The following is a 108,611-nucleotide window of genomic DNA, read 5'->3' as shown; positions in this document are numbered from 1 at the left end:
CGTACCGGTGGTGCGGTGGGTGGCTGGCGGTCCTCGCACCCGGGTCGTCACCGGTGGTGCGGTGGGTGGCTGGCGGTCCTCGCACCCGGGTCGTCACCGGTGGTGCGGTGGGTGGCTGGCGGTCCTCGCACCCGGGTCGTCACCGGCGGTGCGGCGGGGGGCCGGCAACTACCTCACCCGGGGCGTCACTTCCGCGCGGCCGTGGCCGGACACGCCGCGCTCGCCGACTGTTTCCCGCGGCCCGGGATATCCGCAGGGAACAACCGCACGGAATCCACCAGGAGGAAGCATGGCACTGGTCAAAGCGGGCGTCTTGGTGCTCGACTGCGCCGAGCCCGAGAAACTCGCAGAGTTCTACCGGGAACTGCTCGAAGGCGAACGGACCGCCGCGTCCGCCAACCTCGTCGAGATCCGGGGCGCCGACGGGATTCGGCTGGCCTTTCGCCGGGACGTCAACGCGACGCCGCCCAGCTGGCCGCGCCCCGAGAACTCCCTCCAGGCCCACCTCGACTTCCTCGTCGAGGACCTGGACGAGGCCGAGCGCCGGGTGGTGGGGCTCGGCGGCCGGCCGATCGAGACGAGGGACGCGGCGGGGCCGTACGAGGAACGCGGGTACTCCGACCCCGCCGGGCACTCCTTCACCCTGCGCCTGCAATCCTCGACGGCCCCGAAGCAGGGCTGACCGGCCGGCTCAGTCCCGGCCGCCCTTGTCGGTCGCCGGCCACACGCCCGTCGACCGTTCGATGGCCTTCGCGCCGGTGCGGTCGACGGCACTGCGCACCACCGCGAAGATGGCGCCCTGGACCGCCGCGGCCAGCAGGACCTCACCCCAGCCGCGGTCGGGGTCCAGGGCGTCGGGCGCGTCGTCCTCGTGCCGGATCGCCATCCACGCCTTGCGGAAGGCCATACCGGCCAGCGCGCCGCCTGCCCAGCTGAGCAGGAATCCGACGGGCTGATAAGCGAGAGGGAGCTTCTTCTTCTTGTTCTTGGCCATGGGTGACTACTTCCTCGTCAGGCGGTCCTCATGCAGGCCGTCCTCGCGGGGCCACCCGTTCGCCCGGGGGCACCGGCCCCGGCGGCGTACCGTCCCCGAACGTCCGGCCGCCCAGCTCCGCGCGGTGGTGGGGACGCAGCCAGCCCCCGAGGTCAGGGCCGAGCGGCACGATGCCGGTGGGGTTGATGCCGGAGTGCACCTGGTAGTAGTGGCGCTTGATGTGGTCGAAGTCGACCGTGTCGCCGAAGCCGGGCGTCTGGAACAGGTCCCGGGCGTACGCCCACAGCACCGGGTGCTCCGCCAGCTTCCAGCGGTTGCACTTGAAGTGGCCGTGATAGACGGCGTCGAACCGGACCAGCGTGGTGAACAGCCGGATGTCCGCTTCCGTGAGGGTGTCACCGACCAGATACCGCTGTCCGGCCAGCCGCTCACCGAGCATTTCCAGCCGCCGGAACACGCCCGCGCAGGCCTCCTCGTACTCCTTCTGGCGCGTGGCGAAGCCGGCCCGGTACACGCCGTTGTTGACGTCCTTGTAGACCTCGGCCATCACCTCGTCGATCTCCGCTCGCAGGGCGGCCGGGTACAGATCGGGCGCGCCGGCGCGGTGCAGGGCCGCCCACTCGGTGGCCAGGTCCAGGGTGATCCGCTGGTAGTCGTTGGTGACCACCCGCCCGCTGGGGACGTCGACCACCGCGGGCACGCTCACCCCGCCCGGGTAGCCCGCCTCCCGGCGGTCGTACGCCTCCGCGAGGAACCGGATGCCCAGCACCGGGTCCCGGCCGTCCGGGTCCAGGGTGAACCGCCAGCTGCGGTCGTCCTGCACCGGATCGGCGACCGCCATCGACAGCGCGTCCTCCAGCCCCAGCAGCCGGCGCGCGATCACCGCCCGGCTCGCCCACGGGCAGGCACGGGAGACCACCAGCCGGTAGCGGCCCGCCTCGACCGGCCAGCCGTCCCGGCCGTCGGCGGTGATCCGGTCCGCGAAGTGACTCCTGGACCGGTGGAACGTGCTGTGGCCGTACGCGCGGTTGCCGTCGCCGCCCATGTCTCCTCCTCGCCGCCGGGATCCTCCGTGCCACCGCGTTCCCCGTTCCGCGCGTCCCGCACGGTGTGAGCCGCCCGGTCGGGGGCAGTCGGCGATGAGTGACTGGGACATCCTCGGAACGGGAGAAGGCCGCGCGTACGGCCGGGAACAGCGAAACGGCACCGGCGCGCGCCGCCGACGGCGGCACGCCGCCCGGACGCGAACAGGACACCGGCCGGCCCGACGGCGGGTCCGCCGGCCGACCGGGCAGCCGGTCCGGCAGTCCGCCGCCCGACCGCGCGGACAGGGGCGGCAGGTCCAGGGCCGGCCATGCCGACGGCGCTGGCAGGTCCAGGGCCGGCCATGCCCACGGCGGTGGCGAGCCACGGGCCGGGCATGCCGACGGCGGCGAGTCCCAGGAGGACCAGGCCGACAGCGGCGGTGAGTCCCAGGCCGACCGGCACACCAAGGTCACCGTCCTGGTGGCGCTCGCCGCCAACCTGGTCATCGCCGTCGCCAAGGCGGTCGGCGGTGTCCTCGCGGGCTCGCCCGCGCTGCTGTCGGAGGCCGCGCACTCCGTCGCCGACAGCCTCAACGAGGTCTTCCTGCTGGCCGCACTGCGCCGCAGCCGCCGTCCCGCCGACACCCGGCACCCCTTCGGCTACGGCAAGGAACGGTTCTTCTGGTCGCTGCTCGCCGCGGTGGGCATCTTCGTCATGGGCGGCTGCTTCTCCTTCTTCCAGGGCGTCGAGGCCCTGCGCAACGGCGCGGACGAGACGTTCAGCGGCTATGTGGTCGGCCTCGCCGTCCTGGGCGTGGCCCTGATCGCCGAGGGCGTCTCCCTGATGCGCGCCCTGCACCAGGTGCGCGGGCAGGGCGGCGGCCTGGCCGGGCTGCGCGATCCCGCGCTGCGCACGGTGGTCGCCGAGGACGCCACGGCGGTCCTCGGCGTCACCCTCGCGCTGATCGGGATGGCCCTGCACATGGTGACCGGGCAGGTCGTCTGGGAGGCGTCCGCCTCGCTGGCCATCGGCGTACTGCTGGTCTACGTCGCCTACCGGCTCGGCCGCGACGCCCGCGACCAGCTGATCGGTGAGGCCGCCGACCCCGAACTGAGCGGCAGGATCCGGGCGCTGCTGCGGGCTCAGCCGGAGATCGACAGTGTGGAGGGGCTGTTCACCATGAAGATGGGCCTCGACTCCACCCTGGTCGCCGCCCGTATCGACCTGGTGCCCGGCCTGGACAGCGAACGCGTGGAGGAGGTGTCCGAACGTATCAAGCGGTCCCTCGCCCACACGTTCCCGGACGCGGACCAGATCTTCCTCGACGTCACCGACCGGCCGGTGGGCAAGGCACACGAAAGCCCCGCCGCGACGGGGGAGCGCGGCGGGGCCTGACGAGCGAGTGCCCGGCGGGAAACGGGTCCACACCTCGCCGGAACAGATTTTTCTGGATCGGATCGTTTCCCGGCCGGAACCGGCACCCCCGCCGGCGCTCTCGCGTCAGCTGCCGTCGACCGGCTCCAGCACGAAGACCGGGATCTCCCGCGACGTCTTCTGCTGGTACTCGGCGTACGGCGGGAACGCGGCCACCGCCCGCTCCCACCACTCGGCCTTCTCCGCCCCGGTGACCTCCCGGGCCCGCATGTCCCGCTTGGCCGGGCCGTCCTGAAGCTCGACGTGCGGGTCCGACAGCACGTTGAAGTACCAGACCGGGTGCCGGGGCGCGCCGCCGAGCGAGGCGACCGCCGCGTACCGGCCCTCGTGCTCCACCCGCATCAGCGGCGTCTTGCGGATCTTCCCGCTCTTCGCACCCCGGGTGGTCAGCACGATCACCGGCAGCCCGGTGTCCCGCAGGGTCGTGCCCTCGGTCCCGCCGGACCTCTCGTACAGCTCGACCTGCTCGCGCACCCACTGCGTCGGGCTGGGCTCGTACTCGCCCTCAAGTGGCATGTGTCTCCGTCCCCTTCGTCGGTCCCGCGGATGTCTGTCACCGGCGTAACACCGGTGGTCGCACGATTCATCCTTACCGCGCGCCGCGCCCGCCGACGCGGTGATTACCTCGGAGGTCATCGCGCCGCCGCGCCCCGCGCGGCACAGTGGTCCCCGTCCCGATCACCACCCGCCCGGGGAGGCAGCCACCCATGTCCGACGACCGCACCGCCGCGACCCGCTCCGCCGTCCAGGAACTCCTGCGCAGGATCGGCCAGGGCGACCCGCAGTCGATCGCCGATCTGTACGCCGACGACTGCGACTGGCGGCTGGACTGGCCGGAGGAGGAGCACGGCCGGGCCGACACGCCGTGGATCCGGCACCGTTCCGGCCGGGCCGAGGTCGCCGCGCACTACCGGGAACTGGCCGCCCACCATGTCCCGGAGGAGGCCGGCACCACCATCGGGCACATCCTGGCCGACGGCGAGGACGCGGTCGTGCTGGGCGTCATCCGGCAGACCGCCGCACCGACCGGCCGCGCCTACAGCGCCCGCTTCGCCCTCCACCTCACCGTCCGGGACGGCCTGGTCGTACGGCACCACGTGTACGAGGACAGCCTCGCCGTCGCCCGCGCCTTCGCCCCGGAAACGGGCGCCGTGCGGTTGCCCTGACCCGTCTGCGGGAGACACCCTGGGGGCGTGGGACCGCGGCCGGTTTCCGCCCCCTGACCCCTCGCGCTCCGGCCAGATGACGCCCCGCGCCCAACTGGCCGAACTTGGCGTCGACCTATAGATGCCCTGGGCATCTAATGAAGATCGGCACGACGCACCCCCCTTCGTCTGCGAGGTCTCTTCCATGACGGAACTGACGGACACCACCGGCCCGGCTGCCACGGCCGAACCCGTCGCCTTCCCCCAGGACCGCACCTGCCCCTACCACCCGCCCACCGGATACGACCCGCTGCGCGACGGGCGACCCCTGTCCCGCGTCACCCTCTACGACGGCCGGGAGGTCTGGCTGGTCACCGCGCACGCCACCGCCCGCACGCTGCTAGCCGACCCCCGCCTGTCCGCCGACCGCCGCCGCCCCGGCTTCCCCGCGATCACCCCGCGCTTCGAGGCCGTCCGCAAGCGCAGGGTGGCCCTGCTCGGCGAGGACGACCCCGAGCACCAGCGGCAGCGGCGGATGATGATCCCCTCGTTCACCGTCAAGCGCGCCACCGAACTGCGTCCGTGGATCCAGCGGATCGTGGACGAGCTGCTCGACGCGATGATCGCGCAGGGGCCGCCCGCCGAACTGGTCTCCGCCTTCGCGCTGCCCGTACCGTCGATGGTGATCTGCGGCCTGCTCGGGGTGCCCTACGCCGACCACGAGTTCTTCGAGGAGCAGTCCCGCAGACTGCTGCGCGGTCCGACCGGCGAGGACACCGAGCAGGCCCGCCGGCGGCTGGAGGACTACCTCGGCGGGCTGATCGACGCCAAGGCGAAGGAGGCCGAGCCCGGCGACGGCATCCTCGACGAGCTGGTCCACCAGCGGCTGCGCACGGGGGAGCTGGGGCGCGCCGAGGCCGTCTCGCTGGCCATCATCCTGCTGGTCGCCGGCCACGAGACGACCGCCAACATGATCTCCCTGGGCACCTACACGCTGCTCCGGCAGCCCGGCCGGGCCGCCGAGCTGGGCGCCGACCCCGCGCTGCTGCCCGCCGCCGTGGAGGAACTGCTGCGCATGCTGTCCATCGCCGAGGGGCTGCAGCGGGTGGCGGTCGAGGACATCGAGGTCGCCGGCACCACGATCCGGGCCGGTGAGGCGGTGCTCTTCGCCACCTCGGTGATCAACCGGGACCCGGCCGTGTACGACGACCCCGACGCCCTGGACCTGAACCGCTCCGCCCGCCACCACATGGCGTTCGGCTTCGGCATCCACCAGTGCCTGGGCCAGAACCTGGCCCGCGCGGAGCTGGAGATCGCCCTCGGCAGCCTGTTCGCGCGGTTGCCCGGCCTGCGGCTGGCCGCCCCCGCCGAGGACATCCCCTTCAAACCCGGCGACACGATCCAGGGGATGCTGGAACTCCCCGTGACCTGGTAAGAGGCTCTCCCCATGCACATCGACATCGACAAGGACACCTGTATCGGCGCCGGACAGTGCGCCCTGGCCGCGCCGGGCGTCTTCACCCAGGACGACGACGGCTACAGCACCCTCGTACCGGGCCATGAGGACGGCTCGGGCGACCCGATGGTCCGGGAGGCGGCCCGCGCCTGCCCGGTGAGCGCGATCACCGTGACCCCCTGACCCCCTGACACCCGGGACCACCAAGGCGGCTGACGTGCCGTCAGGGCCCGTCGGCCGCCGTACGGCCCCGGCTGTCACCGGGACAGAACACCTAGCGCACTTCGCGGACGTACGCCGCGCTGCCCGGGGTGGACACGTCCCGGTCGCGGCGGACGATGCTCAGCCGGCCGCCCCACCGGGCACGGGCCGCGCGCAGCCCGGCGCCGGTGTACTCGATGTCCACCACCCGGTCGTCGAACGCCTTGGCGTACACCCCGCACTCGTCGTACTGCCCGCACTCCTCCGACACCGCGAAGTCCAGACCGGCCCGCCGGCGCTGCCCCGACAGTTCCGCGGTGTTCTTCTGCGCGATGGCCAGGTGCCGGGCGTGCGCGTGCCGGGAGAGGAGGGTCATGAACGCGGTCGCGTCGGCCGCGGTGAGCAGCCGGTGGGAGCGGGTGTAGCTGTCGTAGTTGTCGGGCTCGACGGCGTCGAAGCCCTTCCGCGCGCAGCCGTCGATCCAGGTGTTCACCCGCCGCGCCACCCGCTTCCGCGTGGCGGGGGTGCGCAGGTCGAGCAGCGGCTCGTGCCAGTCCTCGTCGATGACGACGGCACCGTGCTCGTCGCGCAGCAGCAGGTCGGCCGGCCACGAGGAGCGCTCGGCGGGCTGGGCCTGGAAGGCGTTGACGTAGCAGATGTTGTACAGGCCGGGCGCGGGGGAGTCGGACCGGTCGCGGCTGACGATCCGCACGCCCTTCGGCGGGGGATAGGCGCCGCCGATCTGGTAGTCGAACCCGGCGCCGCGCGGCGGCAGCCGCAGCGCGGCCGGCTTCGCGGCACCGTCCTCACCGCGGTGGCCGGGAGCGCAGCCGGCCAGAGCCGTCACCGCGACGATCATGGCCGCTGACACGGCGCCCAGGGCCGGCAGGGGCCCAGCGGCGCGGAGAACACCCGTGGGCAAGTCCGCTCCATCCTGCCCACGCCGGGCGGCGCGGCACGCTCAGGATCAAATCGCCCGCACACCGACGCCGTCAAGTCGGCCCGGGGCCACCGCCGTAGGCTCTGCCCTGACCATCGCTTTGACGGCAGGAGCAGCAACGATGCAGTACGTGAAGCTCGGTTCGACGGGCCTGGACGTCTCGCGGATCTGTCTGGGCTGCATGACCTACGGGCTGCCGGACCGCGGCACGCACGAGTGGACCCTCGACGAGGAGGCGTCCCGCCCGCTCATCCGGCGGGCGCTGGAAGCCGGCATCAACTTCTTCGACACCGCCAACATCTACTCCGACGGCACCAGCGAGGAGATCGTCGGCAAGGCCCTGCGCGACTACGCCGACCGTGACGAGATCGTGCTGGCCACCAAGCTCAACGGCCGCATGCGGCCCGGCCCCAACGGAGCCGGTCTGTCCCGCAAGGCCGTCATGAGCGAGATCGACCACAGCCTGCGCCGCCTCGGCACCGATTACGTCGACCTGTACCAGATCCACCGCTACGACCACTCCACTCCGATCGAGGAGACGATGGAGGCGCTGCACGACCTGGTCAAGGCGGGCAAGGTGCGGTACATCGGCGCCAGTTCGATGTACGCGTGGGAGTTCGCCAAGGCGCAGCACACCGCCGAGCGGCACGGCTGGACGAAGTTCGTGTCCATGCAGAACCACTACAACCTCCTCTACCGCGAGGAGGAGCGCGAGATGCTGCCCCTGTGCGCGGACCAGGGCGTCGGCGTGCTGCCGTGGAGTCCGCTCGCCCGCGGCCGGCTCACCCGTGACTGGGGCACGGTCACCGGGCGCAGCGCCACCGACGACTTCGGCAGCCGGCTGTATCTGGAGAGCGACCGCGCGATCGTCGAGGCGGTCACCCGCATCGCCGCCGCCCGCGGCGTGCCGCGCGCCCAGGTGGCCCTCGCCTGGCTGCTGCGGCAGGACACGGTCACGGCCCCCGTCATCGGCGCCGCCAAGGCCCGGCACCTCGACGACGCGGTGGCCGCCGTGGACCTCGAGCTGAGCGACGAGGAGACCGAGGAACTGGAGCAGCCCTACACCGCGCGCGCCGTCAGCGGTCACTGACCGCCGGCGGCAGCCCGTGCGGCGCGTGCTCCGCGTCGCACGGACGCCGCGGTAAAGGGAACGGGAAGGGGAGGGGGCTTTTTCGACGACGCGTCAACAAGGGAATGCGGGAAAGGGAATACCGTGAACTGGAAGATCTCTTGTTCGGGTGTGTTGGGCCGTGTAAAAGTGTGGGCTGTCGGCACGCAGATACACACATTCCCCGTGTATTCAGAGCTGCCCCGGCCTCTCTCCGTACTCGTTGGTACGGACTAATTCCCGTTCCGTGTCTGGAGGAATGCAGCCGTGCATGAGGCAGGCCCGTCGGACGAGCAGCTCGGTGCCGCCCTGAGGAAATGGACGGGAACGTCACCCGCGCTGCATCCGGTCGGCGAACTCCTCGACCGGCACTGGACGGCCGCCTTCGCCTACGCCCGGCTGTGCACCGACGGCCCGCGCGCCGCCGGGATGCTCACCACCGCCGCGTTCACCCGGCTCTTCGGCGCCTCCCTGCGGCAGGCCGGGCCGACCGCCGCCTGGCGGCCCCACGTCCTGGTCGCGGTCCGCCGCATCGCCGCCGAGTGGGACACCGACGAGCGGCGGGAGCTCCTCCACCCCGCCCTGCGCCCGGACGACGGCACCGGCGAGCGCGTCGCGGCCCGGCTGCTGCCGCCGTCCGGGCGGCGGCTGCTGTCCCGCGCGTTCCAGCGGGTGCCCGAGACCTCGCGTGCCGTGCTGTGGCACACCGAGGTCGAGGCCGAACCCCTGTCCGTGCCCGCCGCGCTGCTCGGCCTGGACGAGGAGAGCGCCGGCGTCGAACTGCGCCGGGCCCGCGAACGGCTCCGCGACGAATGCCTCCAGGCGCACCGCGAACTCGCCCCCGAGGACGAGTGCCGGCGCTACCTGCGCATGCTCGACGTGACCTTCCGGCGCGGCGGCACGGACATCGACCCGGACCTGCGGCAGCACCTGGCCCGCTGCCCCCACTGCACCCGCACCGCCGACCAACTGGACCGGTTCAACACGGGACTGGGCGCCGCACTGGCCGAGGCCGTCCTCGGCTGGGGCGCCCACGGCTACCTGGAATCCCGGACGACCCGCACCGCCACGCCGCCTCCGGCCGCCACCGTCGCCGCCGCGCAGGAGGCCGCCTTCCCGTACGGCGCCGCCGTTCCGCCGGGCGGCGAATCCTTCACCGCCGGACAGCCGGCGGGACCGGCGGGGCCCGCAGCATCGACCGCGCCCGCAGCGCCCGACGGATCGGGCGACCCGGCCACGTCGGGTACGGCGGGCGGCCCCGGGCGAGCGGCCGGCCGTGGCGGGGCCGCGGGCCGCCGGATACCGGGCGCCCTCAGGCGAGCGGCCGCGTTCCGTGCCTCCGCGACTCCCGCCGAAGCCGCCGGCACCGGCGGGCGAACCGCTCCCGCCGACCCCGCCGCTCCGCCCGGCCGCCGGGCACCGGGTACCCGCGGGCGGGGCGCCGGGTTCCGTGCCTCCGGCGCCCCTGGCGGAACCGCCGACGCCGCCGGACCCGGCGAGAGCGGTGACCCTGCGGGGCTCGCCGCTCCGACCGGCCGTTCGGCACCGGGACCCCGCAGGCGAGCTGCGGGGTCCCGTACCTCCGCTCGACCGGTAACCGCCGATACCGGCCGACGCGGCGACACCACCGCTCCCGCCGGACATGCCGCCGCCGCCCGGGCCACCGACCGCACCGGCCCCCAGAACCCCGAGGGTCCGGCCGCCCCCGTGGCCTCCCGCTCGCCCCGTTCCCTCCACCGGGCCGTCCGGCGCGCGCGGCGGCGGCAGGTGGGGGTGCTCGTGCTCGCCGTCGGGGGGATGGTGGCGATTCCACTGGTGCTGTGGGCGGTCCACGGTTCCGGTGGCGCCCCGGGGCCCGGTGCCGCGGGCACACCGTCCCGGACGCCGGGCGGGAACACCCCCTCGCCGGGCGCGTCGTGGGCCGGGGGGAGCGGGGCCGGACAGGGCGCGCTGCACGGCAGGCTGCACAACCTCGCCTCCGGACTGTGTGTCGGAGTCGTCGGCAAGAAGGCCGTACAGGGCGCCGAGACGGAACTCACCGCCTGCTCCGCGGCCCCGGCCCAGCAGTGGACGTACGAGACCGACGGGCTGCTGCGCAACGCCGCCGCCCCTGACCTGTGCCTGGACTCCCGCCTCGGCTATTCCGTCCGCCTCGCCCCCTGCGCGGCCAAGGGCGCCGCCGCACGCACCATCCGCTACGACTTCACCCTCCAGGGCGTCCTGGTGCCCCGCTCGAACCAGGAACTGGCCCTCACCCCGGCCGCCACCGACGGCTCCGGCGCTCTCGTGCTCAAGACCCGTACCGCCGCGGGTGCCGGCCGCCGCTGGACCGTCGACACCGCCGAACCGGACCTCCGGATGAAGAACGTCGACTGGGACGGCGACACCGTCCCGGTACCGCCCGCCGTACCCGCGCCGACGTCCTGAGCGACTACGGTCCCGACGGCGGGGGCGGGATCGTCCCCAGCTCGGGGGCCGGTTCCGGCCACACCAGCAGGACCGGGCAGGGCGCGTGGTCGACGGCGAACCGGACGGCCGGGCCGAGGCTGCCCGGTCCGAGCCGGGACCGGTCCCCGTCCCGGGCCAGCACCAGCAGACCGGCTCCCTCGGCGGCGGCCACCACCTCCCGCTCGACGCGGCCCGACCGTTCCACCCGGGTGCACGGCCGGCCCAGCCGCTCGGCCGCCGCGTCGAGGAGCGCCGCCGCCGACGTACCGCCCAGTGCCTCGAGCCGGTCACCGGGGTCGCTCTCCCAGCCCTCGGCCGGGCGGTGCCCCCACCGCCCGCCGCGCCCGAGCAGCCCGGCGAAGGCCCCGTGCGCCACCGCCGGCACGTCGGGCCCGCTGACGTGGAGCAGCACCACCTCGCCGTCGTCCGGCGCATGGGCGCGGACGGCGTCCACGCAGGCGGGCCAGGTGCCCTCGACGAGCCACGCGATCACACGCATCCGGTCGGCCTCCCTCGGCTCGGTCCGCGCCCTCACAGAACCTGGAGCGACCCCCACAGTGCCACCACCGCGACGGCGAGGGAGGACGGCACGGCGATCAGGCCGAGCCGGGTGAACTCCCCCAGGTCCACGTCGTGCTCGTGCTGGTGGACGATCCGCCGCCACAGCAGTGTCGCCAGCGACCCGGCGTAGGTGAGGTTCGGGCCGATGTTCACGCCGAGCAGCACGGCGAGGACCGCGCCCGGCCCGGCGGGCGCCGCCAGCGGCAGCAGGACCAGCACCGCCGGCAGGTTGTTGATCGCGTTCGCCAGTACGGCGGCCAGCGCCGCGGTCCCGAGCAGTGCCGCCAGCCCGGTGCCGTCCGGCACCACGCGCCCGAGCGCGTCGGCGAGCCCGTTGTCGACGACCGCCCGCACCACGATGCCGAGGGCCAGGACGAACACGAGGAAGGCCGGGGCCGCCGCCCGTACGACACCCGGCACGGTCGCCCGCCGCCGCAGGAGCGACCGCCCGGCCAGCACCAGCGCGCCCGCCCCGGCCACCCAGGCCGGATCCACGCCGAACGCCGACGCCACCACGAACCCGGCGAGCGTGCCGCCCACGGTCACCAGCGCGAACAGCGGCAGCTCCGGTGCCTCGCCGAGATCGCGGTCCGCCGGGGCCGCCGCCGCGAGGTCCCGGGCGAAGAAGCGCCGGAACACCAGGTACTCGACGCCGATCGCCGCCAGCCACGGCAGCACCATCAGCGCCGCGAACCGGGTGAAGCCGAGCCCGCTCGCCGTGAACGCCAGCAGGTTCGTCAGGTTGGACACCGGCAGCAGCAGCGACGCCGTGTTGGACAGGTGGGTGCAGGCGTAGACATGCGGTTTGGGCCGTACGCCCGTGCGCGCGGCCGTGGCGAACACCACCGGGGTCAGCAGCACGACGGTCGCGTCCAGGCTGAGGACGGCGGTGACGGCGGACGCCAGCGCGAACACCGCGGTCAGCAGCCGCACCGGGCGGCCCCCCGCCCACCGGGCCGTCCACGCCCCGCACGCCTCGAACAGTCCCTCCACGTCACAGAAGTGGGCGAGGACCAGCACCGCCGCCAGGAACCCCACCACCGGCCCGAGCCGCTCCGCCTCGGCCCGGGCGTGAGCGAGGGAGATCGCACCGGTCGCGATCGCGATCCCGGCGGCGGGTACGGCCATGACCGCCTCCGTGCGGCCGAAGGGCCGTACGACCGCCCAGGCCAGCACGGCGACGAGGAGCACGGCGGACAGGGCCTCGGCGAGCGCGGTGTTCAGGGCGGGTCCTTCCGGAACGGATCACAGGGTGCCCGCCCATGAAAACAGACGCCTCCGGCCGGCTACGACGACCGGGTAGCCGCCGAGCCCGGGAACTCCGCCCAGCCGCCCGCCGGTGCCTGCCCGGGCGGCAGCGTGCGCAGGAGGCGCAGCACCGCCGGGTCCTGTGCCTCCAGCCAGGCGACGAGCTGCTTGAACGACACGAACCGTACGTCGTCGTACGCGGCCATCGTCCGGATCGCCTCCTCGACGGCGTCCATGTAGATGCCGCCGTTCCAGCGCTCGAAGTGGTTGCCGATGAACAGGGGCGCGCGGTTGCTCCCGTACGCCCGCCGGAAACCGGCCAGATAGGTGTCGCGGGCCTGGGCGCGCCAGAGGCCGTACCGCGTGCGGTCGCCGAGCGGGTTGCCGCCGGACTGGTTGAACATCATGTTGTAGTCCATCGAGAGGACCTGCGAGGAGTGACCGGCGAACGGTATGGACTGGAGCGGGAAGTCCCATATCCGGCCGCCCTGCACCTTGCCGGGCCAGATCTGGAGGCCGCCGGGGGAACTGGCGTCGTACGTCCAGCCGAGCGCGGCGGCGGTGGGCAGCAGGGCCGCCTGGCCCTCCAGGCAGGGGGTGCGGCCGCCGGTCAGCTCCTTGCGGTAGTCGAAGGGCAGCGGGTCGAGGTCGGTGAAGCCGGTGTTGGTCCGCCAGGTGGTCACGAAGTCGACCGCCTGCTCGATCTCGCTGCGCCATTCGGCCGGGGACCAGCGGCGCACGCCGGTGGCGCCGCAGAAGTGCCCGTTGAAGTGGGTGCCGATCTCGTGGCCCTCCAGCCAGGCCGCGCGGACCTGCTGGAGGGTGGCGTGGATGTGCCGGTCGGCGAGGTAGCCGATGGCGGAGGCGCCGGCCGGATGCTGCGGGGGCCGGTAGAGGTGCTTCCTGGACTCGGGCAGCGTGTAGATGCCGCTGAGGAAGAAGGTCATCCGGGCGCCGTGGTCGGCGGCCACCCGGCGGAACCGGGAGAACAGCCGGTTGCTCAGCTCGCCCGCGCCGTCCCAGGAGAACACCACGAACTGCGGGGGCCGCAGGCCCGGCCGCAGCCGCACCGGCTCCGGCTGGTGCGGCTGGGCGCCGGTGTCGGCGGTGGAGCCGTCACCGATCGGCCTCACGGGCCGGGCCCGCACGGTGCTCCGGCCGCCCGGGTCCGCGCCGCCGGCCCGGAGGCCGGTGCCGGAGGAGCAGGCGGCCAGTGCTCCGAGGGCCCCCGCCGCCCCCGCCGTCAGTACCCGCCTGCGTGGGATCCCGCTCATGGTCGTCCCCGATTCCCTGGTCAGGGTCCCCGGAGGGCCCGCTCGCCGTGTGGTCGACCGGGTTCGATGACGGGAGGGGCAGGAAAGATCGCGGTGGGCGGCGGCTGTTGCCGTCCTGTGACAGTTGTGGCGCGGTCATGACGAACCCCGCTGCCTCGGCGGAGACAGCGGGGCGGGGGAGCGGGGGAGCGGGGCCGGTCAGGGGCCGGTGCCGGGGCTGAGCACGGTCAGACGGACGGACGAGGAGTTCCCGGAGACCGGCACCGGCCCGCCGGTCCAGGCGGCCTTCAGCGGATCGTGCTCGTCCGGCGGGGTGACCAGCAGCGCGGCAGGCGTGGCCGTCCTCGCCTCGCTGATGCCCGGGTTGGAGAAGGTCAGTCCGGCCCAGGCGCTCTGCCCGGGCTTGAGCGTGACGGTCGCCGGGGAGCCCGGCGCGCGGTGCGGGTCGGGGCCGAGCTGGGTGCCGGAGGCGGCCACGAAGGCGGCGCCCGGATAGCCGTGCAGGGTGCAGGTCCGGGCGGACGTGTTGGTGAGCACCACCGGGAAGTTCTCCTGGCCGGCGCCCGGATCGCCGCGGCCCACGGAGGCGCGCAGCTCGCCGGTGTGGCAGCGCTTGCCCGTCGCGGCCGGGGTGGCCGCCGTGCCGGGGGCCGGCGGGGCCGTGCCCGGGGCCGCCGTGGTCGCGGCGCCGCCCCGGGACGCGGTCGCTCTCGAAGGGGCCCGCGTGGCGGTCCCGGTCCCGGAGGCGGCCGGGGCGGACGCCGGGCTCTTCGTGGTCTCCCGCGCGGGCGCGGCCGTACCGGGGGCGGTGACCGGCGGGTTGCCGTGCACGTCGGTGCTGCCGCAGGCGGTCAGGAGGCCCAGCACGGCGACCGTGCCCAGGAGCAGGGCGCCCTGCCGCGCGGACCGGGGGGTGTTCACCATGTCGCTCACCACTCCAGGATCGTCCCGGCACGCGCGGGACGCGCGCCGTCGGCGCCGAATGCGCCGTCATCACTGTCGATGCACGGGTCGCCGGAAAAGTTCGGGACACACCGGCATCTTTTCCCCGTCTTGACCGTGCCGATGCGTTCAGGCCACCTTCAGGGAACGCAGTATGCCGTCGGTCGCGTCGCCGGCCCCGTGCTGGCGCACCTGCACGTACACCTGCGGCCGGGCGGAGCCGCCCGCCGGCACCAGCGCGGACTCGGTGACCGAGCCGCCGTCCGGGCAGCCGTCCCAGGTCCGGACCACACCGTGCCACGTGCCGCCGGTGAACGCGCGGCTGCCGCCGTAACGGCAGCCCGAGTGCGCGAGCGCCCGTACCCCGGCGGTGACGTCGCCGTGCGCGCTGACCCCGACGAACACCCCGTCCACGGCGTCCTTCAGGTCGGGCCAGCGGGCCAGGTCGCCGGCCACCACCAGACCCGGCTCGTGGCCCGGCGCCAGCCCGAGCACGTGCGGATCCCAGCCGGAGCCACGCAGCTGCCGGCCCCAGCCGGCGGGCACCCGCAGGGTGATCCGCCCGGTGGCGTCCGTGACCCGCACCCCGTCGTCCGCCGGGCCGCCGCGGTGCTGGAGGGCCACGGTCACCGTGACCGCGGCGGCCGTGGCGGCGAGGACCGCGGCGAGGACCAGGGTCACCGTGCCGAGCCGGCCACGGACCCGGTCCAGCCGCCGCGCGGGCGGCGCCGGCGGGCCCGCCGCCAGCCGGTCCAGCTCGTCCGCGAAGGCCAGGGCACCCGGCCAGCGCCGGGCCCGGTCCGGCTCCAGCGCCCGCAGCACCGCCCGCTCCACGCCCGCACCCAGCTCCGGCCGCGACCGGCCCGGCGGTACGACCTTCCCCGGCGCTCCCGGCACGGTCCCGGTGAGCAGTTCGTAGCCGACCGCGCCGAGGCTGTAGACGTCGGCCCGCTCGTCGATGCCCTCGCCGGGCTCGGCCTGTTCCGGCGGCTGGTAGCCCGCCGAGCCCGCGGCCAGGGTCAGCACGGAGGCCTGCGCGAGGCTCTTGGCGAGCCCCAGGTCGGCCAGGAGCACCCGCCGGGTGCCGTCCGGGGCGGTGTGCAGCAGTACGTTGGTCGGCTTGATGTCGCGGTGCACGATGCCCGCCTCGTGCAGCGCGGCGGCACCGCGCGCGGCCTCGGCCGTCAGCGCGAGCGCGTCCCGCACCGGCAGCGGGCCGCCCGCCAGCAGGTCGGCGAGTGTACCGCCGTCGGCGTACTCCATGACGAAGTACGGTCTGCCGTCGGGGAGTTCGCCGATGTCGTAGACCTGCACCACCCGGCTGGAACCGGCCTGCCGCAGCAGCCGCGCCTCGGCGAGGAAACGCTCCCTGATGTCGAGCCGGTGCGCCCAGTTCTCGGCGAGGACCTTCACCGCCACCGGGGCTTGCAGCTCCGGGTCGTGGGCGAGCCACACCGTGGCGAAGGCGCCGCTGCCCAACGGCCGTTCGAGGCGGTGGCGGCCGATCCGCTCCAGGGGGTGCATACGACTATCATGCCTGCCCTGAGATCGACTTCCAGGGGGAGGCCTTCGTGCAGGACCAGGCGCCGATGGAGGAGTCCGCCCGGCGCGCCGCCGCCGGTGACGAAGCGGCTCTGGACCGGCTGCTGACACAGATCCGGCCCGAGGTCGTGCGCCGCTGCGCGCGCTTCCTGCCCTGCCGGGAGGACGCCGAGGAGGCCGCCCAGGACGTGCTGCTCCAGGTGGCCCGGCACATCACCGGGTTCCAGGGCCGCAGCCGGTTCGGCACCTGGCTGTACACGGTGGTCGCCAACTGCTGCCGGCAGAAGTACCGCGAGCTGAAGCGGCGGGCCGTCGAGCAGCCCGCCGCGATCGAGCCCGCGCACGTCGTCGACCCGCGCACGACCAGCGTCATCGCCGGTTCCCGGGTCGACCTGCTGGAGGCCCTGGACCGCCTGGAGCGCGAGCACCCGCACCTGGTCGCGCCGCTGGTCTACCGGGACATCTGCCAGCTGGAGTACGCCGAGGCCGCCGAGCGCGCCGGCATCCCGCTCGGCACCCTCAAGTCCCGCCTGCACGAGGCACGCAAGCACGTACGGCCGTGGCTGTCGGCGTCCTGACCGCTACCGGTCCACCTCGAACAGCGGCAGCTCCGCCCAGATGGTCTTGCCCTCCGTGGTGTGCCGGCTGCCCCAGCGCTGGGTGAGCTGGGCGACCAGCAGCAGGCCCCGGCCCCCCTCGTCGAGGACCTTGGCCCGGCGCAGGTGCGGGGCGGTGTGGCTGGTGTCGGAGACCTCGCAGATCAACGTGGTCGCGTCGTGGATCAGCCGCAGCCGGATCGGGTGGGAGCCGTACCGGATGGCGTTGGTGACCAGCTCGCTGACCACCAGCTCCGCCGTGAACGACGCCTCGCTCAGCGACCAGGCGGCCAGCTGCTCCACGACCTGCTTGCGCACCGGCGCCACCAGCGCGGGGTCGGCGGGGATGTCCCAGGTCGCCACCTGCGAGGGGGGCAGGCCCCGGGTACGGGCGAGCAGCAGCGCCACGTCGTCGGCGGCGCCGCCGGGCGGCAGCAGGGCGTGCAGGGCGCGGTCGCAGGTGCTGTCCAGGGAGTCCGCGCCCTGCCCGAGCGCCGCCAGCAGCAGTTCGCGGCTGGCGTCCAGGTCCCGCTCCCGGGACTGCACCAGGCCGTCCGTGTACAGCGCCAGGACGGTGCCCTCGGGCAGTTCCACCTCGGCGGACTCGAAGGGCAGCCCGCCCAGGCCCAGCGGGGGGCCGGCGGGCAGGTCGAGCACCGCGGGCGGGCCGCCGGGTCTGAGCAGCACGGGCGGCGGATGCCCGGCCCGGGCCAGCGTGCAGCGGCGGGACACCGGGTCGTAGACGGCGTACAGGCAGGTGGCGCCGACCTCGCCCGGGCTGCCCTCGACACCGGACTCCTCCGACAGCCGCAGCACCAGGTCGTCCAGGTGGGTGAGCAACTCGTCCGGGGCCAGGTCGATGTCGGCGAGGGTGCGGACGGCGGTGCGCAGCCGGCCCATGGTGGCCGAGGCCTGGATGCCGTGCCCGACGACGTCCCCGACGACCATCGCGACGCGCAGTCCGGAGAGCGGGATCACGTCGAACCAGTCCCCGCCCACCCCGGCCCGCGCGGCCGGCAGATAGCGGGAGGAGGCGTCCAGCGCGGCCGTGCGCGGCAGCGAACGCGGCAGCAGGCTGCGCTGGAGGGCGAGCGCGGTCTCCCGCTCCCGGGAGTAGCGGCGGGCGTTGTCGATGCAGACGGCGGCCCGGGCGGTGATCTCCTCGGCCAGCAGCACGTCGTCCGGGGTGAACCCGTCCGGACGCCGGTGCCGGGTGAGCACCGCCACCCCGAGGGTCAGCCCGCGGGCCTGGATCGGCACCGACATCGAGGAGTGGATGCCGAACGCGCGCACCCGCTCGCCGCGCGCCCGGTGCCAGGAGTGCCACCTGTCCATGTCACCGGTGACCACCGAGGTGGTGATCGTGCGGCCGGCGGTCAGCGCGTCGGCCTGCGGGGAGAAGTCCGGGTAGGCGTCCGCCTGCCCGGGCTCGATCACCGCCTCCGGCACGCCCGCCAGCACCGACTGGTGGGCGGTGCGGCGCAGGAGGACCGGCGCGGTGATGCGGGCCGGCGGCTCGCTGCCGTGCTCCCGCAGGTCCAGCAGGTCGATGGTGACGAAGTCGGCGAGCGCGGGCACGCACATGTCCGCCAGTTCCTGCGCCGTGCGGGTGACGTCGAGCGTGGTCCCGATGCGCACGCTCGCCTCGTTGACCAGCTGGAGCCGCTGCCGGGCCCGCTGGTTGTCGGTGACGTCGTGCGCGGCCAGGCACACCCCCCGTACCCGGCCCCCGGCGTCCCGCACCGGCGCCATGCGGGCGAGCCAGGCGTGCGCCCGGTCCTCGCCGCCGGTGCGCAGGAAGGTCTGCACGTCCAGCCGGTGGCCCGAGGTCAGCACCCGCAGCATGCCCTGTTCCAGGTCGTCGCTCTGCGGCTTGCCGCCGATCTCCGGAAGTCTGAGGCCCCGCACCCGGTCCTCGGGCAGCCCGATGATGTCGGCCATGGCCGCGTTCATGAAGCGCAGCCGCAGCGAGTCGTCGTACAGGGCGACCGGGCACGGAGACTGGATCAGGCCCGCCTCGACGAGCGGGTCGTCCGCGGCGCGCGGTTCCGGGCCGGTGAGCGGGGTGACCACCAGCCAGTCGCCCGGCCGGCCGTCGTCCGGCGGGCGGCGGTGGGCGAGCAGCCACACCGGGACGGTACGGCCGTCCCGGTGGCGCAGCCCGACCGTGCCCTCCCAGCGCGGGCCCGGGGGCGCCGTCCCGGGGCCGTCGACGGCCAGCAGCCGGGCCGCGGGGCGGCCCACGACGGCTTCGGCGGGGTGGCCGAGCAGACGCCGCGCGCCCTCGTTCCACTCCACCAGTGTTCCGTCGTCATCGATGACAGCCCGGGCCGTCGCCGCGTCGTCGAACGGATAGACCCGGCTCATCGTCGCCGCTCCCAAGCGCACACTCACAGTGAACAGGTGGCACCACTCGTGTTCCAGCGTAGTGCTTCCGGCGCGCCCGTGGACGCCGATCGCGGCTACCTGGCCGACCGGTCGAACGCGGCCGGGGGCGCGGTCAAGGAGGAATTCCGGCCGAAACGCGCCCGGAGGCAGCCGCAGGGTGCCGCACCCTTGACGATCGTGCGCAACCGGCCGTCAGAATCTGTTTGTTCACGATCACTTGTGAGTACTTCTGGGACCTGATGAGGGAGAGCCGCCCATGACGGTCACGCGCAGATCGGTTCTGGCCGCCGCCACGGCAGCGCCCGCGGCCGGACCGCTGCTGAACATCTCCGCGGCCCCGGCCGCCCTCGCCGCCGGCGCGACCGGCGCCGGAGGGCGCCGGACCGTGCCGCTGCGGGACGGCTGGCGCTTCGCGCAGGCCTCCCTGGACGGCGGCGCCGACCCGGCCGGCGCCTGGGCGCGGGCCGCCGAACCCGGCTACGACGACACGGACTGGCGCGAGGTCGCCGTCCCGCACGACTGGAGCATCGAGCAGACCCCCACCACCGACCACGGCACCACCAGCGGCACCGGCTTCTTCCCAGGCGGCCTGGGCTGGTACCGGCTCTCCTTCACGCTTCCGCGCGCCTGCGCCGGCAAGCGGATCTCCGTGGAGTTCGACGGCGTCTACATGGACGCGCACGTCTACTGCAACGGCACCGAGGCCGGCCACCACCCCTATGGCTACACCGGGTTCGCCCTCGACCTGACCGATCTGGTGCACACCGACGGCACCACGCCCGACGTGCTGGCGGTCAGGGTGCGCAACCAGCTGCCGAGCAGCCGCTGGTACTCCGGCAGCGGCATCTACCGCGAGGCCCGCCTGGTGATCACCGAACCGGTGCACGTGGCCCGTTGGGGCACCCGCGTCACCACGCCGGAGATCTCCGCCGACCGGGCGCTGGTCCGGGTGCGCACCACGGTCCGGAACGACTCCGGCACCGGCACCCCCGTGCAGGTCGTGTCCCGGATCACCGGACCCGACGGGCGCACGGCCGCCCGTACCGCGACCACGCGCACCGTCGGCGAAGAGGCCACCGAGACCCACGAACTGACCGTTCCCGAGCCCCTCCTGTGGGACTTCGCGACACCCGGGCACCGCTACACCCTGCACACCGAGCTGCGCGTCGCCGGCCGCACCACCGACACCTGCCGCACACCCTTCGGTATCCGCGCCTTCCGCTTCGACCCCGACGAGGGCTTCTCCCTCAACGGGACGTACACCAAGATCAAGGGCGTCGACCTCCACCACGACCAGGGCGCTCTCGGCGCGGCCGTCAGCATCGACGCCGTCCGCCGGCAGCTGGGGATCATGAAGTCGATGGGCGTCAACGCCCTGCGCACCTCGCACAACCCGCCCTCACCGCAGCTGATCCAGGTCTGCGAGGAGCTGGGCATCGTGATGACGGTGGAGGCCTTCGACTGCTGGCGCACGGGAAAGACGACGTACGACTACGGCCGGTTCTTCGACGAGTGGTGCGAGACGGACGCCACCGAGATGGTCCGGGCCGCCCGCAACTCGCCGGCCGTCGTGCTCTGGTCCATCGGCAACGAGATCCCCGACTCCACCTCCACCGCGGGGCTCGCCATGGCGGACCGGATCATCGGCGCGGTCCGGGCCGCCGACGACACCCGCCCGGTCGTCATCGGCTCGGACAAGTACCGCGCGGTGCCCGCACCGGGTTCACCGGCCGACCGCATGCTCGCCAAGCTCGACGGCCTCGGACTGAACTACAACACGGCCGGGTCGGTCGACGTCCTGCACGCCCGCTACCCCCGCCTGTTCCTCTTCGAGTCCGAGTCCTCCTCGGAGACCTCGACCCGGGGCGCGTACCAGGAGCCGGAACACCTCAACACCGGGGAGAACCACACCCCCGGCAGGCGGGAGACCTCCTCCTACGACAACAACCTCGCCTCCTGGACGATGAGCGGCGAGTACGGCCACAAGAAGGACCGGGACCGCAAGTGGTTCGCGGGCCAGTTCCTGTGGTCCGGCATCGACTACATCGGCGAACCGACCCCGTACGACGTCTTCCCCGTGAAGGCGTCCTTCTTCGGCGCGGTCGACACGGCGGGCTTCCCCAAGGACATGTACCACCTGTTCCGCAGCCGGTGGACGGACGAACCCATGGTCCACCTGGTGCCGATGACCTGGAACCACGAGGAGGGGGACACCGTCGAGGTGTGGGCGTACGCCAACGTGCCCTCCGTCGAGCTGTTCCTGAACGGACAGTCCCTCGGTGTGAGGGAGTTCGACGTCAAGAAGACCACCGACGGCCGCGCCTACCTGGAGACCACCGAGGCCACCGGCGACGACAGGACGGTCACCGGCGGCCCCTACCCGGGCAGCTACACCAGCCCCAACGGCAGCGCGGGCAAACTGCACCTGACGTGGCACGTGCCGTACCGGCCCGGCGAACTGCGGGCGGTGGCCCGGCGGGACGGCGAGACCGTCGCCACCGACGTGCTGCGCACCGCCGGCGCCCCGCACGCCGTACGCCTCACCCCCGACCGCGACTCCCTCGCCGCGGACGGCCGTTCGCTCGCCTTCGTCACCGCCGACATCGTCGACGCGCACGGCGTGGTCGTGCCCGACGCCGGGCACCTCATCTCCTTCGACGTCACCGGCGGCTCGCTGGCCGGCGTCGACAACGGACGCCAGGAGAGCGCCGAGCGCTACCAGGCCAGCACCCGGACCGCCTTCCACGGCAAGGCCCTCGCCATCGTCCGCTCCGGCACGGCGCCCGGCACACTGAAGGTCACCGCGCGGGTGGACGGCCTGCGCCCGGACACGGCACGGCTGCACACGACCCCGGCCCGCCGGACGGCGGCCACCGCGCCCGCCCTCTTCCGCCCCGACCACCCGGCGCCCCCGGACTTCCCCCGGGCGGACGCCGGTTACTCCGGCCGCCGGGACACCCTGCCCGCCGCGATGCTGGACGGCGACCCGGCCACCGGCTGGTCCAACGCCTTCACCAAACCGGCCACCGCGCTGCTGCCCGCGTTCAGCGGGGCCCGCGCCGAGGACTGGGTCTCGGTCGACTTCGGACGCGCCCGGACCTTCGACCACCTGGCGGTCTGCTTCACGTCCGACGCCACCCACACGCTGCCCGCACGGGCCGAGGTGGCGGTGTGGGACGGCCGCGCCTACGTGCCGGTGACCGGCGCGCGGACCCGGTGGGCCACCGTGTCGGACAGCCCGACGGTCATCACCTTCGACGCGGTACGCGGCTCGCGGCTGCGGCTGACGCTCACCGGCGCCCACCCGGGCCGGCCGGAGGGGGCCGTGCGGATCAGCCGGCTGGACTGCTGACCGGCGCGGCGCGGCCTCCGCGGGCGGGAACGCCCCGGCCGGTCACAGCAGCGTCGGCTGGAGCGCGCCCTCGTGCGTGAGCAGCCACCGCTTCTTCTCCAGCCCGCCCGCGTAGCCGCGCAGCGAACCGTCCGCGCCGATCACCCGGTGACAGGGCCGGACCAGCAGCAGCGGGTTGGCGCCGAGGGCCTGGCCCACCGAGCGGACCTCGGCACGGGAAAGACCGAGGCGGGCGGCCAGTTCGCCGTACGTGGTCGTCATGCCGTAGGGGACCTCGTCCAGGGCCTGCCACACCGCGTGCCGGAACGCGTTGCCGGCGGGGGAGAAGGGCAGGTCGAATCGGGTCAGCCGGCCCGCGAAGTACGCGTCCAGCTGCCGGATCGCCTCCGTGAACGGCCGGTCGTCGCGGTCCTCCGGGCGGACGGCAGGGGTGCCGCGCTGCCCCGGCAGGGAGAGGGAGGTGAGGGCGAGGCCGGCCGGTGTGACGGTCCCGGTCAGCAGCAGGTCGCCCAAGGGGCTCGGGTGGACGGTGTGGACCGGGTGGGCGGTGTGCGTGGTCATGAGATTCCTCCGGGTCGTCGCCTCCGCCCAGTCTGTCGTACCGCGCGCCCGCTGACCGGCGGGAATCGGACACGGCCCCTCGACCCCGCCGGTACCCTGGTGCAGGCGTCCCCACCTGCGGGTATTTACGCGTGAGTACCGGCGCGGTACCGTGAGGAGCATGCCAGCTCTCAACGTGGAGTTCAGCGAACGGGAACTCGAGGACCTGCGGCGGATCGCCAAGGAGCGCGGTACGTCGATGAAGGCCCTCGTGCGTGCGGCCGCCGCCGCCGACATCGCCCGCCACCGGGCGCTCCAGGAGGGCGCGGAGGCCTTCCGGCGCTTCTTCGCCACCCACGCCGAGGAGTTCGCGGCGGCCTTCCCGGACGACGAACTCCCCGTCCGGGGCGAGGCCGCCTGACCGATGCCCTCCCCCATCCATGTCGACGTCCCCTGGCTCCTCCAGCGACACGAGGAGGTCCTGCCCGACCAGCCCGCCGTGGACGACTTCTCCGCGCTGGTCGCCGCCGTCGCCCGGCACCGGGTGGACCCGCCCCGGCTCGGCGTGGACTCCGACGCCGCTTGGCGCGCCGCCGCGCTGCTGCACACCCTCGCCGTGCTCAAGCCGCTGCCCGCGGCCAACGCCCGCTTCGCCTGCGCGACCGCCGTGGCCTACATGTTCGTCAGCGGCGTCGGCATCGACCCGCCCTACGGCGCCCTCGTCGACCTCGCCCGCGATCTGATCTCCGGCAAGACCGACGTGTACGGCGCCGCGGACCGGCTGCGCTCCTGGCAGATCTGACCCCACGGGGCTGTCCGGGCCGCGCGAAGGTCGTCCGGTCTCCACGGGGGGCGTCGTCCTGGCCGCGCCAAGGTCTTCCGAGCCTTGCCTGGGCGCCCGGGCCGCGCCACGGTTGTCCGGTCTCCGCGGGGTTGTCCGGTCTGCGGGAAGTTTGTCCGGTCCCCGCCTGGGCCTCCGGGCCGCGCGAAGGTCGTTCGGTCTCCACCGAGGTCGTCCGGTCCGCGGGAAGTTGGTTCGGTTTCCACCGGGGGGCGTCCGGGCCGCACGAAGTTGGTTCGGTCCCCACCTGGAGTGTCCGGTCCGCGGGAGGGGAGCCCGGACGACCCGCTGCGGCGGCCCGGGCCCGCCACGGCGGCCCGGTCGCGCTCCGGGCAGCCGTCCCCGTCCCGGCCGGCGGGGGGAAGCCGCGGGGGCCGCCGGCCGGGGCGGCACGAACAGGGCCGGCGGCCGGTCGCGCGCGGGCGAGCCGCCGTCCCCCGCAGGGCCTCGCGCGAAGGCCGGTCACAGTCCACCACCGGGCCGCGGGTTCCGGGAGCGTGCGCGCCAGGGGAGTGGGCGCGCACCTTTCGCACGGGGTGCGCACGGGGTGCGCACGGGGTGCGCGCACGGGGAATCCGCCGGGCGCTCCGGCACACCGCCGACGGCTGGTTTCCGGCCTTCCCCCACACCCGTCGATGTCGTACGCGCGCCTTGTTGCCCCTGTGGCAGTTGTGCAAGGGTTCGGCACGCGGTGCCCATCTCCCGCTCCTTCCGCGCCCGTGAGCGCGCAAGCCACGCACCGACGCACCACGCACCGAAGGAATCCGCTCCGTGCACACCCCCCACCCTCCTCGGCCTGCCGGTCCGCCGCCCGGCGGCGATCCCGGAGAATCCGACGAGTCGCTCGCCGGCCCGCTGCGGGCCGGTTCCGACGCGGAAGCCGCCCGGTCCACCGCCCTCCTGATGGCCCGGCACTGGCAGCCCGCCCACGATTACGCGGTCATCTGCCTGGCCGCCTCCGGGCCGCCGGCCCACATGGTCACCGCCACCGCCTTCCACCAGGTCCTCGGCCGGCTGGCGCTCGGCGAGCCAGCCGAGGCGTTGCGGCCACGTCTGCTGGTGGCCGTCCGGGACACCGTCGTCAACTGGTCCGGCACCGACCGCATCACCGCCGTGCTGCCCGTCCTCACCAGGCCCGCCGGGGGCCGTGGAATGCGCGCCGCGCCCACGCTGACGCCGGAGAACCGCGCCCTCACCGACCGGTCTTTCCACGGCCTTCCCCGGCTGGAGCAGACCGTGTTGTGGCACACCGAGGTCGAGGCCGAGCCGGTGCACGTGCCCGCCGGACTGCTCGGCGTGGACACCGAGAACGCGACGGCCGCCCTGGAAGCGGCCCGGGAGAAGTTCCGGGAAGGTCTGGTGCGCGCCCACCGGGAACTCGCTCCCGGCAACGAGTGCCGTCACCACAACCGCCTGCTCGACATCCCGATCCGCCGGGGCGGCGCGCTGCTGCCCGACGTCCAGGAGCACTTGGCCGGTTGCGCGCACTGCCGGCACGCCGCCGAACAACTGGGCCAGTCCGACGCGGCCCTGGGCGTGCTGCTCGCCGAGGCCGTCCTCGGCTGGGGCGCCCGCCGTTACCTCGACACGCGCCCCGGCCGCCTCCAGGCTGCCACGGGCACCCGTGGCACCCCCCGGCGCTCCGACGGGCGCCGACGCGGCGGCGGGCGACCGGGGTTCCTGGCGCGGACCGTCGCCACCGCCACATCCGGCGGACGCCGCCGCGCCGCCGACGACGGCGCACCCGGCCTCCCCGGCAGGCCGAGCCGGTCGCCCGACACCGACGAACCCGGCCTGCCCGAAGCGCCGGGCGTCACCGAGGGCGGATCCGGCCGGCCCGGTGCGCCGAGCCGGCCGTTCCCCGCCGACGGGGGACCCGGCCTGCCCGGTGGACCGGGCTCCTCGTTCCCCGCCCACGGCGGACCCGGCCTGCTCGGCGGGTCCGGCGGGCCTGGCCGGTCGCTTGGCTCCGGCGGTGAGGGGCTTGGCCTGCCCGGTGTGCCGGCTGTCACCGACGGCGGACCCGGCCTGCCCGGTGGACGGGGCTCCTCGTTCCCCGCCGGTGGCGGACTCGGCCCGACCGGCGGGCCCAGCCGGTCGTTTCGCGTTGCCGACGACGGTGGACGCGGCGGGCCGCGCCGGTCGCCGCGCGGCGGGCGCCGTCCGGGTGTGCGGGCGGCCGGGGGCGCCGGGTCCCGCCGGGCTCCCGCGGCCCCCGGCCGGTCGTCCAGGGCGCTGCTGACCGGAGTCGGTGTGGCCTCGGCCGTACTGCTCGTCACGGTGCTGGCGATCACCCTGTGGCCGGGCGGCAGCGAGGGCACCGGCGCGGCTCCCGGCACCCGGGCCCCGTCGGGCTCCGCCTCCGCCCCCGGCGCCGCGGGCCTGCCCGCCGTCGGCCGCCCGGTCCGCTGGCGCGACGCCACCGGCCGGTGCCTGGACGTCGCGGGCAGGCCCCGGGCCGGGGCGGGCGCCGTCCTCGCCGTCTGCTCCGGCGCGGCCACGCAGCGGTGGACGTACGGCTCCGACGGTCTGCTGCGCAGCGCGGCCGGCCCGGGCCTGTGCCTGGACTCCCACGCCGACGCCGGAGTGGTGATCCTCGGCAGCTGCGCGGGCGCCGGCTCGCGGCGGGGCGACGACGTGCGCTACGACCGCACGGCCCGGGGTGAGCTGCTGCCCCGCTGGGACCGTACGCTCGTCCTCGCCGCGGCCGGCGACCAGCCCGGCGCCGACCTCGTCGTCAAGGTCCGGGACGGCTCCACCGGCCGGCGCTGGCGGACCGACACGCCGACGGCGGACCCCGCTTCCCTGCCGCTCACCCGCCCACCGGTACCGCGACGCGCCTCGGGTGGGCAATCTCAGGCGGGGGTCTCGGTCAGGTCGGCCGTCGTCACCGTCGCCGGGCCGGCGTGCCCGGAGAGGGCGAGGGTGAGGTCGAGCTCCGCCAGCACACACCGGATGACGTGCTCCACGCCCGCCTGGCCGTCCAGGCCGAGCCCGTAGACGTACGGGCGCCCCAGGAGCACCGCCCGCGCGCCCAGGGCGAGCGCCTTGAACACGTCGGCACCGGTGCGCACCCCGCTGTCGAACAGCACCGTCAGCCGGTCGCCGACCGCGTCCACGACCCGGGGCAGGGCGTCGGCCGCGGCGACCGAGCCGGCCACCTGCCGGCCGCCGTGGTTGGAGACGACCACACCGTCCATTCCGGCGTCCGCGGCCAGCCGGGCGTCGTCCGGGTGCAGGACGCCCTTGAGGACGATCGGCCCCTCCCAGTGCTCGCGCAGGAGGGCCAGGTCCGGCCAGGTGTGGCCGGGGTCCCCGAACAGGCCGAGAAAGTGCAGCACCGCCGCGTTCGGGTCCTCGTGCACCGGCTTGGCCAGGCCCGCCAGGAACGCCGGGTCGGTGAAGTAGTTGGCGGTGCCCACGCCGTGCAGGAAGGGCAGGTACGCCTGGTCCAGATCGCGGGGGCGCCACGCCAGCAGGGGGGTGTCCAGCGTGACGACCAGCACGGAGAACCCGGCCGCCCGGGCCCGGGTGAGGAAGCTCCGGGTCACCTCGCGGTCCTGGCCCCAGTACAGCTGGAACCACCGTTCGGCGTCCCCCATGGCCGCCGCCACCTGCTCCAGCGGCGTGCTCGACGCCGACGACAGGATGTACGGCACGCCCTGCGCGGCGGCGGCCCGGGCGGCGGCGGACTCGGCGTCCGGGTGCATGATCGACAGCACCCCGACGGGCGCCAGGGCGAGCGGCGCCGGCAGGATCCGTCCCAGCACCTCGGTGGTCAGGTCCCGCTCGTGGACGTCCCGGAGCATGCGGGGCACGATGCGGCGCCGGTCGAGGGCCGCCCGGTTGGCGCGGGCCGTGCCGCCGTCCCCCGCGCTGCCCGCCACATATCCCACCGGGCCCGGGCCGAGCCGGTGTTCGGCCAGGTCCTCCAGCCGGGTGAGGTCGGTGGGAAGCCGGGGCACGACCCCCGTCATCCCGTTCAGATAGATCTCGTACTGGAAGTCCGCCCAGTGCTTCGCCATCGTCCCTCCCGCGTCGTCGACCGCCTGCGCACCCGACGATACCGACCGGTAAGTCGGTGCCCCGGCCGGTACCGCCGGCGCGGAATGACGGAGGCGCCGGCTCCTGGTGATCACTTCATGAACACAAGGAGTCATCAAGAGACGCAGAGGGGACCCGGCCGTTATGTTTCAGGACGATTAACAAACAGCTGTTTTTCAGCCAGCTGGCGGCTTCCGAAGCGGGGGAACCGCTCAGTTCCGGGCCCGCGCCGGTCGGATTCCGTGACTTCACGCCACTGATTCAACACGAAAGGTTACTGAAACCCATGGGTTCGATGTGTATTTCGCTGGCGGACTCGGCAGAGTGGCGCTCGCCGCTCCGGTGCCCGACCGGATCCGGAGCCGGCACCCTGTCATCTCGAGCGGAAGGATGCACACAATGCGGAACACCGCGCGCTGGGCAGCGGCCCTCGGCCTCACGGCCGTCGCCGTCAGCGGACCCCTGACCGGGGCCGCCGTCGCTGCACCGGGCGCAGCCCCGTCGTCGCTCTACGCACCCTCGGCCCTGGTGCTCACCACGGGCCACGGCAACGACGCGGCCACGGCCACTCCGGAGCGCGCCGTCACCCTGAACTGCGCCCCCTCGGCGTCGGGCACCCACCCGGCCGCTGCTCAGGCCTGTGCCGAACTGCGGGGCGTCGGCGGTGACCTCGACGCCCTGAAGGCGGCGGGCGACATCATGTGCACCAAGATGTACGACCCGGTGGTCGTGACCGTCCAGGGCGTCTGGCAGGGCAAGCGCGTCGCGTACGAGCGGACCTTCGGCAACATGTGCATGAAGGACGCCGTCGGCGGCAGCCTCTTCGCCTTCTGAGACCGGGATCGTGAGTCCCCGTGGACGCCGGAACAGGCCCGCAACTGGGGAGTGCGGCCTCTGGAGCGGGGAACCCGCGATCTCGCACCGGGGCAGGCGGGCGGAGTGGGGCCGCCCGCCGGCACCGGGAACACAGCCGCTCCCCGGCCGGCCCGTGGGGGGCCGTCCGGGGAGCGGCGAAAAACAACCGGTTTCAACCAGCGACTCAGGCCTTGCGCCGGTGACTCGTGTCGCACCAGGGATAGCGGCGACTGCGCCGGCAGGTACACAGAGCGACACGGAAGCGGTCCGAGGAGACCGTGGTCCCGTCCTCCAGCTCGATCTCCACGGGCCCCTCCACCAGCAGCGGCCCGCGCCGTTGCATGGTGATCCTGCGGGCCCCGTCAGCAGGGTCGTTCGGCACGGATGACCACCAGCTCTTCCCTGTCGTCGGCCGGCGCGAGCAGCCCGCGCCGGCGCAGCCAGTCCTCCCGGGAGCGCAGCACCGGACCGAAGGCGATCCAGCGGCGCCGGACGACCGTGGCCTTCAGGCCCGCCGCCTCCAGCAGCTCCAGGGTCCGTTCGGGACCGCTCAGCGCGGAGTGCACCAGCAGGAGCACTCCGCCGGGACGCAGCAGCGGTGGAGCGTCCCGGCAGATCCGGTCCAGCAGCAGCCGCCCGTCGAGCCCCGCGTCCCAGGCCCGGGCCCGGCCGCGCGGCCCGGGCCCGGCGTCGGGCGCCGGCACGTAGGGCGGGTTGGCCAGGATGACGTCGTACGTCCGGCCGCGGACCGGCGAGAAGAGGTTGCCGCGCCGGATGTGCACCGGCAGCCGGGTCAGCCAGGCGTTGAGCCGGGCCGTCCACACCGCCCGCCGGGACACGTCCACGGCGGTCACCCGGGCGCCCCGCCGGGCCGCCTCCAGAGCCAGCGCACCGCTGCCCGTGCCCACGTCCAGTACCTGGGCGCCGGGCGGGGGATCCTCCTCGTGGAGGACCTCGGCCAGCAGCTCCGTGTCGTCCTGCGGGGCGTACACACCCGGAAGTACCAAAGCGATCACATTGCGCGGGTACCCAGAGGATCAGGATGTATGAGACATCTCCTGTTCCCGGGGTGCCGGCCGCTCCGGGTCCAGAGGGGTGCGCAGGGACGAGCGGCCCGCCCGCCAGTCGGCGAGCAGCCGCCGGCCCAGCCGGTCCTCCAGGAACTCGGTCGCGTCGATCCCGAAGGCCACGTCCGGCGCCAGCTCCGGCTCCTCCTCCAGCAGTCCGCCGATGACCTCCTGCCGGACGACCTGCTCGTGCACCGCGTCCGCCTCCACGTGCTCGTCGTAGAAGAACTCGGCGGCCGGGCCGGCACCGGTGCGGCGCATCGCTCCGGCGAGCCGGCGGGAGCCGGGCGAGGAGGTGATCTCGACCTCGGCGAAGTGGCCCACCAGCGCGCCGCGCAGCCGGCGGTGCAGGCCGAACAGGGACATCAGGTTGACCACGGCCAGCATCTCGGCGGGGGCCGCGTCCAGGTAGCGGCCGTACGCGGTGTCCAGGCCGAGGTCCGTCATCAGGTCGGCGAACAGGCGCGCGTGCACCCGGTCGGCCCGGCCGCCGCCGAACTCGTCGAACTCCACCGCTGCCATCCCCGCCTTGGCCCGGCCCCAGAGCCGGGGCAGTACCCAGGCGTGCGGGTCGGCTTCCTTCAGGTGGTACAGGGAACGCTGGGCGGCGTACTCGCGTACCTGCCACAGCTCGCCCTCCTCGCACAGGAAGTGACTGACGCCGGTGCCCTCGGCCGGCTCGACGAGCAGGGCGCCCAGCGCGTCGTCCAGGCTGTCGTGGGCGGGCGCGTCGGCGCGCAGCGCGGACAGGAAGCGCTGTTCCAGCGCCGCGCGGACCCGCAGCAGGTCCGGGTCCCACTCGGCTTCCGGGGGAACGCCGGCGAATCCGCGGTAGTGCAGCTCATAGCACAGGTACAGGGCGAGCTGGAGGTCGTCGCCGTACGGGTCCGCCGCCGCGGCGTTCGCGGGGCCGGGGAGGGGGCCCGTGCCGCGGAGGTACGCGTCGACCGCGGCGGAGAGCGGACCCCGGGGCGGGGGCAGCTGGGGTCCTCGCAGGTGGTGGTGGTTCATGGGAACCGGGTACCCGGCCCGCGGCAAAGCACGACCGCGTGCCGGGCAGCCCACCCCACCCCACCCCGCCCGGTCGCGTCACTCGCCGTGCGCCTGTTCCTGCGCTCCCGTGTTCGGGGTGACGGCGTCCCCGGCCTCGCCCGAGGCACCTTGGTCCCCGGGGCGCTCGCCGGCCTCCTCGACCTCCCGGAGCACCTCCTCCACCGCCGTCTCGGGCTTCTTCTCGCGGTCGTCGCCGCCGGACATCGTGTCTCCCTCCGCCGTCCTGCCGATCTTCCCCCTGCGAGTTACCCGCCGGCGCCGTCCCAAGCATGGCGCCCGGGCGGGGGAGCGGTCGTGGTCAGGGGCCGGCGGCCCATGATCAGGCAGCCACGTGCCACCCGGCGCGTGGCTGACCTCCGCCGTGCGCGGTGTTTCAGGGTGTGGCGCCCTGGATACACCGCGAGGACTCGGTACCGGAGCCCGCGCGCCCGTGCACACCGTCGCAGTGAGGTCGCCACCATGTCCCACGCCCCGCCCCCCGCAGGCCCGTCGAACCGCGCCCGGCCGGTGCGGGACCTCGCCCCGGAGACCGGCTCCGCCCCCCGCCCGGCGCGACCCCCGGCCGGCCGTGGCGGTACCGCCCTGGTGACGGGAGCCTCCTCCGGCATCGGTGCCGCCGTGGCCTGCCGGCTGGCCGCCGAGGGCTGGCGCCTCGCGCTGAACGGACGTGACATCACCCGACTGGAGCAGGTGGCCGCGACGGCCGGTGCCCTGGCCCTGCCCGCCGACCTGACCCGGCCCGGCTCCCCCCACCGGCTCACCGACCTCGCCCTGGACCACCTCGGCCGCCTCGACCTGCTGGTGGCGGGCGCCGGCGTGGGCTGGGCCGGGGACTTCGCCGGCATGCCCGCCGCGCGCATCGACGAGATCGTCGGCGTCGACCTGCTGGCCACCGTCCACCTCGTGCGCGCCCTGCTCCCCCACATGGTCGCGGCCGGCTCGGGGCGCGTCGTCCTCGTCGGCTCCTTCGCCGGCAGCGTGGGCGTACGCGGCGAGGCCGTCTACTCCGCGGCGAAGGCCGCCCTCGCCACCTTCGCCGACGCCCTGCGCTACGAGCTGCGCGGCACCGGAGTGGGCGTCAGCCATGTCATCCCCGGCGTGGTCGACACGCCGTTCTTCGACCGGCGGGGCCTGCCGTACACGCGGTCCTGGCCGCGGCCGGTACCCGCCGAACGCGTGGCCGGCGCCGTGTGGTCCGCCGTCACCCACGACCGGGACGAGGTGTACGTCCCCGGATGGCTGCGGGTGCCCGCCCGGATACACGGCGCCGCGCCGGGACTCTACCGGCGGCTCGCCGCCCGCTTCGGGTGAGCGGCCATGACCGCCGTCACGGTGCTGCTCGCCCTGCTCGCCGCCCTGTCCAACGCGTCCGCCTCGGTGCTCCAGCGCCGGGCCGCCGTGCAGGAACCGGACGACGGCAGCGGGGCGGGCTCCGTCGTACGGCGGTTCACCCATGTGCTGCGGCGCCCCTCCTGGCTGGCGGGCGTCGGCCTGCTGGCACTGTCCGGCCTGCTCCAGGCCGGGGCACTGGCGGTCGGCAGCCTGTCCCTCGTCCAGCCGCTGCTCGCCGCCGAGCTGCTGTTCACGCTGGCCGTGGGCAGCGTCGTCTTCCGGCGCCGGCCGGACGGCCGTACCTGGCTGGCGTTCGCCGCGCTCGCCGTGGGGCTGGCCCTGTTCCTCCTCGCGGCGGCGCCGACGGCGGGCCGCACCAGCGCGCCGCCCCGGGCCTGGCTCCTGGGCGGGGCGGGGGTGCTCGGTACCGTCGTCCTGCTCGCCGTGGCCGCCCGCCTCGCCAGGGGCGCGTCCCGGGCGGCGCTGCTCGGCCTCGCCTCCGCCGTGTCCTTCGCCACCACCGCCGCGCTCCTCAAGGAGGCCGTGGGGCGGCTCGGCGACGGGCTCGGGGCGATGTTCGGACACTGGTCGCTGTACGCCACCGGGGTCGCCGGACTCGTCGCCTTCCTGCTGTTGCAGGGCGCGCTCGGCGCCGGCTCGCTGACGGCCTCGCAGCCGGCCCTCACCCTCGGCGACGCGCTCACCAGTGTGGTCCTGGGCTGGGTCCTGTTCGCCGAGACGGTCCACCTGGGCCTGAGCCTGCTCCCGGAGGCTATCGGCATCGCCCTGATCGGCGCGGGCAGCATCGGCCTGGCCCACGCCCAGACCGTCGGCGCGGAGTGGGACACGGCCGCCCCGGACCGCCCGCCGGAACGGGACGGGAGCCGGGCGCCGGCGCCGCGCAGACACTGACCCGTTTCTCGACCCGCTGCCGATCCGCTGGACCGAAGGAGATGGTCACCGATGTCCCTCGGCTCCGGCCGCGCGTGGCGGGCGGCGGCCTTCCTGCTGCCGGCCGGTGCCGCCGCCGCGCACATCGGACCGGCGGCCACCTGGCTCCCCGGCGTACGGCTGCCGTTCTTCCCCGGGCTCTCCGGCACCGGGCACCGCCACCACATCGCGCTCACGTTCGACGACGGACCGGACCCGGCCTCGACCCCGCGCTTCCTCGACGCGCTGGACGGCCTCGGGGTCCGGGCCACCTTCTTCGTGCTCGGCGAGCGCGTGGTGCGCCATCCGGCGCTGGTCCGGGAGACGGTACGGCGCGGACACGAACTCGGGGTGCACGGCTGGACCCACGACCGCCCGTGGCGTCCCGCGTTCACCCGGACCGCCGAGGAGGTCGAACGGAGCGTCCGCGCGGTGCACGACATCACCGGCTGCCGCCCGCGCTGGTACCGCCCCCCGTACGGCATCCTCACCACGAGCCGCTGGTGGGCCGCCCGCCGGGCCGGGCTGCGGACGGTGCTGTGGTCCGCGTGGGGCAGGGACTGGACGGCCGGCGCCACACCGGCGTCCGTACGGGCCCGGATCGCGGCGGACCTGCGCGGCGGCGGCACCGTCCTGCTGCACGACTCCGACCGGCACTCGGCCCCCGGGTGCTGGCACGCGGCCCTGGGCGCGCTGCCGGTCCTGGTCCGGGACTGCCGGGCAGCGGGCCTATCGGTCGGCCCCCTCGGCGAGCACGCCCCACCCCGGCCGGCGGCACGGTCCGGCATCCTCACGCAGTGAGCGGGGAGGCGCGCCGGCCCCGGTCCGGCCGCTCCCGTGCCGGTGCGGGGCCGCCCCCGGGCGGGGCGGGATCAGAGGCCGGTGAGGTGGTCCAGTGGGTCGTGGCGGAAGAGGGCGCGGCCGCGGGCCACCCGTTCGGCCCTTTCGCGGGCGTCCGTGAGCCGGGCGAGCGCCGCCAGCAGGGCGGGGCCGTCCGGGGCGAGTTCGGACAGGCCGAGGCCGGCCATGCGGCGTACCCCGTCCGCGCCGTGGCCGGGCAGGGGGCGGTGGCCGACCACGGGCAGCCCCGCGGCGAGAGCCTGGACGGCGGTCTGCCCGGCGGCGTTGTCCACCAGGGCGTAGGACGCGGCGAGCAGGCCGGGCATGTCGTCGACCCAGTCCAGGGCGAGCACGGCGGGCTCTCCGGAGACCCGCGCGCGCAGCCGGTCGTTGCGGCCGCACAGCACCACCGGGAGGTAACCGGCCGCCGCCAGCAGCGAGGCGGTGGCGGCGGGGCGGGACGCCGCGCCCCAGGCACCCGCGGACAGCAGGACCGGCGGCCGGCCGGGCGCACGGCCCGCGAAGCGCTCCCGCCACCGCGCCGCCCCGGGGGCCGGCGCGCGGAAGGCGGGCGCGACCACCGGTCCGGTGGTGACCACGGGAACGGCGAGGGAGCGGCGCACGTCGGCCGCCGCCGCGTCCGTCAGACACAGATACCGGTCGTTGCCCGGATGCAGCCACTGCCGGTGCACCGCGAAGTCGAGCAGGAAGACGGCGCTGGGTACCCGCAGCCGGCCCCGGGCCCGCAGATGGCCGGTCAGCTGCGCGGCCAGATGGAAGACGGACACCACCACGTCGGCGCCGGTGCGGTCCACGAGATCGGTCAGCCGGTCCCCGGCGAGCCGGGCCAGCGGGACCCCGCTCGGCCGCCGGCCGGGCCCCTCGCGCAGGAACGCGCCGTACAGACCGGCGTACACCCAGGGCAGGTGCCGTACCGACGCCTGGTAGCCGCGGCGCAGGCCCGCGCCGAGCCCGTACGGCAGGAGCCGCAGGACGTCCACGACGTACGCGTCGTGCCCGGCCGCGGTGGTCCGTCGCGCGAGTTCGGCGGCCACGGTGTCGTGGCCGGCGCCCATGCTCGCGCTCACGATCAGCGTCCTGCGCCGGCCGCCCGGCGCAGGAGGGTCCGTGGTCCGCACGGCTTCCGATTCTCCGCCGGCGCGGCGCGGAAACGGCGGACGTCCCGGCCGTGTCGCCGCGGCGCCGTGCGGGTGTCCCCGGTCCGGCCGCGAGTTGCCCGGTGCGGGCCGGGGTGGATGAATCGGCACAGGGAAGCGTGTGGGCGGCGAGCACGGGAGGAGCCGTGATGCGGTGGCGGCGCGGCCTGCACCGCGCGTGGGAGTGGCTCGGCGTCCGGGCCCTGTTCACGCACGGGCGTGAGCTGGAGCTGATGCACCGGGCCATGGGGTTCGCCACGCTGGCCCTGGTGACGCTGGCGCCGCTGCTGATCGTGGTGGCCGCCGCGGACCCGCTGGTGCGGGGCGGGTTCGCCTCCTGGCTCACCGACGGCATGGGACTGTCCGGCCGCTCCGCCCGGGTGCTCACCGACGTGATCAGCCCCCCGCGCAAGGTCATCGGCACCACCAGCGTCTGGAGCGCGGTCCTGCTCGCCGTCTTCGGCGTGTCCTTCGGCGGCAGCGTGCAGAACGCCTACGAGCGGATCTGGCAGCTCGCGGCGGGCCCCTGGCACCGGGTCTGGCGGCAGGCGACCTGGCTGGTGGCGCTGATGGCGTACCTCTACCAGGAGGTGACGACGAAGGCGGCGCTGCACGGCACCCAGCGGATCGCGCTCTCCACGGTCAGCGGCGTGCTCTTCTTCTGGTGGGGGCAGCGGTTCCTGCTGGGCGGGCAGATCCGCTGGCGCGCCCTGCTGCCGGGGGCGCTGGCCACGGTGATCGGCCTGGCCGGCCTGCGGGTGTTCTCCTCCCTGGTGTTCACCCCGCTCATCGTCACCAACGCGCTCAGCTACGGCGCCGTCGGCACCGTGCTCGTGGTCGAGTCGTGGCTCATCGGCGTGGGCTTCGTCATCTACGGCGGTGCCCTGTTCGGCCGCTGGTTCTGCCGGCACCACTGGATGCCGTCCCACTACGACGGGCCGGAGTACGGGGACGACGGGCCCGAGCCGCTGGACCATCTGCCGGCCGCGCCGGGCGAGCTGCCGGGGTCCTCGGACGGCCCGCCGGGGATCCCGGGGGAGCGCGGCTAGAGCCGGACCAGGTCGTGGCGTCGTGGAGCAGGCGGGAGTCCGACCACACGGACTAGGCCAGCTGGCGGCGCACCAGTTCGTGCAGGCGGCCCGTGGTGTCGGCGAGGAGGTCGGCCGGGGCGCCCTGCTGGACGACCTTGCCGTCCTCCATCACGATCACCCGGTCGGCGTCCAGGACGGTCGACAGGCGGTGGGCGATGACGATCCGGGTGGCGTTCAGCTTGCGGGTGCTGTCGATGACGATGCGCTGGGTGTCGTTGTCCAGGGCGCTGGTCGCCTCGTCGAAGAAGAGGATCCGCGGGCGCCGGACGAGCGCCTGCGCGATCATCAGGCGCTGCCGCTGTCCGCCGGAGATAGCGCCGTTGCCCGCGACGATCGTGTGCAGCCCCATCGGCATCCGCTGGATGTCCTCCGCGAGCCCCGCCAGCTCGGCCGCCGCCATCGCCTCCTCCGGCGTGTACGGCCCGGTGCCGCAGATGACGTCCAGGATGGAACCGCTGAACGGCTGGGCGTGCTGGAGGACCACACCGCACTGGCGGCGCACCGCGGACTGGTCGAGGGCCGCGAGATCCTGGCCGTCGTACAGGACGCTGCCCGACACCGGCCGGTCGAAGCCGATGAGCAGACGCAGCAGCGTGGACTTGCCGCAGCCGCTCGGCCCGACGACCGCGACGAACTCGCCCGGCCGTACGGCGAACGACACGTCGTCCAGGACGAGCGGTCCGTCGTCGGCGTACCGGAACGACAGCCTGCGGGCTTCCAGCGCACCCGACAGCGGGCCCGGGCGGGTGCTCGCCGTGCGCACCTCGGGCGTGGCCTCCAGCACCGGCTTGATCTCCTCGAACAGCGGCAGCGCCGCCACCGCCGACACGAACGCGCCGGTCAGCTGGGTCACCGAGGTCAGCAGCATGGTCACCGAGGTGTTGAAGGCCAGGAAGTCCGCCGCCGACATGGCGCCCTTCGCCGGGCCCGCCAGCAGCATGAACATCAGCAGCGTGCAGACCGGCAGGTACACGGCGCCGAGGACCGTGGTGAGGTTCTTGATCCGGCCGGCCCGCTGCTGGAGTTCCCGGCTGCGCGCGAACTCCCGCGCCCACGCGGCGTACGCGTAGTTCTCGGCCGCCGCGACGCGCAGCTTGGGCAGGCCGCGCAGGGTCTGGAACGCCTGGTTGTTCAGCTTGTTGCCGAGCACCACGAGCCGCCGCTGCCAGCGCACCTGCCACAGCCCGAGCCCCAGGAACACCGCCGCGATGACGACGAGCATGCCGAGCGCGGCCATCGCCATCGGCACGCTGTACCAGAGGAGCAGACCGAGGTTCATCGCGCCGACCGTCACCGACTGGGCGACCACCGGGCCGACGCCCGCGAGCATCCGCCGCACCGCGCTGATGCCCATGGCCGCGCTGGCCAGTTCGCCCGTGGAGCGCTGGGTGAAGAAGCCGGTGGGCAGCCGCAGCAGCCGGTCCCAGACGGCCGGCTGGAGCGCCGCCTCGACACGGCCCTCCAGCCGCAGGATGGACAGGTTCTCCAGCAGCGTGAACGCCGCCGCGACGACACCGCTGACCATGACCGCCAAGGACACCTGCACGATCAGCCCCGTCCGGGCCTCGGGCACATACTCGCCGAGCACCTTGCCGGTCGCGATGGGCACCAGCGCGCCGATCGCCACCGTCACCAGCCCGGCGAGGAGCAGCCGGAGCAGGTCGCCGCGGGTACCGCGCAGGCTGAACCGCAGCAGTCCGAGCGGTCCGAGCGGCCGGTCGGGCAGCGGACGGTAGAACATCACCGCGCGCGGTTCGAACTCCGCCGCGTTCGCCTTCTCCACCGGCGTCTCGCGCCCCGTCCCGGGGTGGACGGCCACATAGCCGCCGCGCCGCCACAGCAGGGCGACCGGCGCCCCGGACAGCGCCCGGTGGCCGACCAGCGGGCCGACGTCCTCCCGCCACCAGCGCCCGTCCAGACGGACCGCCCGGGTGCGCACCCGGGACGCCAGCGCGAGGTGTTCCACCGGGTCCAGCCGGTCACTGCCGGCACCGCTGCGCGCGGGTTCGGCGAGGGTGATCCCGGCCGCCTCGGCGACCAGCCTGCACGCCGCGTGGGTGGCGTCGGTGTCGGCGGTGGTCGTGCGGCGGGAGGAGTGCCCGCCGATGGAGGCCAGCAGGGTCCGGTCGGCCTGGGCGCGCACGGCCTCACCGGCCTTGATCCCGGCCGCGGCGCGGGTCTCGTGGGTGCGCTCCAGCTGCTCGATCCACCGGTCGAGCGCGGTCAGCAGCCGGTACTGCTGGTCGACCATGCTCTGCCACAGCGCCGGGTCCATCAGCAGGTCGGCGGCGGCCTCGGCGCCGTACAGCGAGCCGTACTGCACGCTGCCCGGCGGCACCTGCATCCAGAAGACGTCGTCGTCCGCCGGTGCCGCGGCCCGCTCCTCGGCCATCGGCGCCTGGAACAGGACCGACAGGCCGCGGCCGACGCCCAGGGCGACCGCGTACTCCAGCGGGCTCGACGCCGGCGGGACGTACTGCGGGTTGCCGTCCGCGTCGTAGGACCAGGTCTGCGTGTGCGCCGGCTGGTACAGCTCGCGCAGGCCGACGCGGTGCACCACACAGTCGCGGACCGGGCGGGCCACCAGGGTGTGCTGGGGCCCGGTGACCGGGCCGAGCAGCAGCGTGCCCGCCTCCAGCCGGCCGAGGTGGTGCCAGTGGCCCTGCTCGGCGGCGTCCACCGCGAACAGGTCCAGGGCACCGGACGCGACCAGCCACAGCACCTGCGGGCCCGCCAGGTCCAGGCGGCCGAGGCCGGCGCAGTCCAGCCGCGTGCCCAGCGCGCCGAGCGCCCCGAGGACGAGGTCGTCTTCGTGCACGGACGTCATCTCACCGCTCCCTGACCAGTGCCGCGTACGCGCCGCCGCGCGCCACCAGCTCCTCGTGCCGCCCGCGCTCCACCACCGTGCCGTGCTGGAGCACGACGATCTCGTCACTGTCGCGGACCGTGCTCAGCCGGTGCGCGATCACCACGCAGGCGCAGCCGCGCCGCCGCAGGTTGTCCATCACGACCTGCTCGGTCTCCGCGTCCAGCGCGCTGGTCACCTCGTCCAGCACGAGGATGCTCGGCCGGCGCACCAGCGCCCGCGCGATCTCCAGGCGCTGGCGCTGCCCGCCGGAGAAGTTCCGGCCGTCCTGCTCGACCCGGCTGTGGATGCCGCCGGGCCGGCGCGTCACCACGTCGTACAGGGCCGCGTCCGTCAGCGCCTCCACCACGGCCTCGTCGGGGATCGAGGGATCCCACAGCGCCACGTTGTCGCGGACCGAGCCCTCGAAGAGGAACACGTCCTGGTCGACGAAGGAGACGGAGGCGGCGAGCGCCCCGCGCGGGATGTCCTCCAGCCGCCGGCCGTCGATGCGGATGACCCCGTCCCACGGCGTGTAGAGGCCCGAGATCAGCCGGGAGACCGTGGACTTGCCGCTGCCGGAGCCGCCGACCAGCGCCACCTGTCGCCCGGGGCCGACCGTCAGGTCGAAGCCGGACAGCAGCGGCTTGTCCAGCGGGCTGTAGCCGAAGGTGATGTTCTCCAGCTCGACGTGCCCGTGCAGCCGGCGGGTGGAGTCGGCGCCGCCGGGGCGGGCGTACAGCGGGTCGGCCTGGAAGTTCTCCACGTCCTTCAGCCGCGCCACGTCGGCCGCGAAGTCCTGGATGCGGCCCGCCACGCCGTTGAGCCGGGTCAGTGGCGCGGTGAAGCGGGTGACCAGCGCCTGGAAGGCGACCAGCAGGCCGATCGAGAGATGTCCCTCCACCGCGCGCAGTCCGCCGATCCACAGGATCAGCGCGCTGTTGACGGTGGCGAGCGTGGGCGCGACCACGCCCAGCCAGGCGCTCGGCACGCCGAGCCGCTGCTGCTCCTCCAGGGTGGTGGCGTGCTGCCCCGCCCACTTGCGGAAGTACCCGTCCTCGCCGCCGGTCGCCTTCATCGTCTCGATCAGCTGGAGCCCGGTGTAGGCGGTGTTGGTGAGCCGTGCGCTGTCCGCGCGCAGCTTCGCCGTACGGGTCGCGCGCAGCCGTACGACCAGCCGCATGGCGACCACGTTCAGCAGGGCCACGCCGATGCCGACGCACGTCAGCTGCGGGTCGTAGGTGTACAGCAGCACCGCGTACAGCACGACCACGACCGCGTCCACGCCCGCCGCCGCGAGGTCGCGGGCCAGGGTCTCGGCGACCTGGTCGTTGGACTGGAGGCGCTGCACCAGGTCGGCGGGGGAGCGCTGGGCGAAGAACGTCACCGGCAGCCGCAGCAGATGGCGCAGGAAACGGGCGCTGGACAGGGTGGAGGAGATGATCCGGCCGTGCAGCAGGTTGGCCTGCTGGAGCCAGGTCAGCACCACGGTGAGCAGGACGCACGCGGCCATCGAGGTGAACAGCACGCCCAGCAGCGAGGTCCGGCCGCCGATGAGGAACGTGTCGATGTAGGTGCGGCCGAGCGCGGGGAGGGCGGCGCCGACGGCGACCAGCAGGAGGCTGGCCAGTACCGCGGCGGGCAGCGTGCCCGCGGTGCCGCGCAGCCGGGCGGGCATGGCGCCGAGCACGCCCGGCCGGCGCCCGCCCCGGGTGAAGCCGTCACCCGGCTCCAGCACCAGCACCACACCGGTGAAGCCGCTGTCGAACTCCTCCATGGGCACGAAACGGCGGCCCTTGGCGGGGTCGTTGACGTATACGCCGCGCCGGCCGAAGCGGCGGCCCATGCCGTCGTAGACGACGTAGTGGTTGAACTCCCAGAACAGGATGGCCGGCGCCCGCACCTCGGCGAGGGCGGCCAGGTCCATCTGCATGCCCTTGGCCGTCAGGCCGTAACCGCGGGCCGCCTTCAGCAGGTTGGAGGCGCGTGAGCCGTCGCGGGAGACACCGCAGGCGATGCGCAGTTCCTCCAGCGGGACATGCCGGCCGTAGTGGCCGAGGACCATCGCGAGGGAGGCGGCACCGCATTCGACGGCCTCCATCTGGAGCACGGTGGGGGTGCGGACCGTGCCGGTACGGGAGGCGGGGGCCGGACGCTTCGCGGGAGCCGCCCGTCTGCGGCCGCGGGTTTCCTGGGCGGTGGTCACGGGAGCAGCCAATCGACGGGGTGCTGGTCGGCGAGCCGGACGGAGGCGGTGGCGAGGGTCATGGAGTCCAGCCGGAACGGCGGGCCGTCGGCGGTGGACCACCGGTAACCGCTCTTCGTGGTCCGGGAGGTGTCCAGTTCGACCAGGACGGCCACCGGTCGGCCGGCGCGGGTGAACTGCTCACCGAGCTGGCTGTCGCCGAGGAACGCGGAGATGGACTGGGCGGACTGCGCGTCGCGGTCCACCGACCTCACCTCGCCGCGCAGCACCCCGTACCGCTGTGCCGGTACGGAGGACAGGGTCAGGTCCACCGGGGCGTGCGCCGGGATGGCGGCGGCGTCCTCCGCGGGCACGTAGACGGTCGCGTAGAGCGGGTCGGAGGCGTGGGCGGTCCGCTCGACGGCGGCGACACCGCTGCCGGTCCGGATGATCTGGCCGATGGCGGCGGCGAGTGTGGTGACGCGGCCGGCGGCGACGGTGCGGACAACCGCGTCGCCCCGGTCCGTACGGACCTTGACGACGGGCGCGCCGGCGGGCAGGCGCTGGCCCTGCCGGGCGAGGACGGCCGTCACCTGTCCGGCGACCGGGCTCTGGAGCAGGTAACTGCCCTGCCCGTGCGTGAGGATGGCGGGCGCGCCGACCGTGGAGGCGACCGAACCGGTCACCGCCCAGACGGAGGCCGCCGCCAGGACGACGACCGTGACGGCGAGCGCGAGCCAGCCCTGGGGGCGGGCGAGCCGCACCGGAAGGTCCAGCTCCTCCGGTGACTGGAGCTTGGCGAGGGCCTGTTGGCGGAACTGCACGGAACTTCCCTCACCTGTGGGAGAGACGCATGTGTGTCAGGGCACCGATGAGCCCCGGAGCCGAGGGACGGCTCCGGGACTGTCGGTGACACCGAGGTGCGGTCAGAGACCGGCAACCAGGTTGGTGACCGGGGCGGTGTGGATGCCGGCGACGCCCTCGACAGTGCCGACCACCGTGTTGACCAGGCCGTTCACGCCCGGGGCAACCGCGTTCACGGTGCCGAGGGTGCTGTTGAGGGTGTTCACGGACAGGCCGCCGGAGACGTTGTCCAGCTCGGCGTCCGAGATCTCGGCGGTCTGGACCTGGGGGGTGGAGTTCATGGTGGAACTTCCCTTCGTATGGGTGTTTCTCAAGGGGGAGAGCGGCCCCCTCTGGGGACAGACGGACGGCCGCGGCCGCGGGCGCCGGGCACCCGTCTCCGGAAGCCCGCCGGATGCCCGCGGTGCGTTGGATCAAAGCACGCACGGCGGATGCGCTTCCAATCAACCAGGGCTCTCACCTGCGCACTTGACTCGTCGAGGGGTGTAACCGTGCAGGTGTGCGCACGGCTTGTCGGCGACTCCTTCACATGTGGCACGGCATCGCCGCACCGGGCACCCCGCCCGCCGGACCGCGAAACCGGCACTCCGCACCAAAGGTGTGCCGCGGGGCGCGCGGATGTGCAGATCCCCCGGCACCCGTGACGTGCCTGGGTATTCGATGTGCAGATTCCCTGAAGAGGAGATTCCGCTTCCTGTTCGACGCCGATCGTCACCGGTCGATCACGGAGCGTGCCGGCCCGTGGTGTGGTGTCGGATCCTGGCCGAAGTCCTGCGGAGTGTGGCCGAATCGCCGCGCCGGTAAGGCCGTTGGGAAACGGAATTGAACGCCCCGCGTGGCCGGTGCGTACCTACGGCCATCCAGGCGCCCCGGAAACCACCCCCCGAACCAACTGCCCGTCAGAGGCAGGCTCCCGTCCCCAGGAGGTCGAGAAGGTTGAGTCACAAGCGAATGCCCAAGCGCAAGGCCGCGATAGCGGTGGGCGGCGTCGCGGCACTCGGAGCGGCGGCCCTCCTGCTGCCCAACGCCAACGCCTCCCAGGACAAGGACCAGGCGTCAAGCGCAGCCGGCACCGCGAAGACCCTGAAGGCGAAGGACGCCTCGGACCTCAGCGCCCAGGTGCGGAAGATCCTCGGCGACGCTTTCGCCGGGTCGTACTACGACAACGCCAAGCAGCAGCTCGTCGTCAACGTGGTCAGCGGCGACGACAACGTGGTCGTCCAGGCCAAGAAGGCCGGCGCGGTCGTCCGCGAGGTGGCGAACAGCACCGCCGAACTCAAGGCCGCCGCGCGGACGCTGAAGGCCAAGGCGACCATTCCCGGCACCTCCTGGGCCGTCGACCCGCGCACCGACAAGGTCCTCGTCACCGCCGACCGCACCGTCACCGGCGCCCAGTGGAACCGGCTGCGGTCCGCCGTGCGCGGCCTCGGTTCGGGCATGGCCACCGTGAAGAGGTCCTCCGGCACCTTCAAGACCTTCCTCTCCGGCGGCGACGCCATCTTCTCCCAGGTGCAGGGCGGCAACGTCCGCTGCTCCCTGGGCTTCAACGTCACCGCCTCCGACGGCAGCCCCGCCTTCCTGACGGCGGGTCACTGCGGTGTCGCCGCCAAGGACTGGTCCGACTCCCAGACCGGCCAGCCCCTCGCCACCGTCGACCAGGCCACCTTCCCCGGCGCCGGCGACTTCTCCCTCGTCAAGTACAACGACCCCGCCACGCAGGCGCCCAGCGAGGTCAACACCGGCAACGGGCAGACCGTGCAGATCAACCAGGCCGCCGACGCCACCGTCGGCGAGAGCGTGTTCCGGATGGGCTCCACCACCGGGCTGCACGACGGCAAAGTCACCGGCCTGGACGCCACCGTCAACTTCCAGAGCGAGACCGACCCGAACGGCGTAGACACCGTCACCGGCCTCATCCAGACGGACGTCTGCGCCGAAGCGGGCGACAGCGGCGGCTCCCTGTTCACCCAGGACGGCAGCGCCGTCGGTCTCACCTCCGGCGGCAGCGGCGACTGCACCAACGGCGGCGAGACCTTCTTCCAGCCCGTCACCGCCGCCCTCCAGGCCACCGGCGCCACCCTCGGCAACGCCGGCAATGCCGGCAACGCCGGCAACGGAGCGGGCGGCCAGGCGGGCGCGGGCGCCGGTGACCAGTCGGGTGCGGGCGGCCAGGCGGGTGCCGGTGATCAGTCCGGTGCGGGTGCGGGCGGCCAGGCGGGTGCCGGTGATCAGTCCGGTGCCGGTGCGGGTGACCAGGCGGGCGCGGGCGCCGGTGACCAGTCGGGTGCGGGTGCGGGCGACCAGTCCGGTGCCGGCGACCAAGCGGGTGCGGGTGACGCGTCCGGTGACGGGTCCGGCGCCGGTGACCAGGCAGGCGCGGGTGACGCGTCCGGTGCCGGTCACGCGGCCGGCGGGGGCGCCGGTACGGCCGGCCACGGGGCGACGTCCCTGACCGGCACGCGCTGAGCGGACCGGCGGCCCCCTGACTCCCCGCCCGGCTCCACCCACGGTTCCCGCCGGCGGGGAGAGGTCCGGCCCTCCGGCGGGAGGGCCGGACCACAGCCGTACACGTCAGCCGTCGTCACGTGCCCGCAGCAGCAGCACCGCCGCAGCGTCACCTGCCGGCTGAGCAGCGCCGCCCGGTACCGGTCCTCGTACACCGGGTCCTTCAGCCAGGGCACCGACACCCAGGGCAGCGTGCCGGGCAGCTCCCCGGCCGGTCTGCCGAGCAGCTCGGTGGCGGCCGTGTTCACGGACCCGATCCGGCCGTGCAGATCCAGTGACACCAGCCCGTACGGGAGCCGGGACGCCATCCGCGCCGCCTCCGCCGAGCCCAGCGTGCCCGCCACGACCGGGAACGGCGCCGCGAGCACGTCCGGCTCATGGCCCGGCGGCCTGTTCTCCTCCGCGGCCCCCGCCAGCCGCAGGGCCGGCCGGTCGCATGCCGCGTCAGTCGGTCCCGCTCCCAGTCCGACAGCTCCGGCGGGTGTGCGCCCGGCCAGGTCACGGACACCGCGCCGTACACCGCGCGTCGCGTCGCCAGGGGTGCCGCGGCCAGCGCGAACGGGTGCGGCAGCATCACCGGGATCCGTGGACGGCGGCGGGCCGTCCGATCCTCGCCGCCCACCCACACCAGCCGCCGCTCGCCCACCGCGTCCGCGACCGGGATCGGCGCGCTCGGCCCGACCCGCTCCCGGGGCGCCGCGAACGCCCGCGGCATGCCTGCCATCACCGCCATCTTCACGACCGGCTCGTCGGGCCGGAGCAGGTACACCGCGCCGGAGTGGGCGTGCATCCCCTCCGGCATCGCGGCCGGCGCGAGCGACAGCACCGGCCGGCCGGTGCCCCGTCGGCCGCCCGCGCCCGCCCCGCTTCCGGCCCGTCGGACACGCCGACCACCTCCTCGTACGGCCGCGCGTCGCATCCCGGGGACCGGACTCCCGCGCGGCGGCGCCCCGCGCACGGCGAGCGTCCCGGTGTACCCGGGAACGCGCCCCCGAAGGGGGATGGCCTCGCATACCCCGCGAGGCCGTTCCCATGCCTGGACGCGACCAGGTGAGGCGCGGGCGAGCACGGACGGACGGGGTCGGCGGCGGGAAACGGACACGTCCCACGGGGGCGACGCGCCGGGCGGCCCGGGGACGCCCGGGGGAGCGCGAGCGAGCCGCACGGTGCCGGTGCACGGCCGGTACCCGGGTCCGGCATCCCGGTCCGGCACGCGGCACGGCGTGTTCCCTTACCCCGGAGCCGGGGACGCCGGGCGGGGGCGTGGGCCGCCGCGGCGGGAGCACGAGGTGGTGTAAGTGGCCGGAGTGTGCGCCCCTGCCGCGCCTCAATGGCTGATTCCTTTCGATGTGGCCGGAGCCGGCCCGGGCGCGCCGGGTGCCCTCAGGTGCCGGGCGGTGGGGGCGCGCCGGTGCGGCCGGATCGCGACGGTGGCCGGCCGGGGCCGCCGGTGGCGTGTTCCGGTCCCGTGCCGGGCGCCGGCCCGCGCCTCTTCCGCTGGCCGAATCGTCGTCGCAGATCAGGGGGCAGGGCAGGCCAACCGCCCGACGGCGGGCCGGAGTTCCGGCGCGACGAGCGCGCACGCCCCGCGGGGGTCCGGATGAACGTCCAGCCGCATCTTTTTCCGGCGTGCGGGGTTTGCGGGAGGAAGGCCGGGGCACACGCGGCAGCGGCGATCCGGCCGCAGTGTGTACTGCGGCGTGGTCCCGCCGAAGCCGCCGAACGGTGACGTGATTGCATCGCATGATCACTCTCCGTTCAACTTCAGGGGGTTGCTTACGGGTGACTCACCGTGAAGACTGTGGCCGAGTTCCATCGAAACGAAGGTGATGTAGAGCGCGGATCATGCCATTCGTGGGGCGGCATGGGCGGAAGCTGCGTATTCTCACACCGCGTTTCGGGCAGTCGGAGTCCGGTGCTCCGCTGTCCGTTCACGAGCCGGGAGGGCCCGTGCGCTTGGCGCGCGGGAGGTATCGCCGAGGGGATGAGTCATGTCGGGTTGGTCTGCCGCACGCCGGTATTCGCCGCGGGGCCGTGGCCGGCCGCGAAGCCGCGGTGTCCCGCACCGGACCTGCTGAGGACCTGAGGACCTGAGGACCGAGGACCTGAGGTCCGTCCCGGCACCAGGCTGACAGCGGTTGACCGCCCGGCCGCGCACGAGGAAGCTACGCGGGTCACGCGCACCTCCCGCCCGGTACACGCTCCAGTGGTGGTGGCCGAGCCGTGCCCGGGGCGCCCCGGGCCCCGCGTGCCGCCGGCCTCCCGTACCACCCCTGGTCCGCGCGACTCCTCCGTGCCGCGCACGCCGCTACCAAGGAGACATGGTGATAGGTAAGCAACCGACGGGCGAGCAGCTCCTGTTGGAGGTGTTACCCGACCGCTGGCGGGGCTTACGCGAGAAGGGGCCGGTGCGCTACGACGAGGCGCAGGGAGTGTGGCAGGTCCTCGACCACGCGAGCGTCGCCACCGTGCTCGCCGATTCGGCGACGTACTCCTCCGACCTCTCCTCCCTCGCTCCCACCCAGGCCGACTTCGAGACCTTCCGGCAGGGCAACTTCGTCGGCATGGACCCCCCGGAGCACCGCAAGCTGCGCACCCTGGTGAGCCAGGCGTTCACCCCGCGGGTCGTGCAGGGGCTCGGACCCCGCATCGAGGCCGTCTGCGCGCGGCTGCTGGACGCCGTCGCGGACCAGGACCGCTTCGACCTGGTCGACGCGCTGGCCTATCCGCTCCCCATCATCGTGATCGCCGAACTGCTCGGCATCCCCGCCGAGGAGCACCGGCTCTTCCAGGACTGGGCGAGCGTCCTGTTCGGCGGCGACCAGCTCGGCGAAGCCCCCGACATGGCCGACCTGGAACGCGCCCTCGAGGCCATCGCCCCCACGGTGCGCGAGATGAACGGCTACATGCTGGACCACATCCGCGCCCGCCGCGCCGACCCCGGGGACGACCTCACCAGCAGGCTCATCGCCGCCGAGGTCGACGGGGTCCGCCTCGCCGACCAGGAGATGGTCGGATTCGTGGCCCTCCTGCTGGTCGCCGGGCACATCACCACCACCGCGCTGCTCGGCAACGCCGTCGTCACCTTCGACCTGCACCCCGGCACGGACGCCGCGCTGCGCGCCGATCCCGCGGGGATCCCGGCCGCCGTCGAGGAGGTGCTGCGCTGGCTGCCCCCCTTCCCGGAGCTGGGCCGCCGGGTCACCCGCCCGGTCGTCCTCGGCGGCTACGAGATCCCGGCTGACGCCCTGCTGATGACCCACCTCGGGGCCGCGAACCGGGACCCCGCCCGGTTCGACGACCCCGACGTCCTCGACCTGACGCGGGACCCCAACCCGCATCTGACCTTCGGGCACGGCATCCACTTCTGTTTCGGCGCGCCCCTGGCCCGGCTGGAAGCGCGGATCGCTCTTCACATGTTGCATAAACGATTCCGCATCCTGACGGTCCCCTCCCAAGAGGACATCGTCTTCCAGAACCCGGCCGTCATCATCGGCGTACGGCATCTGCCCGTCGAGGTCAGCAGGCCGTAACCCGAGCGCGCACGCATCCCCGGCCGGCCCCCGCTCCGCTCTCCAGGGCCGCACCGGCACACCCGCACATGAGACCCACTCAACGGGAGTCCCCTTCTCATGCCGTACTCCATCCCCACCGCTCCGGCCGCCTCCTGGACGCCCTCGCTGTTAAGGGCGGAGCTACAGGACCGCCTCGACACGCTCGCCCGGACCCACCGGGTACCCGGCGCCCAGCTCGTCCTGGACACCGGCACCGACCTCATAGCCGTGCACACCGGCCTCGCCGACGCGGCGACCGGCACGCCCTTCACCGCGGACACGGCCGTCCCCCTGGGGTCGCTCACCAAGCCCTACACCGCCGCTCTCGTCATGCTGCTGGCCGACGACGGCGACCTCGACCTGGACGAGTCCGCCGCCGGGCAACTCCCGGAACTGAGAGACACGCCCGGGGTGACGATCCGCCAGCTGCTCAGCCACACCGGCGGTCTGCCCACCGGGCCCGACTCCGACACCGCCGCCGGGACCACCGCCGCCCGCTGCCTCGCGGCCGTCTGCACCGCCCGCGACCTGCTGTTCGCCCCGGGCACCGACTTCTCCTACTCCAACGCCGGCTACGTCGCCGCCGGCCGGCTGGCCGAGACCGTCACCGGCATGCCGTGGCACGAGGCGGTGAGCGCACTGCTCCTCGAACCGCTCGGCACGGCACCCGCGTTCGTCGGCGACAGCGTGCCCCGTCGTCCCGTCGCCGCCGGACACGCCGTCAACACCGCGACCGGCCGGCCCCGCCCGGCCCGGCAGACCCTGGCACCGCTGGAGGCACCCGCCGGCGCCCTGCTGGCGAGCGCCCTCGACCTGGCCGCGCTCGGCAACGCGCTGATCGGACGCTCCGACGTCCTGCCGCCCGCCGTCACCAAGGAGATGCGCCGCCCCGAGACCGCCGCCCGCCCCGGTGCGCTGGCCGACGGCTGGGGCCCCGGCCTCGCCCTGTACCGGCAGGACGACCGCGTGTGGTGCGGCCACGACGGCAACGCCCAGGGCACCTCCTGCCACCTGCGGGCCGACCCGGAGACCGGGATCGTGGTCGCCTTCACGGGCAACGCCGCGAGTGCCACCGCTCTATGGCGCGACCTCACCGGCGAACTGGCCCGGCTCACCGGTGTCCGGGTGCCCGCCGCCGCCCAGGACACGGACCGGGGCCGGCCCGTGGCCCTGCCCGAGTGCCTGGGCAGCTACCGCAACGGCACCACGACGTACCGCATCGCGCCCGGGCCGGACGGCACGCCGGCCCTGTCCGTGGACGGCGACCTGGCCCTCCCGCTGGTCTGCTACGCCGACCTCACGTGCGACCTGGTCGACCCGGCCACCGGCCGCCTCGAACCCGGCGGCCGCTTCCACCGCGATCCCGCCACCGGCCGGATCGACCGGGTCCAGATATCCGGGCGCACGGCACGCCGTACCGGCGACGGCTGACCGGCGCTCACCGCCGGACCCGGCGGCCGGTCACGGCCAGGTGGCCCGCGCCCGCGGACCGCGATCCCGTCCCCGGCCCCCGCGCCGGCCGGCCGGGCGGCACCGCCGGCGGCCGGCACGCACCGCCGCCGGACCGCCGCCGGCCCACACCCGCCGATGCCGGATCACCGCCCCCGGTCCGCAGTTCCCGCACCGTCGCGCACGCCCGCCGTGCCGCCGTGACCCACCGCACCGCCCCGCAGTGGGGCGCGGCGCTGCCCGCGTCCGCCTCCGCAGCCCGCGCCGTACCGTCCCGCCCTCCTAAGGACTTCACCCATGACGGACCTGCACGACAAGCCCGCGCCGGCGTCCTCCCTGCCGCGGGCCGGTGACACCGCCGGGGCGCCGGAGAGCGCCGCGGCGACGACGTACCCGACGCTCGGCGAGCTGTTCGGCGCGTGGGTGACCCGCACCCCGGACGCACCGGCCCTCAGCGACGGCCGGCGGACCTGGACCTACCGGGAACTGTCCGCCCGCGCCGACCGGCTGGCCGGTTACCTGACGCGGCGCGGGGCGGGCCCCGACCGGGTGGTGGCACTCGTGCTGCCGCGCTCCATGGAGCTGATAGCGGCCGAGCTGGCCGTCGCCCGGGCCGGAGCGGCCTTCCTGCCCGTGGACCCCGCCTACCCGGCGGACCGCCGGGCGCTGATGCTCACCGACGCGGCGCCCGCGGTCGTCCTCGACGACCCGCGCCGGACCGGCGAACTGCTGGACGGCACGGACGGCATGGACGGCGCGGACGGCGCGGACGGCATGGTCGGCGCGGAGCACCCGGCCGGCGCCGGGGCCGACACCGGGGTCGCGGCCGACCACGCCGCCTACGTCATCTACACCTCCGGATCCACCGGTACTCCCAAGGGCGTGACGGTCACCCACCGCGGCATAGGCGGCTTCACGGCCGCCGCCGCCGAGCGGTACGCCGTCGGCCCCGGCGACCGCGTGCTCCAGTTCTCCTCACCCAGCTTCGACGCCTCCGTCCTGGAGCTGTGCGTCTCCGTCCTGTCCGGTGCCACGCTCGTCGTACCCCCGCACGGGCCCTGGCTCGGCGACGAACTCGCCGCCGTCGTGGACGAGCACCGCATCACCCACGCCCTCATCCCGCCGGCCGCGCTGGCCACCCTCCCCGACCCGGCGCAGGGCACCGCGAGATCGCTGCGCACCCTGATCGTGGGTGCCGAGGCCTGCCCGGCCGGGCTCGTCGACCGCTGGGCCCCCGGCCGCCGCATGATCAACTCCTACGGCCCGACCGAGGCCACCATCGTGGCCACCTGGACCGGGCCGCTCACCGCCGGCCGGGGCACCCCGACGATCGGCGACGCGCTGCCGCACACCCGGGTGTACGTCCTCGACACCGCGATGCGGTCCGTGGCGCCCGGCGCGGACGGCGAGTTGTTCGTGGGCGGCGACGCGGTGGCCCGCGGCTACCTGGGCCGGCCGGGCCTGACCGCCGCCCGCTTCGTCGCCGACCCCTTCGGCCCGCCCGGAGCCCGCCTGTACCGCACCGGCGACCGGGTGCGCCGGACCGCCGACGGGGAGCTGGAGTACCTGGGCCGGCTGGACCGGCAGGTGAAGATCCGCGGCTTCCGGATCGAACCCGGCGAGATCGAGGCGGCCCTGCGCCGGCTGGCCGGGGGCGCCGTCGGCGAGGCCGTGGTCGTGGTCCGCGAGGACGAACCGGGCCACCGCCGCCTGGTCGCCTACGTCACCCCGAACGACCCGCGGGGGGCCGCTGACGCCGGGGGTTCCGCCGGTCCCTCCGGGGCGGCTGGGACCGGGGGTGCGGTGGGTTCCTCCGGGGCGGCCGGTTCGGGGGTCGAGGTGGCTTTCCCAGAGGTGGCCGGGGCGTCGTCCGGGGCGGCCGGTTCCGGGGACGCGGTGGCTGGCTCGGCCGGGGGCGCCGGGGAGGCGTTCGTCGGTGAGGTCGCCGAGTCCGATGGTGCCGTGGGTTCCTCCGGGGCGGCCGGTTCCGGGGTCGAGGTGGCTTCCCCGGAGTCCTCCGGGGCGGCGTTCCTCCCTACGGTGGCCGAGTCCGATGGCGCAGTGGCTGCCAACGGGGCCGCCGGGGCCGGGAGAAGAGCCGGTGCCGTGGGTGAGGACCGGCCCTCGGGTTCGCCGGCCGGGGGACACCCGCCCGTCTCCTCCGGCTCCTCCGCTTCCGCGGAGTACCCCGGCACCGCCGGTGTCCCCACCCCCGCCCGCCCCCTCGACCCGGCCGCGTTGCGGGCCGCCCTGGCCGCCGTGCTGCCCGGGCACATGGTGCCGGCCGCCGTCGTGGTGCTGGAGCGGATGCCGCTCACCCCGCAGCACAAGATCGACCGGCGGGCCCTGCCCGCTCCGGAGCGGGTGTCCACGGCGGGCCGCGTGCCGCCCCGCTCCCCCCGGGAGCGCTCCCTCGCCGCGATCCTGGCCGACGTCCTGGGCGTCGACGGGATCGGCGTGACGGACGACTTCCTGGACCTGGGCGGTGACTCGATTCTGGCCGCGCGCGTCCTGTCCCGCATCCGTGACGAGCTGGGAGTGCGGCTGACCGTACGGGACGTCTTCACCGCCCGTACGGTCGCCGCCCTGGTGCCCCTGCTCGGCGACCCGTCCGCCGCCGCCCCGCCGGAGCCGATCCCGCCGGCCCCCGGCGAGGGCGTCCTGCCGCTGTCCAGCGCCCAGCGCCGGCTGTGGTTCCTGGACGACCTGACCGACGGCGGCACCGAGTACAACACCGGCGTGTCCCTGCGGCTGCGCGGTGCGCTGGACGAGGACGCGCTGCGCCGGTCCCTGCGCCGCCTCGCCGCCCGGCACGCCTCGCTGCGCACCACGTTCACCACCGTCGACGGACAGGGCGTCCAGCGCGTCGCCGCCGACCCGGACCTGCCCCTGCGGACGGCCGACCTGACCGGCGTACCCGGAGCGCGCCGGGCCGAGGCGGCCGAGGAACTGCTCACCGGGGAGCTGTGCAGCCCCTTCGACCTGGAGGCGGGCCCGCTCACCCGCGCGCTGCTCGTCCGGCTCGCCGAGGACGACCACCTGCTGCTGCTGGCCCAGCATCACATCGTCACCGACGGCTGGTCGGTGGGCGTCCTCACCCGGGAACTCGCCGCCCTCTACCGCGCCGAGGCCACCGGCGAGCCCGACGGGCTGCCCCGGCCGGCCGTGCAGTACCCGGACTTCGCCGTGTGGGAGCAGGGGCAGCGGGCCGGGAACGCCGGGACCGCCGGAACCGCCGGGGACACCGACGCCGTGGACCTGGCCTACTGGAGACGGCACCTGTCGGACCTCCAGCACCTGGAGCTGCCCACCGACCGGCCGCGTCCGGCGGTGCGCACCGCCGCCGGAGCGGCACACCACCACCGTCTCCCCGCGGAGCTGACGGCCCGGCTGCGGCATCTGGCCACGGGCCGCGGCACGACCGTGTTCACCCTGTTCGCGGGGGCCGCGGCGCTGCTGTTCGCCCGCTACTCCGGGCAGCGGGACGTGGCGTTCGGCACCGTCACCAACGGGCGGGACCGCCGGGAGCTGGAGGACGTGCCGGGCTTCTTCGCCAACACGGTGGTGCTGCGCACGGACGTGGACGAGCGGGCGACCGTCGACCGGTTCGTGGAGAGCATGCGGACCACGGTGCTGGACGCCTTCGCCCACGACGGCGTGCCGTTCGACCGGGTGGTGGAGGAGCTGTCGCCCACCCGGGACCCCAGCCGGACCCCGCTGGTGCAGGCGCTCGTCGTCCAGCAGACGCCCCTCGGCGTGCCGCCCCTCGCCGGCGGCCTGCGCCTGGAGGAGCATCCGCTGCCCCGCCCGGCCGCCCGCTTCGACCTCGTCCTGGAGTTCACCCCGGAGGCCGAGGGCGGCTGCGCGCTGACCGTCGAGTACAACACGGACCTGTTCGAGGCGGCGACCGTGGCCCGCCTGACCGGTCATCTGCACCGCCTGCTGGAGGGCATGGCGGACGGACCGGGCCGCACGCTGGCCGAGCTGCCCATGCTGTCGGCCGCGGAGCAGCACACCCTGGTCGACGCCTGGAACCCGCCCGCGCGCCGGAGCCGGGACACGGGGGACGCCACGCTGCCCGGGCTCTTCCGCGCCCAGGTCGCCCGGACCCCCGGCCGGACCGCCGTCGTCTGCGGCCCCGACCGGCTCGACTACGCCGAGACCGACCGGCGCGCCAGCCGGCTGGCGCGGCTGCTCGTCGCGCGCGGCGCCGGCCCGGAGACCCTGGTCGCGCTGTGCCTGCCGCGCTCCGCGGACCTCGTACCCGTGCTGTGGGCGGTGCTGAAGTCGGGCGCGGGCTACCTGCCCGTGGACCCCGCCTATCCCGCCGAGCGGATCCGCTTCATGCTCGACGACGCCCGGCCCGCCCTCGTCCTCGCCACCCGGGACACCGCGTCCGCCCTGCCCGAGGACTGTGTCCCGCTGCTCCTGGAGGACTGCGCCGGCCAGGACACGCCCGCCCCGGGCCCGGCCGACGCCGACCTGACCGACGCCGACCTGACCGACGCCGACCGGATCCGGCCGCTGCTGCCGGACCATCCCGCGTACGTCATCTACACCTCGGGTTCCACCGGGCGCCCCAAGGGGGTCGTGGTCACCCACCGCAGCGTCGCCGCGCTGGCCGCCTGGGCGGGGGAGCGGTTCGGACCCGACGGGCTCTCCCATGTGATCGCCTCCACCTCCCTCAACTTCGACGTCTCGGTCTTCGAGCTGCTGTGCCCGCTGCTGGCCGGCGGCTCCGTGGAGGTGGTCGCCGACCTGTCGGCCCTCGCCGACACGCCGGCCCCGCGCAGCGCCGGGCTGCTCAGCGGAGTGCCCTCCGTCGTCTCCCGGCTGGTCGCGGGCGGTACGGCACCCGTGACGGCGGACACCGTCGTGCTCGCCGGTGAGGCCCTGCCCGCGCAGACGGTGCACGACGTGCGCGCCGCCATGCCCGCGGCCCGGATCGCCAACATCTACGGCCCCACCGAGGCCACCGTGTACGCCACCGCCTGGTTCGCCGAGGGCCGGCTGCCCGAGCAGTCCCCGCCCATCGGCGAACCCGTGGCCGTCACCCGGGCCTACGTCCTGGACGGCGCCCTGCGGCCCCAGCCGCCCGGTGTCACGGGTGAGCTGTATCTCGGGGGCGGCGGCCTGGCGCGCGGCTATCTGAACCGTCCGGGACTGAGCGCCGCCCGCTTCGTCGCCGATCCGTTCGGCGCGCCGGGCGAGCGCATGTACCGCACCGGCGACCTGGTGCGCCGGCGGGCCGACGGCCGGCTGGAGTACCTCGGCCGGATCGACCAGCAGGTCAAGGTGCGCGGCTTCCGGATCGAACTGGGCGAGGTGGAGGAGGCGCTGCGCCGCTGCGCCGGCGTGGCCGAGGCGGCGGCCACCGCGGCCGACACCGACGGCCACCGGCGCCTCGCCGGCTACGTCGTCCCGGCCCCCGGAGCGCGGGTCGACCCCGAGACCGTACGCCGGGAACTGGGCCGTACGCTGCCCGACTACATGGTCCCGGCGGTCGTCGTCGTGCTGGACGGCCTGCCGCTCAACCCCAACGGCAAGATCGACCGCGGACGCCTGCCCGACCCCGGCCCCGGCGTGCGGGCCGTACGGCACGTCGCCCCCCGCACCCCCACCGAGCACGCCCTCGCGGCGATCTGGGCGGACGTGCTGCGCGCGGAGCGGATCGGCGTCGACGACAACTTCTTCGAACTCGGCGGCGACTCCATCCTCAGCATCCAGGTGGTGGCCCGGGCCCGGCAGGAGGGCCTGATGCTGACCTCCCGGGACCTCTACCAGCACCAGACGGTCGCGGCCCTCGCCCGCCGCGCGGACGCCGCCGGGAGCCCGCGCGCCTCGGCACCGGCATCGGAGGCGGCCACCGGAGCGGCCCCCCTGACCCCGATCCAGCACTGGCTGTTCGGCACGGCCGCCGAGCGGGCCGGTCATTTCGCGCAGGCGCTGTCCGTCCGGGTGCCCGACGACCTGGACGCGGCGGCACTCGAGGAGGCGCTGAACGACCTGGCCGCCCACCACGACGCCCTGCGCTCCCGCTTCACCGCCGGTGACGGCGCCCCGCGGGTCAGCTGGGCCGTCGCGGACCGGGCGCCCCGGATCGTCCTGGGTCGGCACACCGGCCCGGAGCAGGACACCCCCCACTTCGGCCCCTTCGACCTGGCCGCGGGGCCGCTGCTGCGGGCCGTGCTGCACGACCGCGGCCCCGGCCTGCCACGGGTCCTGCACCTCGCCGTGCACCACCTGGTGGTCGACGGCGTGTCCTGGCGGATCCTGCTGGACGACCTGGACACCGCCTACCGGGCCCGCCGCGCGGGCGACGACGGCGCGGCGGCCCTGCCCGCCAAGTCCACCCCCGTACGGCAGTGGGCGCGCCGGCTGCACGCGCACGCGGCGGACGGCGGCTTCGACGGCGAGCGGGAGTACTGGGCCCGGGAGGTCCCGGACACCGCTCCCGCCGTGCCCCAGGACACGGACGGCGCCAACACCTACGCCTCCCAGCGCGCGGTCACCGTCCGCCTGAGCCCCGAGGACACCGCGGTCCTGCTGCGCACCCTGCCCGAGACCTACCGCACCCAGGTCAACGACGTCCTGCTCGGCGCCCTCGGCCGCGCCCTGTGCGCCTGGACCGGGCGGGAGCGGGTGGTGGTCGACGTCGAGGGCCACGGCCGCGAGGAACTCTTCCCCGACCTGGACCTCAGCCGCACGGTCGGCTGGTTCACCACCCGCTACCCCGTCGCCCTCACCGTCCCCGGGGACGCCGGCTGGGACACCGTCCTGAAGCGGGTCAAGGAGCAGCTGCGCGCCGTACCCCGGCACGGCCTCGGTCACGACGCGCTGCGCCACCTCGCCGCTCCCGGTGCCGCGCCCGGCACCCCGCACGCGCAGATCAGCTTCAACTACCTGGGCCGGATGGGCCTGCCGGACGGCGGCGACGGACTGTACCGGGGCACCGTCCGGCCGCTGGAGCTGGACGCCGACCCGGCCGCCGAGCGCCCGCACGCCCTGGAGGTCGTCGGCCACCTGGACGGCGACCGCCTGGAGTTCACCTGGTTCTACTCCGACCGGCTGCACCGGCAGGACACGGTCCGGGCCCTCGCGGAAGGCTTCGCGGACGCGCTGACGGACCTCGCCCGGTACGCCGCGTCACCGGGCGCCGCCGGACGCACCCCGTCCGACTTCCCGCTGGCCCGGCTCGACCAGGCCGCCGTGGACCGCGTCACCGGCGCGGACCCGGCCGCCGTGGCGGACGTCCTGCCCCTCACGCCGACCCAGGCGGGCATGCTGTTCCACGGGCTCTCCCAGGACGACCGCGGCGTCTACTTCCAGCAGCTGACCTTCGTCCTGGACGGCGTACCGGACCCGCAGGCCCTCGCCGCCGCCTGGCAAAACGTGACCGACCGCACCGAGGTGCTGCGCGGCCGGGTCGTCTGGCAGGACATGCCCGAGCCGCTGCTGGTGGTGCAGCGCCACGCCGCCCTGCCGGTCACCCACCTGGACTGGCGCGACCTGACCGAGGACGAGCGCCGCGCCCGGCTGGACGACGTCCTGGCGCGCGACCGCGCGGAGGGCATCGACCTGACCCGGGCCCCGCTCCAGCGCCTGCTGCTCGCCCGCGTGTCCGGCACCGCCGTGCGCGTGGTGTGGTCCTTCCACCACCTGCTCCTGGACGGCTGGAGCCTGTTCCAGGTCCTCACGGACGTCTTCGCCCGGCACGCCGGCACCGAGCCGGAGACCGGCCGGGACCGCCCGCCCTACCGCGACTACCTGGCCTGGCTGCGCGGACGCGACACGGCCGAGGCCGAACGGCACTGGCAACGCCGCCTGTCCGGCCTGACCGAGGCCACCCCCCTGCCCTACGACCGCGAGCCGCGCGAGAGCCACCGCGCCGAGTCCACGCACGAGGTCCGGGCCACCGTGCCCGCCGCCGCGACCCGGGCACTGGAGGAGCTGGCGCGGACCTCGGGTCTGACCCTCAACACCCTCGTGCAGGGCGCCTGGGCACTGCTGCTGGGCCGTCAGGCGGGCCGCGACGAGGTGGTGTTCGGCACCACCGTGTCCGGACGGCCGCCCGAGCTGCCCGGCTCCGACGCCATGACCGGCCTGTTCATCACCACCCTGCCCACCCGCGTCGCCGTCCCGGACCGGGGCACCCTCGTGGACTGGCTGCGCGCCCTCCAGCGCGACCAGAGCGAGGACCGGCGCTTCGACCACACACCGCTCACCCGGATCCGGACGTTCACCGGACTCCCGGAGCGGGTCGGCCTGTTCGACAGCATCGTCGTCTTCGAGAACTACCCGGTGGACGACGGTCTCGCCGCCGCCCACGGACTGCGCCTCAGCGGCCTGGAGGGCATCGAGACCACCAACTACCCGCTCAGCCTGACCGCCTACCCCGGCCCGGAGCTGACCCTGCGCCTCGGCTACGACCCGGAACTGTTCGACACCGGCACCGCCGAGCGGCTGGCCGAGTACCTGACCGTGCTGCTCACGGGCATGCCCGGCGCGTCCCCGCGCCCGCCCGCCCGGCTGCCGCTGCTCAGCCCCGACCGCCGCGCACAGGTGCTGCACGCCTGGAACGACACCGCCACCGACCTGCCCGACACCACGGTCGCCGGCCTCTTCGCCGCCCAGGTGCGCCGCACCCCCGACGCGGTGGCGCTGGAGGCCGGAGCCGAGCGCGTCACCTACCGCGAACTCGACGCGCGGTCGGCGCGCCGGGCGGCCCGGCTGGCCGCGCTCGGCGTACGGCCGGAACGCCCGGTCGGCGTGCTCGTGGACCGCTCCGTGGAGCTGGTCGTCGCCCAGCTGGCCCTCGTCCGCACCGGCGGGGTGTACGTCCCGCTGGACGGCCGGGCGCCGCGCGAGCGGCTGCGCCGGATGCTGGCCGAGGCCGGAGCGGACCTGCTGCTCACCGACGCCGCGTGGGAGGAGACCGCCCGCGACCTGCTGCCGGGCGACCGCGTCCTGCGGGTCGACGTCCCGGCCGGCGCGGACGACCCCGCGCCCGTCCACGCCGTCCACCCCGACAACGTCCAGTACCTGATGTTCACCTCGGGCTCCACCGGCGTCCCCAAGGGGGTCGCGGTGCGCCAGCGGGACGTCGTCGCGCTCGCCCTGGACCGGGCGTTCACCGGGCACGACCGGGTCCTCGTGCACTCCCCGCACGCCTTCGACGCCGCCACCTACGAGGTGTGGGTGCCACTGCTGCGCGGCGGCACGGCCGTCCTCGCCCCGCCGGCCGACCTGGACGCCGCCGCGGTCCGCCACGCCGTCACCGAACAGGGCGTCGGCTGCCTGTGGCTCACCGCCGGGCTGTTCCGCCTCCTGGCCCAGGAGGACCCGGGCTGCCTGCGCGGCGCCCGGGAGGTGTGGACGGGCGGCGAGGCCGTGCCGGGCGCGGTCGTGCGCCGGGTGCTGGACGCCTGCCCCGGCCTGACCGTCGTGGACGGCTACGGCCCCACCGAGACCACCACGTTCGCCACCCGCCGCGTCTTCCGCGCCGGCGACCCGCTGCCCGCCGTGCTGCCCATCGGACGCCCGCTGGACAACACCCGCGTGTACGTCCTGGACGGCGCCCTCCAGCTCCAGCCGCCGGGTGTCCCCGGCGAGCTGTACATCGCCGGCGCGGGACTCGCCCGCGGCTACGCCGGCCGGCCCGGCGCCACCGCCGCCCGCTACCTCGCCGACCCCTTCGGGCCGGCCGGCGCGCGGATGTACCGCACGGGTGACGTCGTGCGCTGGAGCGCCGACGGCGAACTGCACTTCGTCGGCCGCGCCGACGACCAGATCAAGATCCGCGGATTCCGCGTCGAACCCGCCGAGATCGAGGCCAGGCTGACCGCCCACCCCGGCATCGCCGAGGCCGTCGTCTCCCTGTACGAGGACGCGGGCCGCAAGCGGCTGGCCGCCCACCTCGTGCCGGCCGAGGGCGCCGCGGTGCCCTCCGCCGCCGCACTGCGCGACCACCTGGCGGCCGGGCTGCCCGACTACATGCTGCCCGCCGCGTTCGTCACCGTGTCCGCGCTGCCCCTGACCACCAACGGCAAGGTCGACCGGCGGCGGCTGCCCGCCCCCGACTGGTCGGCGGGCGCCGAGGACGCCTACCGGGCCCCGCGCACCGAGGCCGAGCGGCTGCTCGCCGGGATCTGGGCCGACCTGCTCGGCGTGGAACGGGTCGGCGTGGACGACAACTTCTTCATGCTGGGCGGCGACTCCATCCTCAGCATCCAGGTCGTCTCCCGCGCCCGGGCGGCGGGCCTCACCCTCACCCCGCGCGACCTGTTCCGGCGCCCCACGGTGGCCGGGCTGGCCGCCGGCGGGGCCGCCGCGCCCGCCGTCGCTGGCACCGGACCGGTCAGCGGCGAGGCGGACCTCACCCCCATCCAGCACTGGTTCCTCGACCCGCGGCCCGCCCGGGCCGGGTTCTTCAACCAGTCCGTCGTCATCGAGGCCGCCGGTCCGGTCGACGAGGACGCCCTGCGCCGCGCCCTCACCGCCCTGTGGACCCACCACGACGCCCTGCGCGCCCGGTTCCACCTCGACGGCGACGGCACCTGGCGCCAGCACGTACCGGCCGCCGACGGCCCGGTCCCCGAACTGCTCCAGGTGCACCGCCCGGAGGCCGAGGAACACGTCACGGCGGAGACCCACGCCGGACTGGACCTCGCCGCCGGACCCCTGTGCGCCGCCCGCCTGTTCACCGCCGACGGCACCGGGCCCGCCCGGCTGCTGCTCGTCGTCCACCACCTGGTCGTCGACGGGGTCTCCTGGCGGATCCTGCTGGAGGACCTGGAGACCGGCTACCGGCAGGCCGCGGCGGGCGAACCCGTACGGCTGCCCGCCCGCACCACGTCCGTGCGCGAGTGGGCCCACCGGCTGCGCGAGCGCGCCGCAACGGGCTTCGCCGCCCGGCGCGACCACTGGGAGGAGACCGCCCGGCACTGCGCCGCCCCGCTGCCCGCCGACGGTGACGGCGACGCCACCATGGCCGGTGTCCGCGAGGTGAGCGTGCGCCTGGACCGCGGGCGCACCGACGACCTGCTGCGCCGCGTACCCGGCGCCTACCGCACCCGGATCGACGACGTCCTGCTCACCGCGCTGGGCAGGGTCCTGGCCGACTGGACCGGACGCACCACCGTCGCCGTCGGGCTGGAGGGGCACGGCCGCGAGGACCAGCTGTTCGAGGACGTCGACCTGTCCCGCACGGTCGGCTGGTTCACCTCCCTGTACCCGGTCGCCCTCACCGTTCCGGCGGGCGACTGGGGAGCCGCCCTCAAGTCGGTCAAGGAGCAGCTGCGGGCCGTACCCGACCGGGGCCTCGGCTACGGCGTCCTGCGCCACCTCGCCCGCGACGCGGCCCTGACCGCCACCCCGATGCCCGGCATCAGCTTCAACTACCTGGGCCGCTTCGACTGGTCCGCCGGCGGCGGCACCCTGATCGGCGCGGTGCCCGGCGGACTCGGCGGCGCGGAGGCACCCGGCACCGAACGGCCGCACCTGCTGGACGTGATCGCCCGCGTCGAGGACGACGAGCTGGAGATCACCTGGCACTACAGCCCCGGCCGGCACCGCGAGGACACCGTCACCGCGCTCGCCGAGGGCATGCTGCAGGCGCTGGAGGAGCTGGTCGCGCACTGCGCCCGGCCCGGCGCGGGCGGCCGTACGCCCTCGGACTTCCCGCTGGCCCGGCTGGACCAGGCTGCCGTGGACCGGATCGCCGGCGACGGACGCGAGGTCGCGGACGTGTACCCGCTGACGCCGATGCAGGCGGGCATGCTCTTCCACAGCCTGCTGGACCCCGACGGCCGCACCTACGTCAACCAGGTGCAGCTGGTGCTGTCCGGCGTCACCGACCCGCTGGCCCTCGCCACGGCCTGGCAGCACACCGCGGACGCCAACCCGGTCCTGCGCACCGGGCTCGTCTGGCAGGAGACCGCCGAACCGCTCCAGGTCGTGCGGCACCGGGCCACCGTGCCCGTCACCCACCACGACTGGTCCGCCGAGCCCGCCGACCAGGGCGCGCGTGACCTGGACCGGCTGCTGGCCGAGGACCGGGAGGCGGGCATCGACCTGGGCACGGCGCCCCTGATGCGGCTGATGCTGATCCGGCTGGCACCGGACCGGGTGCGCCTGGTGTGGACCTTCCACCACGTCCTGCTCGACGGCTGGAGCGCGGCCCAGGTCTTCGACGAGGTCTGCGAGCGGTACGCGGCCCTGACCTCCGGGCGCCGCCCGCGGCCGACCGAGCGCCGGCCCTTCGCCGACTACCTGCACTGGCTCGCCGGGCAGGACACCGGCCAGGCCGAACGGTACTGGCGCGAGACCCTCGCCGGTTTCCAGGCCCCCACCGAGCTGCCCCGCGACCGGCGGCCCGCCCAGGCCCACCGCGACGCCTCCTCCGGGACGGTGCGGGTGACCCTCGGCCGGGACGTCTCGGCGCGGCTGCGGGAGACCGCCCAGCGGGCGGGACTGACCCTCAACACCGTCTTCCAGGGCGCGTGGGCGCTGCTGCTGGCCCGCTACGGCGGCGGTGACGACGTGGTGTTCGGCACCACCGTCTCCGGCCGGCCCGCAGGCCTGCCCGGCGTCACCTCGATGGTCGGCCTGTTCATCAACACCCTGCCCACCCGGGCCCGCGTCGACGGACGGCGCCTGCTGCCGGACTGGCTGCGCGACCTCCAGGCCGCCCAGTCGGAGGCCCGGCGCCACGACTTCGTCTCGCTGGCCCAGGTGCAGTCCTGGAGCGAGGTGCCCGGCGGCACCAGCCTGTTCGACTCCATCGTGGTGTTCGAGAACTACCCGTTCGACGAGAACTCGCTCGCCCGGCACGGCCTGGCCATGGAACAGGAACGGGACCTGGAGCCGACCAACTACCCGCTCAGCGTGGTCATCGCGCCCGGCGACAGCCTGGCCGTGAACCTCGACTACGACCCCGGAGCGTTCGACCCCGCGACGGTCGAGGCGCTCGGCGAGAGCCTGCGCACCCTGCTGACCGGGATGGCCACCGACCCCGACCGCCGCCTCGCCGACCTGCCGCTCCTGGACCCGGCCGGCGGCCGGGACCTCGTCGGCCGGTTCGGCGGACCCGTACGGGAGGCGCCGCACGACACCCTGCCCGAGGCGTTCCGGCGGCAGGCCGAGCGCACCCCGCACGCCCCGGCCGTCCGCCACGGCGACGCCTGCCTCACCTACGGCGAACTCGACGCCCGCTCCAGCCGGCTGGCCCGCCGGCTGATCGCGGCCGGCGCGGGACCCGAGCGCTTCGTCGCCCTGTGCCTGCCCCGCACCGAGGATCTGGTCGTGGCGCTCCTGGCCGTGCTCAAGAGCGGCGCCGCCTACCTGCCGGTCGACCCGCAGTACCCGGCCGAGCGCGTCGCGTTCCTCTTCGAGGACGTACGGCCCGACGCCGTGATCACCAGCGCGGCGACCGCCGGCCGGCTGCCCGAGGGCCCGTACACCCGGATCCTGCTGGACCAGGACCGGGACCAGGACTCCGCTGCGGCCGTCCCGGGCACGCCCGTCGGCGACGGCGAGCGGCACGGCCCGCTGCTGCCCGGCCACCCGGCCTACGTCATCCACACCTCCGGCTCGACCGGCCGCCCCAAGGGCGTCGTCGTCACCCACGCGTCGGTGCTGGCCCTGACCGACTGGGCCGCGGCCGAGTTCACCGGCCGGGGACTGGCCCACGTCGTGGCCTCCACCTCCCTCAACTTCGACGTGTCGGTGTTCGAGATCTTCTCCCCGCTGCTGTCCGGCGGCTGCGTCGAGATCGTCCGCGACCTGCTGGCCCTGGCGGAACGCCCCGGACCCTGGCGGGCCGGACTGCTCAGCGCGGTGCCCTCCGCCCTGGACCGGCTGCTCGCGGAGGACGCCGTACAGGTCAGCGCGGACACGGTCGTCCTCGCGGGGGAGGGGCTGCCGGCCCGCACCGTACGCCGGGTCCGTGAGGCCGTCCCCGGCTGCCGGGTCATGAACATCTACGGCCCCACCGAGGCCACCGTCTACGCCACCGCCTTCACCTGCGACCCGGCCGACCCCGACCGCGACCCGCCGATCGGCCGTCCCGTCGGCGGCGCCCGCGCCTACGTCCTGGACGCGCACATGCGCCCGGTCCCCGCCGGGGCGCCCGGCGAACTGTTCCTCGCCGGCACCGGCGTCGCCCGCGGCTACCTCGGCCGCCCCGGCCTGACCGCGTCGCGCTTCCTGCCCGACCCGTTCGGCCCGCCCGGCGCCCGCATGTACCGCACGGGCGACCTGGTCCGCTGGACGTCCGACGGCGACCTGCGCTACCTCGGCCGCGGCGACGACCAGGTCAAGGTGCGCGGCTTCCGCATCGAACTCGGCGAACTGGAGGCCGCGCTGACCCGGCACCCGGCCGTCGCCGCCGCGGCGGCCCGGGTAATCGAACACGCCGGCCACCGCAGGCTGGTCGGCTACGCGGTACCCCGCGGGGCCGCCCTGCCGGATGCCGCCGAACTGCGCGCGTTCCTCGCCCACAGCCTCCCCGACCACCTGGTCCCCGCCCTGGTCGTGCCGCTGGACCGGCTGCCGCTCGGGGCCACCGGCAAACTGGACCGGCGGGCGCTGCCCGCACCGCAGTGGGCAGCACCGGCCACCACCGGCACCGCCCGGCCGCCGCGCACCGAGGCGGAGCAGACCGTCGCGGCGATCTGGTGCGAGGTGCTCGGCGTGCCCGAAGTCGGCGCCGACGACAACTACTTCACCCTCGGCGGCGACTCCATCCTCGGCATCCAGATCGTCTCGGCCGCCCGCCGCGCCGGTCTCGCCCTGACCCCCCGGCACCTGTTCACCCACCAGACCCTCGCCGAACTCGCGGCGGCGGCCACGGAGTTCCACGGCACCGCCGTCACCGCCGAGCAGGGGCCCGTCGTCGGCGACGCCCCGCTCACCCCCGTACAGCACTGGCTGTTCGACACCCTGACCGGAGACCCCGCGCACTTCAGCCAGACGGTCTCCTTCGAGCTGGCCGAGGACCCCGGCGAGCCGTTGCTGCGCGCCGCGCTGGCAGCCGTACTGGAGCACCACGACGCGCTCCGCATGCGCTTCGAACCGGCCGGGGACGGGCGGTGGCGGCAGTACGGCACCCCGCCCGGCGACGACGCCCCGCACCTGGAGGTGCACGACCACGCGGCCGTGCCCGAGGTGACCGCCGCCCTCGCCGCCGGGTTCGACCTGGCCGCCGGGCCGCTGCTGCGGGCCGCGCTGTGCCGTCCCGGGGACGGCGGCCGGCCGGTGCTGCTGCTCGCCGCGCACCACCTGGTCGTGGACGCCGTGTCCTGGCGGCTGATCCTGGAGGACCTGGACACCGCCTACCGCGCCCTGCGGGACGGCGAACGACCGGGCCTCGGCGCCAAGAGCACCTCGTTCGCGGCCTGGGCCCGGCGCCTCGCCGACCACACCGCGGCGGGGGGCTTCGACGGCGAACTCGCCCACTGGCGCGACCTGGACGCCGGCACCGCCCTGCCCACCGACCACACCGGCGGTGCGAACACCGCCGCCGTCGAGGAGAGCGTGACCACCGGCCTCGGCGCCGAGGACACCCGCCGGCTGCTCCAGGACGTGCCGGAGGCGTACCGCACCCGCGTCAACGACGTCCTGCTGTGCGCGCTGGGCCGGGTCCTGGCCCGCTGGACCGGCCGGGACCGGGTCGCGGTGACCCTCGAAGGCCACGGCCGCGAGGAGCTGTTCGACGACACCGACCTCGCCCGCACCACCGGCTGGTTCACCGCGATGTACCCGGTCGCCCTGGACGTGCCCCGCGACGCGGACACCGGCACCGTCCTCAAGGCCGTCAAGGAGAACCTGCGCGCCGTCCCGCACGGCGGACTGGGCTACGGCGCACTGCGCCACCTGCACCCCACGGCCGGCCCCGCCCTGCCCGGTCTGCCCCAGGTCTGCTTCAACTACCTGGGCCAGCAGGACCGGACACCCGCCCCGGGCGGCCTGCTGCACGCGCCCCACGGCGCGCTCGGCGGCGGCATGGACGCCTCCGCCGAACGCCCGCACCTCCTCGACGTGCTGGGCCGGGTGAGCGACGGCCGGCTGGAGTTCACCTGGTCGTACTCCCGCGAGGTGCACCGGCACGACACCGTCGCCCGGCTGGCGGCCGAACTGACCGCCGAACTGCGGGAGATCGTCCGGCACTGCGCCGAACCGGGCGCCGGCGGCCGTACCCCGTCCGACTTCCCGCTGGCCCCGCTCGACCAGGCCGCCGTGGACCGGCTCGTGGGCACCGGAACGGACGTCGTGGACGTGTATCCGCTCACGCCCACCCAGACCGGCATGGTGGTGCACGGCCTGGACGAGGCCGGACACGGCCTGTACGTCGAGCAGATCACCTTCGTGGCGGACGGCGCCCGGGACCCCGGACAGCTGGCCGCCGCCTGGCAGCACGTCGTCGACCGCACCCCCGTGCTGCGCACCTCCGTCGCCCTGCACGGCGTACCCGTGCCCCTCCAGATCGTCCACCGCGACGTGACCCTGCCGGTCACCGAGCACGACTGGAGCGGTGTGCCGGCGGACCGGCGGGACACCGAACTGGAGCGGCTGCTCGCCGACGAACGGGCCCGGGGTCTCACCCTGGACCGGGCCCCGCTGCTGCGGCTCGCCCTGGTCCGGCTCGGCCCGGACGCCGTGCGGGTGGTGTGGACCTTCCACCACGTCCTGCTGGACGGCTGGAGCGTCTTCCACGTCCTGTCCGACGTCATGGCCGCGCACGCCGCCCTGGTCCGCGGCGAGCCGCCCCGGCTGCCCGAACGCAGGCCGTTCGCGGATCACGCCGGCTGGCTGGCCGCCCGCGACACCGGCCGGGCGGCGGAGCACTGGTGCGACGTCCTCGCCGGCCTGGCCAGCCCGACCCCGCTGCCGTACGACCGCAGGCCCGCGCCGGGCACCACGGCACGCTCCGGCACCTGGCTGTCCCAGCGGCTCGGCACCGAGGAGACGCGCCGGCTCCAGGAGTTCGCCCGCCGCCACCGCCTCACCCTCAACACCCTCGTGCAGGGCGCCTGGGCGCTGCTGCTGGCCCGGTGGAGCGGGGAGCGGGAGGTGTGCTTCGGCACCACCGTCTCCGGCCGGCCCGCCGACCTGCCCGGCGCCGACACCATCACCGGCCTGTTCATCACCACCCTGCCCGCCCGGACCGACGTCGACGGCGCCGCGCCCTGCGCCGCCTGGCTGCGCGCCGTGCAGGAGGCCCGGGCCGAGGACCGCCGCCACGACCACATGCCGCTCAACGAGCTGCACGGCCTCACCGAACTGCCGCCCGGCACCGAACTCTTCGACAGCCTGGTCGTCTTCGAGAACTACCCCGTCGGCGACGCGACGGCGGGCGCCCACGGACTGACCGTGCGGGACCTGGACGCCCGGGAGGCCACCAACTACCCGCTCACCGTCGTCGTCTCGCCCGGCGACCGGCTCGCCGTCGAACTCGGCTACGACCCGCGCTGCTTCGACCCGGCCACCGCCGGCTCCCTGGCCGGCCAGCTGCTGCACACCCTGCACGCCCTGGCCGCCACGGACGGCACCACCCGCCTCGACGACGTCGACGTCCTCCCGCCCGCCGAACGGGACCGGCTGCTGCACCCGCCGGCCCGCCCGGCGCGCACACCGGTACCCGCCGCGACGCTGCCCGCCCTCGTGGAGGCCGCCGTCGACAGGTGGCCGGCCGCCCCCGCCCTCGCCGGACCCGGCACCCTGCTCACGTTCGCGCAGGCCGAGACGGCGGCCAACTGGCTGGCACACGCGCTCATCGCCCGCGGCGCGGGCCCCGGCGACCTCGTCGCCCTGCTGCTGCCGCGCTCGGCGGACATGGTGCTGGCCCAGCTGGCGGTGGCGAAGACGGGCGCCGCGTTCCTGCCCGTCGACCCCGCCTACCCCGAGGAGCGGATCGCCCTCATGCTGCGGGACGCGGCCCCCGCCCTGACCCTCGACGCCAAGGAGATCGCCGGTCTGCTCGCCGCACCGCCGCAGGACACGCCCGGACACCGGCCCACCGACGCCGACCGGACCCGCCCGCTCGACCTGGACGACCCGGCGTACGTCATCTACACCTCCGGTTCCACCGGCACCCCCAAGGGCGTCGTCGTCACCCACCGCGGGCTCGCCGCGTTCTCCGCCGCCGAGGCAGCCCACTACCAGGTGGCCCCCGGCGACCGGGTGCTGGCCTTCGCCACACCCAGTTTCGACGCCTCCGTGCTGGAGCTGTGCATGTCACTGCCGCACGGCGCCCGTCTGGTCGTCCCCTCGCCCGGCCCGCTGCTCGGCGCCCAGCTGGCCGACGTGCTGCGCACCGAACGCGTCACCCACACCCTGCTGCCGCCGGCCGCGCTCGCCACGCTGCCGCCCGACACCCCCGGCACCCTGCCGGACCTGAAGACGCTCACCGTCGGCGCCGACGCGTGCAGCGCCGAACTGGTCGGCCGCTGGGCCCCGCACCACCGCATGGTCAACTCCTACGGGCCCACCGAGGCCACCGTCGTCGCCACCTGGTCCGCGCCCCTGCGGCCGGACGGCGCCGCCCCGCCCATCGGCCGCCCGCTGCCCGCCACCGGCGCCTACGTCCTCGACGCCCGGCTGCGGCCGGTCCCCGACGGCGTCACCGGTGAACTGTGGCTGTCCGGGCCCGCGCTGGCCCGCGGCTACCTGGGCCGCCCCGGACTGACCGCCGCCCGCTTCACCGCCGACCCGTTCGGGCCGCCCGGCACCCGCATGTACCGCACCGGCGACCTGGTGCGCCGCGACGCCCACGGCGAACTGCACTACCTGGGCCGCACCGACCACCAGCTCAAGCTGCGCGGCCATCGCATCGAGGCGGGCGAGGTCGAGGCCGTGCTCGTCCGGGACCCGGGTGTGCTGGACGCCGTGGTGACCGTACGGGAGGACGAACCGGGCCTGCCGCGCCTGGTCGCCCACCTGCTCACGGCACCCGGCGCCGAACCGCCCACCACCGCGGCGCTGCGGACCCTGGCCGCCCGCTTCCTGCCGGGCCACATGGTCCCCACCGCGTTCGTGGTGCTCGACCGCTTCCCGCTCACCGAGAACGGCAAGACCGACCGCGCCGCCCTGCCCGCCCCGGCCCCGGCCGAGGAACGCGAACGGGCCGGGTACGTGGCACCGCGCACGCCCACCGAGGAAGCCGTGGCGGCCATCTGGGAGGAGACCCTCGGCACAGCCGTCGGCGCCGAGGACGACTACTACCTGCTGGGCGGCGACTCCATGCGCGCCCTGCTCATCGCCTCCCGCGCCAACGACGCGTTCGGCGTCACCCTCACCCCCCGCGACATCCTCGTCTCCCGCACCGTCGCCGCCCTGGCGGAACTCGTGGAGGACCAGGTGCTGAGCGAACTGGAGGCCGCCGCGTACGGCCACGACGGCGAGGACGGCGCGCACGAGGGCCAGGACGGCCCGCCCGCGGGACACGGCCGTCCCGCCCCTGACGACGAAGACGCCGCGTACGGCGGCCCCGACCACGACGAACGGTGAGGAACCGACGACCATGACGTCTTCGACCCCGTCGAACCCCGACCACCGCCCCGCCTCCCCGGCGTCCGCCCGGCAGGACCGCGCCGAGGCCCTCCCCGCCGACCTGCGCGAGGCACTGCGCCGGCGCCTCGCCGGACGGGCCGGGGCCGCCGCCGCCCCGGGCACCCGGCAGGGCATCCCCCGCGCCGACCGGGACCACCCGCTGCCCCTGTCCTTCGCCCAGCAGCGCCTGTGGTTCCTGGACCGCCTGCGCCCCGGCGACGCGCGCTACAACAGCGCGGTCGCGCTCCGCCTCACCGGCACCCCGGACCATGAGGCGCTGCGGGAGGCCCTGACCGCCGTGGTGGCCCGGCACGAGGCGCTGCGCACCACGTTCGCGGAGACCGACGGCCGGCCCGCGCAGACCGTGCGGCCGGCGGGTCCGGTGCCGCTGCCGGTCCGCGACACCGGTGACCTGGACGCGGACCTGCGGGCGGAGTACTCCCGCCCCTTCGACCTGCGGCAGGGCCCCCTGCTGCGGGCGCTGCTGCTGCGCGAGTCCGCCACCTCGCACGTGCTGCTGCTGACCGCCCATCACATCGTCACCGACGGCTGGTCGATGGGCCTGGTCGTGGACGAACTGTGCACCGCCTACGACGCCCTCGCCCGGGGCGCCGCACCGGACCTGCCCCCGGTGGCCACGCAGTACCCGGACTTCGCGGTGTGGCAGCGCGACCAGCTCTCCGGGCCGCGCCTCGAAAAGCACCTCGCCTACTGGAAGGACCGGCTCACCGGCGCGGTCGCCCCGGAACTGCCCCTGGACCGGCCGCGGCGCGGCGAGGAGGCGGGTGCGGGCGCCGTCCACACCTTCACCGTGCCCGCCCGTCTCACGGCGCGGCTGCGCGACCTCGCCAGAGACCACCGCACCACCCTGCACACCACCCTGGTCGCCGCCACCCAGGCCCTGCTGGCCCGCTGGTCCGGCCAGGACGACATCACCGTCGGCTCCCTCACCCCCGGCCGGTCCCGCACCGATCTGGAACGCACCGTCGGCTTCTTCGTGAACACGGTCGTGCTGCGCACCGCGGTGGACCCCTCCGCCACCTTCCGCGACCTGCTCGCACAGGCGGCCGACACGGTCAACGGCGCCTTCGCCCACGGCGACACGCCGTTCGAGCGGATCGTGGAAGCGGTGGGCGCACCCCGTGAGGCGGGCCGCAACCCGCTGTTCGACGTGCTGGTCCTGCTGCACCCCGACCCGCCCGCCGCGACCGCCCCGCAGGGCCTCGCCACCGAACCGGTCACCGTGCCCCGGCAGGCGGCCACCTTCGACCTGAGCGTGGAGTTCGTCCCGGACGGCGAGCACCTGACCGGTCTGCTGGAGTACCGCACCGACCTGTTCGACCCGGCCACCGCCGCGCGCATGACCGGACAGCTGCTGCGCCTCCTGGAGGGCGCCGCCGGCGCGCCCGACAGCCCCCTGGGCAGCCTGCCCCTGCTGTCCGAGGAGGAGACCCGGCAGGTCGTCCACGACTGGAACCCCGCCGCGCCGCCGGTCGAGGACACCACCTACCCCGCCCTCTTCGAGCGGAGGGCCGCCCGCACCCCCGACGCCCTCGCCCTGGTCGCCGGCGGCGAACGGCTCGACTACGCCGCCCTCAACGCCCGTGCCAACCGGCTCGCCCACCACCTCATCGCCCTGGGCGCCGGCCCCGAACAACTGGTCGCGCTGCGCCTGCCGCGCACCGCCGACATGATCACGGCGATCCTCGCGACCTGGAAGTCCGGCGCCGGCTACCTGCCCCTGGACCCGGCCCTGCCCGAGGAACGCGTCCGGTACCTCCTCGACGACGCCCGCCCCGCCCTGGTCCTGGACGAGGCCGCCCTGCGCGCGGTGCCCGCGACCGCCCCGGACACCGACCCCACCGACGCCGACCGGCGCGCCCCGCTGGACCCGCGGAACACCGCCTACGTCATCTACACCTCCGGCTCCACCGGCCGGCCCAAGGGCGTCGCCGTCGCCCACCGCTCGGCCGTGCGCCTGCTGGCCGCCCACCGCGAGGGCTTCGTCGCCGACGCGGGCGGCGGCCCGCTGCGGGTGGCCCTCACCGCGTCGTTCTCCTTCGACACCTCCCTGGAGGGCGTGCTGCTGATGGCCGACGGCCACCCGCTGCACCTGGTCGACGAGGTCACCCGGATGGACCCGGCCGCCCTGGTCGAGTACGTGGTCGAACACCGCGTCGACTTCCTCGACGTCACCCCGTCCTACCTGCGGCAGCTGCTGCCCGCCGGACTGCTCACCGACCCCCGGCACCACCCCCGCGTCCTCATGCTCGGCGGCGAGGCCGTCGGCCCCGCCCTGTGGCGGGAGCTGGCCGCCCACCCGGACGTGCGGGCCCACAACTTCTACGGCCCCACCGAGTGCACGGTCGACGCGCTGTCCTGCCGTATCGACGGCGGCGACCGCCCGCTGGTGGGCCGACCCCTGCCCGGCGTCCGCGCCTACGTCCTGGACGACCGCCTCCAGCCCGTGCCGCCCGGCGTCGGCGGCGAGCTGTACCTCGCCGGTGCCCAGCTGGCCCGCGGCTACACCGGCCGTCCCGGCCTGACCGCGGCCCGCTTCCCCGCCGACCCCTACGGGCCGCCCGGCACCCGCATGTACCGCACCGGCGACCTGGCCCGCTGGACCGCCGACGGCCGCCTGGACTACCTCGGCCGCGCCGACGACCAGGTCAAGGTGCGCGGCCACCGCATCGAGCCCGGGGAGATCGAGGCCGCCCTGCTCGCCCTGCCCGGGATCGGCGCCGCCGCGGTCGTCGCCGCACCCGACGCGCACGGCCACACCCGCCTCGCCGCCTACGTCGTCCCCGCGCCCGGAACGCCCCGGCCCGTCCCGGCAGACCTGCGGGCGGCCCTGCGCCGCACCCTGCCGGATCCCCTGGTCCCGTCGTCCTTCACCCCGCTCGACGCGCTGCCGCTGACCACCAGCGGAAAACTGGACCGCCGCGCGCTGCCCGCCCCCGCGCCCACCGAGGGGCAGCGCGAGTTCGCCGCCCCCCGCACCCCGGACGAGGAGACCCTGGCCGGCATCTGGGCCGAGGTGCTCGGCGTGCCCCGGGTCGGCGTCACCGACAACTTCTTCGAGCTGGGCGGTGACTCGATCCTCAGCATCCAGGCCGTCGCCCGGGCCCGCGCCGCGGGCCTGCGGATCGGCTCCCAGGACGTCTTCCGCCACCAGACGGTCGCCGACCTGGCCGCCGCCGCGTCCCACCGCACCGCCCCGCTGCCCGCGCCCCGGCGCCCGCACGAGGACGGGCCCGCCCCGCTCACCCCGGTCCAGGAGTGGTTCCTCGCCACCCACGGCCCGCTGCGGCACTTCAGCATGTCGATGCTGCTCGACCTGCCCCACGACCTCGACCGGCCCGCCCTGGAACGAGCGCTGGAAGCCGTCGTGACCCACCACCCGTCGCTGCGCGCCCGGTTCACCCGCACCGCGCAGACCTGGCGGCAGCACCCCGGCACCGGCCCGGCCACCGCACTGCTGACCTGCCACGACCCCGCGACCGCGCCGGCAGAGGCCGCCGACGCCGCCCGCGCCGCCCTGGCCCCGGCCACCGGCGCCCTGCTGCGCGCCGCCCTGCTGACCGGCGGCGAACGGCCCCGGCTGTTCCTGACCGTCCACCACCTGGCGGTCGACAGCGTGTCCTGGCGGGTCCTCCTCGCCGACCTCGAACTGGCCTACCGGCAGGCCGCGGCGGGCGGGGAACCCCGGCTCGAACCCGAGCACACCCCGCTCGCCGACTGGGCGCGCCGGCTCACCGACCGGGTCCGCGCCGGTGACTTCGACGACGACCTGGCGTACTGGGCCGAAGAGGCCGCCCAGCCCCGCACCCCGCTGCCCGTGGACCTCCCCGGCACCCCGCTCGCCGGATCCGTGCGCACCGTACGCACCCGCGTGGACCGCGCCACCACCGACGCGCTGCTGCGCCGCGTGCCGGGCGTGTACCGCACCCAGGTCAACGACGTGCTGCTGAGCGCGCTGGGCCGGGTCCTCGCCGACTGGACGGGCACCGACCGGGTGACCGTCGCCCTGGAGGGCCACGGACGCGAGGAGGACCTCGCCGAGGGCGCCGACCTGTCCCGCACGGTCGGCTGGTTCACCACCCAGTACCCGGTGACCCTCACCCCCGCGGACCCGGCCGACTGGGGCGCCACCCTCAAGGCCGTCAAGGAGCGGCTGCGGGCCGTACCCCGCCGCGGGCTGACCTACCAGGCGCTCGGCCACCTCGGCTCACCCCGGCCGGAGGCCCGCGCCCTCGGCGCGCTGCCGCTGCCCCCGGTCTGCTTCACCTACCACGGCCAGTGGGAGGCCGCCCCCGGAGGGGACTTCGCGCCCACCGCCGACGTACCCGGCCGCGACGTCGACCCGGAGAGGCCCCTGGACCACCTGCTGGACGTCTCCGCCGTGGTCTCCGACGGCGAGCTGGAGATCACCTGGCACTACAGCGACCAGGTGCACCGGGCCGGCACCGTCCAGCGGCTGGCCGACGGCATGGTGGGCGCCCTCGCCGCCATCGCCGGGCACTGCGCCCGCCCCGGCGCCGGCGGCCGTACCCCCTCCGACTTCCCGCTCGCCCGCCTGGACCAGGCCGGCGTGGACCGGCTCGCCGGCGACGGCCGGGACGTGGAGGACCTGCTGCCGCTCACCCCGCTCCAGGAGGGCATGCTCTTCCACCGGCTCGTCGGCGGACCGGACGACGTGTACGTCGACCAGGCCGCGCTGCTGCTGGAGGGCGTCGGCGACCCCGACGCCCTGGCCGTCGCCTGGCAGCGCGTCACCGACCGCACTCCCGCCCTGCGCACCCGCGTGGTCTGGGAGGACGTGCCGGTACCGCTCCAGGTCGTGCACCGCCGCGTCACCGTACCGGTGGAACGGTTCGACTGGCGGGAAGCGGACGCGGCGGAGCGGGCCGACCGGCTCGCCCGGCTGCGCGCCGACGACCTCGCGCGCGGCATCGACCTCGACACGGCGCCCCTGATGCGGCTGACGCTCGTCCGGCTGCCCGATGCCCGGCTGCACCTGCTGTGGACCTCCCACCACCTGATCCTGGACGGCTGGAGCCTCGCCCAGGTCCTCACCGACGTGTTCGCGGAGTACGCGGCGCTCACCGCCGGCACCGAGCCGCGGCCCCCGCTGCGGCGGCCGTTCGGCGACTACGTGCGCTGGCTGGCCGCCCAGGACACCGACGCCGCCCACGCGCACTGGCGGACCGTCCTCGACGGCTTCGCCACCCCCACCCCGCTGCCCGCCGACCGCGTCCGCCGCCCCGGGCACGAGACCCGCTCCGCCGACGTGCACACGGCCGGACTGTCCGAGGAGGTCTCCGCGCGGCTGGCCCGCACCGCCCGGTCGGCCGGACTCACCCTCGGCACCGTGGTGCAGGGCGCCTGGGCGCTGCTGCTGTCCCGCTACAGCGCCGAACCGGACGTGCTGTTCGGCACCACCGTCTCCGGGCGCCCCGACGACCTGCCCGGCGTCGAGTCGATGGTGGGCATGTTCATCAACACCCTGCCCACCCGCGTCCGGGTCGACGGCGGCCGTACCGCCACCGCCTGGCTCAGGGAACTCCAGGAGGCGCAGGCCGAGGCCCGGCGGTTCGCCGCGGTGTCCCTCGCCGAACTGACCGGCCTGAGCGACGTACCCGCGGGCAGCCCGTTGTTCGACAGCATGGTCGCCTTCGAGAACTACCCCTTCGACGAGGCGGGCGCGGCCGGCTCCGGGATACGCCTGACGGACGTCTCCTCCCGGGACGCCACCAACTACCCCCTCGTCCTGCGGGCCTACCAGGGCGAACGGTTCGGCTTCGACCTCGCCTACGACCCCGGCCTGTTCGACGCCGCGACCGTCCGGGCGCTCGCCGGCCGGCTGTGCCTGCTCCTCACCGAGCTGGCCGACGACCCGGACCGCCCGCTGCGCGCCCTCGCCTGGACCACCGCCGGGGAACGGCACCGGCTGCTCACCGAGTGGAACGGCACCGCCGAGGGCCGGCCCGCCCAGACGCTGCCCGAACTCTTCGCGGCACAGGCCGCCCGCACCCCTGACGCCGAGGCCGTCGGCTGCGGCGACGACCGCCTCGACTACGCCACCCTGGACGCGCGGGCGAACCGCCTCGCCCACCGGCTCGCCGAACTCGGCGCCGGACCCGAGACGTTCGTGGCCCTCGCCCTGCCCCGCTCCACCGACCTCGTCGTGGCCGTCCTGGCCGTGCTGAAGGCCGGCGCCGCCTACCTGCCCGTCGACCCCGCGCTGCCCGCCGAACGGGTCCGGAACATCCTCGCCGACGCCCGGCCCGTGGCACTGATCACCACCACCCGCACCGAGGCCGGGACCACCGTCCCCGTCCTGCTGCTCGACGACCCCGACGTACGGGCGGACCTTGCCCGGCGTCCGGCCACCGGCCCGGCGGACCCGGCCCGCCGCCCGCTGCCCGACAGCCCCGCCTACGCCATCTACACCTCCGGCTCCACCGGCCGCCCCAAGGGCGTCGTCGTCCCGCACGCCAACGTGGTCCGGCTGTTCACCCGCACCCACCAGTGGTTCGGCTTCGGACCCGACGACGTGTGGACCCTCTTCCACTCCTACGCCTTCGACTTCTCGGTGTGGGAGCTGTGGGGCCCGCTGCTGCACGGCGGCCGGCTCGTCGTCGTCCCCGAGGACACCGCCCGCTCCCCGGAGGACTTCCTGCGGCTGCTCGCCGACGAACAGGTCACCGTCCTCAACCAGACACCCTCCGCGTTCTACCCGCTGATCCGCGCGGACGCCGAACTCCCCGCCACCGGTGACCGGCTGGCGCTGCGCACCGTCATATTCGGCGGCGAGGCGCTCGACGTCACCCGCCTCGCCGACTGGTACGCCCGCCACCCGGACACCGCGCCCCGCCTGGTCAACATGTACGGCATCACCGAGACCACCGTGCACGTCACCTACGCGCCCCTGGACCGCGACGCCGCCCGGGGCGGCACCGCGAGCCCCATCGGCACCGGCATCCCCGACCTGCGGGTCCACGTCCTCGACGACACCATGAACCCGGTACCGCCCGGCGCGGTGGGGGAGCTGTTCGTCGCCGGCGAGGGCCTGGCGCGCGGCTACCTGAACCGGCCCGGCCTCACCGCGGCCCGCTTCCCCGCCGACCCGTTCGGACGGCCCGGCACCCGCATGTACCGCACCGGGGACCGGGCCCGCCGGCGGGCCGACGGCACCCTGGAGTACCTGGGCCGCGCCGACCAGCAGGTCAAGATCCGCGGCTACCGCATCGAGCCCGGCGAGATCGAGGCCGCCCTGCACACCCACCCGGGTGTGGGCGCGGCGGCCGTCGGCGTGTACGAGGACACCGCCGGGACACGCCGGCTGGTGGCCCACGTCGTCGGCACCGGCACCGGCGACCGCACCGTGCCGCCCCCCTCCGCCGCGGACCTCCGCGCCCACCTGGAACGGCTGCTGCCCGCGCACATGGTGCCCGCGGCCTACGTGCCGATGGCCGCCCTGCCGCTCACCGTCAACGGCAAACTCGACCGGCGCGCCCTGCCCGCCCCCGGCCCCGACGGCTTCGCCGCCGACGCCGCGCGGACCGCGCCGCGCACCCCCGCCGAACAGCTCGTCGCCGCCGCGTGGACCGACGTCCTGGACACCGACGAGGTCGGCGCCGACGACGACTTCTTCGCCCTCGGCGGCGACTCCATCCTCGCCGTCCGCGTCACCTCCCGGCTGCGCGCCGCCTTCGGCACCGACGTCTCACCGAGGCTGCTGTTCACCCACCCCACCCTCTCCGCCCTCGCGGCGGCGCTCGGCGCCCCCGGGACCGGGAGCGACGCCGACGCCATCCCGGCCGCCGCCACGGACACCCCGGCCCCGCTGTCGTACGCCCAGCAACGGCTGTGGTTCCTCGACCGGTTCGAGCCGGGCAGCACCGAGTACACCACCCTGTCGGTGCTGCGCCTGCGCGGCCCGCTCGACACCGGCGCGCTGCGCACCGCCCTGGACGGCCTGGTCGCCCGGCACGGCACACTGCGCACCACCTTCGCCGAACAGGACGGCCGACCACGGCAGATCGTCCACCCGCCGCGGCCCGTCGACCTCTCCGTGGAGGACCTCGCGGACCCGTCCGCCCTGGACGCCCTCATCGAGCACGAGGCCGCGACCCCGTTCGACCTGGCCGCCGGACCGCTGCTGCGCGCCCGCCTGGCCCGGCTCGCCGCCGACGAGCACGTCCTCGTCCTCGCCGTGCACCACATCGCCACCGACGGCTGGTCCGTCGGCGTCCTCGGCCGGGACCTGGGCGAGCTGTACGCGGCGGCGCTGGACGGCCGCCGCCCCGCCCTGCCCGACCTGCCGGTCCGCTACACCGACTACGCCGCCTGGCAGCGCGGACGCACCGGCCACGCCGAGGCCGACCTCGCCTACTGGCGCCGGACCCTCGACGGCGTGACCCCGCTGGAAGTGCCCACCGACCGGCCCCGCCCGGCCGTCCGCACCCGCGACGGCGCCCTGGTGACCTTCACCCTGCCCGCCGCGCTGACCGCGCGGCTGCGCGAGCGCGGCCGGGAGGCCGACGCCACCCTCTACATGACCCTGGTGACGGCCTGCCAGGTGCTGCTCGCCCGCTGGGCCGGCCAGGAGGACGTCACCGTCGGCACCGTCACCGCCGGCCGTGACCGGCCCGAACTGCACGACGTGGTCGGCATGTTCGTCAACACCCTCGTGCTGCGCGCCCGCGTCCGCCCCGACCTGCCCTTCCGGGAGCTGCTGGCCGAGGTGCGCGGCACCGTCCTGGAGGCGTTCGCCCACCAGGACGTCCCCTTCGAGCGGGTCGTGGACGCCCTCCAGCCCGAACGCGACACCAGCCGCACCCCGCTGTTCCAGGTGATGGTCGCGCTGCACAACCTGGGCGCCGAGACGCTCCGGCTGCCCGGCCTCACGGTGGAACCGGTGACCCCGCCGGTCCGCAACGCCACCTTCGACCTCGCCTTCGACTTCGTGGAGAGCGACGGCGGCCTCACCGGCTACCTGGAGTACAACACCGGGCTGTTCGACGCCGGCACCGCCGAACGGCTCGCCGGCCGGCTGCGGATCCTGCTGGAGGCCGCCGCCGAGGACCCGGAGCGGTCCGTGGGCGCCCTGCCGCTGATGACCGACCAGGAACGGCAGCAGGTGCTCCGGTACGGCGCGGGCGCCCGCCTGTCCGAGCCGGACACCACCTTCCCGGCCCTGTTCGAGGACCGGGCCGCCCGCACCCCGCACGACACCGCCCTGGTGGCCCGGGACGCCACCCTGGACTTCGCCGCGCTGAACCGGCGGGCCAACCGGCTCGCCCACCACCTCATCGCCGGCGGCGCCGGCCCCGAGGACGTCGTCGCGGTACGGCTCCCGCGCACCTCCGACCTGGTGGTGGCGGTGCTCGCGGTCCTCAAGGCGGGCGCCACCCTGGTCTGCCTCGATCCCGCCCTGCCGGAGGACCGCGTCGCGTTCCTCCTCGACGACGTCCGGCCGCACACCCTGCTCACCGGCCTCGACGCGGTGCCCTGGGACCGGCTGCCCGACCACGACCCGGCCGACGCGGACCGCGTCCGGCCGCTGCTGCCCGGACACACCGCCTACATCATCCACACCTCCGGCTCCACCGGCCGCCCCAAGGGCGTCGCCGTCGAACACCGGCAGCTGGTCAACCTCTGCCACGACCACCGCGAGCACCTGCTCGCCCCGCACACCGCCGGCGGGCGGCGGCTGCGCGCCGCGCTCAGCGCCTCCTTCTCCTTCGACACCTCCTGGGAGGGACCGCTGCTCCTCGCCCTCGGCCACGAGGTGCACCTCGTCGACGAGGACGTACGCCTGGACCCGGAGGCGTTCTGCGCCCTGGTCGCCGCACACCGCCTCGACCTGGTGAACGTCACCCCCTCCTTCCTGCGCGAACTCACCTCCGCCGGCCTGCTCGCCCCCGGCCGCCACCACCCGGGACTGCTGCTCGTCGGCGGCGAGGCCGTCACCACGGCCACCTGGCAGGAGCTCGTACGCGCCGAACGCGAACTGGGCGTGGCCGTGTACAACATGTACGGGCCCACCGAATGCACCGTCGACGCCGTCTACGGCCGCTGCGCCGACCGGCCCGGCCGGCCGGTCCTCGGCCGTCCCGGCGGCAACCTGCGGGCCTACGTCCTCGACGGCGCGCTGCGCCCGGTGCCGCCCGGGACACCCGGCGAGCTGTACCTGGCCGGGGCGCAGGTCGCCCGCGGCTACCTCGGCCGGCCCGGACTGACCGCCGCCCGCTTCCTCGCCGACCCGTTCGGCGCGCCGGGCGAGCGCATGTACCGCACCGGGGACCGGGCCCGCTGGGACCGGGACGGACTCCTGGAGTTCCTCGGGCGCGTGGACGAACAGGTCAAGATCCGCGGGTTCCGCATCGAGCCCGGCGAGGTCGAGGCCGCCCTCCTCGCCCACCCCGACGTCACCGACGCGGCGGTGACCGCGCGGGAACACGCCGGCCGTCTCATGCTGGTCGCCTACGTGGTGCCCGCCGCCGGCCGGACCCCCTCCGCCGACGCACTGCGGGTCGCCCTGCGCCGTACCCTGCCCGACCACATGGTGCCCGCCGCGTTCGTCACGCTGGCCGGCATCCCGCGCACCACCAGCGGCAAGACCGACCGGCGCGCCCTGCCCGCTCCGCCCGCGCAGCCCGACAGCGCCACCCCGTACACCGCCCCCCGGACCGCCACCGAGGAACGCCTCGCCGCGATCTGGGCCGAGGTCCTCGGCGTCGAACGGGTCGGCACCCGGGACAACTTCTTCGCGCTCGGCGGCGACTCCATCCTCAGCATCCAGATCGTCTCCCGCGCCCGGCAGGCCGGCCTCGCCCTCACCACCAAGGACGTCTTCCGCCACCAGACGGTCGCCGAACTCGCCCTGTGCACCGGCGAGTCGGCGCCCCGCGCGGCAACCGGCGAGGACACCCCGGCCGAGGCGCCGCTCACCCCCATCCAGCACTGGTACCTGGACGGGCGCGACCCCGGGCAGAAGCTGCGCTTCACCATGACCCAGCGCCTCGAACTCGCCCCGGACACCGATGCCCCCGCCCTGCGGCAGGCCGCCGACACCCTCGTACGCCACCACGCGGCCCTGCGGACACGGTTCCGCCGCACCGCCGACGGGTGGCGCCAGGAGGTGCTGGACGAGGCACCGGACGGCGTCTTCACCCGGCACGACCTGACCGGCCTGGACGACGGGGCGGCGGAGGCGCAGGCGCAGCGGCTCACGGACGAGGCGCAGGCCGCCCTCGACCCCGCCGAGGGCCGGGTCGTCCGCGTCCTGTTCCTCGACCTCGGCCCGCGGCGGCCCGGACAGCTCGTCATCACCGCCCACCACCTGGTGATCGACGGCGTCTCCTGGCGCATCCTGCTGGCCGACCTGGAGACCGCCCACCGGGCCGCCGCGGCCGGGACCCCCGCCGCACTGCCCGCCCCCGGCACCTCCTACGGCCACTGGGCGGCCCGCCTCGACCGGCACACCCGCTCCGGCGGCCTGGACGCGGACCTGCCCTACTGGACCCGCGCCACCGCGGCCCCGGCCGGGCTGCCCGCCGGACGGCCCGGCGCCAACACCCACGGCACCGCCGCCACCGTCACCGTCACCCTGGACGCCGGGACCACCGACGCCCTGCTGCGGCAGGTCCCCGAGGTCTACCGCACCCAGGTCAACGACGTCCTCCTCAGCGCCCTCGGCCGCACCCTGGCCCGCTGGTGCGGGCGCGACACCGTGCTGCTCGGCGTGGAGGGCCACGGCCGCGAGGACCTGTTCGAGGACGTCGACCTGTCGCGCACGGTGGGCTGGTTCACCGCCGAGTTCCCCCTCGCCCTGCGCGTCGACCCCGACGCCGGCTGGCACGACACCCTCCGCTCCGTCAAGGAGCAGCTGCGCGCCGTACCGCTGCACGGCCTGAGCCACGGCGCCCTGCGCCACCTGACGCCCGGCAGCCCGCTCGCCGCCGCCCCGGCCCCCCTGATCGGCTTCAACTACCACGGCCAGTGGGACGCCGGCGGCGCCACCGCCGACGGCCTGGTCCGCGGCTCCCTGCCCCCGGCCGGCCGGGACACCGACCCGGACGAGCCCCGCCCCTACCTCCTGGACATCACCGGAGTGGTCCAGCAGGGCCGCCTCGAACTCGGCTGGACCTACCCGGCGGAGATCTACGACCGGGCCACCGTCGCCCGGCTCGCCGAGGAGACCACCGTCGCCCTGCGCGACCTGGTGGCGCACTGCACCCGCCCCGGCGCGGGCGGCCGCACCCCCTCCGACTTCCCCCTCGCCCACCTCACCCAGGACCGGCTGGACCGGCTCGTCGGCGACGGCAGGCACGTCGAGGACGTCCTGCCGCTCACCCCGCTCCAGTCCGGCATGCTCTTCCACGGCCTCGTCGACACCGAGCACGCCTACTTCGACCGCACGGCCGTACGGCTGTCCGGCGTGGCCGACCCGGACGCCTTCGCCGCGGCCTGGCAGCAGGTCACCGACCGCACCCCGGCCCTGCGTACGAGCGTCCACTGGCAGGGCCTGCCCCACCCCGTCCAGATCGTCCACCGCCACGCCGAGCTGCCCGTCACCCGCCTCGACTGGCGCACCCTCACCCCCGGACAGCGCGCCGAGGCGACCGACCGGCTGCTCGCCGAGGACCGCGCCGCGGGCATGGACCTCACCGCCGCACCGCTGACCCGCCTCACCCTGGCCGCCCTGCCCGGCGACGAGGTGCTGCTGCTGTGGTCCACCCACCACATCGTCCTCGACGGCTGGAGCACCGGACAGCTGCTCACCGAGGTCTGCGCGCACTACGCCGAGCTGACCGGCGGCCCGCACACGCCACCCCCGCTGCGGCGGCCCTTCGCGGACTTCCTGCACTGGCTGGACGAGCAGGACGAGACGGCGGCCGAACGGCACTGGGCCGACGCCCTGGCCGGATTCACCGCCCGCACCCCGCTGCCGTACGACCGCACGCCCGCCGAGGCCCACCGGGCCCGGTCCGCCGCGGCCGTCCACCACGAGCTGGACACCGGCGTCTCGCAGCGGCTGCGGGAGACCGCCGCCCGCGCCGGGCTCACCGTCAACACCGTGGTCGAGGGCGCCTGGGCGCTGCTGCTGGCCCGGTACAGCGGCCGGGACGACGTGGTGTTCGGCACCACCGTCTCCGGCCGCCCCGCCGAACTGCCCGGCGTCGAAGGCATGATCGGCATGTTCATCAACACCGTGCCGACGCGTGTCCGCGTCCCGTCCGGACCCGTACTGCCGTGGCTGCGCGACCTCCAGGAACGGCAGAGCGACGCCCGCCGCTTCGACTTCCTCGCCCTGCCCCGCATCCAGGCCGCCACCGCGATCCCCGCCGGCGAACCGCTGTTCGACAGCATGGTGGTCTTCGAGAACTACCCCGTGGACGAGGAGGCCACGGCCCGCACCGGCGTCCGCGTCGAGGAGGTGCGCGCCGACGACGCCACCACCTTCCCGTGGTGCCTGCGCGCCCACCTGGCCGAACGGCTCGGCTTCGACCTCTCCTACGACCCCGGCCTGTTCGACGCGGGCACCGCCGAGCGTGCCGCGGAGCGGTTCGCCGCCCTGCTCACCATCCTCGCCGACGGGTCCGGCACCGGCCTCGACGGCCTCGACCTGCTCACCGACGGCCTCGACCTGCTCACCCCGGCCGACCGCGGCCTGCTGGCCGCCTGGAACACCACCGCCCGCCGCACCGCACCGCGCAGCCCGGTGGACCTGTTCGCCGAGCAGGCCCGCCGCGCCCCGGACGCGACAGCGGTGTCCGACGGCGACCGCGCGGTGACCTACCGGGAACTCGCCGAGTGGTCCGGCGCCCTGTCCGCCCGGCTGCTCGCCGGCGGGCTGGCCCCCGAGGGCCGGGTGGCGCTGCTGATGGAGCGCTCCGCCGAACTCGTCGTCGCCCAGCTCGCGGTGCTCATGGCGGGCGGCGCCTACGTGCCCGTCGACACCCGGGCCCCCGAGGAGCGCCGCCGCACCCTCCTCGCCCAGGCGGGCGCGACCGTCCGGCTCACCGCCGCCGAGGTGGCCGCCGCCCGCCCCGGGACCGGGGACGAGCGGACACCGGACGCCGGTCCCGGCCGGCCGGCGCACGGCACCGGCACGGGGGAGCAGGCCCCGCCCGCCGACCCCGACCGGCTGGCGTACGTGATGTTCACCTCCGGCTCCACCGGCCGCCCCAAGGCGGTCGCCGTACGCCACCGCGACGTCGCGGCGCTCGCCACCGACAGCCGGTTCGCCGGCGGGGTGTCCGCCCGGGTGCTGCTGCACTCGCCGGTGGCCTTCGACGCGGCCACCTTCGAGGTGTGGGCGCCCCTCCTCAACGGCGGCTGCGTGGTCGTGGCCCCCGGCGACGGCGTGGACGCGGCCCTGATCCGCCGGCTGACCGCCGGTGACGGGCTGAGCGCGCTGTGGCTGACCGCCGGCCTGTTCCGGCTGCTCGCCCAGGACGCGCCGGACTGCTTCCGCGGTCTCGGCCAGGTCTGGACCGGCGGCGACGTCGTCCCCGCCCAGGCCGTGCGCCGCGTCCTGGCCGCCTGCCCCGGACTGACCGTGGTGGACGGCTACGGGCCCACCGAGACCACCACCTTCGCGACGTCCTGCGCGCTCACCGACCCGGCGGCGGTGCCCGACACCGTCCCCGTCGGCCACCCCCTGGACGACATGCGGGTCCACGTCCTCGACGCCCGGCTGCGGCCCGTGCCGCCGGGCTGCGCGGGCGAGCTGTACGTGGCCGGAGAGGGCGTCGCCCGCGGCTACCTGGGCCGTCCCGGCGACACCGCCGCCCGCTTCCTCGCCGACCCCTGCGGCCCGCCCGGAGCCCGGATGTACCGCACGGGCGACCTGGCCCGGCGGCGGCCGGACGGCACCGTCGAGTTCCTGGGCCGCGCCGACGACCAGGTCAAGATCCGCGGCTTCAGGGTGGAGCCCGGCGAGGTCGAGGCGGCCCTCGCCGCCCACCCCGGCGTCGTGGACGTGGCCGTGCTGGCCCGCGAGGACCGGCCCGGCGCCAGGCGGCTCGTCGCCTACGTCGTCGGCCCGGCCGGCCGGGACCCCGAGGAGCTGCGGGCCTTCGCCGCCCGCGCCCTGCCCGAGTACCTCGTCCCCGGCGCCTTCGTCCCGCTCGACGCCCTCCCGCTGAGCGGCAACGGCAAGGTGGACCGGGCGGCCCTGCCCGCCCCCCGGGCCGCGGCACAGGCCGGGCGGGTGGAGCCGCGCACCGAGGCCGAGCGCCGCACGGCGGACGTCTTCGGCGAGGTGCTGGGCATCGAACCGCCCGGCGCCGAGGACGACTTCTTCCGGCTCGGCGGCGACTCGATCCTCTCCATCCGGCTCGCCTCCCGCCTCGCCGAGGACTTCGACACCGACCTCACCCCCCGCGCGGTGTTCAGCCATCCCACGCCCGCAGGTCTGGCCCGGCTGCTCGGCAGCCGGCAGGGCAGCGGCCGGCCGGAGATCGTCCCGGTCGCCCGCGAGGGGGCCGTGCCGATGTCGTACGCCCAGCAACGCCTTTGGTTCCTGGAGGAGTTCGCGCCCGGCGGCGCCGAGTACGTGACCGCGCTCGCCCTGCGCCTGCACGGCACCCTGGACACCGGCGCCCTCCACGCGGCCCTCGGCGCCCTGGTGGCCCGGCACGAGTCGCTGCGCACCACCTTCGACAGCGTCGACGGACACGGCGTACAGCGCGTCCACCCGCCCCAGGACGTACCGCTCCCGGTGCGCGACCTGGCCCACCTCACCGACGGCGAACGCGAACTCGCGCTGCGGGATCTGCTCGCCGAGGAGCGCTCCCGCCCCTTCGACCTGCGTCAGGGACCGCTGCTGCGCGCCGGCCTTGTCCGGCTCGCCGACCACGACCACGTCCTCACCCTGACCCTGCACCACATCGTCACCGACGGCTGGTCCACCTCCGTCCTGCTCGGCGACCTCGCCCACCTCTACCGGGCGCAACTGGGCGTCGCACAGGACGGGCTGCTACCGCTGCCGGTGCAGTACGCGGACTACGCGCACTGGCAGCGCACGGCCGGCGCCGCCGGCGCGGACGGGCAGCTCGCCTACTGGAGGCAGCACCTGGCCGGCACCGCACCGCTGGACCTGCCCACCGACCGGCCCCGGCCGCCGGTGCGCACCAGCGCCGGCGCCACCACCCCCCTGGTCGTGCCCGCCCGGACGGCCCGGCGGCTGACCGGCCTCGCCCGGGACCGGGGAACCACCCTGTTCACCACGCTCGTCGCCGCCGCCCAGGCCTATCTGGCCCGGCTCTCCGGCACCGACGACATCGCCGTCGGCACCGTCACCTCCGGCCGCGACCGGGCCGAGACCCAGGCCCTGGTCGGGTTCTTCGTCAACACCCTGGTGCTGCGGTCCCGGGCCGGCGCCGACCAGCCGTTCACCGCCTTCCTGGGCGCGGTGCGGCAGACCGTCCTCGACGCCTTCGCCCACCAGGACGTGCCCTTCGAGCGGGTCGTGGACGAGGTCCAGCCGGTCCGCGACACCAGCCGCAGCCCGCTCTTCCAGGTCATGGTCGTCCTGCAGAACACCCCGGCGGCCGACCTCGACCTGCCCGGCCTGGACGTCACCGATGTCGAACCGGAGTCGGAGCAGGCCGCGTTCGACCTCACCCTGGAGTTCGCCGAGACCGGCTCCGGAGCCCTGCACGGCCTGCTCACGTACAACACCGACCTGTTCGACGCGGCCACCGCCGAACGGATGGCCGGCCAGCTCGGCACCCTGCTGGACGCCGTCGCCGAGAACCCCGACCGCCCGCTCGGCGCCCTGCCGCTGACCTCCGACGACGAACTGAAGACTCTGCTGGACCACGGCCGCGGCACCTTCCGCCCGGTGCCCGAGGCGACCCTGCCCGACCTGTTCGAACGGCAGGCGGCCCGCACCCCGGACGCGGTGGCACTCGTGGACGGCGACCGCGAGCTGACCTACGCGGACGTCGACCGGGCGGCCAACCGGCTGGCCCACCGCCTGCTGCGGGACGGCGTCGGACCTGAGCGGGTCGTGGCCCTGGCCCTGCCCCGCTCCGCGGCGACGGTCGTGGCCCAGCTCGCCGTCGCCAAGGCCGGCGGCGCCTTCCTGCCCGTCGACCCGGACTACCCGCCGCAGCGACGGGAGTTCATGATCCGGGACGCGGGCGCCCACCTCGTCCTCGCCGACCCCGCCGAGGTGTGGACCGCGGACGGACCACCGACCGCGCCCACGGACACCGACCGCCCCACCGCGCTCACCCCCGCGCACCCCGCCTACGTCATCTACACCTCGGGCTCCACCGGCACCCCCAAGGGCGTCGCGGTCACCCACCGGGGCCTGGCCGTCTTCGCCGCGTCCGCCGCCGAACAGTACGCGGCGGGCCCCGGCGACCGGGTACTCCAGTTCGCCTCGCCCAGCTTCGACGCCTCCGTCCTGGAACTGTGCGTCTCCCTGCTCAGCGGGGCCGCCCTGGTCACCGGCGAGGAGGGGCCCCTGGTCGGGGAACGGCTCGCGGAGGTGCTCGCCGAGCGGCACATCACCCACACGCTGATCCCGCCGGCCGCGCTGGCCACCGTGGCGCCGGAGACCGCCGCCGCCCTGCCCGCCCTGCGCACGCTGATCGTGGGCGCCGAGGCATGCCCCGCCGACCTGGTCGAGACCTGGGCGCCCGGCCGCCGGATGATCAACTCCTACGGGCCCACCGAGGCCACGGTCGTCGCCACCTGGACCGGCCCGCTGACCCCCGGCACCGGCGCCCCGCCCATCGGCCGCCCCGCCGGCAGCACCCGCGTCCACGTCCTCGACGCCGCCCTGCGACCCGTCCCGCCCGGCGTGACCGGCGAGCTGTACATCGCCGGTCCCGGACTGGCCCGCGGCTACCCGGGCCGGCCCGGCCTCACCGCCCAGCGGTTCGTCGCCGACCCGTTCGGCGCGCCGGGAGAGCGGATGTACCGCACCGGGGACCTCGTCCGCTGGACCGCCGACGGCCTGCTCCGCTTCGCCGGACGCGCCGACGACCAGGTCAAACTGCGCGGCTTCCGCATCGAACCCGGCGAGGTCGAGAGCGCGCTGCGCCGCAGCCCCCTGGTGCGGGACGCGGTCGTGACCGTACGCGAGGCGGACACGCCCGGTGCCCCCGCCCGGCTCGTGGCCTACGTCGTCCAGGCCGACCCGTCCGCCCCGCTGCCCGTCGGCGAACTGCGGCTGCACCTGGGCGGGCTGCTGCCGCCGCACATGGTGCCGTCCGTCTTCGTGGCCCTCGACCGGCTGCCGCTCACCCCGAACGGCAAGACCGACCGGCGGGCCCTGCCCGCACCCGGGCCCGCCCGCGCCGGCGACGGACCGCGGACCGCGCCGCGCAGCGAGACCGAACGCCGCATCGCCCGGATCTGGGCCGACGTCCTGGGCATCGACGAGGTCGGCGCCGACGACAACTTCTTCGCGCTCGGCGGCGACTCCGTCCTGAGCATGCAGGTCGTCTCCCGGCTGCGCCGCGACGGCCTGCACATCGCCACCCGGGACCTCTTCACCCACCAGACCGTCGCCGAACTCGCCACCGTCGTCCGCAGCGCGCCCCAGCGGTCCGGACAGGGCCCGGTGACCGGCGAGGTGCCGCTCACCCCCATCCAGCACTGGTTCCTGACCAGCCCGCGCGCCGCCCACCACCACTTCAACCAGTCGGCGCTGCTGGAACTCGACGGCACCCCCGACCCGCGGGCGCTGCGGGCCGCCCTCGACGCGCTGCTGGAGCACCACGACGCCCTGCGCATGCGGTTCACCCGGGAGGCGGACGGCTGGCGGCAGTTCAACCCGCCGCCCGCCGGCGGCCATGGCGTCCTCACCCGCCACGACCTCACCGGACTGTCCGCCGAGGACGCCGACGCGGCCATGGCGAAGACCGCCGACGAACTGCACGCGGGCTTCGACCTGGCCCACGGCCCGCAGCTGCGCGCCGCGCTGTTCACCGGCGAGCCGGACCGGCCCGCCTTCCTCCTCCTCGTCGCCCACCACCTGGTCGTGGACGCCGTGTCCTGGCGCATCCTCCGCGACGACCTGGAGACCGCCTACCGGCAGGCGCTCCAGGGCGCCCCGGTCACGCTGGGGGAGCGCGGCACCAGCTTCCGCGCGTGGTCACGAGGACTCGCCGCGTTCGTCGCCGAGGGCGGTCTCGACCACGAACTGCCGCACTGGGAACAGGCGGTACACGCCGAACCCGCCCCGGCGGACCCCGCACCGGCGGCCGAGCCGGGACCGGCGGCCGTGGTGAGCGTGGAACTCGGCGAAGAGGACACCGAGGCCCTGCTGCGCTCCGCGCCCACCGCCTACCGCACCCGGGTCAACGACGTCCTGCTCGCCGCCCTCGCCCTGGCGCTGGCCCGCTGGACCGGACACGACCGGGTCCGCCTGGACCTGGAGGGCCACGGCCGCGAGGACCTCCTCGACGGCGTCGACCTCTCCCGCACGGTCGGCTGGTTCACCACCATCTACCCGGTCGCCCTCCAGGTGTCCGAGCCCGGCGACCTCGGCCCGGACCGCGACTGGCGGTCCCTGGTGAAGTCGGTGCGCCGCCAGCTGCGGGCCGTGCCCGGCAACGGCATCGGCTTCGGCGCCCTGCGCACCTTCGGACCGCCCGAGGTCCGCGAGCGCCTGGGCGGCAGCGCGCACAGCCAGGTGGTCTTCAACTACCTCGGCCAGTGGGACGCCCGACCCGACACGGCGGACGGCGGCCTGGTCCGCGCCGAACACGGCTCGTTCGGGCAGGACCACGACCCCCGGGACCCCGGCTCGCACCTGCTGGAGGTGGTGGGCGCGGTCCAGCACGGCCGTCTCGCCTTCACCTGGCACCACCGGCCCGGCGTCCACGACACCGCGACCGTGCGCCGCGTGGCCGAGGACTTCGCCGAGGCCCTGCGCCGGCTCGCCCGGCACGCCAGGGGAGGCCGGTGACGATCATCCGCCCCCGCGGGGCGCCGCGCCGGCGGACCGACCGGCACGGCCCCCGCTCACCCCGCGCCCCGACCCGTCCCCCCGCCCCCGCACGACCCACCCGGACCGACCGCCCGACCCACACCACGAAGGAACCCGACATGGACGAGAACACCCGCTACCAGGTCCTGCGCAACGACGAGGAGCAGTACTCCCTCTGGCCCGCCGACATCGAGGTCCCCGCCGGCTGGCAGCCCGTCGGCAAGGAGGGCACCGAGGCCGAGTGCACCGCCTACGTCGACGAGGTCTGGACCGACATGCGCCCGAAGAGCCTGCGCGAGCGCATGGAGAACGCCGGGGCCTGACCCGGCCGCGACACCGGCACGCCGGGCCGGCCGCACCGGCCGGCCCGGCACCCCCCAGCCGCTCCACGCCCCCCACTCCTCCCCGCCCGGCGCCCCACCGCCCTCGGCCCTCACAGCACCGCACCGCACCACTCCCGAGGAGCCCGCCATGACCCCCGTCCTGCGCACCGAACGCCTGGAGTTCCTGCCGTACCGGCCCGAGCACGAGCACGTCTTCGTCAGCCTGCTGCGCGACGAGGAGGTGTGCCGCTGGATGGGCCAGGAGCGCGTGCCCGAACCGGAGATCCGCGAGCTGTTCCGCGCCATCCTCGACGAGGTCTACCCGAACCACCGCTTCGACGTGTGGGGCCTGTGGCTGTCCGGCACGTACGTCGGTCACGCCGAGGTGAAGCGGACCGGCAACGTCGACGGCCACGAACTCGTCACCGCGCTCGCCCCCGGCTACTGGGGGCGCGGACTGGGCGGCGAGGTGGTGCGCGGTCTGCTCCGGCACGCCGCCGACAACCTGGGGCTCACCGAGGCGTACGGCATGGTGGGCGCCGGCAACACCGCCAGCCTCGCCATGTGCCGCCGCCTGGGCTTCCGGCACGTCCGGGACGTCGTCGACGACGACGGCACCGTCACCAAGCTGCTCGTCATCCCGACGACGCCGCACCCGGCCGCCCCGGGCACGGACCCGGGGGCCAGCACGGCCACGGGGGCCGGGGCCGTCACCGGCACCCCGGCGACGACCGGCGCCCCGGCGGGCGCGGTCGGCCTGGAAGCTCCCTCGGGCGCCGCGGCTGGTGCGGTCGCCTCGGACGCCCTCCCGGGCGCCGCGGCCGGAGTCCCGGCGGGCCCGGCCGCCCGGGGCACGGCCACGGAGACCGGGGCCGGGGCCGTCACCGGCACCGCGGGCGCGGTCGCCCCGGGCACGGACACGGGGACCGGTGCCGGTGCCGTCACCGGCACCCCGGACACGGCAGGCACCTCGGCGGGTGCGGTCGCCTCGGACGCTTCCTCGGGCGCCATGGCCGGCGCCCCGGTGGGCGCGCTCGCCTCGGACGCTCTTCCGGGCGCCACGGTCGGCGTCCCGGCCGGCGCGGTCGCCCCGGGTGCGGACACGGAGACCGGTGCCGGTGCCGTCACCGGCACCCCGGCCACGGCGGGCACCTCGGCGGGTGCGGTCGCCTCGGACGCTTCTACGGGCGCCGCGGCCGGCGCCCCGGTGGGCGAGGTCGGCCTGGACGCTTCTACGGGCGCCACGGTCGGCGTCCCGGCCGGCGCGGTCGCCCCGGGTGCGGACACGGAGACCGGTGCCGGTGCCGTCACCGGCACCCCGGACACGACCGGCGCCCCGGCGGGCGCGGTCGGCCTGGACGCTCCCTCGGGCCTCACGGTCGGCGTCCCGGCGGGCGCGGTCGCCTCGGACGCTCTCCCGGGCATCACGGCCGGAGTCCCGGCCGGCGCGGTCGCCCCGGGCGCTCCCACGGGCGCCGCGCTGCCCGCGGCCGCCTCGGTCTCCGTGGCCACCCCGGCTCTTCCGCCCACCGCGCCGGCCCCACCGGTCGCGCCGGCCGCAGCCACCCCATCCCTCACGGCTCCCCTGGAGCCCTCGGACGCCAAGGATCCCGTGTGACCCGACAGCCGCTCACCGAGGGCGCCGCCGGGCGCGCGGACACCGGACGGCCGCCCAGCCTGTGGCGCAACCGCGACTTCAACCTGCTGTGGACCGGTCAGTGCCTGTCCGACCTGGGCGGTGCCATGGTGGACCTGGCCCTGCCCCTGCTGGTCCTCCAGTGGACCGGCTCCCCGGCGCGGGCCGGACTCGTCGGCACCGCCGGCCTCGTCACCACGATGGTGTGCCGGCTGCCGGCCGGTGTCCTCGCCGACCGCTTCGACCGGCGCCGGCTCATGATCGTCTGCGATGTCCTGCGGATCGCCGTGTACGCCCTCCTCGGCTGCGCGGTCGTCACGGACACGGCCACGCTGCCGCTGATCCTCGCGGCGGTCGTCGCGGGCTCCGCCGCCACCGCCGTCTTCAGCACCGCCGAGCACGCCGCGGTCCGCAACCTCGTCCCCATCGACCAGCTCACCACCGCCGTCGCCCGTAACGAGGCACGGACCTACGGCGTCTCACTGGCCGGCCCACCCCTGGGCGGCCTGCTGTTCGGGCTCGGCCGGGCGCTGCCCTTCCTCGGCAACGCGGTGAGCTTCCTGCTGTCGCTGGCGGCCGTCCTGTTCATCCGCCGGCCCCTCCAGCAGCCCCGGCAGGAGGCGCCCCCGGCCGCCGTCGCGTCGGCCACGCAAGGCGTGCGGTTCCTGCTGGGCCATCCTTTCCTGCGCTCCCTGCTGCTGATCGCCGCCCCGCTCAACATGGCCTTCACCGGCATGATCTTCGCGATGACCCTGTCGCTCCGCCGCGCCGGCCTGTCGCCGTTCCTCGTCGGCCTCGCCGGTACGATCTTCGCGCTGGGCGGGTTCCTCGGCGCCTTCGCCGCCCCCACGCTCCAGCGGCGGCTGCGCCTGCCCGTCCTGATCACGCTGCTGTGCTGGGTGACCGCCGCGCTGATGACGGTCGGCACCCTGCTGGCCACCACCATCTGGGCCGCCGTACCGCTGGCCGCCGCGGTGTTCCTCGGGCCCACCGCGAACGCCGCCCTCTTCGGACGCCAGGCCGCCGTCACCCCGGATCATCTCCAGGGCCGCGTCGTCGGCGGACTGCTGCTCGCCGCCGGCTCGGCCAGCGCCCTCGCCCCCGCCCTCGCCGGAGCACTGCTGGCCCGGTGGGAGCCGAGGACGGCCCTGCTGGTCTTCCCCGTACTGGTGGCCGTCGCCGCGCTGACGGCCACCTTCAGCCGGGGCATCCGGACGACAACCGGCTGAGCGACGTCACCGGGGCTGCGCGGGCGGCCGATACGCGCTGTAATGGCGAAGTGGTGAGTGAGGGCGCTGCGATCAGCGGAACCAGAACGGTGCCGGAGCGCGCCGGAGCCGCCCTCGCCTCGCTGCTGGCGTCACCCGCCACCGCCGACCGGCTCCGCCGGGTCCTCGAACAGGCCCTCGTGTTCGCGGGGGCGTCCTTCGCCGGGGTGTACACGCCCGGCAACGACCCCGCGCAGCTCTTCCTCGCCGAGTCGGCCGGCCTGCCCCGCACCCTCTACGGCCTCCGGGACAGCTACGCCGCCACCGGCGCCTCCCCGGTCGCCGAGGTCCACCGCACCGGCCGGCCGCAGTGGCTCGGCCCCGCCGAGCTGGCCGGCTGTCCCGACGCGCGCCGCACCCCGTCCCCCGACTTCTCCCTGGCCGCCCTGCCGCTCGGCCCGGCCGGCGGCGGCTGCCTGCTCGCCGTCGGCGAGCACCCCGGCGGCTTCGGCGGCGACGAGCGGGCCTGTCTGGAGCTGATCGCCCACACGGTCGCCGTACCCGCACCGGACACCGCGTACGACACCGGTGAGCTGCCCGAGAACGCCTTCAGCCTGGCCATGGACACCGGCCGGGTGGAGGTCGGCGACGCGATCCTGCGGCTGTTCGCGATCGGCCGGGAGGAGTTCGACGGCCGCGTGGAGTCCCTGCTCGGCCGCACGGTGCCCGAGGACCTGCCCGCGCTGATGTCCGTCGTCGAGGCCGACCACATGGCCATCGGCGACCGCGAGCTGGAGTTCCGCATCCTCCAGCCCGCCGGTCCGCCCAGATGGCTGCGGCTGCGCGGCCGGCTGCTGCCCGGCGGCAGGGGCCGCTCCGCCCGGCTCGTCGGCACGGTGACCGACGCCTCCACGGAGCGTTCCGGCGTCACCGACGTGGCCCGGGTGCAGCGCCTGGCCGCCGCGCTGGCCACCGCCGGCACCGTCAAGGACGTCGGCCAGGCCGTCGTCGCCGCGCTGCGCAAGCCGCTCCAGGCCGACCGGATCGCGCTCGCCGAACTGGAGAACGACCGGCTCGTGGTCACCGTCCTCGACCCGCCCCGGCCCGAGGCCTGGCCGGACGTGTGGCGCAGCGAGTGGCGTACGGAGTGGCCCGACGCGCCGGTGCGGGCCATGCCCACCCTGGCCGCCGCGCTGCGCGAGGGCCGCACCCGGATCTGGTCCGACGGCTCGGCGCTGGAACCCGCCCTCGCCGACGTGGGCCGCGGCGGCCTCGCCGTACTGCCCCTGCCCGCCGGCGGCCGCATGGCCGGTGCCTGCCTGATCGGCTGGGACCGCCCGCACGACTTCGCCCCCGACGAACGCGCCCTGCTCACCGCCTGCGCCGCCCTGACCGGCCAGGCCCTGCTGCGCGCCCACGCCTTCGACGCCGAGCACGAACTCGTCGGCATGCTCCAGCGCAGCCTGCTGCCGCGCCGCCTGCCCCGGCTGCCCGGCGCGGTCGCCGTCGCCCGCTATCTGCCGACGACGGCGGGCCTGGAGGTCGGCGGCGACTGGTACGACGTGATCCCGCTCGCCGACAACCACGTCGCCCTGGTCATCGGGGACGTCCAGGGCCACAACGCGGGCGCCGCCACCCTGATGGGCCAGATGCGCACCGCGCTGCGCGCCTACGCCGTCGAGGGCCACACCCCGGACGTCGTCGTCGCCCACGCCAACCGGCTGCTGCTGGACATGGAGACCGACCTGTTCGCGACCTGCGCCTATGTCGACGTCGATGTCGAACAGGGCACCGCCTGGTGCGTACGCGCCGGCCATGTGCAACCCGTGCTGCGCCACCCGGACGGCACCACCGAGATCGTGCAGGCCGAGGGCGGCCCACCGCTCGGCGTACTCGGGCAGGCCGAGTTCCCGATGACCCCGCTCCGGCTGCAGCCCGGCACGGTGATCGCGCTGACCACCGACGGCCTGGTGGAGTCCGCCCACACCGACCTCGACGCCGGCATGGACCGCCTCGCCCGCGAACTGGCCGCCGCCGACCCCGCCCACCTGGGGCTGGTCGCCGACGCCCTGCTCACCGGCGCGCACCGCGGGGACGACGTGGCCCTGCTGCTGATGCGCTACGACGGCATGGCCGTACGGCCGCTGCGGGAGAGCTGGACGGTGTGGCGGGTGCCGGAGGCGGTGCGGCACGCCCGCCGCTTCACCCGGCGCACCCTGCGGACCTGGAGCGTGCCCCGGGACACGGTCGACGCCGCCCTGCTGGTCGTCTCCGAGCTGGTCACCAACGCCCTGGTGCACACCGGCGGCCCGGTACGGCTCGACCTCGGCCTGGTCAACCGCCGGCTGCGGCTCGCCGTGGCCGACTCCTCGCCGCGCAGCCCCGTCAAACCGGCCAGCATCGGCTGGGAGGCGACCGGCGGCCGGGGCATCCTGCTGGTGGAGGCCGTGTCCGCGACCTGGGGCACGATCCCGGTCAGCGGCGGAAAGCAGGTCTGGGCGGACCTGGTGCTCGACGGCTGACCCGCCGGCCGGGCAGCGGCCCCGGGGAGCCGTTCGGACAGGTTGGACAGGCGCGCCGCGCGAGCCGTGCCTAGGGTCGGTTGGTGTGGCACACACCTTTGAAGAACTCGTGCAGAAGCAGTGCGCGGCCGACGCGGCCCGCGCCATGGTCGCGGACCTGCGGGACGCCTACGGCCCGCCGGCCGAGCGGGGGATGACGGGCGTCCAGTCGGGGACCTACGAGACCGCCCTGCGCGCCTGGCGGGATCTGGCCCGCGACGTGCAGACCGCGGTCAGCGAGTACGCCAAGGAGACGGGCCGGCCGCGCCGTGAGGTCGAGGCCGAGGTCGAGCGGGCGGCGGCGGAGAGTACCTGACCTTGCCGGGAGGCGCGCAGTGCGCGGCGCCGGCCGGCTGACCGGCGCCGGTCCGCGCATCCCACGCGCCTCGCCGGGTACCCGCCGACCATGAACAATGCCATGTACGAAGCAGCCTCGGGTCCCCAGGTCTTCGGGTACGTCCTCATCCTCGTCGCCGGGGTGGCCGTGGTCGCGGGCATCATCTGGGCGTTCCGACTGGGCTTCAAGGTGCGCGAGCGCGAGCCGGCGCCGCCGCGCCCCGACGAGCAGCCCAAGATGCCCGCGTCCGGGCCGGTCCACGAGACCCATGAGGTCCGCGAGCCCGACGAGGTGCCCCGCACGGAGGGCGGCGACCGGCTCACCCCTCACGAGCTGGGCAACTCCGGCACCCGGCGCGCCGACGACCAGAGCCGCTCGCGCTGGTCGTCCGGTTCCAGCGGCTCGTTCGGCGGCGGTGGCGGCGGCCAGACCTGAGCCGGCACCGGGCCCGCCCGTGTTTGCGGGCCGCGTGGTCCGGGGACCCGGTCGGGCACGCGACGCACCCCGGGCCCGGACGGGTCCGGCCGACCGGTCCCGCGAGCGCCGGGACCCGGAAAGAAGATGAACGCCGTGACCGCGCACACGAGTGAGCAACCGGCCGTGTCCGAGGCGGAGACGGGCCGCGCGAACGCCCACCGCCGACGGGAGCGGGGGGTGCGCACCTGCCTCCCCGCCGTCCTGGACCGGTCCTCCGACCGGCTCCCGGGCGCGGACACCGAGGACAACATCGTGCGCGGCGAGGACTGAACCCGCACCCGGCCCGCCTCCGGCGGGCCGGGTGTCAGGCGTGGGTCTTGCCGAGCAGTTCCAGGATCTCGGCGCTGGTGCCGCTCTCGCCGAGCCGCGGGAAGATCCGCTCGACGCTGTTCTCGTGGGCGCCCGGGTCGGCGTCGGCCATGGCGTCCGTGGCGAGGGTGACGTGGTAGCCGTGGGCGTAGGCGTCCCGGGCGGTGGACTCGACACCGATGCTGGTGGCGATGCCGGCCAGCACGAGTTGGGTGATGCCCCGGCGGCGCAGCTGGACGTCCAGGTCGGTGCCGTGGAAGGCGCTCCAGTTGTGCTTGGTGACCCGGATGTCCCCGGGGTGCCCGGACAGCTCGTCCACGATGAGGTCCCAGCCCTCCGGGAAGGCGAGGCCGCGCGGCTGGTGCTCGGTGCGGCCCGGCACGGCGTCGGCCCAGTCGGACGCGAAGGAGACCCGGACCAGGACCACCGGCAGCCCGTGGGCACGGAAGGCGTCGGCGAGCCCGGCCGTGCGGGAGACGACGTCGGCGCCCGGGTACGGCTTCGTGGGCATGGCCACGATGCCGTTCTGGAGGTCGATCGCGACGAGGGCGGTACGGGGGTCGAGCGTGGTGAGCGACATGGGTCGGTCAGGCCTTTCGGGAGGTGCGGGAGGTCAGCCGGCCGAGGGAACGGTCGGTCAGGGTCGTCGCCGACAGCAGTGCCGAGCCGGCGAGCATGAACAGGGCCAGGCCGTGCAGTCCGGCCGTGTCGGCGCGGTACGGGTAGAACGCCGCGGTGGCGGCGGACGCGCCGAGCGCGCCGAGGTACATGAAGGTCCGCAGCAGTCCGGCGGCCGAGGCGATCCGCTCCGGGTCCGCCTGCCGGTACAGGGCGTTCTGCGTGGCGAGGCCGATCAGGCCCTGCGGGACGCCGAGCAGCGCGCCGACGGCGAGCAGCAGCCAGAGCGGGCTGTCCCCGCCGACCAGGAGGAGGGCGGCGCAGCCGGCGATCTGGAGGAGCGAGCCGGTGAGCAGTTTGGCCCGCACCGCCTCACGGCGCCCGGTCAGCGCGGAGACGGTGAGCGCGGACACCGACAGCGGCAGCAGCGCCAGGCCGGCCGTCGAGGCGCTCAGGCCGCGGCCCTGCTCCAGCCACTGCGTGTAGCCGTACATGAAGGCGTAGGCCGTGGTGTACCCCAGGAACTGGCGCAGGTAGGTGGCGAGCAGCGGGCCGTTGCCGCCGAGCACCCGCAGGTCGATGAAGGGGTCGGGGACCCGCAGCTCGCGCACCGCGAAGCCGGTGGCGGCGACGGCGGACAGGACCGGCAGGTACCAGTGGTCCGCGCGCGGGTCCGTCAGGAACAGCATCAGTGCGACGAGCAGGGCCGCGAACAGCACCATGCCGGGCAGGTCCACGCCCCCCTGCCGGCGCCCCGGTGTGCGCGGCAGCCGCAGGGCGCCCAGCACTAGACAGGCCGCGGACAGCGGGACGTTGACGGTGAACACGGTCCGCCAGCCGCCCACGCCGATCAGCAGGCCGCCGAGCGCGGGCCCGGCCACGGCCACCGTCTGGTTGGCGACGGCCAGCACGGCCAGGACGCCCGCCGGGCTGTCCCGCCCGGTGCGCTCGGCCTCGCCCCGGGTCAGCCGCATCGCCGCCGGGTACGCCGCCGATGTGCCCAGACCCAGCAGCACCCGGGCGGCGATCAGCGCCCCCAGCGAGGGTGCCGACGCGCCCAGCAGACCGGCGACGCCCACCATGGCCGTACCGGTGAGGTACAGCCCGCGCGGGCCGTACGTGTCCACCAGGCGGCCCATGACGGGCTGGCCGACGGCGGTCGCCAGGTAGAGCGCGGAGACCAGCCACACCGTCCGGGCCGGCGGCGCCCCGAAGGCGACGCCGATCGGCACCAGCGCCACGGCGATCATCGAGGAGTTGACGGGGTTCAGGACCGAGCCGAGGACCATCGGCGCGATGAGCCGGCGGTCGAATCCGGCGGGGGAGGGGCCGGTGGTCCCGGTGCGGGCCCTGAGCCTCGGTATCACGGCCGCGACAGCCGTTCCATCAGCTCCAGCGCGGCGAGGACCGTCTGCCGCTCCTCCTCGGTGTAGCGGTCCTGGAAGGCGCGGGCGAGCCACTCCTCGCGCACCTGCCTGTTGCCCTCGACCCGGGCCCGGCCGGTGTCGGTCAGGGTGACCAGCTGGCGGCGCCCGTCGTCCGGGTCGGGGGCGCGGCGGACCAGCCCGTGCTGCTCCAGGGCGGCCAGCGTGGTGGCCATGGACTGCGGGCGCACCCCCTCGGCGGCGGCGAGGGCGCTGGCCGTGGCCGCGCCGTGCTTGCCGGCCAGGGTGAGCGCCGACTCCTGGGAGGGGCTGAGGTCGGCGTCCCGCGCCACCTCGCGGATGCGGCGCCGCAGCCTGCTGAACACGACGCGCAGATCGCGCGCGGCCCGGGCGGCGGAGTCGGAGATGTCGGCCATGACGTCAGACTAGGACCGACAGGAGAGACTGTCCAGTCCAGACTGTTCAGTTTTACCTGTCTGTTTACCCGGGTACTCGCCCGCGCGGACAGGGCAGCGCACCGGTGAATCCAGGGAGCACAGATGACCCCTCCGGACACGTCCGGCCTGGAGGCGGCTCTCCGCGCCGAGGTGGACGGCGAAGTCCGCTTCGACCCGGGCAGCCGCGGCGCCTACGCCACGGACGGCTCGAACTACCGGCAGCTCCCGCTGGGCGTCGTCGCCCCCCGCACCGTGGAGGCGGGCGCGCGGGCCGTGTCGGTGTGCGCGCGCTTCGACGCCCCCGTCCTCTCCCGGGGCGGCGGCACCAGCCTGGCCGGGCAGACCACCAACACCGCCGTGGTGATCGACTGGAGCAAGTACTGCACCGGGCTGCTGAGCGTCGACCCGGAGCGGCGCACCTGCGTGGTCGAACCCGGCATCGTCCTGGACGAACTCAACCGCCTGCTCGCCCCCCACAAGCTCCAGTTCGGGCCGAAACCCTCGACCCACAGCCACTGCGCGCTGGGCGGCATGATCGGCAACAACTCCTGCGGCGCCTCCGCCCAGGCCTACGGCAAGACCGTCGACAACGTCCGGCGCCTGGAGATCCTCACCTACGACGGGCAGCGCGCCTGGGTCGGCCCCACCCCGCCCGGTGAACGCGCCCGCGTCATCGCCGCCGGTGGCCGGCTCGCCGAGCTGTACACCGGCCTGGACCGCATCGCCACCGACTACCTGGCCGACATCCGCCGCGGCTTCCCGAAGATCCCGCGCCGCGTCTCCGGCTACAACCTCGACTCCCTGCTGCCCGAGAACGGCTTCGACCTTGCCAAGGCACTCGTCGGCAGCGAGGGCACCCTGGTCACCGTCCTGCGCGCCGAACTCGACCTCGTGCCCGTGCCGGCGTGCCAGTCCCTGCTGGTCCTCGGCTACGACGACATCTGCGCCGCCGCCGACGACGTGTCCCGCCTGCTGGAGCACTGCTCGCCCACCCAGCTGGAGGCCCTGGACGGCCGCATGGCCCAGCTGATGCGCGAGGAGCGCGCCTACCTCGACTCGCTCGCCGTCCTTCCCGAGGGCGACAGCTGGCTGATGATCCAGTACAGCGGCGACAGCCAGGAGGACGTCGACGGGCAGGCCCACGCCCTGCTGCGGGCCATCGGCCGCGACGAGAGCGACGCGAACGTCGCCTTCTCCGACAACCCCGAGCGCGAACAGAAGATGCTCAGGGCCCGGGAGGCGGGACTCGGCGTCACCGCGCGCCCGCCGGACGGCCGGGAGACCTGGGAGGGCTGGGAGGACTCCGCCGTACCGCCCGAACGGCTCGGCGACTACCTGCGCGACCTCAAGAAGCTGTTCGAGGAGTTCGGTTACGACCGCCCGTCCCTGTACGGCCACTTCGGGCAGGGCTGCGTCCACACCCGTATCCCGTTCGGGCTGAGGACCGCCGACGGCGTCGCCGGCTTCCGCCGCTTCCTGGAACGCGCCGCCGACCTCGTCACCTCCTACGACGGCTCCCTGTCCGGCGAGCACGGCGACGGCCAGGCCCGGGGCGAACTGCTCACCCGGATGTTCGGTGAACGGCTCGTGACCGCGTTCGGCGAGCTCAAGGCGCTCTTCGACCCCCGCGACCGGATGAACCCCGGCAAGATCGTCCACCCGAACCCCGTCGACGGACAGCTGCGGCTCGGCCCCTCCTGGCGGCCCGCCACCCCGGCCACCCACTTCGGCTTCCCCGAGGACGACCACTCCTTCGACCGGGCGGTGATGCGCTGCGTCGGCATCGGCAACTGCCGCGGCCACACCGGCGGCGTGATGTGTCCCTCGTACCGGGCCACCATGGAGGAGGAGCACTCCACCCGCGGCCGGGCCCGGCTGCTGTTCGAGATGCTCGGCGGCCACGCCGACTCCGCCGTCAAGGACGGCTGGCGCTCCACCGCCGTACGCGACGCGCTCGACCTGTGCCTGGCCTGCAAGGGCTGCAAGTCCGACTGCCCGACCGGTGTCGACATGGCGACCCTGAAGGCGGAGTTCCTCTCCCACCACTATGCGGGCCGGCTGCGCCCCGCCGCCCACTACTCGATGGGCTGGCTCCCGGTGTGGGCGCGGCTCTCCCGCCTGGCCCCCGCCCTCGTCAACTCCGTGCTGCACGCTCCCGGACTGGCCCGCGCGGGCAAACGGCTGGCCGGCCTCGACCGGGCCCGCCCCGCCCCCGTGTTCGCCGGCGAGTCCTTCCTCCAGTGGTGGCGCTCCCGCGACCGCGAGAACCCCGATCCCGCCGATCCGCGCACCGTCGTCCTGTGGCCCGACACCTTCAGCACCTACTTCCACCCCTCGATCGCCATTTCGGCCGTACGGGTCCTTCAGGACGCGGGATTCCGGGTCGCCGTCCCGGACGAGCCCGTGTGCTGCGGCCTGACCTGGATCTCCACCGGCCAGCTGCCCGTCGCCAAGAAGGTGCTGCGCCGCACCCTCGACGTGCTCGGCCCCTACCTGGAGGCCGGCACCCCGGTCATCGGCCTGGAACCCTCCTGCACGGCCGTCTTCCGCTCCGACGCCCCCGAACTGCTCCCCGACGACCAGGACGTGCAGCGGCTGGCCGGGCAGACGCGCACGTTCGCCGAACAGCTCGTCCACCACGCGCCGGACGGCTGGCGGCCACCGCGGCTCGCCCGGCCGGCTACCGTGCAGACCCACTGCCACCAGCACGCCGTCATGAAGTTCGACGCCGACCGGGAACTGATGCGCCGCGCCCGTCTCGACCCCGAGGTCCTCGACGAGGGCTGCTGCGGCCTGGCCGGCAACTTCGGCTTCGAACACGGACACCACGAGGTGTCCATGGCCGTCGCCGAGCAGGGCGTCCTGCCCGCCGTACGCGCGGCGGCCCCGGACAGCCTGGTCCTCGCCGACGGCTTCAGCTGCCGCACCCAGATCGAACAGGGCGGCACCGGCCGCCGCGCCCTGCACCTGGCCGAGGCCCTGGCGCTGGGCCTGGACGGCAACCTGCCCGGCGACCACCCCGAACGCTCGGCCGACCGGCCGGCCCGGCCGTCCCGCACCTCCCGCTGGGCGACGACCGCCTCCGCCGCCGCCCTGGCCGCGGGCGCCGTCCTCGGAGTGCGCCGGCTCGGACGGCGGACATGAACGGCGGGGAAGGCGAACGGAACCTGCGCCATCCGGAGCAGTTCCGGCATCGCGGGGCTCGGTAGCCTCGTCCGGCTCGGCCGCGACCTCAGCCCCGAAGACCGGAGCCGACGGGGCACCCGGGCCGGGCCCGGCCCCCGTCGAGGAGCGGGCGGCACCCTGCCGGGTGGAGTGACGGACACCCCGCCGGGGAACCCCTGCCGGCAGACACCGCGTCGAAAGAGGAGAGGTCCATGCCCCCCACCGTCGTCATCACCGGTGCCAGCGCCGGCATCGGTCGCGCCACCGCCCGCCTGTACGCCCGGCGCGGCGCCGACGTCGTCCTGGTCGCGCGCGGCGAGGGCGGCCTGAAGGAGGCGGCCGACGAGGTCGCCGCGCTGGGCGGACGGCCGCTGGTGCAGGTGGCCGACGTGGCCGACGCGGCCCGCCTGGAGGCCGTCGCCGACGCCGCGGAGAAGGCGTTCGGTCCCATCGACGTGTGGATCAACTGCGCGTTCTCCACCGTGTTCGCGCCGTTCGAGGAGATCACCGCCGAGGAGTTCCAGCGGGTCACCGAGGTGACCTACCTCGGCTTCGTCAACGGCACCCGCACGGCCCTGAAGCGCATGCTGCCCCGCGACCGGGGCACGATCGTGCAGGTCGGCTCGGCGCTCGGGGAGCGGTCGATCCCGCTGCAATCGGCGTACTGCGGAGCCAAGCACGCCATCAACGGCTTCACGTCCGCCCTGCGCACGGAACTGCTGCACCGCGGCAGCAGCGTGCACATCACCGTCGCCCAGATGCCCGCGGTGAACACCCCCCAGTTCCAGTGGGTCCGCTCCCGGCTGCCCAAGCACCCCACGCCGGTCGCGCCGATCTACCAGCCCGAGGTCGCCGCGCGCAGCGTGCTGTACGCGGCCGGGCATCCGCGCCGCAAGCAGTACTACGTCGGTGCCTCCACCGCCGCCACCATCTGGGCCAACCGGTTCGTCCCGGCCCTGCTCGACCGCTACCTGGCGCGCACCGGCTTCGACTCCCAGCAGACCGACCGCATCCCGCCCGCCGGCCTGGACAACCTCTTCGAACCGGTGGACCGGGAGCGCGCCGACGACCAGGGCGCCCACGGCGCCTTCGACGACAGCTCCCACGCCCGCTCGTGGCAGGAGACCCTGGTCCGGCACCCGGCCGCCACCGCCCTCGGCGCGGGCGCCGTCGTGCTCGGCACCGTGCGCGGCGTCCGCCGCCTCACCGCCCGATCCGCCTAGGCCGGCAGCGTGCGCCTCCTGGTCATGTCCGACACGCACCTGCCCAAGCGGGCCAAGCGGCTCCCGGAGCAGCTGCTCGCCGAACTCCCGCACGCGGACGCCGTCCTGCACGCCGGCGACTGGGTCGACACCGCCACCCTCGACCTGCTTCAGAGCCGCAGCCGCCGGCTGATCGGCGTGTACGGCAACAACGACGGCCCCGAGCTGCGCGCCCGGCTCCCCGAGGTGGCCCACGCCGAGCTGGGCGGCCTGCGCTTCGCCGTCGTGCACGAGACCGGCCCCGCGCAGGGCCGCGAGGCCCGCTGCGCCGCCCGCTTCCCCGGCGTGGACGTCCTCGTCTTCGGGCACAGCCACATCCCCTGGGACACCACCGCCCCCGGCGGTCTGCGCCTCCTCAACCCCGGCTCCCCGACCGACCGCCGCCGCCAGCCCCACTGCACCTACCTCACGGCGACGGTCGCCGACGCGACCCTGACCGAGGTCACCCTGCACCGGCTTCCCCGGCGCTGACCGAGGCCACCACGCCTGTCCGGCCGCCCGTGCGAGGATGCCGGGATGATCAGCAGTGCCGGCATGTCCGACGTCGTCCCCGCGGGCCGCATGGCCGGCCGCGACCAGCCCGTGCTCGCCCTGACCGCCGGACTGGAGCTGCGACCCTGGCGGGCGGACGACGCCGGCGCGCTGCTCGGCGCCGCACGGGATCCGGCGATCCGGCAGTGGAACCTGTTCACCGTCGCCGACCTCGCGGACGCCCGCACCCGGATCGCCCGCATGCACGAGCGGTGGCGGGCCGAGACCGGCGCGGTCTGGGCCGTCGCCCGGCCCGGCGGCCCGGCCGCCGGTCTCATCGGCCTGAACGACGTCGACCTCGCGGGCGGCACCGCCGAGATCGTCTACTGGCTGCTGCCCGAGACCCGCGGCACCGGAGCCGCCGTACGGGCGACCCGCCGGCTCGCCCGGTGGGCCCTGGACGATCTGGGCCTGCACCGGCTGCGGCTGTGCCACTCCACGGCCAACCCCGCGTCCTGCCGGGTTGCCCACCGGGCCGGCTTCACCTACGAGGGCACCCAGCGCAGCGCCCTGCTGCACGCCGACGGCCGGCACGACCAGCACCTGCACGCGCGCGTGGCCGGCGACCCGGACGAGTGCGCCGGTACGGCCCCCGGGTGACCGTCCGTGACACCGGGCACGCGGGCGCGCCGTGCCGTTATGGCGCTCCGGCAGCGGCCCCGCCCACCGGGCTGCGTGTCCTTTCCCGCCGCCACCACGGTCGCCTCCGACCTCGGCGCGCTATACGGGCGAGGTGGCCTCCGGGTGAGTGGGGCATCCCGGAGACCACCGCCTGACAGCCACCGACCGGGCCGCGCCCGGCCGGTGACCGGTCAACTGCCCTCGGGGCCCGTCCAGTCGGTCCGGACGTGCCCCAGGCGGACGCGCTGCGGATGGTCGCCGACCGGGACCGACGCCACCTTCCGGCCGGTGGCGAAGTCGATCGCCGTCACCTGGTCCGCGCCGCTCTCGGAGATGACGCAGTCCTTGCCGTCACCGCTGACCGTTGCCCAGTACGGCTTGGACGCCGCCACCAGCGGGCCCTCCTGGAGGGTGGCGCGGTCGACCACGGTCGCGTAGTCGTCCATGGTGCCCGCGACGCACAGCTTGGTGCCCTCCGGGTTCATCGAGATGCCGTGGTGCCGCGAGTCGTTGACCCAGGTCGTGCGGTCCTCGCTGGTCGCCGGGTTCTTCGGCAGGGTCTTCACCCGGGTGATCCGGTCGGTGGCGATGTCGTACTCCAGGAAGCCGTTGAAGAACGACACCTGGAAGTACAGCTTGGACTCGTCGGGGGAGAAGACCGCCGGGCGTACCGCGTCGGAGAAGTCCTTCAGCCCGAACGCGTCCAGCCGCTGCCGCATGTCGATGACCTTGACCTGCTTGTACGTCGTCGCGTCCACGACCGTGATGTGCCGGTCGCCCTTCGTCCAGTCCCAGCCGGGGTCGTCCAGTGCCGTGTTGACGTCACCGATGGCCATGTTCCAGATGTACTTGCCGTCCCTGGTGAAGATGTTCTCGTGCGGCTTGTCGCCGGTGGCGAAGGACCCGAGCTGCTTGCCGGTGGTGATGTCCAGGACGTGCACGGTGTTCGCGGTCGAGGCGGAGACGGCGACCCGCGTGCCGTCCGGGGAGACCGCCATGTGGTCGGCGCGGTAACCCGACACGGGAAAACGCCAGTTGACCTTCCCGGTGGCCAGGTCGATCGAGACGACGTCCGCGAAGCTGGGCCGGGACACCACCACCGACCTGCCGTCCGGGGTGGAGTACATGTCGTCGGCGTACTGGTCGTGGCCCTCGCCGACGCTGTTGCGGATCGCCTGGAAGTAGATCCACTTGACGGGGTCCGCGTTGATCTCCTTCATCCGCGCGTCCTTGTCGGGGATGACGTCGATGCGGCCGACCTCGGCGAAGTCACCGCTGGACCTGATGACATCGGCGGTGCCGTCCCAGTTGTTGCCGACGAACAGCACCTCACGCAGGCTGTCGGAGGTGGAGGGCGCCGCCGAGGCGGCGGTCGCGGGACCGGCCGCGGCCAGGACGAGGGCGGCGGCCACGGAGCACAGGTGCCTGGTTCTCGAAGCAGGCATGACGGCTCTCTTTCCTCGGTGGGGGAATCTGAACACGCGTGCTTTCACAGTGAACTTACTGAAAAGTAAGGACGGGGCCGCCTTCTCGACAAGAGGTGTGCACGACAAGATTGGGTGAGCGGCGGGATGACGGAGGGGGACACGTGGAGGGCAGGCTCAGAGCGCCGACGGGACGCTACGGCGGCCGGTCGGCCGAGGAGCGGCAGGCCGAACGCCGCCGCCGCTTCCTCGACGCGGCGCTGCGGCTGTTCGGCGGCACCCCCGGCTACCGGGCGACCACCGTAGCCGCGCTCAGCCAGGCCGCCGGTCTGTCCACGCGCCAGTTCTACGAGGAGTTCCGCACCCTGGAGGACGTCCTCGCCGCCCTGCACCTCCAGGTCAACGACTGGGCGGAACAAGCCGTCCTGGACGACCTGGCCACCGCCGAGGGCCTGCCGCTGGCCGAGCGTGCCACCGCGCTCTTCCGGGCCTACGCCCGCGGCGTCACCTGCGACCCGCACCGCGTCCGCATCACCTTCGTGGAGATCGTCGGCGTCAGCCCCCGCCTGGAGGAGCAGCGGCTGGCCCGCCGGGCCCGCTGGATCGACCTCATCCGCGCCGAGGCGGACGCGGCCGTGGCCCGCGGGGAGGCGGCGCCGCGCGACTACCGCCTGGCTGCCACGGCCTTCATCGGCAGCGTCAACGGCCTGCTGCACGACTGGACCGCCGGCTGGGTGGACGCCACCCTGGACGAGGTGGTGGACGAGCTGGTCCGGCTGCTGCTGGGCATGCTCCGGCCCGAGGGCTGGCGGCCGCGCGGCGAGTGACGCGGGACGCCCGGCGACCGTACCCCGGACGGTTCGGCGCGCGAGATCGGTCCGGAGCTGATGTGCTGGTGCGGGGGGCCGTCGCACGTTCTCCGGAGAGACCATGAGTACCTACCGAGTCGCGCAGGTGACCACCGAGGGCGGCGCGTTCGAGCTGGCCGAGCGGGAGGTGCCGCAGCCGGGCCCCGGCCACGTGCGCATCGCCGTCGAGGCGTGCGGCATCTGCCACAGCGACGCCTTCTTCGTGACCGCCGGACTGCCGGGCATCACGTTCCCCGAGGTCCCCGGGCACGAGATCGCCGGGCGGATCGAAGCGCTCGGCGAGGGAGCGCGGGACCGCGGCTGGCAGGCCGGCGACCGGGTGGCGGTCGGCTGGTTCGGCGGCAGCTGCGGCCACTGCCGGGCCTGCCGCCGGGGCGACTTCATCCTCTGCGCCGAGCTGGCGGTCCCGGGCTGGGCCTACGACGGCGGCTTCGCCGAGCAGGTCGTCGTCCCCGTCGACGCCCTGGCCCGGATTCCCGACGCGCTCGCTTCGAGCGACGCCGGGCCCATGGCCTGCGCGGGCGTCACCACGTACAACGGACTGCGGCGCAGTTCCGCCCGGCCGGGAGACCTGGTCGCGGTCCTCGGCGTCGGCGGCCTCGGCCACCTCGGCGTGCAGTACGCGGTCGCGATGGGCTTCGAGACCGTGGCCATCGCCCGGGGCCCGGAGAAGGCCGGCTTCGTCAAGCGGCTGGGCGCCCACCACTACGTCGACAGCACCGCCGGGACCCCGGTGGCCGAGGCCCTCCAGGCCCTCGGCGGAGCGCAGGTCGTGCTGGCCACCGCCGGCAACTCCGAGGCCATCACGGCCACCGTCGACGGACTGGCGCCGCGCGGCGAGCTGGTGGTCATCGGCGCCACCCCCGAGCCGCTCGGCATCAGCCCGGTCCAGCTGATCGGAGCCGGTCGTGTCATCCGCGGGCACCCCTCCGGCACCGCCCAGGACGTCGAGGACACCATGGCGTTCAGCGCCCTGCACGGCATCCGCCCGATGACCGAGACGGTGCCGCTGGAGCAGGCCGGGGAGGCCTACGACCGCATGCTCGCCGGCGCGGCCCGGTTCCGGATGGTCCTGACCATGCGGTGACCGGAGGGACGCGGCCGGCCGGCTCTACGCGGTGGCGGCCAGCGTAAGCAGCACCGTCGCCGCCAGCACCGCACAGCCCAGTACGCAGCAGGCCAGCAACCGCGCGCGCAGCGCCCGGTACCGTGCCTCGTACGCTCGCCGCAGCTCCTCCGCCCGCTCGGCCGTGCGGTGCCACGAGAGCCGGGCCAGCGCCAAGTACTCCGCCTCGAACTGCCGCTCCACGTCGTCACGCTGGGTGTCGGTGAGCCAGCCCAGCCGGGAACCGAGCCGGACCGCGGCGGTGCGGCCCTCCTCCCGCGCGGCGGCCAGCAGCAGATGCCCCTCGATCTGCCGGACGAGGGCCCGCTCGTCATGGGCCGTCACCGCGCCGTCAACTCCCTCTCCGCCGGCTCCACATCGGGGTGGTGCAGGTCGAACGCCGGGGACTCGCTGCGGATCCGCGGCAGGGTGAGGAAGTTGTGCCGCGGGGGCGGGCAGGAGGTCGCCCACTCCAGCGAGCGGCCGTAGCCCCACGGGTCGTCCACGTTGACCGGCTCGCCGTACCTGGCCGTCTTCCACACGTTGTAGAGGAACGGCAGCAGGGAGGAGCCGAGCAGGAACGAGAACACGGACGAGACCGTGTTGAGCGTGGTGAACCCCTCGACGGCGAGATAGTCGGGAATCCGGCGCTGCATGCCCTCGGCGCCCAGCCAGTGCTGGACCAGGAACGTGCCGTGGAAGCCGATGAACAGCGTCCAGAAGGTGATCTTGCCGAGGCGTTCGTCCAGCATCCTGCCGGTGAACTTGGGCCACCAGAAGTGGAAGCCGGAGAACATGGCGAAGACGACCGTTCCGAACACGACGTAGTGGAAGTGCGCCACCACGAAGTAGCTGTCGGAGATGTGGAAGTCGATGGGCGGCGCGGCGAGCATGACGCCGGTCAGCCCGCCGAAGAGGAACGTGATGAGGAAGCCGGTGGCCCAGAGCATCGGTGTCTCGAAGGACAGTGAGCCCTTCCACATCGTGCCGATCCAGTTGAAGAACTTCACACCGGTCGGGAC

The 108,611-nt window shown here is 75.2% G+C and carries 61 protein-coding genes and 3 pseudogenes; 36 read left to right on the top strand and 28 right to left on the bottom strand.

Annotated elements, in window-relative coordinates:
• Positions 1-289 precede the first annotated feature (289 nt).
• A complete protein-coding gene (locus tag ABZ117_RS21340; RefSeq protein ID WP_356822952.1) occupies positions 290-682 on the top strand; it encodes a VOC family protein in 393 nt (130 codons plus the stop codon).
• Between the two features lie 9 nt (positions 683-691).
• Here ABZ117_RS21340 and ABZ117_RS21335 read toward each other — a convergent pair whose 3' ends face one another.
• Together ABZ117_RS21335 and ABZ117_RS21330 are read right to left on the bottom strand one after the other, a co-directional pair.
• Positions 692-994, bottom strand: a complete 303-nt coding sequence (locus ABZ117_RS21335) for a DUF4235 domain-containing protein (protein ID WP_356822950.1) — start codon at positions 992-994, stop codon at positions 692-694.
• Positions 995-1,022: 28 nt separating this feature from the next.
• Complete coding sequence (locus tag ABZ117_RS21330; protein ID WP_356822948.1) at positions 1,023-2,039, bottom strand: glutathione S-transferase C-terminal domain-containing protein; 1,017 nt, start codon at positions 2,037-2,039, stop codon at positions 1,023-1,025.
• A 98-nt stretch (positions 2,040-2,137) separates the two neighbouring features.
• Here ABZ117_RS21330 and ABZ117_RS21325 point away from each other — a divergent pair, with 98 nt between their 5' ends.
• Positions 2,138-3,415 (top strand): cation diffusion facilitator family transporter, encoded by a 1,278-nt coding sequence (locus tag ABZ117_RS21325; protein WP_356822946.1) that lies wholly within the window; start codon positions 2,138-2,140, stop codon positions 3,413-3,415.
• Positions 3,416-3,520: 105 nt separating this feature from the next.
• On the opposite strand, the gene ABZ117_RS21320 is transcribed toward ABZ117_RS21325, so the two are convergent.
• Positions 3,521-3,970: a nitroreductase family deazaflavin-dependent oxidoreductase gene (locus ABZ117_RS21320; RefSeq protein WP_356822944.1), complete on the bottom strand. Its 450-nt coding sequence runs from the start codon at positions 3,968-3,970 to the stop codon at positions 3,521-3,523.
• A 191-nt stretch (positions 3,971-4,161) separates the two neighbouring features.
• Between ABZ117_RS21320 and ABZ117_RS21315 the strand changes: the two genes are divergently transcribed.
• From ABZ117_RS21315 to ABZ117_RS21305, 3 genes are all read left to right on the top strand, one after another.
• Positions 4,162-4,620, top strand: coding sequence for a nuclear transport factor 2 family protein (locus ABZ117_RS21315; RefSeq protein ID WP_356822942.1), 459 nt, complete (start codon positions 4,162-4,164; stop codon positions 4,618-4,620).
• Positions 4,621-4,804: 184 nt separating this feature from the next.
• Positions 4,805-6,034: a cytochrome P450 gene (locus tag ABZ117_RS21310; RefSeq protein ID WP_356822940.1), complete on the top strand. Its 1,230-nt coding sequence runs from the start codon at positions 4,805-4,807 to the stop codon at positions 6,032-6,034.
• 12 nt (positions 6,035-6,046) lie between these two features.
• On the top strand, positions 6,047-6,238 hold the full coding sequence (locus ABZ117_RS21305; protein WP_356822938.1) for a ferredoxin: 192 nt from the start codon (positions 6,047-6,049) through the stop codon (positions 6,236-6,238).
• A gap of 91 nt (positions 6,239-6,329) precedes the next feature.
• Here the strand turns inward: ABZ117_RS21305 and ABZ117_RS21300 are convergent, their stop codons facing one another.
• Positions 6,330-7,178: an endo alpha-1,4 polygalactosaminidase gene (locus ABZ117_RS21300; protein ID WP_356822936.1), complete on the bottom strand. Its 849-nt coding sequence runs from the start codon at positions 7,176-7,178 to the stop codon at positions 6,330-6,332.
• 139 nt (positions 7,179-7,317) lie between these two features.
• Between ABZ117_RS21300 and ABZ117_RS21295 the strand changes: the two genes are divergently transcribed.
• Together ABZ117_RS21295 and ABZ117_RS21290 are read left to right on the top strand one after the other, a co-directional pair.
• Positions 7,318-8,286 carry an aldo/keto reductase gene (locus ABZ117_RS21295; RefSeq protein ID WP_356822934.1) on the top strand — a complete coding sequence of 323 codons (969 nt, stop codon included), beginning with the start codon at positions 7,318-7,320 and terminating at the stop codon, positions 8,284-8,286.
• Between the two features lie 285 nt (positions 8,287-8,571).
• Entirely contained in the window at positions 8,572-10,731 is a 2,160-nt protein-coding gene (locus ABZ117_RS21290) for a ricin-type beta-trefoil lectin domain protein (RefSeq protein ID WP_356822932.1), read from the top strand.
• Positions 10,732-10,735: 4 nt separating this feature from the next.
• On the opposite strand, the gene ABZ117_RS21285 is transcribed toward ABZ117_RS21290, so the two are convergent.
• The 5 genes from ABZ117_RS21285 to ABZ117_RS21265 all read right to left on the bottom strand — a co-directional run bounded on the left by ABZ117_RS21285 (position 10,736) and on the right by ABZ117_RS21265 (position 16,301).
• Positions 10,736-11,251: a universal stress protein gene (locus ABZ117_RS21285; RefSeq protein WP_356822930.1), complete on the bottom strand. Its 516-nt coding sequence runs from the start codon at positions 11,249-11,251 to the stop codon at positions 10,736-10,738.
• A gap of 32 nt (positions 11,252-11,283) precedes the next feature.
• A complete protein-coding gene (locus ABZ117_RS21280) occupies positions 11,284-12,537 on the bottom strand; it encodes an SLC13 family permease (protein ID WP_356823062.1) in 1,254 nt (417 codons plus the stop codon).
• 62 nt (positions 12,538-12,599) lie between these two features.
• The gene (locus tag ABZ117_RS21275; protein WP_356822928.1) at positions 12,600-13,835 is read right to left on the bottom strand and encodes a hypothetical protein; all 1,236 of its coding nucleotides are present in this window, start codon (positions 13,833-13,835) and stop codon (positions 12,600-12,602) included.
• A 198-nt stretch (positions 13,836-14,033) separates the two neighbouring features.
• Entirely contained in the window at positions 14,034-14,759 is a 726-nt protein-coding gene (locus ABZ117_RS21270; RefSeq protein WP_356823060.1) for a DUF4232 domain-containing protein, read from the bottom strand.
• A 147-nt stretch (positions 14,760-14,906) separates the two neighbouring features.
• Positions 14,907-16,301, bottom strand: coding sequence for a serine/threonine-protein kinase (locus ABZ117_RS21265; protein ID WP_356822927.1), 1,395 nt, complete (start codon positions 16,299-16,301; stop codon positions 14,907-14,909).
• A gap of 47 nt (positions 16,302-16,348) precedes the next feature.
• On the opposite strand from ABZ117_RS21265, the gene ABZ117_RS21260 reads away from it, so the two are divergent.
• On the top strand, positions 16,349-16,897 hold the full coding sequence (locus ABZ117_RS21260) for an RNA polymerase sigma factor (protein ID WP_356822925.1): 549 nt from the start codon (positions 16,349-16,351) through the stop codon (positions 16,895-16,897).
• A 3-nt stretch (positions 16,898-16,900) separates the two neighbouring features.
• On the opposite strand, the gene ABZ117_RS21255 is transcribed toward ABZ117_RS21260, so the two are convergent.
• On the bottom strand, positions 16,901-19,282 hold the full coding sequence (locus ABZ117_RS21255) for a SpoIIE family protein phosphatase (RefSeq protein ID WP_356822923.1): 2,382 nt from the start codon (positions 19,280-19,282) through the stop codon (positions 16,901-16,903).
• Positions 19,283-19,559: 277 nt separating this feature from the next.
• Between ABZ117_RS21255 and ABZ117_RS21250 the strand changes: the two genes are divergently transcribed.
• On the top strand, positions 19,560-22,655 hold the full coding sequence (locus tag ABZ117_RS21250; RefSeq protein WP_356822921.1) for a glycoside hydrolase family 2 TIM barrel-domain containing protein: 3,096 nt from the start codon (positions 19,560-19,562) through the stop codon (positions 22,653-22,655).
• 42 nt (positions 22,656-22,697) lie between these two features.
• On the opposite strand, the gene ABZ117_RS21245 is transcribed toward ABZ117_RS21250, so the two are convergent.
• Entirely contained in the window at positions 22,698-23,216 is a 519-nt protein-coding gene (locus tag ABZ117_RS21245) for a methylated-DNA--[protein]-cysteine S-methyltransferase (protein WP_356822919.1), read from the bottom strand.
• Positions 23,217-23,376: 160 nt separating this feature from the next.
• On the opposite strand from ABZ117_RS21245, the gene ABZ117_RS21240 reads away from it, so the two are divergent.
• The 4 genes and pseudogenes from ABZ117_RS21240 to ABZ117_RS21225 all read left to right on the top strand — a co-directional run.
• Positions 23,377-23,616 (top strand): hypothetical protein, encoded by a 240-nt coding sequence (locus ABZ117_RS21240; protein WP_356822917.1) that lies wholly within the window; start codon positions 23,377-23,379, stop codon positions 23,614-23,616.
• Between the two features lie 3 nt (positions 23,617-23,619).
• The gene (locus ABZ117_RS21235) at positions 23,620-23,997 is read left to right on the top strand and encodes a toxin Doc (protein WP_356822916.1); all 378 of its coding nucleotides are present in this window, start codon (positions 23,620-23,622) and stop codon (positions 23,995-23,997) included.
• A gap of 810 nt (positions 23,998-24,807) precedes the next feature.
• Positions 24,808-25,638: pseudogene (locus tag ABZ117_RS21230) on the top strand (hydrolase); the annotation flags it as partial.
• Positions 25,639-26,034: 396 nt separating this feature from the next.
• Positions 26,035-26,796 (top strand): annotated as a pseudogene (locus ABZ117_RS21225) (RICIN domain-containing protein); the annotation flags it as partial.
• A gap of 95 nt (positions 26,797-26,891) precedes the next feature.
• Here ABZ117_RS21225 and ABZ117_RS21220 read toward each other — a convergent pair.
• Entirely contained in the window at positions 26,892-28,061 is a 1,170-nt protein-coding gene (locus ABZ117_RS21220) for a lactate 2-monooxygenase (RefSeq protein WP_356822914.1), read from the bottom strand.
• A gap of 418 nt (positions 28,062-28,479) precedes the next feature.
• Here ABZ117_RS21220 and ABZ117_RS21215 point away from each other — a divergent pair, with 418 nt between their 5' ends.
• Positions 28,480-28,914: a protease inhibitor gene (locus ABZ117_RS21215; RefSeq protein WP_356822912.1), complete on the top strand. Its 435-nt coding sequence runs from the start codon at positions 28,480-28,482 to the stop codon at positions 28,912-28,914.
• A 205-nt stretch (positions 28,915-29,119) separates the two neighbouring features.
• Here ABZ117_RS21215 and ABZ117_RS21210 read toward each other — a convergent pair whose 3' ends face one another.
• From ABZ117_RS21210 to ABZ117_RS21195, 4 genes are all read right to left on the bottom strand, one after another.
• Positions 29,120-29,317 carry a CDGSH iron-sulfur domain-containing protein gene (locus tag ABZ117_RS21210; protein WP_356822910.1) on the bottom strand — a complete coding sequence of 66 codons (198 nt, stop codon included), beginning with the start codon at positions 29,315-29,317 and terminating at the stop codon, positions 29,120-29,122.
• Positions 29,298-29,951: a HemK2/MTQ2 family protein methyltransferase gene (locus ABZ117_RS21205; protein WP_356822908.1), complete on the bottom strand. Its 654-nt coding sequence runs from the start codon at positions 29,949-29,951 to the stop codon at positions 29,298-29,300. The genes ABZ117_RS21210 and ABZ117_RS21205 overlap by 20 nt, the downstream gene beginning before the upstream one ends.
• A 21-nt stretch (positions 29,952-29,972) precedes the next feature.
• Complete coding sequence (locus ABZ117_RS21200) at positions 29,973-31,013, bottom strand: iron-containing redox enzyme family protein (protein ID WP_356822906.1); 1,041 nt, start codon at positions 31,011-31,013, stop codon at positions 29,973-29,975.
• 78 nt (positions 31,014-31,091) lie between these two features.
• Positions 31,092-31,259 (bottom strand): hypothetical protein, encoded by a 168-nt coding sequence (locus ABZ117_RS21195; RefSeq protein ID WP_356822904.1) that lies wholly within the window; start codon positions 31,257-31,259, stop codon positions 31,092-31,094.
• Between the two features lie 255 nt (positions 31,260-31,514).
• On the opposite strand from ABZ117_RS21195, the gene ABZ117_RS21190 reads away from it, so the two are divergent.
• From ABZ117_RS21190 to ABZ117_RS21180, 3 genes are read left to right on the top strand one after another with little or no spacing between them, the layout of a single operon-like run.
• The gene (locus tag ABZ117_RS21190; protein ID WP_356822902.1) at positions 31,515-32,366 is read left to right on the top strand and encodes an SDR family NAD(P)-dependent oxidoreductase; all 852 of its coding nucleotides are present in this window, start codon (positions 31,515-31,517) and stop codon (positions 32,364-32,366) included.
• 6 nt (positions 32,367-32,372) lie between these two features.
• Positions 32,373-33,299: a DMT family transporter gene (locus tag ABZ117_RS21185; RefSeq protein WP_356822900.1), complete on the top strand. Its 927-nt coding sequence runs from the start codon at positions 32,373-32,375 to the stop codon at positions 33,297-33,299.
• A gap of 51 nt (positions 33,300-33,350) precedes the next feature.
• Positions 33,351-34,118, top strand: a complete 768-nt coding sequence (locus ABZ117_RS21180; RefSeq protein WP_356822899.1) for a polysaccharide deacetylase family protein — start codon at positions 33,351-33,353, stop codon at positions 34,116-34,118.
• Positions 34,119-34,189: 71 nt separating this feature from the next.
• Here ABZ117_RS21180 and ABZ117_RS21175 read toward each other — a convergent pair whose 3' ends face one another.
• Complete coding sequence (locus ABZ117_RS21175) at positions 34,190-35,233, bottom strand: galactosyldiacylglycerol synthase (protein WP_356823058.1); 1,044 nt, start codon at positions 35,231-35,233, stop codon at positions 34,190-34,192.
• A gap of 230 nt (positions 35,234-35,463) precedes the next feature.
• Here ABZ117_RS21175 and ABZ117_RS21170 point away from each other — a divergent pair, with 230 nt between their 5' ends.
• A complete protein-coding gene (locus ABZ117_RS21170) occupies positions 35,464-36,363 on the top strand; it encodes a ribonuclease BN (RefSeq protein WP_356822897.1) in 900 nt (299 codons plus the stop codon).
• A gap of 52 nt (positions 36,364-36,415) precedes the next feature.
• Here ABZ117_RS21170 and ABZ117_RS21165 read toward each other — a convergent pair whose 3' ends face one another.
• The 4 genes from ABZ117_RS21165 to ABZ117_RS21150 all read right to left on the bottom strand — a co-directional run bounded on the left by ABZ117_RS21165 (position 36,416) and on the right by ABZ117_RS21150 (position 42,580).
• Positions 36,416-39,232, bottom strand: coding sequence for an NHLP bacteriocin export ABC transporter permease/ATPase subunit (locus tag ABZ117_RS21165; RefSeq protein ID WP_356822896.1), 2,817 nt, complete (start codon positions 39,230-39,232; stop codon positions 36,416-36,418).
• 1 nt (position 39,233) lies between these two features.
• The gene (locus ABZ117_RS21160; RefSeq protein ID WP_356822894.1) at positions 39,234-41,456 is read right to left on the bottom strand and encodes an NHLP family bacteriocin export ABC transporter peptidase/permease/ATPase subunit; all 2,223 of its coding nucleotides are present in this window, start codon (positions 41,454-41,456) and stop codon (positions 39,234-39,236) included.
• Positions 41,453-42,259, bottom strand: a complete 807-nt coding sequence (locus tag ABZ117_RS21155; RefSeq protein WP_356822892.1) for an HlyD family efflux transporter periplasmic adaptor subunit — start codon at positions 42,257-42,259, stop codon at positions 41,453-41,455. The genes ABZ117_RS21160 and ABZ117_RS21155 overlap by 4 nt, the downstream gene beginning before the upstream one ends.
• A gap of 102 nt (positions 42,260-42,361) precedes the next feature.
• Positions 42,362-42,580, bottom strand: coding sequence for a type A2 lantipeptide (locus tag ABZ117_RS21150; protein WP_356822890.1), 219 nt, complete (start codon positions 42,578-42,580; stop codon positions 42,362-42,364).
• 670 nt (positions 42,581-43,250) lie between these two features.
• Between ABZ117_RS21150 and ABZ117_RS21145 the strand changes: the two genes are divergently transcribed.
• Positions 43,251-44,765, top strand: a complete 1,515-nt coding sequence (locus ABZ117_RS21145; protein ID WP_356823056.1) for a S1 family peptidase — start codon at positions 43,251-43,253, stop codon at positions 44,763-44,765.
• 152 nt (positions 44,766-44,917) lie between these two features.
• Here the strand turns inward: ABZ117_RS21145 and ABZ117_RS21140 are convergent.
• Positions 44,918-45,698: pseudogene (locus ABZ117_RS21140) on the bottom strand (PAS domain-containing protein); the annotation flags it as partial.
• 1,427 nt (positions 45,699-47,125) lie between these two features.
• Between ABZ117_RS21140 and ABZ117_RS21135 the strand changes: the two are divergent.
• The 11 genes from ABZ117_RS21135 to ABZ117_RS21085 all read left to right on the top strand — a co-directional run bounded on the left by ABZ117_RS21135 (position 47,126) and on the right by ABZ117_RS21085 (position 96,133).
• Positions 47,126-48,337 (top strand): cytochrome P450, encoded by a 1,212-nt coding sequence (locus ABZ117_RS21135; RefSeq protein ID WP_356822888.1) that lies wholly within the window; start codon positions 47,126-47,128, stop codon positions 48,335-48,337.
• Between the two features lie 99 nt (positions 48,338-48,436).
• Positions 48,437-49,789, top strand: coding sequence for a serine hydrolase domain-containing protein (locus tag ABZ117_RS21130; RefSeq protein WP_356822886.1), 1,353 nt, complete (start codon positions 48,437-48,439; stop codon positions 49,787-49,789).
• Positions 49,790-50,104: 315 nt separating this feature from the next.
• The gene (locus tag ABZ117_RS21125) at positions 50,105-69,313 is read left to right on the top strand and encodes a non-ribosomal peptide synthase/polyketide synthase (protein ID WP_356822885.1); all 19,209 of its coding nucleotides are present in this window, start codon (positions 50,105-50,107) and stop codon (positions 69,311-69,313) included.
• 13 nt (positions 69,314-69,326) lie between these two features.
• Positions 69,327-89,300 (top strand): non-ribosomal peptide synthase/polyketide synthase, encoded by a 19,974-nt coding sequence (locus tag ABZ117_RS21120; protein WP_356822883.1) that lies wholly within the window; start codon positions 69,327-69,329, stop codon positions 89,298-89,300.
• 140 nt (positions 89,301-89,440) lie between these two features.
• The gene (locus tag ABZ117_RS21115; protein ID WP_356822881.1) at positions 89,441-89,644 is read left to right on the top strand and encodes an MbtH family NRPS accessory protein; all 204 of its coding nucleotides are present in this window, start codon (positions 89,441-89,443) and stop codon (positions 89,642-89,644) included.
• A gap of 148 nt (positions 89,645-89,792) precedes the next feature.
• On the top strand, positions 89,793-91,262 hold the full coding sequence (locus ABZ117_RS21110) for a GNAT family N-acetyltransferase (protein ID WP_356822879.1): 1,470 nt from the start codon (positions 89,793-89,795) through the stop codon (positions 91,260-91,262).
• Positions 91,259-92,509 carry an MFS transporter gene (locus ABZ117_RS21105; protein ID WP_356822877.1) on the top strand — a complete coding sequence of 417 codons (1,251 nt, stop codon included), beginning with the start codon at positions 91,259-91,261 and terminating at the stop codon, positions 92,507-92,509. The genes ABZ117_RS21110 and ABZ117_RS21105 overlap by 4 nt, the downstream gene beginning before the upstream one ends.
• Positions 92,510-92,559: 50 nt before the next feature.
• Positions 92,560-95,010: a SpoIIE family protein phosphatase gene (locus ABZ117_RS21100; protein ID WP_356822876.1), complete on the top strand. Its 2,451-nt coding sequence runs from the start codon at positions 92,560-92,562 to the stop codon at positions 95,008-95,010.
• 85 nt (positions 95,011-95,095) lie between these two features.
• Positions 95,096-95,365 carry a hypothetical protein gene (locus tag ABZ117_RS21095; protein ID WP_356822874.1) on the top strand — a complete coding sequence of 90 codons (270 nt, stop codon included), beginning with the start codon at positions 95,096-95,098 and terminating at the stop codon, positions 95,363-95,365.
• Between the two features lie 90 nt (positions 95,366-95,455).
• Positions 95,456-95,821 (top strand): DUF6479 family protein, encoded by a 366-nt coding sequence (locus ABZ117_RS21090; protein WP_356822872.1) that lies wholly within the window; start codon positions 95,456-95,458, stop codon positions 95,819-95,821.
• A gap of 126 nt (positions 95,822-95,947) precedes the next feature.
• Positions 95,948-96,133, top strand: coding sequence for a hypothetical protein (locus ABZ117_RS21085; RefSeq protein ID WP_356822870.1), 186 nt, complete (start codon positions 95,948-95,950; stop codon positions 96,131-96,133).
• A 34-nt stretch (positions 96,134-96,167) separates the two neighbouring features.
• Here the strand turns inward: ABZ117_RS21085 and ABZ117_RS21080 are convergent, their stop codons facing one another.
• Genes ABZ117_RS21080 through ABZ117_RS21070 form a run of 3 tightly spaced genes read right to left on the bottom strand, consistent with a single transcriptional unit; the run spans position 96,168 to position 98,591 of the window.
• A complete protein-coding gene (locus tag ABZ117_RS21080) occupies positions 96,168-96,752 on the bottom strand; it encodes an isochorismatase family protein (protein WP_356822868.1) in 585 nt (194 codons plus the stop codon).
• A 7-nt stretch (positions 96,753-96,759) separates the two neighbouring features.
• Positions 96,760-98,157 carry an MFS transporter gene (locus ABZ117_RS21075; protein ID WP_356822867.1) on the bottom strand — a complete coding sequence of 466 codons (1,398 nt, stop codon included), beginning with the start codon at positions 98,155-98,157 and terminating at the stop codon, positions 96,760-96,762.
• Positions 98,154-98,591 (bottom strand): MarR family transcriptional regulator, encoded by a 438-nt coding sequence (locus ABZ117_RS21070; RefSeq protein WP_356822865.1) that lies wholly within the window; start codon positions 98,589-98,591, stop codon positions 98,154-98,156. The genes ABZ117_RS21075 and ABZ117_RS21070 overlap by 4 nt, the downstream gene beginning before the upstream one ends.
• A gap of 123 nt (positions 98,592-98,714) precedes the next feature.
• Here ABZ117_RS21070 and ABZ117_RS21065 point away from each other — a divergent pair, with 123 nt between their 5' ends.
• The 4 genes from ABZ117_RS21065 to ABZ117_RS21050 all read left to right on the top strand — a co-directional run bounded on the left by ABZ117_RS21065 (position 98,715) and on the right by ABZ117_RS21050 (position 104,170).
• Positions 98,715-101,756 carry an FAD-linked oxidase C-terminal domain-containing protein gene (locus ABZ117_RS21065; RefSeq protein ID WP_356822863.1) on the top strand — a complete coding sequence of 1,014 codons (3,042 nt, stop codon included), beginning with the start codon at positions 98,715-98,717 and terminating at the stop codon, positions 101,754-101,756.
• A 233-nt stretch (positions 101,757-101,989) separates the two neighbouring features.
• Positions 101,990-103,000 (top strand): SDR family oxidoreductase, encoded by a 1,011-nt coding sequence (locus ABZ117_RS21060; protein WP_356822861.1) that lies wholly within the window; start codon positions 101,990-101,992, stop codon positions 102,998-103,000.
• 9 nt (positions 103,001-103,009) lie between these two features.
• Positions 103,010-103,510 carry a metallophosphoesterase gene (locus tag ABZ117_RS21055; protein ID WP_356822859.1) on the top strand — a complete coding sequence of 167 codons (501 nt, stop codon included), beginning with the start codon at positions 103,010-103,012 and terminating at the stop codon, positions 103,508-103,510.
• Positions 103,511-103,555: 45 nt separating this feature from the next.
• Positions 103,556-104,170: a GNAT family N-acetyltransferase gene (locus ABZ117_RS21050; RefSeq protein ID WP_356822857.1), complete on the top strand. Its 615-nt coding sequence runs from the start codon at positions 103,556-103,558 to the stop codon at positions 104,168-104,170.
• Positions 104,171-104,382: 212 nt separating this feature from the next.
• Here the strand turns inward: ABZ117_RS21050 and ABZ117_RS21045 are convergent, their stop codons facing one another.
• On the bottom strand, positions 104,383-105,636 hold the full coding sequence (locus ABZ117_RS21045; protein WP_356822855.1) for a YncE family protein: 1,254 nt from the start codon (positions 105,634-105,636) through the stop codon (positions 104,383-104,385).
• A gap of 143 nt (positions 105,637-105,779) precedes the next feature.
• Here ABZ117_RS21045 and ABZ117_RS21040 point away from each other — a divergent pair, with 143 nt between their 5' ends.
• Together ABZ117_RS21040 and ABZ117_RS21035 are read left to right on the top strand one after the other, a co-directional pair.
• Complete coding sequence (locus tag ABZ117_RS21040) at positions 105,780-106,442, top strand: TetR/AcrR family transcriptional regulator (RefSeq protein WP_356822853.1); 663 nt, start codon at positions 105,780-105,782, stop codon at positions 106,440-106,442.
• A 103-nt stretch (positions 106,443-106,545) separates the two neighbouring features.
• Positions 106,546-107,571, top strand: a complete 1,026-nt coding sequence (locus ABZ117_RS21035; RefSeq protein WP_356822851.1) for an alcohol dehydrogenase — start codon at positions 106,546-106,548, stop codon at positions 107,569-107,571.
• 24 nt (positions 107,572-107,595) lie between these two features.
• Here the strand turns inward: ABZ117_RS21035 and ABZ117_RS21030 are convergent, their stop codons facing one another.
• Positions 107,596-107,934, bottom strand: coding sequence for a hypothetical protein (locus ABZ117_RS21030; protein ID WP_356822849.1), 339 nt, complete (start codon positions 107,932-107,934; stop codon positions 107,596-107,598).
• Positions 107,931-108,611: cbb3-type cytochrome c oxidase subunit I (locus tag ABZ117_RS21025; RefSeq protein ID WP_356822847.1), on the bottom strand; the 681-nt coding region annotated here is incomplete at its 5' end. The genes ABZ117_RS21025 and ABZ117_RS21030, both read right to left, overlap by 4 nt.

The sequence above is a fragment of the Streptomyces sp. NPDC006309 genome, from assembly GCF_040613095.1.
Classification (GTDB): Bacteria; Actinomycetota; Actinomycetes; order Streptomycetales; family Streptomycetaceae; genus Streptomyces.
This window is presented reverse-complemented; position numbering and strand designations above follow the sequence as displayed.

Bases quoted from the DNA above. Each gene is read 5' to 3' on its own strand.
- ABZ117_RS21305 (WP_356822938.1), top strand. From the start codon at position 6,047: ATGCACATCGACATCGACAAGGACACCTGTATCGGCGCCGGACAGTGC.
- ABZ117_RS21170 (WP_356822897.1), top strand. From the start codon at position 35,464: ATGCGGTGGCGGCGCGGCCTGCACCGCGCGTGGGAGTGGCTCGGCGTC.
- ABZ117_RS21070 (WP_356822865.1), bottom strand. From the start codon at position 98,591: ATGGCCGACATCTCCGACTCCGCCGCCCGGGCCGCGCGCGATCTGCGC.
- ABZ117_RS21340 (WP_356822952.1), top strand. From the start codon at position 290: ATGGCACTGGTCAAAGCGGGCGTCTTGGTGCTCGACTGCGCCGAGCCC.
- ABZ117_RS21250 (WP_356822921.1), top strand. From the start codon at position 19,560: ATGACGGTCACGCGCAGATCGGTTCTGGCCGCCGCCACGGCAGCGCCC.
- ABZ117_RS21255 (WP_356822923.1), bottom strand. From the start codon at position 19,282: ATGAGCCGGGTCTATCCGTTCGACGACGCGGCGACGGCCCGGGCTGTC.
- ABZ117_RS21335 (WP_356822950.1), bottom strand. From the start codon at position 994: ATGGCCAAGAACAAGAAGAAGAAGCTCCCTCTCGCTTATCAGCCCGTC.
- ABZ117_RS21320 (WP_356822944.1), bottom strand. From the start codon at position 3,970: ATGCCACTTGAGGGCGAGTACGAGCCCAGCCCGACGCAGTGGGTGCGC.
- ABZ117_RS21165 (WP_356822896.1), bottom strand. From the start codon at position 39,232: ATGACGTCCGTGCACGAAGACGACCTCGTCCTCGGGGCGCTCGGCGCG.
- ABZ117_RS21080 (WP_356822868.1), bottom strand. From the start codon at position 96,752: ATGTCGCTCACCACGCTCGACCCCCGTACCGCCCTCGTCGCGATCGAC.
- ABZ117_RS21035 (WP_356822851.1), top strand. From the start codon at position 106,546: ATGAGTACCTACCGAGTCGCGCAGGTGACCACCGAGGGCGGCGCGTTC.
- ABZ117_RS21175 (WP_356823058.1), bottom strand. From the start codon at position 35,233: ATGGGCGCCGGCCACGACACCGTGGCCGCCGAACTCGCGCGACGGACC.
- ABZ117_RS21195 (WP_356822904.1), bottom strand. From the start codon at position 31,259: ATGTCCGGCGGCGACGACCGCGAGAAGAAGCCCGAGACGGCGGTGGAG.
- ABZ117_RS21185 (WP_356822900.1), top strand. From the start codon at position 32,373: ATGACCGCCGTCACGGTGCTGCTCGCCCTGCTCGCCGCCCTGTCCAAC.
- ABZ117_RS21135 (WP_356822888.1), top strand. From the start codon at position 47,126: ATGGTGATAGGTAAGCAACCGACGGGCGAGCAGCTCCTGTTGGAGGTG.
- ABZ117_RS21295 (WP_356822934.1), top strand. From the start codon at position 7,318: ATGCAGTACGTGAAGCTCGGTTCGACGGGCCTGGACGTCTCGCGGATC.
- ABZ117_RS21270 (WP_356823060.1), bottom strand. From the start codon at position 14,759: ATGGTGAACACCCCCCGGTCCGCGCGGCAGGGCGCCCTGCTCCTGGGC.
- ABZ117_RS21310 (WP_356822940.1), top strand. From the start codon at position 4,805: ATGACGGAACTGACGGACACCACCGGCCCGGCTGCCACGGCCGAACCC.
- ABZ117_RS21060 (WP_356822861.1), top strand. From the start codon at position 101,990: ATGCCCCCCACCGTCGTCATCACCGGTGCCAGCGCCGGCATCGGTCGC.
- ABZ117_RS21110 (WP_356822879.1), top strand. From the start codon at position 89,793: ATGACCCCCGTCCTGCGCACCGAACGCCTGGAGTTCCTGCCGTACCGG.
- ABZ117_RS21065 (WP_356822863.1), top strand. From the start codon at position 98,715: ATGACCCCTCCGGACACGTCCGGCCTGGAGGCGGCTCTCCGCGCCGAG.
- ABZ117_RS21240 (WP_356822917.1), top strand. From the start codon at position 23,377: ATGCCAGCTCTCAACGTGGAGTTCAGCGAACGGGAACTCGAGGACCTG.
- ABZ117_RS21045 (WP_356822855.1), bottom strand. From the start codon at position 105,636: ATGCCTGCTTCGAGAACCAGGCACCTGTGCTCCGTGGCCGCCGCCCTC.
- ABZ117_RS21235 (WP_356822916.1), top strand. From the start codon at position 23,620: ATGCCCTCCCCCATCCATGTCGACGTCCCCTGGCTCCTCCAGCGACAC.
- ABZ117_RS21150 (WP_356822890.1), bottom strand. From the start codon at position 42,580: ATGAACTCCACCCCCCAGGTCCAGACCGCCGAGATCTCGGACGCCGAG.
- ABZ117_RS21125 (WP_356822885.1), top strand. From the start codon at position 50,105: ATGACGGACCTGCACGACAAGCCCGCGCCGGCGTCCTCCCTGCCGCGG.
- ABZ117_RS21115 (WP_356822881.1), top strand. From the start codon at position 89,441: ATGGACGAGAACACCCGCTACCAGGTCCTGCGCAACGACGAGGAGCAG.
- ABZ117_RS21130 (WP_356822886.1), top strand. From the start codon at position 48,437: ATGCCGTACTCCATCCCCACCGCTCCGGCCGCCTCCTGGACGCCCTCG.
- ABZ117_RS21090 (WP_356822872.1), top strand. From the start codon at position 95,456: ATGAACAATGCCATGTACGAAGCAGCCTCGGGTCCCCAGGTCTTCGGG.
- ABZ117_RS21265 (WP_356822927.1), bottom strand. From the start codon at position 16,301: ATGCACCCCCTGGAGCGGATCGGCCGCCACCGCCTCGAACGGCCGTTG.
- ABZ117_RS21180 (WP_356822899.1), top strand. From the start codon at position 33,351: ATGTCCCTCGGCTCCGGCCGCGCGTGGCGGGCGGCGGCCTTCCTGCTG.
- ABZ117_RS21245 (WP_356822919.1), bottom strand. From the start codon at position 23,216: ATGACCACGCACACCGCCCACCCGGTCCACACCGTCCACCCGAGCCCC.
- ABZ117_RS21145 (WP_356823056.1), top strand. From the start codon at position 43,251: ATGCCCAAGCGCAAGGCCGCGATAGCGGTGGGCGGCGTCGCGGCACTC.
- ABZ117_RS21050 (WP_356822857.1), top strand. From the start codon at position 103,556: ATGATCAGCAGTGCCGGCATGTCCGACGTCGTCCCCGCGGGCCGCATG.
- ABZ117_RS21220 (WP_356822914.1), bottom strand. From the start codon at position 28,061: ATGGCGAAGCACTGGGCGGACTTCCAGTACGAGATCTATCTGAACGGG.
- ABZ117_RS21285 (WP_356822930.1), bottom strand. From the start codon at position 11,251: ATGCGTGTGATCGCGTGGCTCGTCGAGGGCACCTGGCCCGCCTGCGTG.
- ABZ117_RS21315 (WP_356822942.1), top strand. From the start codon at position 4,162: ATGTCCGACGACCGCACCGCCGCGACCCGCTCCGCCGTCCAGGAACTC.
- ABZ117_RS21275 (WP_356822928.1), bottom strand. From the start codon at position 13,835: ATGAGCGGGATCCCACGCAGGCGGGTACTGACGGCGGGGGCGGCGGGG.
- ABZ117_RS21215 (WP_356822912.1), top strand. From the start codon at position 28,480: ATGCGGAACACCGCGCGCTGGGCAGCGGCCCTCGGCCTCACGGCCGTC.
- ABZ117_RS21120 (WP_356822883.1), top strand. From the start codon at position 69,327: ATGACGTCTTCGACCCCGTCGAACCCCGACCACCGCCCCGCCTCCCCG.
- ABZ117_RS21085 (WP_356822870.1), top strand. From the start codon at position 95,948: ATGAACGCCGTGACCGCGCACACGAGTGAGCAACCGGCCGTGTCCGAG.
- ABZ117_RS21330 (WP_356822948.1), bottom strand. From the start codon at position 2,039: ATGGGCGGCGACGGCAACCGCGCGTACGGCCACAGCACGTTCCACCGG.
- ABZ117_RS21200 (WP_356822906.1), bottom strand. From the start codon at position 31,013: ATGAACCACCACCACCTGCGAGGACCCCAGCTGCCCCCGCCCCGGGGT.
- ABZ117_RS21190 (WP_356822902.1), top strand. From the start codon at position 31,515: ATGTCCCACGCCCCGCCCCCCGCAGGCCCGTCGAACCGCGCCCGGCCG.